The organism is Leptolyngbya sp. FACHB-60, from assembly GCF_014695775.1.
GTDB lineage: Bacteria > Cyanobacteriota > Cyanobacteriia > Phormidesmidales > Phormidesmidaceae > Nodosilinea.
On record NZ_JACJOX010000045.1, the window covers coordinates 1 to 115,343 of the forward strand.

At 56.6% G+C, this 115,343-nt stretch carries 100 protein-coding genes, 2 pseudogenes and 2 riboswitches (1 of these 104 running past the window's edge); of the genes and pseudogenes, 51 read left to right on the forward strand and 51 right to left on the reverse strand.

What is annotated here, in order from left to right:
- Positions 1-236: 236 nt before the first annotated feature.
- The 4 genes and pseudogenes from H6F57_RS16600 to cysC all read left to right on the forward strand — a co-directional run.
- Positions 237-425: pseudogene (locus H6F57_RS16600) on the forward strand (hypothetical protein); the annotation flags it as partial.
- 104 nt (positions 426-529) lie between these two features.
- Positions 530-757: a hypothetical protein gene (locus tag H6F57_RS16605; protein WP_190624828.1), complete on the forward strand. Its 228-nt coding sequence runs from the start codon at positions 530-532 to the stop codon at positions 755-757.
- Between the two features lie 523 nt (positions 758-1,280).
- Positions 1,281-2,225 (forward strand): YihY/virulence factor BrkB family protein, encoded by a 945-nt coding sequence (locus H6F57_RS16615; protein WP_199289478.1) that lies wholly within the window; start codon positions 1,281-1,283, stop codon positions 2,223-2,225.
- 37 nt (positions 2,226-2,262) lie between these two features.
- Positions 2,263-2,814, forward strand: a complete 552-nt coding sequence (gene cysC / locus H6F57_RS16620; protein ID WP_190624830.1) for an adenylyl-sulfate kinase — start codon at positions 2,263-2,265, stop codon at positions 2,812-2,814.
- A 209-nt stretch (positions 2,815-3,023) separates the two neighbouring features.
- On the opposite strand, the gene H6F57_RS16625 is transcribed toward cysC, so the two are convergent.
- The 4 genes from H6F57_RS16625 to H6F57_RS16640 form a co-directional block, all read right to left on the reverse strand.
- Entirely contained in the window at positions 3,024-3,305 is a 282-nt protein-coding gene (locus H6F57_RS16625) for a hypothetical protein (RefSeq protein ID WP_190624831.1), read from the reverse strand.
- 179 nt (positions 3,306-3,484) lie between these two features.
- Entirely contained in the window at positions 3,485-6,196 is a 2,712-nt protein-coding gene (locus tag H6F57_RS16630) for an ATP-binding protein (RefSeq protein ID WP_190795020.1), read from the reverse strand.
- Positions 6,193-7,500, reverse strand: coding sequence for an AAA family ATPase (locus H6F57_RS16635; protein WP_190624833.1), 1,308 nt, complete (start codon positions 7,498-7,500; stop codon positions 6,193-6,195). The genes H6F57_RS16630 and H6F57_RS16635 overlap by 4 nt, the downstream gene beginning before the upstream one ends.
- A 90-nt stretch (positions 7,501-7,590) precedes the next feature.
- Positions 7,591-8,217 (reverse strand): DUF1176 domain-containing protein, encoded by a 627-nt coding sequence (locus H6F57_RS16640; protein ID WP_190624834.1) that lies wholly within the window; start codon positions 8,215-8,217, stop codon positions 7,591-7,593.
- Between the two features lie 490 nt (positions 8,218-8,707).
- Between H6F57_RS16640 and H6F57_RS16645 the strand changes: the two genes are divergently transcribed.
- Positions 8,708-12,721, forward strand: coding sequence for a PAS domain S-box protein (locus H6F57_RS16645; RefSeq protein WP_190624835.1), 4,014 nt, complete (start codon positions 8,708-8,710; stop codon positions 12,719-12,721).
- A gap of 99 nt (positions 12,722-12,820) precedes the next feature.
- Positions 12,821-14,209, forward strand: coding sequence for a Na+/H+ antiporter NhaC family protein (locus H6F57_RS16650; RefSeq protein WP_190624836.1), 1,389 nt, complete (start codon positions 12,821-12,823; stop codon positions 14,207-14,209).
- 245 nt (positions 14,210-14,454) lie between these two features.
- Here H6F57_RS16650 and H6F57_RS16655 read toward each other — a convergent pair whose 3' ends face one another.
- Both H6F57_RS16655 and H6F57_RS16660 read right to left on the reverse strand, forming a co-directional pair.
- Complete coding sequence (locus H6F57_RS16655; RefSeq protein WP_190624837.1) at positions 14,455-18,027, reverse strand: DUF4347 domain-containing protein; 3,573 nt, start codon at positions 18,025-18,027, stop codon at positions 14,455-14,457.
- Between the two features lie 1,002 nt (positions 18,028-19,029).
- On the reverse strand, positions 19,030-19,545 hold the full coding sequence (locus tag H6F57_RS16660) for a GNAT family N-acetyltransferase (protein ID WP_190624838.1): 516 nt from the start codon (positions 19,543-19,545) through the stop codon (positions 19,030-19,032).
- Positions 19,546-19,774: 229 nt separating this feature from the next.
- Between H6F57_RS16660 and H6F57_RS16665 the strand changes: the two genes are divergently transcribed.
- The 4 genes from H6F57_RS16665 to H6F57_RS16680 all read left to right on the forward strand — a co-directional run bounded on the left by H6F57_RS16665 (position 19,775) and on the right by H6F57_RS16680 (position 23,878).
- A complete protein-coding gene (locus tag H6F57_RS16665) occupies positions 19,775-20,644 on the forward strand; it encodes a class I SAM-dependent methyltransferase (RefSeq protein ID WP_190624839.1) in 870 nt (289 codons plus the stop codon).
- Positions 20,645-20,670: 26 nt separating this feature from the next.
- The gene (locus tag H6F57_RS16670) at positions 20,671-21,204 is read left to right on the forward strand and encodes a GNAT family N-acetyltransferase (protein ID WP_190624840.1); all 534 of its coding nucleotides are present in this window, start codon (positions 20,671-20,673) and stop codon (positions 21,202-21,204) included.
- A 162-nt stretch (positions 21,205-21,366) separates the two neighbouring features.
- Positions 21,367-23,262 carry a GTPase gene (locus H6F57_RS16675; protein ID WP_190624841.1) on the forward strand — a complete coding sequence of 632 codons (1,896 nt, stop codon included), beginning with the start codon at positions 21,367-21,369 and terminating at the stop codon, positions 23,260-23,262.
- A 97-nt stretch (positions 23,263-23,359) separates the two neighbouring features.
- Complete coding sequence (locus H6F57_RS16680) at positions 23,360-23,878, forward strand: NAD(P)H-dependent oxidoreductase (protein ID WP_190624842.1); 519 nt, start codon at positions 23,360-23,362, stop codon at positions 23,876-23,878.
- A gap of 96 nt (positions 23,879-23,974) precedes the next feature.
- On the opposite strand, the gene H6F57_RS16685 is transcribed toward H6F57_RS16680, so the two are convergent.
- From H6F57_RS16685 to H6F57_RS16700, 4 genes are all read right to left on the reverse strand, one after another.
- Positions 23,975-26,533 (reverse strand): ligase-associated DNA damage response DEXH box helicase, encoded by a 2,559-nt coding sequence (locus H6F57_RS16685; RefSeq protein ID WP_190624843.1) that lies wholly within the window; start codon positions 26,531-26,533, stop codon positions 23,975-23,977.
- Positions 26,534-26,660: 127 nt separating this feature from the next.
- Complete coding sequence (locus H6F57_RS16690) at positions 26,661-26,873, reverse strand: hypothetical protein (protein WP_190624844.1); 213 nt, start codon at positions 26,871-26,873, stop codon at positions 26,661-26,663.
- A 137-nt stretch (positions 26,874-27,010) separates the two neighbouring features.
- A complete protein-coding gene (locus tag H6F57_RS16695; protein ID WP_190624845.1) occupies positions 27,011-27,892 on the reverse strand; it encodes an S-methyl-5'-thioadenosine phosphorylase in 882 nt (293 codons plus the stop codon).
- Positions 27,893-27,897: 5 nt separating this feature from the next.
- Positions 27,898-28,767, reverse strand: a complete 870-nt coding sequence (locus tag H6F57_RS16700; protein WP_190624846.1) for a Tab2/Atab2 family RNA-binding protein — start codon at positions 28,765-28,767, stop codon at positions 27,898-27,900.
- Positions 28,768-29,077: 310 nt separating this feature from the next.
- On the opposite strand from H6F57_RS16700, the gene H6F57_RS16705 reads away from it, so the two are divergent.
- On the forward strand, positions 29,078-30,370 hold the full coding sequence (locus H6F57_RS16705) for a D-Ala-D-Ala carboxypeptidase family metallohydrolase (protein WP_313933546.1): 1,293 nt from the start codon (positions 29,078-29,080) through the stop codon (positions 30,368-30,370).
- A gap of 160 nt (positions 30,371-30,530) precedes the next feature.
- On the opposite strand, the gene H6F57_RS16710 is transcribed toward H6F57_RS16705, so the two are convergent.
- The gene (locus tag H6F57_RS16710; protein ID WP_190624848.1) at positions 30,531-30,902 is read right to left on the reverse strand and encodes a hypothetical protein; all 372 of its coding nucleotides are present in this window, start codon (positions 30,900-30,902) and stop codon (positions 30,531-30,533) included.
- Between the two features lie 132 nt (positions 30,903-31,034).
- On the opposite strand from H6F57_RS16710, the gene H6F57_RS16715 reads away from it, so the two are divergent.
- Positions 31,035-31,286, forward strand: a complete 252-nt coding sequence (locus H6F57_RS16715; RefSeq protein ID WP_190624849.1) for a hypothetical protein — start codon at positions 31,035-31,037, stop codon at positions 31,284-31,286.
- 8 nt (positions 31,287-31,294) lie between these two features.
- Here H6F57_RS16715 and H6F57_RS16720 read toward each other — a convergent pair whose 3' ends face one another.
- The 8 genes from H6F57_RS16720 to H6F57_RS16755 form a co-directional block, all read right to left on the reverse strand.
- Positions 31,295-32,686 (reverse strand): 16S rRNA (cytosine(967)-C(5))-methyltransferase, encoded by a 1,392-nt coding sequence (locus tag H6F57_RS16720; RefSeq protein ID WP_313933547.1) that lies wholly within the window; start codon positions 32,684-32,686, stop codon positions 31,295-31,297.
- A gap of 13 nt (positions 32,687-32,699) precedes the next feature.
- Positions 32,700-32,888, reverse strand: coding sequence for a hypothetical protein (locus H6F57_RS16725; protein ID WP_190624851.1), 189 nt, complete (start codon positions 32,886-32,888; stop codon positions 32,700-32,702).
- 17 nt (positions 32,889-32,905) lie between these two features.
- Positions 32,906-32,995 carry a cytochrome b6-f complex subunit PetN gene (gene petN / locus H6F57_RS28065; RefSeq protein WP_073610575.1) on the reverse strand — a complete coding sequence of 30 codons (90 nt, stop codon included), beginning with the start codon at positions 32,993-32,995 and terminating at the stop codon, positions 32,906-32,908.
- A gap of 125 nt (positions 32,996-33,120) precedes the next feature.
- The gene (locus H6F57_RS16735; protein ID WP_190624852.1) at positions 33,121-34,158 is read right to left on the reverse strand and encodes an agmatinase family protein; all 1,038 of its coding nucleotides are present in this window, start codon (positions 34,156-34,158) and stop codon (positions 33,121-33,123) included.
- A 51-nt stretch (positions 34,159-34,209) separates the two neighbouring features.
- Positions 34,210-34,548: a DUF86 domain-containing protein gene (locus tag H6F57_RS16740; protein ID WP_190624853.1), complete on the reverse strand. Its 339-nt coding sequence runs from the start codon at positions 34,546-34,548 to the stop codon at positions 34,210-34,212.
- Positions 34,520-34,855, reverse strand: a complete 336-nt coding sequence (locus tag H6F57_RS16745; RefSeq protein WP_190624854.1) for a nucleotidyltransferase domain-containing protein — start codon at positions 34,853-34,855, stop codon at positions 34,520-34,522. Before H6F57_RS16745 ends, H6F57_RS16740 begins: the two co-directional genes overlap by 29 nt.
- A gap of 95 nt (positions 34,856-34,950) precedes the next feature.
- Positions 34,951-36,234, reverse strand: a complete 1,284-nt coding sequence (gene speE, locus H6F57_RS16750; RefSeq protein WP_190624855.1) for a polyamine aminopropyltransferase — start codon at positions 36,232-36,234, stop codon at positions 34,951-34,953.
- A 227-nt stretch (positions 36,235-36,461) separates the two neighbouring features.
- Positions 36,462-37,013, reverse strand: a complete 552-nt coding sequence (locus tag H6F57_RS16755) for a peroxiredoxin (RefSeq protein WP_190624856.1) — start codon at positions 37,011-37,013, stop codon at positions 36,462-36,464.
- Positions 37,014-37,180: 167 nt separating this feature from the next.
- On the opposite strand from H6F57_RS16755, the gene H6F57_RS16760 reads away from it, so the two are divergent.
- From H6F57_RS16760 to H6F57_RS16780, 5 genes are all read left to right on the forward strand, one after another.
- Positions 37,181-38,146, forward strand: coding sequence for an aldo/keto reductase (locus H6F57_RS16760; RefSeq protein ID WP_190624857.1), 966 nt, complete (start codon positions 37,181-37,183; stop codon positions 38,144-38,146).
- A gap of 269 nt (positions 38,147-38,415) precedes the next feature.
- Positions 38,416-38,575: riboswitch (cyclic di-AMP (ydaO/yuaA leader) on the forward strand.
- Between the two features lie 98 nt (positions 38,576-38,673).
- Positions 38,674-39,249: a universal stress protein gene (locus tag H6F57_RS16765; RefSeq protein WP_199289480.1), complete on the forward strand. Its 576-nt coding sequence runs from the start codon at positions 38,674-38,676 to the stop codon at positions 39,247-39,249.
- Positions 39,250-39,489: 240 nt separating this feature from the next.
- Positions 39,490-40,002 (forward strand): universal stress protein, encoded by a 513-nt coding sequence (locus H6F57_RS16770; protein ID WP_190624858.1) that lies wholly within the window; start codon positions 39,490-39,492, stop codon positions 40,000-40,002.
- Between the two features lie 108 nt (positions 40,003-40,110).
- Positions 40,111-40,297: riboswitch (cyclic di-AMP (ydaO/yuaA leader) on the forward strand.
- Positions 40,298-40,400: 103 nt separating this feature from the next.
- Positions 40,401-41,003 carry a universal stress protein gene (locus tag H6F57_RS16775; RefSeq protein ID WP_190624859.1) on the forward strand — a complete coding sequence of 201 codons (603 nt, stop codon included), beginning with the start codon at positions 40,401-40,403 and terminating at the stop codon, positions 41,001-41,003.
- Between the two features lie 15 nt (positions 41,004-41,018).
- A complete protein-coding gene (locus H6F57_RS16780) occupies positions 41,019-43,544 on the forward strand; it encodes a cation:proton antiporter (protein WP_190624860.1) in 2,526 nt (841 codons plus the stop codon).
- A gap of 75 nt (positions 43,545-43,619) precedes the next feature.
- Here H6F57_RS16780 and H6F57_RS16785 read toward each other — a convergent pair whose 3' ends face one another.
- Positions 43,620-44,273, reverse strand: coding sequence for a hypothetical protein (locus H6F57_RS16785; RefSeq protein WP_190624861.1), 654 nt, complete (start codon positions 44,271-44,273; stop codon positions 43,620-43,622).
- Here H6F57_RS16785 and H6F57_RS16790 point away from each other — a divergent pair.
- Positions 44,272-45,297 (forward strand): aspartate carbamoyltransferase catalytic subunit, encoded by a 1,026-nt coding sequence (locus H6F57_RS16790; RefSeq protein ID WP_190624862.1) that lies wholly within the window; start codon positions 44,272-44,274, stop codon positions 45,295-45,297. The two genes, H6F57_RS16785 and H6F57_RS16790, sit on opposite strands and share 2 nt — an antisense overlap.
- A gap of 89 nt (positions 45,298-45,386) precedes the next feature.
- On the opposite strand, the gene H6F57_RS16795 is transcribed toward H6F57_RS16790, so the two are convergent.
- On the reverse strand, positions 45,387-46,139 hold the full coding sequence (locus H6F57_RS16795; RefSeq protein WP_190624863.1) for an ElyC/SanA/YdcF family protein: 753 nt from the start codon (positions 46,137-46,139) through the stop codon (positions 45,387-45,389).
- 207 nt (positions 46,140-46,346) lie between these two features.
- On the opposite strand from H6F57_RS16795, the gene H6F57_RS16800 reads away from it, so the two are divergent.
- Positions 46,347-46,817, forward strand: a complete 471-nt coding sequence (locus H6F57_RS16800) for a molybdenum cofactor biosynthesis protein MoaE (RefSeq protein WP_190624864.1) — start codon at positions 46,347-46,349, stop codon at positions 46,815-46,817.
- 27 nt (positions 46,818-46,844) lie between these two features.
- On the opposite strand, the gene H6F57_RS16805 is transcribed toward H6F57_RS16800, so the two are convergent.
- The 3 genes from H6F57_RS16805 to H6F57_RS28070 form a co-directional block, all read right to left on the reverse strand.
- Positions 46,845-47,243 carry a DUF3368 domain-containing protein gene (locus tag H6F57_RS16805; protein WP_199294802.1) on the reverse strand — a complete coding sequence of 133 codons (399 nt, stop codon included), beginning with the start codon at positions 47,241-47,243 and terminating at the stop codon, positions 46,845-46,847.
- A 91-nt stretch (positions 47,244-47,334) separates the two neighbouring features.
- On the reverse strand, positions 47,335-47,586 hold the full coding sequence (locus H6F57_RS16810) for a UPF0175 family protein (protein WP_190624866.1): 252 nt from the start codon (positions 47,584-47,586) through the stop codon (positions 47,335-47,337).
- Positions 47,587-47,653: 67 nt separating this feature from the next.
- Complete coding sequence (locus H6F57_RS28070) at positions 47,654-47,779, reverse strand: hypothetical protein (protein ID WP_277873704.1); 126 nt, start codon at positions 47,777-47,779, stop codon at positions 47,654-47,656.
- Positions 47,780-47,908: 129 nt separating this feature from the next.
- Here H6F57_RS28070 and H6F57_RS16815 point away from each other — a divergent pair, with 129 nt between their 5' ends.
- The 4 genes from H6F57_RS16815 to H6F57_RS16830 are packed head-to-tail and all read left to right on the forward strand — an operon-like array spanning position 47,909 to position 58,129.
- On the forward strand, positions 47,909-54,019 hold the full coding sequence (locus tag H6F57_RS16815) for a hybrid sensor histidine kinase/response regulator (protein ID WP_190624867.1): 6,111 nt from the start codon (positions 47,909-47,911) through the stop codon (positions 54,017-54,019).
- Positions 54,016-55,704 (forward strand): response regulator, encoded by a 1,689-nt coding sequence (locus H6F57_RS16820; protein WP_190624868.1) that lies wholly within the window; start codon positions 54,016-54,018, stop codon positions 55,702-55,704. The genes H6F57_RS16815 and H6F57_RS16820 overlap by 4 nt, the downstream gene beginning before the upstream one ends.
- Positions 55,705-55,708: 4 nt before the next feature.
- Positions 55,709-56,158: a response regulator gene (locus tag H6F57_RS16825; RefSeq protein ID WP_190624915.1), complete on the forward strand. Its 450-nt coding sequence runs from the start codon at positions 55,709-55,711 to the stop codon at positions 56,156-56,158.
- Between the two features lie 3 nt (positions 56,159-56,161).
- Positions 56,162-58,129, forward strand: a complete 1,968-nt coding sequence (locus tag H6F57_RS16830) for a response regulator (protein WP_190624869.1) — start codon at positions 56,162-56,164, stop codon at positions 58,127-58,129.
- 95 nt (positions 58,130-58,224) lie between these two features.
- On the opposite strand, the gene H6F57_RS16835 is transcribed toward H6F57_RS16830, so the two are convergent.
- A complete protein-coding gene (locus H6F57_RS16835; protein WP_190624870.1) occupies positions 58,225-58,908 on the reverse strand; it encodes an SDR family oxidoreductase in 684 nt (227 codons plus the stop codon).
- A gap of 181 nt (positions 58,909-59,089) precedes the next feature.
- On the opposite strand from H6F57_RS16835, the gene H6F57_RS16840 reads away from it, so the two are divergent.
- Together H6F57_RS16840 and H6F57_RS16845 are read left to right on the forward strand one after the other, a co-directional pair.
- Positions 59,090-59,644, forward strand: a complete 555-nt coding sequence (locus tag H6F57_RS16840) for a hypothetical protein (RefSeq protein WP_190624871.1) — start codon at positions 59,090-59,092, stop codon at positions 59,642-59,644.
- 547 nt (positions 59,645-60,191) lie between these two features.
- Positions 60,192-60,506, forward strand: coding sequence for a DUF2811 domain-containing protein (locus H6F57_RS16845; protein ID WP_242024743.1), 315 nt, complete (start codon positions 60,192-60,194; stop codon positions 60,504-60,506).
- A gap of 104 nt (positions 60,507-60,610) precedes the next feature.
- Here the strand turns inward: H6F57_RS16845 and H6F57_RS16850 are convergent, their stop codons facing one another.
- Entirely contained in the window at positions 60,611-61,411 is an 801-nt protein-coding gene (locus H6F57_RS16850; RefSeq protein ID WP_190624872.1) for a hypothetical protein, read from the reverse strand.
- Positions 61,408-62,049 (reverse strand): ParA family protein, encoded by a 642-nt coding sequence (locus H6F57_RS16855; protein ID WP_190624873.1) that lies wholly within the window; start codon positions 62,047-62,049, stop codon positions 61,408-61,410. Before H6F57_RS16855 ends, H6F57_RS16850 begins: the two co-directional genes overlap by 4 nt.
- A gap of 400 nt (positions 62,050-62,449) precedes the next feature.
- Between H6F57_RS16855 and H6F57_RS16860 the strand changes: the two genes are divergently transcribed.
- Complete coding sequence (locus H6F57_RS16860; RefSeq protein WP_190624874.1) at positions 62,450-63,058, forward strand: DUF1003 domain-containing protein; 609 nt, start codon at positions 62,450-62,452, stop codon at positions 63,056-63,058.
- Between the two features lie 68 nt (positions 63,059-63,126).
- On the opposite strand, the gene H6F57_RS16865 is transcribed toward H6F57_RS16860, so the two are convergent.
- Positions 63,127-63,489 (reverse strand): response regulator, encoded by a 363-nt coding sequence (locus H6F57_RS16865; RefSeq protein ID WP_073609379.1) that lies wholly within the window; start codon positions 63,487-63,489, stop codon positions 63,127-63,129.
- A 116-nt stretch (positions 63,490-63,605) separates the two neighbouring features.
- On the reverse strand, positions 63,606-64,508 hold the full coding sequence (locus tag H6F57_RS16870) for an ABC transporter permease (RefSeq protein ID WP_190624875.1): 903 nt from the start codon (positions 64,506-64,508) through the stop codon (positions 63,606-63,608).
- A 258-nt stretch (positions 64,509-64,766) separates the two neighbouring features.
- Between H6F57_RS16870 and queG the strand changes: the two genes are divergently transcribed.
- Both queG and H6F57_RS16880 read left to right on the forward strand, forming a co-directional pair.
- Entirely contained in the window at positions 64,767-65,735 is a 969-nt protein-coding gene (queG, locus tag H6F57_RS16875) for a tRNA epoxyqueuosine(34) reductase QueG (protein WP_190624876.1), read from the forward strand.
- A 61-nt stretch (positions 65,736-65,796) separates the two neighbouring features.
- Positions 65,797-66,678: a tetratricopeptide repeat protein gene (locus H6F57_RS16880; RefSeq protein WP_313933548.1), complete on the forward strand. Its 882-nt coding sequence runs from the start codon at positions 65,797-65,799 to the stop codon at positions 66,676-66,678.
- Positions 66,679-66,805: 127 nt separating this feature from the next.
- Here H6F57_RS16880 and ppk2 read toward each other — a convergent pair whose 3' ends face one another.
- Positions 66,806-67,747, reverse strand: a complete 942-nt coding sequence (gene ppk2, locus H6F57_RS16885; RefSeq protein ID WP_190624877.1) for a polyphosphate kinase 2 — start codon at positions 67,745-67,747, stop codon at positions 66,806-66,808.
- A gap of 38 nt (positions 67,748-67,785) precedes the next feature.
- Positions 67,786-70,437, reverse strand: coding sequence for an alanine--tRNA ligase (alaS, locus tag H6F57_RS16890; RefSeq protein WP_190624878.1), 2,652 nt, complete (start codon positions 70,435-70,437; stop codon positions 67,786-67,788).
- A 430-nt stretch (positions 70,438-70,867) separates the two neighbouring features.
- Here alaS and H6F57_RS16895 point away from each other — a divergent pair, with 430 nt between their 5' ends.
- From H6F57_RS16895 to H6F57_RS16910, 4 genes are all read left to right on the forward strand, one after another.
- Complete coding sequence (locus H6F57_RS16895) at positions 70,868-71,140, forward strand: acylphosphatase (RefSeq protein WP_190624879.1); 273 nt, start codon at positions 70,868-70,870, stop codon at positions 71,138-71,140.
- Between the two features lie 351 nt (positions 71,141-71,491).
- A complete protein-coding gene (locus H6F57_RS16900; RefSeq protein WP_190624880.1) occupies positions 71,492-75,403 on the forward strand; it encodes an adenylate/guanylate cyclase domain-containing protein in 3,912 nt (1,303 codons plus the stop codon).
- A 74-nt stretch (positions 75,404-75,477) separates the two neighbouring features.
- Complete coding sequence (locus tag H6F57_RS16905; RefSeq protein WP_190624881.1) at positions 75,478-77,739, forward strand: carotenoid oxygenase family protein; 2,262 nt, start codon at positions 75,478-75,480, stop codon at positions 77,737-77,739.
- Positions 77,739-79,826, forward strand: a complete 2,088-nt coding sequence (locus tag H6F57_RS16910; RefSeq protein ID WP_190624882.1) for a carotenoid oxygenase family protein — start codon at positions 77,739-77,741, stop codon at positions 79,824-79,826. The genes H6F57_RS16905 and H6F57_RS16910 overlap by 1 nt, the downstream gene beginning before the upstream one ends.
- 143 nt (positions 79,827-79,969) lie before the next feature.
- Here H6F57_RS16910 and H6F57_RS16915 read toward each other — a convergent pair whose 3' ends face one another.
- Positions 79,970-80,242 carry an FtsW/RodA/SpoVE family cell cycle protein gene (locus H6F57_RS16915; RefSeq protein ID WP_190624883.1) on the reverse strand — a complete coding sequence of 91 codons (273 nt, stop codon included), beginning with the start codon at positions 80,240-80,242 and terminating at the stop codon, positions 79,970-79,972.
- A gap of 23 nt (positions 80,243-80,265) precedes the next feature.
- On the opposite strand from H6F57_RS16915, the gene H6F57_RS28075 reads away from it, so the two are divergent.
- From H6F57_RS28075 to H6F57_RS16930, 4 genes are all read left to right on the forward strand, one after another.
- The gene (locus H6F57_RS28075) at positions 80,266-80,394 is read left to right on the forward strand and encodes a hypothetical protein (protein ID WP_277873705.1); all 129 of its coding nucleotides are present in this window, start codon (positions 80,266-80,268) and stop codon (positions 80,392-80,394) included.
- A gap of 503 nt (positions 80,395-80,897) precedes the next feature.
- Positions 80,898-81,941: a hypothetical protein gene (locus H6F57_RS16920; RefSeq protein WP_190624884.1), complete on the forward strand. Its 1,044-nt coding sequence runs from the start codon at positions 80,898-80,900 to the stop codon at positions 81,939-81,941.
- A complete protein-coding gene (locus tag H6F57_RS16925; protein WP_190624885.1) occupies positions 81,928-82,488 on the forward strand; it encodes a hypothetical protein in 561 nt (186 codons plus the stop codon). The genes H6F57_RS16920 and H6F57_RS16925 overlap by 14 nt, the downstream gene beginning before the upstream one ends.
- Positions 82,489-82,544: 56 nt before the next feature.
- Entirely contained in the window at positions 82,545-83,423 is an 879-nt protein-coding gene (locus H6F57_RS16930) for a hypothetical protein (protein ID WP_190624886.1), read from the forward strand.
- 163 nt (positions 83,424-83,586) lie between these two features.
- On the opposite strand, the gene rodA is transcribed toward H6F57_RS16930, so the two are convergent.
- The 3 genes from rodA to H6F57_RS16945 all read right to left on the reverse strand — a co-directional run bounded on the left by rodA (position 83,587) and on the right by H6F57_RS16945 (position 86,770).
- Positions 83,587-84,846, reverse strand: coding sequence for a rod shape-determining protein RodA (gene rodA, locus H6F57_RS16935; RefSeq protein ID WP_190624887.1), 1,260 nt, complete (start codon positions 84,844-84,846; stop codon positions 83,587-83,589).
- 124 nt (positions 84,847-84,970) lie between these two features.
- Positions 84,971-86,035 carry an Mrp/NBP35 family ATP-binding protein gene (locus H6F57_RS16940; protein ID WP_190624888.1) on the reverse strand — a complete coding sequence of 355 codons (1,065 nt, stop codon included), beginning with the start codon at positions 86,033-86,035 and terminating at the stop codon, positions 84,971-84,973.
- Positions 86,036-86,239: 204 nt separating this feature from the next.
- Complete coding sequence (locus tag H6F57_RS16945; protein WP_242024744.1) at positions 86,240-86,770, reverse strand: SRPBCC family protein; 531 nt, start codon at positions 86,768-86,770, stop codon at positions 86,240-86,242.
- A gap of 375 nt (positions 86,771-87,145) precedes the next feature.
- On the opposite strand from H6F57_RS16945, the gene hemF reads away from it, so the two are divergent.
- The 7 genes from hemF (at position 87,146) to H6F57_RS16980 (ending at position 93,172) form a co-directional block, all read left to right on the forward strand.
- On the forward strand, positions 87,146-88,186 hold the full coding sequence (hemF, locus tag H6F57_RS16950; RefSeq protein ID WP_190624889.1) for an oxygen-dependent coproporphyrinogen oxidase: 1,041 nt from the start codon (positions 87,146-87,148) through the stop codon (positions 88,184-88,186).
- Between the two features lie 298 nt (positions 88,187-88,484).
- Positions 88,485-88,775, forward strand: a complete 291-nt coding sequence (locus H6F57_RS16955; protein WP_073609394.1) for an HU family DNA-binding protein — start codon at positions 88,485-88,487, stop codon at positions 88,773-88,775.
- 17 nt (positions 88,776-88,792) lie between these two features.
- Positions 88,793-89,896, forward strand: a complete 1,104-nt coding sequence (cobD, locus tag H6F57_RS16960) for a threonine-phosphate decarboxylase CobD (RefSeq protein ID WP_190624919.1) — start codon at positions 88,793-88,795, stop codon at positions 89,894-89,896.
- A gap of 80 nt (positions 89,897-89,976) precedes the next feature.
- Positions 89,977-91,521 (forward strand): ABC transporter ATP-binding protein, encoded by a 1,545-nt coding sequence (locus H6F57_RS16965; protein WP_190624890.1) that lies wholly within the window; start codon positions 89,977-89,979, stop codon positions 91,519-91,521.
- Positions 91,522-91,631: 110 nt separating this feature from the next.
- Positions 91,632-92,120, forward strand: coding sequence for a peptidoglycan-binding domain-containing protein (locus H6F57_RS16970; RefSeq protein WP_190624891.1), 489 nt, complete (start codon positions 91,632-91,634; stop codon positions 92,118-92,120).
- Positions 92,121-92,160: 40 nt separating this feature from the next.
- The gene (locus tag H6F57_RS16975; RefSeq protein WP_190624892.1) at positions 92,161-92,325 is read left to right on the forward strand and encodes a hypothetical protein; all 165 of its coding nucleotides are present in this window, start codon (positions 92,161-92,163) and stop codon (positions 92,323-92,325) included.
- Positions 92,303-93,172 carry an arylamine N-acetyltransferase gene (locus H6F57_RS16980; RefSeq protein WP_190624893.1) on the forward strand — a complete coding sequence of 290 codons (870 nt, stop codon included), beginning with the start codon at positions 92,303-92,305 and terminating at the stop codon, positions 93,170-93,172. Before H6F57_RS16975 ends, H6F57_RS16980 begins: the two co-directional genes overlap by 23 nt.
- 33 nt (positions 93,173-93,205) lie before the next feature.
- On the opposite strand, the gene H6F57_RS16985 is transcribed toward H6F57_RS16980, so the two are convergent.
- The 6 genes from H6F57_RS16985 to holA all read right to left on the reverse strand — a co-directional run bounded on the left by H6F57_RS16985 (position 93,206) and on the right by holA (position 99,085).
- Complete coding sequence (locus tag H6F57_RS16985; RefSeq protein ID WP_190624894.1) at positions 93,206-93,766, reverse strand: FKBP-type peptidyl-prolyl cis-trans isomerase; 561 nt, start codon at positions 93,764-93,766, stop codon at positions 93,206-93,208.
- Positions 93,767-93,861: 95 nt separating this feature from the next.
- Positions 93,862-94,611, reverse strand: coding sequence for a winged helix-turn-helix domain-containing protein (locus tag H6F57_RS16990; RefSeq protein ID WP_190624895.1), 750 nt, complete (start codon positions 94,609-94,611; stop codon positions 93,862-93,864).
- 222 nt (positions 94,612-94,833) lie between these two features.
- The gene (locus H6F57_RS16995; RefSeq protein WP_190624896.1) at positions 94,834-96,222 is read right to left on the reverse strand and encodes a GAF domain-containing sensor histidine kinase; all 1,389 of its coding nucleotides are present in this window, start codon (positions 96,220-96,222) and stop codon (positions 94,834-94,836) included.
- A 145-nt stretch (positions 96,223-96,367) separates the two neighbouring features.
- Complete coding sequence (gene obgE, locus H6F57_RS17000; RefSeq protein WP_190624897.1) at positions 96,368-97,408, reverse strand: GTPase ObgE; 1,041 nt, start codon at positions 97,406-97,408, stop codon at positions 96,368-96,370.
- Entirely contained in the window at positions 97,408-97,932 is a 525-nt protein-coding gene (locus H6F57_RS17005; protein WP_190624898.1) for a DUF4168 domain-containing protein, read from the reverse strand. The genes obgE and H6F57_RS17005 overlap by 1 nt, the downstream gene beginning before the upstream one ends.
- A gap of 166 nt (positions 97,933-98,098) precedes the next feature.
- Entirely contained in the window at positions 98,099-99,085 is a 987-nt protein-coding gene (gene holA / locus H6F57_RS17010) for a DNA polymerase III subunit delta (RefSeq protein ID WP_190624899.1), read from the reverse strand.
- 116 nt (positions 99,086-99,201) lie between these two features.
- Here holA and H6F57_RS17015 point away from each other — a divergent pair, with 116 nt between their 5' ends.
- Together H6F57_RS17015 and cbiE are read left to right on the forward strand one after the other, a co-directional pair.
- Positions 99,202-99,819, forward strand: coding sequence for a cobalt-precorrin-8X methylmutase (locus H6F57_RS17015; protein WP_190624900.1), 618 nt, complete (start codon positions 99,202-99,204; stop codon positions 99,817-99,819).
- Positions 99,816-101,072 carry a precorrin-6y C5,15-methyltransferase (decarboxylating) subunit CbiE gene (gene cbiE, locus H6F57_RS17020; RefSeq protein ID WP_190624901.1) on the forward strand — a complete coding sequence of 419 codons (1,257 nt, stop codon included), beginning with the start codon at positions 99,816-99,818 and terminating at the stop codon, positions 101,070-101,072. The genes H6F57_RS17015 and cbiE overlap by 4 nt, the downstream gene beginning before the upstream one ends.
- Before the next feature lie 29 nt (positions 101,073-101,101).
- On the opposite strand, the gene H6F57_RS17025 is transcribed toward cbiE, so the two are convergent.
- The 6 genes from H6F57_RS17025 to H6F57_RS17050 form a co-directional block, all read right to left on the reverse strand.
- Complete coding sequence (locus tag H6F57_RS17025; RefSeq protein ID WP_190624902.1) at positions 101,102-101,878, reverse strand: CPBP family intramembrane glutamic endopeptidase; 777 nt, start codon at positions 101,876-101,878, stop codon at positions 101,102-101,104.
- A gap of 122 nt (positions 101,879-102,000) precedes the next feature.
- Positions 102,001-102,381, reverse strand: coding sequence for an AbrB family transcriptional regulator (locus tag H6F57_RS17030; RefSeq protein ID WP_073609407.1), 381 nt, complete (start codon positions 102,379-102,381; stop codon positions 102,001-102,003).
- A gap of 1,284 nt (positions 102,382-103,665) precedes the next feature.
- Positions 103,666-105,633 carry an acetate--CoA ligase gene (gene acs, locus H6F57_RS17035; RefSeq protein WP_190624903.1) on the reverse strand — a complete coding sequence of 656 codons (1,968 nt, stop codon included), beginning with the start codon at positions 105,631-105,633 and terminating at the stop codon, positions 103,666-103,668.
- 322 nt (positions 105,634-105,955) lie between these two features.
- A complete protein-coding gene (locus H6F57_RS17040) occupies positions 105,956-106,912 on the reverse strand; it encodes a ferritin-like domain-containing protein (protein WP_313933549.1) in 957 nt (318 codons plus the stop codon).
- 11 nt (positions 106,913-106,923) lie between these two features.
- Entirely contained in the window at positions 106,924-107,649 is a 726-nt protein-coding gene (locus tag H6F57_RS17045) for a ferritin-like domain-containing protein (RefSeq protein ID WP_190624904.1), read from the reverse strand.
- Between the two features lie 236 nt (positions 107,650-107,885).
- Positions 107,886-108,350 (reverse strand): L,D-transpeptidase, encoded by a 465-nt coding sequence (locus H6F57_RS17050; protein WP_199294806.1) that lies wholly within the window; start codon positions 108,348-108,350, stop codon positions 107,886-107,888.
- Between the two features lie 587 nt (positions 108,351-108,937).
- On the opposite strand from H6F57_RS17050, the pseudogene H6F57_RS17055 reads away from it, so the two are divergent.
- A pseudogene (locus H6F57_RS17055) lies at positions 108,938-109,370 on the forward strand (adenylate/guanylate cyclase domain-containing protein); the annotation flags it as partial.
- A gap of 171 nt (positions 109,371-109,541) precedes the next feature.
- Positions 109,542-109,955 carry a hypothetical protein gene (locus H6F57_RS17060; RefSeq protein WP_199289482.1) on the forward strand — a complete coding sequence of 138 codons (414 nt, stop codon included), beginning with the start codon at positions 109,542-109,544 and terminating at the stop codon, positions 109,953-109,955.
- Between the two features lie 94 nt (positions 109,956-110,049).
- Here the strand turns inward: H6F57_RS17060 and H6F57_RS17065 are convergent, their stop codons facing one another.
- The 3 genes from H6F57_RS17065 to tsaD form a co-directional block, all read right to left on the reverse strand.
- The gene (locus H6F57_RS17065; RefSeq protein WP_190624923.1) at positions 110,050-110,364 is read right to left on the reverse strand and encodes a metal-sensitive transcriptional regulator; all 315 of its coding nucleotides are present in this window, start codon (positions 110,362-110,364) and stop codon (positions 110,050-110,052) included.
- 89 nt (positions 110,365-110,453) lie between these two features.
- On the reverse strand, positions 110,454-110,873 hold the full coding sequence (locus H6F57_RS17070) for a hypothetical protein (RefSeq protein ID WP_190624905.1): 420 nt from the start codon (positions 110,871-110,873) through the stop codon (positions 110,454-110,456).
- Between the two features lie 79 nt (positions 110,874-110,952).
- On the reverse strand, positions 110,953-112,011 hold the full coding sequence (gene tsaD / locus H6F57_RS17075) for a tRNA (adenosine(37)-N6)-threonylcarbamoyltransferase complex transferase subunit TsaD (protein WP_190624906.1): 1,059 nt from the start codon (positions 112,009-112,011) through the stop codon (positions 110,953-110,955).
- Positions 112,012-112,230: 219 nt separating this feature from the next.
- Here tsaD and H6F57_RS17080 point away from each other — a divergent pair, with 219 nt between their 5' ends.
- The 3 genes from H6F57_RS17080 (at position 112,231) to H6F57_RS17090 (ending at position 113,529) form a co-directional block, all read left to right on the forward strand.
- Entirely contained in the window at positions 112,231-112,731 is a 501-nt protein-coding gene (locus H6F57_RS17080) for a Photosystem I reaction center subunit III (protein WP_190624907.1), read from the forward strand.
- A gap of 64 nt (positions 112,732-112,795) precedes the next feature.
- Positions 112,796-112,921 carry a photosystem I reaction center subunit IX gene (gene psaJ, locus H6F57_RS17085; RefSeq protein ID WP_190523167.1) on the forward strand — a complete coding sequence of 42 codons (126 nt, stop codon included), beginning with the start codon at positions 112,796-112,798 and terminating at the stop codon, positions 112,919-112,921.
- A 125-nt stretch (positions 112,922-113,046) separates the two neighbouring features.
- On the forward strand, positions 113,047-113,529 hold the full coding sequence (locus H6F57_RS17090; protein ID WP_190624908.1) for a photosystem I reaction center subunit XI: 483 nt from the start codon (positions 113,047-113,049) through the stop codon (positions 113,527-113,529).
- 201 nt (positions 113,530-113,730) lie between these two features.
- Here the strand turns inward: H6F57_RS17090 and H6F57_RS17095 are convergent, their stop codons facing one another.
- Positions 113,731-114,939: a methionine gamma-lyase family protein gene (locus H6F57_RS17095; RefSeq protein ID WP_190624909.1), complete on the reverse strand. Its 1,209-nt coding sequence runs from the start codon at positions 114,937-114,939 to the stop codon at positions 113,731-113,733.
- Between the two features lie 142 nt (positions 114,940-115,081).
- Between H6F57_RS17095 and H6F57_RS17100 the strand changes: the two genes are divergently transcribed.
- Positions 115,082-115,343 carry the 5' end (the start) of a fatty acid desaturase gene (locus H6F57_RS17100; protein ID WP_190624910.1) on the forward strand. Its footprint extends 560 nt past the window's final position, so 262 of the gene's 822 nt are visible here — the first part of the coding sequence; the start codon lies at positions 115,082-115,084; the stop codon falls past the right edge of the window.

Here is a 115,343-nt window from a genome sequence, read left to right on the forward strand (position 1 = left end):
CAATTCCCGCCCATTCTTTACAACCTGGAGGCTCTGGCAGTGAGGACAATCCATGGCTCTGGAGTAGTTGCACTGCAACCATTTTACCCATCACCGTCTAACAGACCAGTGCCATATTGTCTCCGTCTTTGATTGATATTTTGTCTTTCTATCTAGACGACTATACCGTACACATATTCTCTTATTTGCTAGTCTTGCTAATTTTTGTGGCATTTTCGATTGGAGGCGGTGTGGCTTGCATCCAACACCTAGCGCTTCGAGTTGCCCTTCATAATACAGGCCACATTCCCTGGAACTATGCACGTTTTCTTAACTACTGCACTGAACGGTTGCTGTTGCAGCGGGTGGGCGGTCGCTATCGGTTCATTCACCGCCTTGTGCAAGAGCACTTCGCTGCCATGTCATTGGAGCGGGGCAGTAGGTGATGGGTAAGTAAGTTCTTGATATAGATACTACCTACGCCCTTGGAACCCTAGCGAAGGATGCGGTAGCATCGGCATGAACTTAAGCAGCAAGGAAGGTTAGGCTCATGTTTCATCTATATTTTGGGGCGTTTGATATCGTGCTCTATCTAGGGGGCATCTACGCTGCTATGGCGCTTTCCAAAGCCCTCTGCGACCAAATGGATGAAGCCGAAGCCGCCCAGAACGTGACCACCACAGCCCCTCAGGTTGCCCCCATGCAGCCTATTGCCCCCCACCTCGTGGCCCCCGCCACCAAGCGCGACGAGGTCAGCGTCAGAGTATCGGCGAACTAATAGACTAAGGCCAAAATTTGCTGACTTCAATCGACAGGTCAGGAAAGCTCAGTGGGCTGACTGTGCCAGCTTTGTAGCCTCATAGTCCTCATCTGTGGGCTGGCGATAAACCTAGAGTGTGCGGTAGGAGAAATCGACTACCCAGTACTCTGGAATGCGATCGCGCCCATAATACCTAACCTTTTCACCCAAATGGTAGGCCAGGGTTGAGTTAGACACCTCAATCAGCCATAGCCTAAACCCTTCATACCAAGGCGGTGAATAGCCCTGTTTTGGAATAGGGAGGAAACTGCCACAGTAGCCCGTTTTTGCTAACGGGGGTTTGACACGATGGTACCTAGAACCCCGAAACCGAGCAATTTTGTCTTTTGGTGCTCTACTTTTTTTGTTTTGTGCCACTGTAGGTAGCTGGCACAACCCTTCGTGAACAAATAGGGTCGGTAGAATGAGGAGACAACTGGCGCGGTTAGAGCATTGGCGACGCGCATGGTCACTGGCACACCGATGGATCAACAGTGCGGCTATGCTCGATTTCTTTAAGTATCGAGTGGGGCAGTCAGCGTGGACCAAGCTGATTGGCCGCACCCTCATGAAATGGCAGCAAGACGATTGCCTTGAGATGGGTGCCGCCCTAGCCTATTACGCCCTGTTTTCAATGTTCCCGATGATTTTGGTGTCGTTGAGTATTGTGGGCTTTTTAATTGGCCCCAGCACCGATGCCTACAACGCTGTGCTCCACTTTGCTCAAGAGACCCTGCCCCCCGATGCCTTTCCTCTGGTGCAGACTACCCTCACCGAGTTTCACAACGGCAGCACCAGCGCCAGCATTGTCGGCTTTGGCATTTTGCTGTTTACCTCCAGCGGTTTTTTTGGGGCGCTCAGCCGCTCCTTTGACAAAATCTGGCATACCAAGCCCAGTCACCACCGCTTCGACGGCATGGGGGAAGTGGCGTTTATCTTTTTGTGGCGGCGGTTTTTGGCGTTTTTGCTGGTGATTGGGGCCACCAGCCTGATCTTTGTGTCGCTGCTTTCCAACATTGCTATCGACGCTATCACCAAGATTCTAGAAGGGGTGAACGAGTGGGTGACGGTGCTAGCGATCGATCAGGTGCAGCTGCTGTCGTGGCTGCGGTTGGGCATCTCGTTCGTGACGCTGACGCTAGTGGTGATGGTGCTCTACAAAACTCTGCCCAGCACCCGGGTGGCCTGGCGAGACGTCTGGCTAGGGGCGCTGCTCACCGCCATTCTGTGGCTGATTTTGCAGCAGTTGATCAGCAACAGCGTCATTAGTCTGGGCAGCCAGTTTCGCTCCTACGGGGTGGTGGGCGGGGTGATGGTGCTGATGCTGTGGATCTACCTCACCAGCCAGATTTTCTTTTTGGGGGGCGAGTTTACCTACGTCTATGCCCACCAGTTTGGCAGCCGCAAAGGGCAGAAGAAGCTAATGGCCAAGGTAGGGGGCCAGTAAGTGGTTTAATTTATAGAGCAGTTTACGGAATGGGCCAATGGCTACAGCGCAGCGCGGAGTAACGATCTGGTTTACGGGGTTGAGCGGGTCGGGTAAATCGACCATCGCTCGCGCTCTGGAGGCCGAACTGCGCCAGCGAGGCTGCCAGCTGGAGGTGCTCGATGGCGATGTTGTGCGCACCAACCTTACCAAAGGCCTGGGCTTTAGCAAAGAAGACCGAGACGAAAACATTCGCCGCATTGGCTTTGTGTCGCACCTGCTGACCCGCAATGGCGTGGTGGTGCTGGTGTCGGCAATTTCGCCCTACCGCGAGGCGCGGGACACGGTGCGCGATCGCATCGGGGACTTTGTCGAGGTGTTTGTCGATGCCCCCCTCAGTGTCTGCGAAGACCGCGACGTTAAAGGCCTCTACAAAAAAGCCCGCGCTGGCGAAATCAAGCAGTTTACTGGCATTGACGACCCCTACGAAGCGCCCCTCAACCCAGAGGTGCACTGCCACACCGATCAGCAATCCGTTGAAGAAAGCGTGGCTCAGGTAATTGGCCAGCTCGAAGCCATGGGCTACCTAGCGGCGGCAGCAGTGGCTTAGCCTGCCTAGGCCAGTCACGCCAGCGGTAGCGTCGCCCCCAGTCTGCGTTTTAGCCCTCGGTTCAAATTGAGCAGCTCCTGTGATCCGTCGATTGCTCCACCGCTCTAGAAGTGATGCCCACTATTTTTGCAAAATAGCGGGCATCGGCAGTTGGCTATTGCAAAACCAAGCCTTCTAGGGAGATGTTACTTCCCTAAAAGGGGTTCGATTTACTCTACTTCAGAGACCTCTTCCAAGACATTTTTCCGGGTGACGGCCCAAAAGATACCGGCACTGCCTGGGGCTCTGAGCTTACAGGCCGGGCACTCGCAGGTTGCGCCGCCGGCAACAAGGTTGAGATATTTGATTTCAGCCTGGATGGAGAATTCACTAATCGGCAGCCCCAGCATCTTTTTGATGTGAGATTCTAGGGGTCGGCAGGCTCGTCTTGCGTAGCCTTGTCCTGCTCGTTCAGAGTAAACAACGTAATCCGAAAGCCAGGTATCATTCATGTGCAACTCTATCAGGCAACTTTACATCCTTCTTAAGGAATAGATTAAGATTACGCCTTAAGGTAGATTTAATCAAGAATGCCCTAAAACAAAGTGGTGCTCCCACTCTGTAAGACAGTTCAAGCTCCTACCGACTTTCCCTTGCTGCCTGCGCCCGTGAACAAGCTAGGCGCGTAGCGTTACCCCAGTACCTGGCTGTGCCGCAGTTTGTTGAGTAAGCGCGAAGGCGGTTCCCGGCGGGCGTAGCTGACCAAATAGTCATGCACGAGCTGGTAGCGATCGATAGGGATATCGGGCAGCAAAAACACCAGACCCGAGCCTACCAAGATATCCAACACCAGGTCGAGCTGGTCTGACTGATAGACGGCACCACGTAGGTTGATCTCTTCTTCAATATCTTCTCGGCTTCTTTGAGGGCGATAGGGGCGGCTGTCGCGATCGATATCGGTGAGCAGGTAGAGCACCAGGCGGGCCAGGTCGGCATTTTCAGCGCCGCAGTCGTCAACGACGGTGCCCAAGAAATTTTGCACCAGGGTTTCTTTGGGATGGTCGCCCAGATCGAGGTATTCGGCCAGAGTGTTGATAGCTTGGCGCTGGAGCTCAGCCCCCACCACCTGAAGCTCAATCGGACGCACCTCGCCGATGGGGATAGACAGGTCAGCCACCAGCTGGTCGATCAGGGCGGTTTCGAGGTAGAAGTGGGCGTCGTCGGTGAGGCGGCGAATCAAAAATTTGGCGTCGGTGGCCTTGAAATTGCCCAGATAATAGCGGTAGTCGCGGCTGAGAATGTCGTTGTTGAGAATGTCGAGGTCGAAGCCGCGCTCAATTTCGAGCAGGTGGTGGAGGTAGTCTTCTCGTAGGGACAGCACCACCTTGAGGTAGGGCGTGTTGAGGCAGTCGAGCAAGAAGGCGTAGAAATCGCGGCGCTGGGTCAGCTCTACAGCATCGACAAAAAATTCTTCAAACTGATCAAAAATCAGCACGATTTGCCGATAGCTCTGCTCGGTGAGGCGTTTGAGGCGATCGCTCAGGTCGATGGGGCCGATGGGGGCCGCCGGGGGAATGCCGTCAGCCTCACTGACCTGCTGTAGGGCGCGGGCCAAAGCCTGGTTAACCTCATCGGGCCAGTCGCGGTAGCCTCTAACCAGCACTGCCAAAGTCGATCGCCCCTCAGGAAACGACTTGCTCAGGGCAGGCATCAGCCCGGCATAAAGAATGGAGCTTTTGCCCACCCCCGACGGCCCGTGGATAATCACCAGCGGGTAGCGGGCCTGCTCAAGGCGATCGGTGAGGGCATCGACATCGGCCTGGCGACCCGAGGACTGAATCTCGGTGGCCAGGCCCGCACTACCCCGGGGAGGCTCCTGGGGCTGAATTTCGCCCGCCCCAATGAAGGCGCGCAGCTTAAAGCGGGTGTCGACCTGGCGCTGCTTAAGCTTGACTCCAAAGGCGGCGCGGTATTTTTTTTGCTGGTAGTACTGCTGTTGCAGAGTTTGCAGAATGCTGCGGTAGAGGGGCAGATCGGTTTTGGGGTCGGTATAGGTGTAGGCCGCTTCGAGCAGGGTAGTCGCCGCCTCGGGTTGCACCTGGGCAATGTACACTCGCCCCAACAGGTAAAGGTACCAGCCCCGCTGATACTGGTTGGCCATCGTTAAGGTAGAGCGGGATGGCTCGGCATCCGGTTCGCCAGGGGAACCGACGGTGACGGCCCCTGCGATCGCCAGAATATTCAACGCCTGCTCAGCGCTGGTTTTGGCGGTGGCGGCATCGCCCTGGGCCAGAGCAACCTCCGCCAGGTAGCCATGGTTGCGGGCCAGGCGAATGGGGTCTTGGCGGTGTAGGGTCAGCCCCTCCTGGGCGGTGCGGGCCAGGGCGGGCCAGGCCCCCAGTTTTTGCTGCACCTCCGCTAGGGCGTGGATGAATTTGCCCACCAGGTCGGGCTCCCCCAGGTCGCGAAAAATGCGCAGGCAAGCAGTGAAGTAGCCCTCGGCCTTGTGCAGCATGCGATCGTAAACTACCCGCTGCAGAATGGCCTGACTGCGGCAGGTCGCCCCCAGATAGAAGAGGAGGACGGCTTGTTTTTGGCGGTGGGTGGGTGGCGGAGGAGTGAGAGGGGTGGGGGTAGGGGGGTGGGCACGGGTAGATTTTTGCCAGTAGTTTAGGCTTTGCTCGAAGTGGTAGCGGGCCACGTCGAGATCGCTGCGGCTAAAGGCGTCGCGGCCCTTGAGAAAGTCGAGGCTGGCCTTGAGTTCACTGCCGAGGGTGGCGTGGGTTTGGGCAATGTCGGCCAGGGCAAACTCTAGCTCGGTGCGCAGGGCCGACCCCGGTTGAAAGTCAACGGCTTCGGTGGGGTGGGGGCTACTATCTCCCAAGGAGAGCATGGTGGCGAACAAGTCGTTGGCGCTGGCGTGGAGGGAGTCGATTAGCTCGCCGGGGGGGTACTCAAAGGGGATCGGGGCGGCGGCAAAGCTCTTAAAGTCGGGAGCATGGCGGTTGAGAATGGCCAGGGTATGATCGCTCACCCATAGCACCACCGGAAACGGCAGCGCCTGAGGAAAGGCGTTGCGCCCTAAATTGGCGGCTTTAAACACCGCTACGGCGTTTTGCAACTGCTCTAGGCCGGTCACCATCAGCGCCGCAGGGGGCAGGGAGTTGGGGGGTGGGATTAATGCTTGGAGTAGGGTGGTGACGTGGCTGGGCAGCGATCGCTCCACCAGGGGCGTATAGGCCTGCAAGTGATCGACCATTAGCTGCTGCAAGCGCGAGTAGTTGCACCGGGCCAGCACCAGCGAAAAGCGGTTGGGCCTCAGGGTAATTGCCCGCTTTAGCTCAGCTAGGGCGGCCCGGTTGTGGGCCACAATATCGCTGGTCCCCAGACGCTGGCCGCTCATGGGCGACTCTGCTGAGCCAGCCAGCTGCGGTAGCGATCGGTCTCGGCCAGCAGGGGGTTAAGGCCAAACCAGCGGCCCTGGGCATCGCGATATTCGTACAAAAACAGGCTGCGCACCAAAATGTTGTAGTCTTCGTCGCCCTGCACATCCTGACGGGAGACGGCCTGGAGCAGCAGATCCCACTCGTGATCGCTGACTAGACCCATCAGGCTGTCGCGCTCGTTGCGAATCACGGCCTCCAGGGTGTCGCGCAAAAAGGGCGGGTCTTGCTTGCGCAAGCAGCCATCCAGCAGACGAATCAGGTTGCGCATGTGGCCACCGCTCACCTGACAGAGGCGATCGAGGGTGGCGATCTCGTCGAAGATTTCTCCTACCGCGTCGATGCGCTGGTTCACGTTGAAATCGGGAAAGGCGCGAATCAGCACCATCTGCCGCAGCAGCGCCATGCCCGCCTCGTCAGTGTTGCCTTTGCGGTCTTGCATTGGCACCATGGGCAGCACCATGGGGTTGGTGCCAAAGCGATTCGACAGCCGCACCAGGTCATTTGAAAACATCAGCTCTAGGGGAATGGTATAGACCATGTGGCAGTCGAGCTGCCTGAGCTGCTCGCCCCGATCCACAAAAATGTATTCCGACTGGAGCCGCCCCTGGGAGCGAGGAGCGCTGTCGATGCGATCGAGGTTATCCATAATCACCACCAGGCGATTTTTGCCCTGCCCTTGCAGGCGATCGTTGGCGGGGGTCAGCAGCTCGTCGTTGATGGCGGTAATGATGCTGCGAGTGCGCGGCTCTAGGTATTGCCTGAGCTGGCTGCGCATGTCGGGGCTCTGCTTGGCCGAGGCTGTGATGCTGGCAATGCCCGCCGAAAAGCTCACATCGGAGATTTCCATCGGGGTGCGGAGGGTGTCGGCCAGGTTCTGAAACAGGCCCTGCAGGTAGGTGGGCCGGGTAGCAATGCCACTCTTGTCGAGGTGCTCACTGATATTGTGGGCAATGCTGAGCAGAATGTCGGAGATTTCAACATCGGCCATCTCTAAGTCGCGGTCTGACTCAAAGTAGACCACCTCGCAGCTCCGTCGCATCAGAGCATCCTGAAGACGAAACAGTTCCGTCGATTTGCCGCAGCCGATATGGCCGGTAAATAGTTGGGTGGTGGGTCGGTTGCGGGCTAGGCGGGCAATTTTGCGCTCTAGCTCTTGAACAATGTCGCCGCCGCGCACGGTGGAGAAATCAATGTAGTAGCGCTTGCCCCGTAGCGGTTGAGTGGGGTCGCAGGCATCGTAAAATTGCTGTAGATCCAGCATGGGCAACGGCTGTAGGACTGCCCTCAGGGTAGCGCAAGGGCCAGAGCGAAGGTAAAGCTTTAGCGATCGCTAGTCTAGCGCTGAGTGAATTTAGGGATAGATTTGGGGATAGTTAGCGGGCTCGACCAGGTTCTCCTCGGGCGAGTCGCTGCACTCTTGGTAGCGGAAGGTTTCTAGCTCTAGCTCACCCCCCGACCAGCGGTAGTCGGCTAGCGAGCCACAGTCGCCGATGCCTCGCGCCTTGCTAAATACCGTCAGCAGCGCTTGCTCGGGGTCAAAGGTGGCCAGGCCACCCACAGTGCCCTCGCTGGCGCGCACAAACTGCCCGGTCTCATCGGGATAAAACACATCTAGCGACAGCGGCTGCCACGAGCCATCGGGCTGGTAAGCCACGTAGGCGTAGACCGACTGGTAGGCGGCGTTGGCACAGACCAGCTCCACCAGGGCGCGATCGCCTACTCGATAGACCCGAGATTCTGCCTGGGCGGCCTCAGGCTGGTAAAACCCATTGCAGAGGTCGAGGCTTTCGACCTGGTCGTAAACGGTTTGCAGAATTACTTCGTTCGTAGGCAAAGTGTCCGCGCTCTCAGGGTCAGTACCCGGCTCCGTTGGGGGCGAGGACGACGTCTCGGGGATGGGAGCTGGCGGTGTGTTGCACCCGGCGATCGCAATCATCACCAAAATCGCCATTACGCCCTGGGCTTTAAGCTGTCTCACTCGATGCTCCTCAGCGCGATCGTCGGTCGGGTTGCCATCCTCCTATTTTGCTGCAGCCAGTCAAATCTGGGTGAGAACAGCTCAAAATGTCAGATTTCAAGCCTACCGGGCATCTTTTCCTGTTTCGCTCTTCTATTCTTGTTTCTCTGATATGCCATCCCTGCCCTGGCGATCGTTAACTTCAGTCCTGGACGTACCCCACAGCCCCATCTCGCTCTTTCCTTGGCGGTAAGAAAAAGTTATAAAGTACAGTCTGCGGGTGGATTAACGCTATCGGGCAAAGCCGATAAAATCTAGCAAAACTACTAGCCCCCAAGTCGAAGTCTATGCTGTCAACGTGGATACCCGCTTCCCTTTCCCGATCGCGGCTGAAAGTGGGCTATCTCGTTGGCATCCTAGGGCAGCTTCCAGAGCGTATTCAAAAGCTGTTTGCCGTCGTTTTAAGAGTAAGCTCACGCACTTTAGAATGGCGGGGGCATCACTCCTCATAATGGCAAACCTTGATGGCTCTATGGGGCCAACCCACAACCAGCGCACCGTTCTCGTTCTCGATCGGGTTGACGGCAGAGCCGACACCTATCGGCAGCTTTTGCCGCACCATGGCGAATGGTCGTATCAGGTTATAGCTGAGTTGTATGATGGCCCAATTCTCGACCTGTGCCAATCTCAGCAGGTTGATGGCATTCTCTTAGAGTCTCACCACTCCGACAGCCGCAGTTTTGAGCTAGTGCAACACCTCAAAGCCCAGCTGCGCCATCAATGCCCACCGATCATCATGATTGGCGAGAATGAGGCCCGTGGGGCTGCGCGAGCGATCAAACTGGGGGCGATCGACTATCTGTGCCGGGACGATTTCACCGCCGCTCAACTCCAGCAGGCTCTCGATGCCGCGATGCCCAGCGCCCACCCAGCCGCCTACCCCCGACCGCAGGATCGAGAACGGTTTCTCGCTGTGGGGTCAGACTTGCAGGCGATCGCAGGCTACGACGGCTATTTTCGCTGGGTAAGCCCCACCTTTGAACAGGTGCTGGGTTGGACGACAGCCGAAATGACCACCCGCCCCTGGATTGACTTTATCCATCCAGACGATGTCGCCCCCTCGCTCGCCACAGCAGAAACCCTGCTCTCCGGCGGCGAAATTATGGCCTTTGAAAACCGCTATCGCCATCGCGACGGCACCTATCGCTGGCTGCGCTGGCGCTGCCAGCTGGATGTTGAGCAGCAGGTCAGCTACGGCACAGCCGTTGACATCAGCGCGCTCAAACAGTCTGAAGCAGCTCTCGACAACAGCTATGACGATCTGGTTGAGCAATCGCACGTTTTCGACGCCATGCTGTCGGCTATCAGCGATTTTGTCTACCTCTTCGATCGCCAGGGTCGCTTTGTGTTTGTCAACCAGCCCCTGCTCGACCTGTGGGGATTGCCGTTAGAAGACGTTGTGGGGAAAAACTTCTTTGACCTCAACTACCCCGATGCGCTAGCGGCCAAGCATCAGCAAGAGATTGAGCAGGTGTTTACCACCGCCCAACCCCTCAGAGATGAATCCTCATACACCAGCTCAACCGGCATCAGCGGCGTCTACGAATATATCTTTACCCCGCTGTTTGACCCTGAGGGCTCGGTGCAGGCGGTGGTGGGCTCGACCCGCGACATTACCGAACGTCAGCGCACCGCCGCCTCACTGCAAGAGAGCGAAGAACGGTTTCGCCTGATGGCCAATACGGTGCCAGAAGTGATCTGGATTACCGACGCGGCTGGCCGAGTCGAGTTCGTCAACCAGCAGTGGAAGAAATATACGGGGGCCGATAGCGAGCCGACCACAGCGGTAGAGGCTCTGATCAGCTGCGTCCATCCAGACGACATCACCATGACGCTGAACACGTTCAGACAAGCCATGGAGAGCGGGAGTTTATTTAAGGCTGAGCACCGCATTCGCTCAGAGGCTGGCTTCTACCACTGGTTCTTGATTCAGGCCGAACCCTATCGAGATCCGCAGACTGGCCAGATCGTGCGCTGGTTTGGCACCCTGGTCGACATCCACGATCGCAAGTTAGCTGAAGCCGCCCTCAGCGCCTCGGAGGCCAAATATCGATCGCTGTTCAACTCCATGGACGAAGGCTTTTGCATTTTGCAGTTGATCTTTGACGAGCAAGATCGGCCCATCGACTACCGCTATATCGAGACCAACCCCGTCTTTGAGCGGCAGTCGGGACTAGTCAATGCCCTTGGCAAGACCATTCGCGAGCTGGTGCCCAACATTGAACCCTTCTGGTTTGACATCTACGGCCGAGTTGCCCTCACGGGCGACCCAATGCGATTTGAAGAACAGGCCCAGTCGATGGGCCGATGGTTTGACGTCAACACCTTTCGCGTCGGTGCCCCCCACGAGCGCAAAGTGGCCGTGCTCTTCCAAGACATCACTGGCGCCAAAGAAGCCGAGGCCCGATTGCACCAAGCGGCCAAACTCGACGCGTTTCGAGTCACCCTAGCCGATGCGCTGCGGGTGCTGACCGACCCCATTGAGGTGCAAGCCACCGCCTGCCGCCTGATTGGCAAAGAGCTAAACGCCAGCCGAGTCTATTACTACGAATACAACGAAGCCACCCTGATGGGTACCGTTCACGATGACTATCGGCAAGACGGTGGGCCCAGCATGGTAGGGGTTTACCGTTTTGATGATTTCTCAACTGTGCATACGCTGCTGCGAACGGGGCATCCGCTGCTGCTGGCCGACGTTGCCAACACTACGATGCTCACCCCAGCCGAACAGGCCCGGTTTGAAGTGTTGGGCATAGACGCCCTAGTCTGCATTCCCCTGGTCAAAAACTACCAGCTGGTCGCGGTGTTCAGCGTCGCTCAGTCGACCCCCCGCAACTGGACAGCCCTTGAAATTTCGCTAATTCACGAAACCGCCGAACGCACCTGGGCCGCCGTCGAGCGCGCCCAGGCCGAAGCGCGGTTGAGCCAAAGCGAAGCCCAGTTTCGCCTGCTCGTCACCGCTAGCTCAGATACGCTATATAAAATGAGCGCTGACTGGAGCGAGATGTACAGCCTTTATGGCCAGGGGTTTCTATCCAGCACCGATCACCCCAATCGCTTGTGGCTAGACGCCTACATTCCCCAGGACGAGCAGCCCCCAGTTCTAGAGGCCATTCAGCAGGCCATTTGCGACAAGCGCCCCTTTGAGCTAGAGCACCAGGTTTGGCGGGCAGACGGCACCGTGGGCTGGACCGTGTCGCGGGCCGTGCCGCTACTCAACGAGCAGAATGAAATCGTGGAATGGTTTGGCGCGGCCAGCGATGTCACCGAGCGCAAACAGCTGCTAGAGCGAGAGCAGACGGCGCGGGAAAATGCGGAACGGGCCAACCGCACCAAAGACGAGTTTTTGGCGATTCTCTCCCATGAGCTCAGGTCGCCCCTCAACCCCATTTTGGGCTGGGCTAAACTGCTGCAAACCAATCAGCTCGACGCCGACAAGACCCAACGCGCCCTGGCTACCATCGAGCGCAACGCCAAGCTGCAAACCCAGCTGATCGACGACTTGCTCGACGTGGCTAAAATTCTGCGCGGCAAGCTCGAAATTAGCGACATTGCAATTGATCTGGCCACGGTGATTGAGGCCTCTATCGATGTGGTGAGAACCGCTGTGCAGGCCAAAGCGATCGCGCTGCACATCTCCCTAGCTGACAACTGCCTAGTCAGAGGCGATAGCGCTCGCCTACAGCAGGTGATCTGGAATCTGTTGTCTAACGCGGTCAAGTTTACACCCCAAGGTGGGCAGATCGAGCTGAGCCTTACATCGGTGGACGATTGCGCCCAGGTGACTATTACTGACACCGGCAAAGGCATTAGCCGCGAGTTTTTGCCGCAGCTCTTCGACTCGTTTCGCCAGGAAGATGTGTCAATTACTCGTCAGTACGGCGGGCTGGGGCTGGGGCTGTCGATTGTTAAATACTTAGTCGAAGCTCACGGCGGCAGTATTGTCGCCGACAGCCCCGGCGAAGGGCAGGGGTCAACCTTTACCCTGCGGCTGCCGCTGATGCCCGATGCCGCCGTTCCGCCCCTGAAGGAGGCCCGTCTGCCTACGGTTATCGACCTGACGGGGGTCAAAGTGCTGGCCGTTGATGACAGCCAAGACAGCCTCGACTTAATCGCTATGGTGCTGAGCCAGTATGGGGCCGAGGTGCGAGCCGTCGCTTCGGCCCATGAGGTGTTGCCCCATTTGACCAATTTTGAGCCTGATGTGCTGGTGTGTGACATTGCTATGCCCGACATGGATGGTTACACCCTGCTGCAACAGATTCGCCACTTATCGCCTGAATATGGCAGCCAGGTACCGGCGATCGCTGTGACCGCCTTTGCCCGCGAGGAAGATCGCCACCGCGCTCTGGCCAATGGCTTTCAGCAACACATGAGTAAACCCATCGAGCCCGAAAAGCTGCTGCTGGCGGTGATAGAACTGACCATGGCTGGCCGCACCGCTGACTGTGGGCCTTTGAAGTGAGGCGATCGCCCATCGACAGCAGAGATAGACGGAGAGTTTTGCTGAGGCGATCGCCCTCAGCTAGGCTAAATGCAGGCTGCTTTTGCTAGATCACCCGCTATGGATATTGGGTTGGCCTTTGGGCTGTCGTTTATGGCGCTGCTGGTAGGTGCGGTGCAAGGCATATTTATCGCCTATCCGCTGCTGCTGGCCATGGCCTTATTTGTGGGAGTGTTGCGCCGGCGAGGCTTTGCGCTGCGGGCGCTGGCAACCATGGGGTGGAGGGGCAGCCAAAAGGCCCTGCCCGTAATTGGGGTGCTGCTAATTATTGGGGCCGTCACCGCTAGCTGGATGGCGGCGGGCACCGTGCCGACGCTGGTGTACTACGGCCTTCAGGTGGTGACGCCCCACAGCTTTGTGCTGGTGGCCTTTGGTTTGTCCAGCGCCGTGTCGCTGCTGCTGGGTACCTCCTTTGGCACTGTGGGCACCGTTGGGGTGGCGCTGATGATTATGGTGGCCGAGGGTGACAGCGGGTTTGCTCGCCACCTGGTTGCCGGGGCAATTATTGCGGGAGCCTATGTGGGCGATCGCGCCTCACCCATGTCCTCTAGCGCGCTGCTAATTGCCGCCATCACCCGCACCGATTTATACGACAACATTCGCCGCATGTGGCGCACCTCGCTGCTGCCTTTGGGACTGGCGATCGCAATCTACGCTGGCTTTGCCGGGTTCGCTCCAGTGCCGCTGGTCGAGTCGAGCCTGGTGGCCGACTTGGCGGCTGAGTTTCGCCTAGGTCCAGTGGCACTGCTGCCAGCGGCAGTAATGGTCGTGCTGTCGCTGCGGCGGGTGCCGGTGCAGCGGGCCATGGCGGCCAGCACCGCCACGGCGATCGCCCTAGCGACGGCTTATCAGCACTACAGCATCTGGCAGGTGCTGCAATATCTGCTCACCGGGTTTCACTTGGAGGCTGACTCGCCGCTCAACGCCATTGTGCTGGGCGGCGGCGTAGCGGCGATGCTGCAGGTGTCGCTGCTGGTGGTGATCTCCACAGCCTTTGTGGGCATTTTTGCCGAAACGCGGCTGCTGCACCGGCTGGAGCGATCGCTAGAAAACGTTAAAACACCGAGCGATCGCCTTTTTGCCACTACCCTGGTGGGCACCCTCTCGGCCGCTTTTGGCTGTACCCAGACCATCGCCATTTTGCTGACCCAGCAGCTGCTCGGCCCCACCTACCAGCGTACTCACGCCTCGCCCCCAGCGCTGGCCCTCGACTTAGAAAATACCGTCGTGGTCATCTCCCCACTGATTCCCTGGAACATTGCCGGGCTGGTGCCCGCCACCATTCTCGGGGTGAATGCGGGCTTTATCCCTTTTGCCTGCTATCTCTACCTGCTACCGCTGGTAAGTCTGGTCTGGCTGAGGGGGCGATCGTCACCGAGTAAGATCCTAGACTTGCCCCTAAGCAAACAACCCGTTGCTGAGCTTGATCGCTTCAAGGGGGATCTTTAGCCTGCTACCCCTTACCCTTGCCTATCAAAAGCTGTCTTGCACCCATTAGGTCAGTATCCGCATGAGTTTGCTCGAGCTGGAAGCAACTCGGTTATAGGAGTGAAGAGTCTGCACAGTAGTTTCAATACTTTAGAAAAGCTGAAAATCCATAGCCTTGGTGAAAGCTATGGGTTCAAAATTGACTGGGTCTGAGGACTAACGCCGGAGTGGCTGACCACTCCGACACAGCAACCTACTGCTTTCAGCTACACGACAGGGTTCCAGCTAACGTCCGTAGTGGGCAGTGTAGTAACGGTCTCTATTAGATTTGTGCCATCCATCAACCACAGAGCATTTTCCCCAGTTCCTGGGTTGTGCCACAGCAGGTCTAAGTTGCCATCCTGGTTAAAGTCAGCGGCTCCCTTAGCCTTCCAACTGGCATCAGCGGTGGTGGTTAGGTAACCTTCAACGAAGGTAGTGCCATCCATTTCCCAGAATGCGTTGGCACCGGTAATGCGGTTTTCCCAAAAAATGTCTGTCTTGCCATCGTTGGTAAAGTCGCCTACAGCCCCTACTTCCCAATCGAGACCTGCGTTGAGAGTAATAAACTCTCCAGAGACAAAGTCAGTGCCATCCATAAGCCAAACGGCAAGCTCACCGGTGTTGGAGTTGCGCCAGAGGATATCGTCTTTGCCATTGCTGTTGAAGTCGCTAGATTCAACCACCTTCCAGCCAGCGGCAGCATCATTAGGGAGAAGAGCGCCAGACGTAAGGTTGACCCCATCCATGAGCCAAACAGCAGCTTGATTAGTGGCTTTGTTTTGCCAGACTAGGTCAGGTTTGCCGTCGCCATTGAGGTCACCCAAAGCTTTGATGTCCCAGTTGACGTCTGTTACAGCCGGTGATAGAAAATCACCTCCAGCAAAGTTGACGTTGTCCATCAGCCAAAATACTGCTGATTGCCCAACGTTCTGATGCCGCCAGAAGATGTCGACAGAACCATCACCGTTAAAGTCAGAGGTAGCATTAAACTGCTCGACGCGAGCATCGTTGGTGGGTGTGAGCACACTCGTCAACAACTCTGAAGTGCCCTGTCCATCCACATAGCTCACCGCCACTTGCAACAGTTGGTTTACCTGGGCATTGCGGGGGCTAAAGGTGACGCCAGTTGCGCCGTCAATGTTGTTCCAGGTGATGCCATCGGTAGATTGCTTCCACTGATAGCTCAGAGTGCCTAAGCCATCAGCATCAGCCAGGGTAGAGGTATTTGCGGTTAGAATTTGACCCTGGGCAATGATGCCGTCGATGGTGACCCCGCCCGTGGGTGCGTCGTTAACATTGGTGACTTTTGTTGCCGTGGCATTGCTAAAGACCGATTCAGCGGTACCGCCGCCGTCGGTGTAGCTGACCTGCGATCGCACAAACTGGCCAACCTGCGCTTGGGTAGGGGTCAAGGTACTGGTGTCCGCAGGCCTAGCAATGGTTGTCCAGGTGATGCCATCGGTAGATTGCTGCCACTGGTAAGTCAAGGTACCTAGGCCATCGGCATCAGCCAGGGTAGAGGTATTTGCGGTCAGGACTTGGCCTTGGGCGATGGTGCCGTCGATGGTGACGCCGCCCGTGGGTGAGTCATTAACATTAGTCACTGCCGAGGTCGGTGCACTGGTAACAGCTTCTGGTGTTCCAAAGACATCTGTATAAGAGGCTTGCACCGTCAAGACTTTGCTCACGTCGGCTTGGGTAAGTTGGTAGGTCGGACCCGCCACCCCCGTATTAAAGCCATTAGCAAACCAAGTGTATGTGATGGAACCTAGGCCATCAGGGTCGCTCAGGTTGTTGGAAGCGGTGAGGGTAAAACCTTGCTCAGCCGTACCGCTAATGGTAACGGTGCCCGTGGGTGGAAAGTTGTGAATATGAGCAACATCGACATTGCTAGTGTAGTTATTAGAGATGGAACCATCAGACAGGACAATTGAGATAGAGCGATTGCCATCCGTAGGTTCACCCGCAGTGCCATTGGTGTAGGTAATGTTGTGAATTAACGCTTCAATCGCCTCTGGAGTAGCCGCCGCCGTTGTGAAATTAATTAGTAGAGCTTTGCCGTTACCATTTTCAGTTGCATCAATTGTTCCGATCAACTGACCTTCATAGAGGACATTGGAGCCAGAGACGCTGATCTGACCATTGCCAGTGCCCTGATTGTTAACCTGAACCAGTTCTCCAACATCAACAAAGGCAGGATTGATCCGCAGGAAGCCACCATTTAGATCACTACCGCCAGCGTAGCTAACTGTAGCATTGCCACCCGCATCAATTGCAACGGGATCTCTACCCCAAGTGACGATATCGCCGCCAATCCCTGCAATTGCAGGAGCACTAAGATCAGCGACTACGAAGTTGTAAGTTTTATAAGAATCTGCGAACCCAGCTTGGGAAACACGGAACGTGACTGGGTAAACGCCTGCCCCGACAGTGCCAGCGTTATATGAAAAGGCTGGGGACGTGCCCGTCAATGCTCCATTCGAATTGCTTAAGGCCTGAGCAGTGACCCCACCATCAAAACTGAAGTTAATGATCTCTTTCGCGCCAAGGTTGACCGTTGTTTGAGATTCAGTAACATCACCATTAACGTCAACAAGTGCAGCCCGAAGGTTGGCCAAGTTCAAGACAAAATCTACATGAGATTTGGACTTGACATTGCCGCTACTATCTAAATCTTCAACCACCAGGCCAGCGCTATAGAGCCCTTGAGCCAAGCTGCCAGATCCTGTCCAGGTAAGTAACCCAGTCGATGAATCGATACTAAAGCCAGACGGATTGACCCCTCCCCCCAACTCTGTAGAGTTGGCTAATCGATACCTAACATCGTCGCCATCAGGATCGACTACTGAAAGTGCATAAGTCCAGTTGGGCAGAAGACTACCACTGGCATCTAATTTAGGCACATCCGCAATGATCGGAAAATCAATTTGTGGAGCACGGTTCCCATCTGCCAAGAAAAATGTTGACTGGATATTCCAGCTTCCATTAGAATTATTGAGCAAATTGCTAATACGAACACCGCCCGAATAGTTGCCGGTGTAGGCCGTATTTGGATCGAAGTTGTTAGCTTGAATGAGCGTTGTTTGGAATGAGTATGTACCGGTGTTTGTCGTCGCAATATTTACGATGCTGTTAGATACCAGAGTCTGAGTGATCCCGGTTAAATTCCCTAGAGAAGAAATCGGGTTAACAGAGTTTTGAGCCCAGGCTGTTTTGACTGTGATGAGAGCATCATCATTAATGCCGTCACCATCAGTATCATTAGGAATCCAAGCAATTTGCCCACCTCGAAAGTGGGCTAGTTCTCCAGCCCAAGTGGTTAAGACAGTAGTGCTAAAGGGCGGTAGCGCAGTGATGTTAGTAGGGCTAACTTCGAGAGACCAATAGCCTTGGCCAACCACCTGACGGGAAGCGGCGAGATTGGCGCCGGTTAGATCTTGGAGTTTACGAACAAACTCTTCTCCTGCATCTCCAGCAGCGACGTTGCAGCCGTAAAGCAGCAGGGTAGGGTTTGAAATTTGGGGAGAGAACCACGACTGTAGCGCTTGAGCGTGGTTCTCTAGATTAGTCAGATTGAGTTCAGTGTTGCCCAGGTATAAAATACCAGGAGCACCGTGGGAGACAATATGCACAGTGCTGACAGGGTAAGCCTCAAGGTAGTTGGTGATTTGGGCAATACCATCCACATCGGCAGCCAACACCTTGACAGCAACCCCAGGCAATGCGCCATTTACAAGGTGCTGAACGTCGCTAACATTGGCGTCAATAAAAACAACGGACTGGGCATTCTGAAACATTAGTGTACTCCTAGTGGAATGAGCGAGACCTGAGTTTCGCTGGTGTTTAAAAAACGATCAACGTGCTGAGAAATTAACAACCGATGAAGCTGAAAGACAAAACTGAAGTCTCAAAAAATGATAGACAAGCAGAGCTTTGCGAAAAAACAATATGTTTTCCCAAAGAGCATCAAACGGCTATAGATGAATCAGTTGGTAGGCTTTGCCTTGATTGCAATACATCAAGTCCGCTAGTAAATTGAGGGGATGAAGCCGCTCTACTGTAGACTTAGGTTCTTCAGAATACTACCAAAGCAACTTAAGGAACGATGAAGTTTTGTCTTTTGAGTAATCAAGCTTAAAGTCTGCAGATTAGGAAAGCTAAAGCATAAAGTATGCTAGCAAACTCAAATGAAAAAACGAACAAAGATGAGCGGGGATTAAGACATAATATAGATCGGTTCCGACAGGTACATCAGATAACAATAGGGAACATGGCGTTTAGAGATATTCGCCACCGAACTACATCCCTCTCAGTGAATATGCCCAGTTTCCTCTTTAAAGAAACAAGCACCCGCTAGATTCACAATCCGCAACTCAAGCACCGCCAGTAACTGCTCTTTGCACTCCTGTAGCATCTCCGGCCCTAGTGCTTCACCAACCTGGTGTTGATGGTGCAACAGGGATAAGAGGCTAGGAACACCCTCAAACCTCTAATGCCAACCAAGTAACACCGCTAACCTAATCGCTACAGAACGAACCGACCTCAACCCATTAGCGCGCCAAGGCACCCCGTCAGCTCGCAAACTGAAGCGAGCAAAAATCTTATTAATTGCTATGTAGGTGCTGCCTCAACTCGGCATTCATGAAGAAATCGACATCGCTAATATGGCCATCGACCTGACCCGCACAGCTAGAAATTCCTCTACGAAAATACATTAAGCTTTAGTAGAGAGAGAATTAAATATTCGCTAACTCGATTTTGTGATGTAAAGATGGATTGAGCGATCGCAAAAAGTAGATTTAGTTTTCTTCTGCCTTTTGCTGAGATAATTCTTTCTTCATTAGTACTGCTTCGACTTGGTAGCCCAGGTTACTGTAGAGTGCCTGGGCCGCCGGGTTATCGCTAAACACCTGGAGGCTAATTTGCCCGTGCCCCTGCTGCTGCGCCCACTGATGGGCCACCGCAAGTAAAGCCGTGGCGATGCCGCGCCGCCGATGATCGGGGGCGACGTAGAGCATCAGCACGTAGGGATGCAGAACGCCGCTGCGCTGATCGGTCGCTTGCCCTAGCCAGATCGCCCCCACAGATGACGCAGTTGCCCCCGCGGGAGAATCGATATCTACCCACCAGAGGGGTGTATCTCGACCGAGGTAGCGATCGACCGTGGCGGCAATGTGGCCCGTAGGCTGCTGGGGGTCAAGCTCGCCATAGGTGCGCTCCATAAACTTGACTACAGTGGCGCGATCGCGGGTGGAACCAGCGCGTAGTCTATAGCCCGGTAACGTAAACGGGACCGCTTTTCCCTCGAGACTCATTGTGTTTACCCCATTCTTGACATTGGCCTATCTATTGTGGGCGGTACAGTTACACACTCCATAGGGCGGTTGATAGATAGTGCGTGCTGTCGCTGCTCTAGGGCTTGGCGATAATTGCTCTCTAAGCTAATTTGCCTGGGTTGAATAATTGGCGATCGCGCCTTTTTTCCTGGCCAGAGAGAAACGAACTTGCTAGGCTGATGGGAGTTTGCGCGGCGTTGGTATTTCTATGGCACCTGAGTCTAAAACCCTGTTTGAGCAGTTCCTAGTGCCGATCCTTTCGCACTTAGTCGATCGCGATGCGCTGCTGCGGCTGCGCGATAGCATTGACTGGGAAGTTGGGGTGACTGAGTTTACCAATCCCCAGGTGGTGTATCCCAACTACTACAAAACCAGCAACTTCCACGGCATTAAAAACGGCTACTTGAATGTCGATGCTGCCCTCACCTACGATGCCATTACCCAATACGTGCTGCCCCCCGGCGAAAACTGGGTGCGTGAGAGCCTGGTCAAAGCCATTGGGGGCCAGCCTCGGCGGATTTTAGACCTGGGCTGCGGCACGGGTACGACCACGCTGATGTTGAAGCGCCACTTCCCCAACGCTGAGGTAGTTGGCCTCGACCTATCGCCCCAGATGCTGGTAATGGCCGATTACAAGGCCCACGCCGCCACAGTCGATGTGACCTTTCGCCACGGCAACGCCATGGCTACGGGGCTACCCGCTGCGTCGTTTGATGTGGTGTGCGCCGCACTGCTGTTCCACGAAACGCCCCCAGCGGTGGCTAAAACCATTCTCTCGGAGGCGTATCGGCTGTTGACGCCCGGCGGGCAAATGCTGGTGCTCGACGGCAACCAGCGCACCCTGCGGGCCAGCGACTGGCTCAGCACCATTTTTGAGGAACCCTTCATTCGCGATTATGGCCAGGGCAATGTGGATGCCTGGCTGGGTTATGCGGGGTTTGAGAAGGTGCGCACCGAGGATGTGTTTTGGCTCAACCAACTGAGCCGCGGCCGCAAGCCATTGCCCGTGGCGGAGCGAATAGGGCAGCCCGAGGGCGATCGCCAGTCCGCTGACCTGCCGTTGGCTCAGCCCGCCTAGCGCATTGAGCTATGACCTAGTAGGCCATGTCCCAGATCCTACACACCGATCATCTGATGCTGCGGCCCAGCACCGTGGCCGACCTCGATGCGGTGCATATGCTGTGGACTGACCCAGACATACGGCGGTTTCTTTTTGACGATCGCCCCATTTCGCGGCGGGAGGCCAGCGACTTTTTGGCGGTCAGCAATGAGAGCTTTGCCCAACAGGGCTACGGGCTGTGGCTGTTTTTTGAGCGACCGGGGGAGGCGATTGCCCCTTCAAGCCAATCCTCGACTATTGCCGGATTCTCTGGGCTAATCGCCGTGCCTGATCAGCCGCCCAGTCTGGTCTTTGGCACTCGACCTCAGCTTTGGGGTCGAGGCTACGCCAAGGAGGCAACCGCCGCAGTCTTGCGCTATGTCTTCGATGAGCTGGGTGTAGCTCAGGTGGTAGCCGATGTCGATGAGCCCAACACCGCATCAATTTATGTGCTGGAGAGCTTGGGAATGGTGCGCACAGGGCAAGTCACGGTGAATGACCGCCCATTGCTCTACTACGCTTTACAAGCTTCCGCATAAGCTCTAGAAGTTGGCCTGAGTAAGCTCTTAGCCGCCGCTGCACTAAATTACTTGGAAATACAGGCGCGAACCCTTACCCTCTGGCTAACGTTTAGTGATTTGTGACCTGGGTTTAGCGCACCCTGCTTACACTAAAGACGTTGGTTACGTGAGGACAGGGCCATGGTGCGACTTCAACCCTGGCAGTGGGCGGTGCTGGCGCTGCCCGTGGTGGCGATCGCTGGATTCATTCTGACCGCAGCAGGTGCACAAATTCACGCCTGGGGGCTGAACTGGATCTGGGGCGTAATCGTTCTCATGCTGGTGCTGTGGCGAGGGCTGCTAGCCCGCTGGACCAAGCCTGTCTTTAAGCAGATGGAAGCAGCTCTGGAGCAGGTTCAGCAAGAGCTAGATGAAGTGACCGAAGCAGAAGCCCCCGTCAGCATTCCTAACGTCGGCTCCGCCGCTGCGGCACTGGAAGACATTCTCGTTGCTGCCCAGCAGGACCCCCCCCTGTGGGAAGACTGGAACCCCTTTTGGGAGCGCTGCCGCGAGGTGGTGACGGCGGTGGCCCAGGCCCACCATCCCGGCGTGAAATATCCGTTGCTCAACATCTATCTACCCGATGCCTACGGCCTGCTGCGGGGTACTGTGGACGACGTCGATCGCTGGATTGATACCCTAACCCCAGTGCTGGGCCAGGTGACCGTGGGCCAGGCGGTGCAGGGCTACGAGGTCTACCGCCAGGTCGAACCCTCGGCTCGCAAGCTTTGGCAGGCGTGGAACTGGGCGCAGTGGTTGATTAACCCCGCTGCTGCCGCCGCCCGCACCCTCAGCGAACCCACCAACGCCCTGGCCAACCAGCAGCTTTTGGGCAATTTGAATGCGTTGCTGCGAGAGGCCACTCTACGCAACCTGTACCGCCAGTCGGTAGCGCTCTACAGCGGCGAACTGCCGACTCTGCCCAGCCCCAAAAAGCCGCTGCCCACGGCCCAAACTCAGACCCTGCGAGAGATTCTCGACCAGGCCGAGCCAGTGGATGCGGTGGCCGAAAAACCCGTCAGCATTCTGCTGGTGGGGCGCACTGGGGCAGGCAAGAGCAGTGTGATCAACACGCTGTTTGATAGCGATCGCGCCGAGGTTGATGTGCTGCCCAGCACCGACACCATTAGCACCTACCGCTGGCAGGGCGACGCCGGCGAAACCCTCACCCTGTGGGATTCTCCTGGCTACGAGCAGGTCGATCGCACCGACTACCGCGACCAGCTGCTCGACTGTGCCCGCGAGGCTGACCTGCTACTGCTAATCACCCCCGCCCTCGACCCGGCCCTGCAAATGGATGCCGATCTATTACAGGACATGCGCGAGGAGGTGCCCGATCTGCCCGCCATTACCGCCCTCACCCAGGTCGATCGACTGCGGCCCCTGAGGGAGTGGCAGCCCCCCTACGACTGGCAGTGGGGCGGTCGTCCCAAGGAAATCTCCATCCGTGAGGCCACCCGCTACCGGCAAGAGCAGCTGGGGGAACTGTGCGATCGCATTTTGCCCCTAGTCACCCGCAACGCCGAGCGCCCTGGGTGGAATGTTGATGCCCTGTCCACTGCATTAGTCGAGCTGATTGACCCCGCCAAAGAACTGCGGCTGGCGCGATTCTTGCGCGATCGTGAGACCAAAATCACAGCCGCTGCTCGCCTGATCAATCGCTACCGCTTGCAGATGAGCACGACTCAGGGGCTCACCGCCTTTCTCAAAAGCCCGGTGCTGAAATTTCTCGCCACTCTCACTACCGGCTCCCCGGCCCTGGCCTACCTGCTGGCCGAGCAGATTCCGGTCGAGCAGCTGCCCGTGGTGCTGGGCAAGCTTCAGCTCGCCTACGACCTATTCAAAGTAATTGGCCCCGACCAGGTGCAGCTCGATTTGCTCACCCTATGGCCGCTGCTACTCGACCACAACGACCAGCCCGATCGCGCCGCCTGGGCCTTTGGCCACGCCATGGTCGAATACTGGAGCCAGGGGCTGGCGATCGCCGACACCCGCCAGCGGGTTGAACACTACCTAGGGCAATACGATAGCCGGTAAAATTCCATTCATCCTTCTGCTGATGGGCTTGAAACGCGCCAGTTGTTTCTAGCATCGGTGAAGTTATTGGTTCTGCTCCCATCACCTTTTGAGAACAATGCTGATCTTATCTGCCACCAACGGTAAAAATCTGGATCTGGCTCAGGCCTTTGCCGCCGAAGCCGCTAGCAGCGGGGCAGCCGCCGAGGTCATTAGCCTACCTGAGTTGCAGCTGCCGCTTTACGACTCGCTGGCGGATAACGGTGCTGGCGACGGCCTGCTCAAGCTGGCAGAAGCGTTGAGACACCACAAAAGTTTAATCATCTGCGCGCCCGAGTACAACGGCTCCATTCCCCCGGTGCTGAGCAATGCGATCGCCTGGCTGTCGGTCAGCACTGACGACTTTCGCGCATTGTTCAACGGTCGACCTGTGGCCTTGGCTACCCACAGCGGCGGCAGTGGGCAAAAGGTCATGCTGGCCATTCGACAGCAGCTCTCGCACCTGGGCTGCACAGTGCTGGGCCGCGAGGTACAGAGCAACTCACAAAAGGCGGCTAATCCTGAGGCGATCGCCGCCCTCGTTAGCCAGCTCGTCGCCCTCGAATCCGCCTATGAAGGTGTCCCCGCCCAAGCCTAGGCGCATTTAGCAAGCGTGGCGGGCGGCAAAAGAACGAGGAATTATGCACAGACAGTGAGTGATAGGTTCTTCTACTTTTATTCTTTTGCTAACCCCTCACTTCCTATCCCACTGCTCTTTCATGCGCTGAATGCGCTCGAGCAGCGTCTCGTTTGACATACGAGAATTCAGCCGCTCCACCAGCAGCGGGAAAGCTAGGGGTGAGGGGCGCTGAGTGTCTTTCCACACCACCGATCGCCGATCGAGTCGACTGAGAGTTTTCGCCAATCGGTGAGTCTCAAGCTGGTCTTGCAGCACCTCCCGCTCGGCCTGCTTTAGCAGTAGATTGTCTGGCTCGTATTTAGTGAAGACCTCGTACAGCAACGATGTGCTCACTTGAAGCTGGCTCGACGTTTTGCGCGACCCCGGATAGCCTTTAAACACCAGCCCCGCCACCTGAGCCACGCCGCGAAACTTGCGCTGGGTTAGCTCTGAGATGTTGAGGCTGGCGCGAATGTCGTCCTCCAAATTTTCCAGACTAAAGAAGTCGCTAGAGAATAGATCTTGGTAGGGGTATCCCTGGGGGCCAAGGATCTCAAAGCCGTAGTCATTGATCGAAATGGTAAAGGTGGCCGTCTTTTGCTTGGCGAATCGATAGCCCCAGAGAAACCCTAGCCCTTCGTGGACGAAGCGGCCCTCAAAGGGGAACACGTAGAGGTGCTGTCCCTCGCGAGTTTTGCAGCTTTCTACTAATAATTCATCGGCGCTGGGCAATGTTGAGAGGCGCTGCTGAGCTTCGAGAATGGGGGTAATGGTGAGAATTTCGTCGTTGGCGATCGCTTGAGAATCCCTCGTGCTGCCCTCAAAAAGGGGAATGGCAGACGGAGTCTCTGCGGCGAGGGATTGAGAGGATCTAGTCTCGCTAGCGGAGGCTGCTACCGGCTTGAGAGTTGCGTTGGCGGAGGCGCTGAGGAGCACTCGCACCCGCTCTATCTCAAGGCGCAAATGGTGGCTGAGTGTATCCGAAATCGCCAGCTGTCCGCCGCTCCAGGTGGGTGTCACCGTAGATTTTTTGCGGGTGCCTTTAACGTAGAGCACCATATCCTTCATTTGAAAATACTCTAGCTGTCGCCCGGCAAAAAAGAACACATCCCCCTGCTTTAGCCGCGACACAAAAGATTCTTCTACGGTACCAATTTCTTTGCGGTTGGTGTAGACAATCTTGACCGGCGTGTTAGAGGTGATGGTGCCAATGCCCATGCGGTGAATGCGGGCCAGTTTCGCATCGTCAACTTTGAAAAGCCCATCTTCTCGCACCACTTTTTTGTAGCGGGGATAAGCTCCCAAGCACTGACCACCGTTTTCAATAAAATCCAAAATCCATTGATATTCTTCGTCGGTGAGGTCGGCGTAGGCAACAGTTTGGCGCAAATTCTCTAGGGTCTTTTGCGGCTCAAAGCCATCACCACAGGCTAGGGTAACCAGATGCTGCACCAGCACATCGTAGGGCTTGTACTGAGGGCGACGGGTTTCCATATCGCCCAGTTCTAACCCCCGGCGAAAGGCAGAGATTTCGAGCAGTTCCAACGCATTGGTGGGCAAGAAAAACACCTCCGAGGTGCCTTCGGGCACGTGGGCACTGCGTCCCGCCCGCTGTAGCAACCGCGCCAGATTTTTGGCGCTGCCAATCTGCACTACTCGCTCCACCGGCTGAAAATCGACGCCCAGATCCAGTGATGAGGTACACACCACCCACTTGATATCGCCAGATTTCACCCCGGCCTCGATCGCCTCCCGCTCTTTGACATCGATCGAGCCGTGGTGCAGAGCAATGCGATCGGCCTCCTCTGGCAGGGCAAAGTTTAGCGCCTGGTACCAGCGCTCGGCCTGGTTGCGAGTGTTGGTAAAAATCAGCGTCGATTTCTCAATATCCAGGGCCTCCACCAGGGTTTCAAACATGCGCAGGCCCAGGTGCCCCGCCCAGGGAAATGTATCCACTGACTCAGGGCGAATGCTCTTGATTACCGTGTTGCGCTTTAGATTCGAGCGAATGATCACCGGCTCTGTGCTCAGGCCCACAGCGGTTTGAGCTGCTTCCTCTAAATTTCCTAAGGTAGCCGAGATCGCCCAGGTTCGTAGGGTGGGTTGGAGCGATCGCAAACATCCCAAGCACAGCTCCGCCTGGGTGCCCCGCTTCGAACTCATCAGCTCGTGCCACTCATCCAGCACCACCGCCTGCAAATTTCTAAACCGCTTAGCCCCGTCTTTGTACGACAGCATCACCGCCAGCGACTCTGGCGTGGTGATGAGGATATTGGGCATGTTCTTCAGCTGCTTGGTCTTGCGCGCAGAGCTAGTATCCCCCGTGCGCGACTCGACGGTGATGCCCCAGCCCATTGCCTCGATCGGGGCTTTGATCGCCTGCTCAATATCTCGCGACAGGGCGCGTAGGGGGGTGATGTAGAGCAGCTGCAATCCTTCGGGTGGGGTGGCAATCATTTCGGCGATCGCCCCCATCACCGCCGCATAGGTTTTGCCCGACCCAGTAGGCACCTGCACCAGTCCGCTACGTCCCGCTAGGTAGGCTGCCCAGGTTTCAGCTTGAAAAGTGAGGGGCTTCCAGCCCCGAGTAGTAAAGTATTGTGCGATCGCGCCAAGGCGAGGGTCAACCGTCAAAGCAGGCTCCTAGCATCGGGGGCAGCCTACAGATTGTAAGTTGTCTGCTTGTCAGGTGCCAGCTACTGGCTCAAGACTGAGCCGCTCGCTGACGCAACCGGTAGCAGACCTGCTTTTGCCGCGATCGCTAGCTTCCAGAGCGAGTAGCCGTGATGATTTGATCATCTACAACATTGCGATCGCCTGTGCCGCTGCCTCCCTGGGTAATTTCATCAATGTTTTCTACTGGGGGTTCTACCGCTGCATCTTCAGAGCGGGTGGGTTCGCTGGTTGACTGCATCTCGTTCAATGTGTCATCAGCCAACGGTTGACGAGCCTTATTAGGATCAAGAGGTTTCATGACGCTATCCAGCCCAAAGTTTGCCCGACTATTGCTTTCAGAGTTGTTTTTGGAAGCCATTTTGTATGCCCTACAGACTTCCTCAATTGTTCTAACTTTGTCTTGGTTAATTATCGGCCTGAGGATTGATTAATTGACTACTGAGGCAGATACTTTTTCAGCAGCAGGCTAAGTTTGTCGAGCGTTGCGGCAGGGGCCTTATCGAGCGGGGTGATGATGGCATACTTCAGCGCCGAGTGGGCCTCAGACTCGAGCGGGTTGGCGGCAATGCGGTTCACCACTTCGCGAATCACCCGCTGGGCGTTGACGGCGTTTTTTTGCAGATTGCCGATTACCATCTCGACGGTGACGCTGTCGTGGTCAGGGTGCCAACAGTCGTAGTCGGTAACCAGGGCCAGGGTGGCGTAGGCGATCTCGGCCTCGCGGGCCAGCTTGGCCTCGGGCAGGTTGGTCATGCCGATGATGGTTGCCCCCCAACTGCGGTACAGCTCTGACTCGGCTTTCGTAGAAAAGGCCGGCCCTTCCATACAGACGTAGGTGCCGCCTCGGTGCAGATCAACATCGGGTAGCTCTAGGCTTTCGACCGCGTCGGCGAGCACCTTTGCCAGGGCATTGCAAACTGGGTTGCCAAAGGTGATGTGGCCCACTAGCCCCTCGCCAAAGAAGGTGTTGACTCGGTTGCGGGTGCGATCGATAAACTGGTCGGGCACTACCATATCTAGTGGCTTGGCGGCTTCTTTGAGCGAACCGACGGCGGAGGCAGAAATCAAATATTCCACCCCAAGGGATTTCATCGCGTAGATGTTGGCGCGAAAGGGTAACTCGGTGGGCATCAAGGTGTGGCCACGCCCGTGGCGAGCCAAAAACGCCACGCGGGTGCCATCCAGCGTGCCCAAGATAATGGCGTCGGAGGGGCTGCCAAAGGGAGTGTCAACGCGAACTTCTTCGATGTCGGTGAGGGCTTCCATCTGGTAGAGGCCGCTGCCGCCGATGATGCCAATCTGTGCCTGTGCCGCCATGGTTGTTAATGTCTAGTGCTGGACTGCATTATCATACCTGGCTGCTGCAAGAGCCAGAGGCCAGTGCTGGTCATGCCTGAGTCATCTGGGCGCACCAGCAGAAAGTGGAGGCCCTGGCTCTCGCGTTTGCGCTGCTCGAAGCGCTGGCCTGCGGTGGCCACATCGGGGTCGCTGAAGGTGGTGAAGACCCAGCGATCGCACAGTCCCGCCTCTAAAATCAATCCGTCTGGTTCCCCCCGCACATAGCTCAGCCAGGCGGGGTTGTTGGCCTGAATCCACTGGGCCAAGGCCATCGCCTGCCGCCCAGCATCCACTACCACCCCAGGAATGGGTGTGGTGCTGGCCAGGCCCAATCGGGAGGGCATCAAGCTCGATGGCAGGTGACGCAGGGGAATGGGTTCGTAGGGTAGGGTTTGCTCAAAGTCGTAGGCAGATAGCGCCGTGAAGCCCCAGGAATCGCCCCAAAGATTTTCCGGTAGCGGCACAGGGGGCGGCGACTCGATGTGCAGCGGGTTGTAGGGGATAGGGACGGCGTTGGGTTGGGTGGGATACCACTTGGCTCGCTGCTGGAGCCACTGATGCAGGGTAGGGGTATGGCGAGTCGGTTCGACCGCAATCCCCAGCGACTCACAGCTAACGGTTAGCAGCGATAGCGCCTGGGGACGAAACACCTGAATCTTTTCGGGGGTGGTGACGGCTTTTCCTAACGCGATGCCTATCTGATCGGTTACCCAGGCTTTATTCACCGCCGACTGGGGAGTCATGGCCCCATAGCTAAAGGCAAAATCATCGCTGCACAGCAGAATTTCCCAGAGGGGTTCACCGCTGGGGTTGGTTAGGGGTGGACGGTGGAGATCGGCTTGCCAGACAGTCATGGTGTGTATCTGGCCGCTACGGGCTCAGCGCAGGGGCATACATTCTAAGGGGGGGCGCTGGCAGCAGGCTTGAAGCAGCCAGTGACAGCTTTCTCAGCATAGGGGAGAAGGCTATCTTTACATTACCTAAATCAGTTGGCTGGAGGTTGGTGCATAGCTGAACTGGCAAGGATGCCGCGCTCACCTTGGAACTGGAAGCGATCAGGCTCAGTCTGAAGAAACCATTGGCCCGCGCCCCTCCCTGGGCAGATGTCTCGGGGTTGAAAAGTGGTGCTATATGATAGGCCGTGGCGAGAGTGGAGAATGCAGGGTGAACCAAGTTTTACGCGTTAACCGGGCTACGGTGCTGGTACTGAGGCCAGAGCCGCCGGGGCAGTTGGCTGCCAACGAGCAGGTGGCGATCGCCGCTGGCAGCGTCTATCCGCTGCAATCGTATGCCTACGCCGACATTAACGGCGGGTTTAACGGCCACATTAAAGTGGCCTTTCGCGACAGCGCCCCCGGTGGGTTTAATACCTGGTTTGTGCCCAGTCGCGATACCCAGGTAGAGTCTGATGGCGTTGTGGTCTACCCCCACGAAGACCAAGAGGGCATGCCCGTTCTGTGGATTAACACTGGCACCCTGCTCAAGCGTCGCCCCCTCGACTCGGGGCTGCTCAACCCCAACGAAACCGTAGCTGTGTCTCGGGGCCAATCCTATAACCTGCACTCCTACGCCTTTGCCGACAGCCAGGGCAACTTTAACAACCACATTAAAATTGCTATCCGCAACCCCGAAGACTTTGTCAATGGGCTGAGCACCTGGTTTGTGTATACTCCCCACGCCTTTATCACCCTCGATAATGATGTGGTGTTTCCGCGCCCAGACCCCAATGCCTTTGTGCTGCGGGTGACCCAAAACACCCTATTCAAACGTCGCCCGGTCGACAGTGGCCAACTGGCCTCAAACGAGCAGGTCGCGGCCTCTCCGGGCACAACGATCGTGCTCAGCAGTTACGCCTTTGCCAATGCTCAAGGGTCATTTAATGGCCATATTCGCTTTGCCATCAAATATGTCAAAGACGATATCAACGGGCTCAATACTTGGTATGTGTTCCAGGCCCATGCGCGGGTCGAGCGGGCCGGAGTGGTCGTATATCCGACTCCGACTGCACCGCCATCGCCACCGCCTCAGTACGTGGGCCGTCCCTTTCGCCTGCCGGGCAACACGTCTACGTTCTACACCGACCAGCCGATCATTCCTGGCGGTAGCTTTACCTGGGGCGAAGCCACGCGGGAGGCCACGCGCATTCCTGAAACCCAGGCGATCGTTGACAACATTATTGGTCTAGCTCGGGCACTTCAGGGCGCGCGCGATCGCCTCGACCGCTCCTTTCAAATTACCTCTTGGTATCGGCCACCCGCAGTGAATGCAGCGGTGGGAGGGGCTTCTCGGAGCCAGCATTTGTATGGCCGCGCCGCCGACATTCAGGTGCAGGGGCTCAGCGGTCGCCAGGTAGCCAACGCGCTGATGCTGAGCTGGCCTGGGGGCATGGGCATCTATGGCAATATCCCCAACATCATTCACCTCGATACTGGCCCCAAACGCACCTGGGGTTTTTAGAGCTAGTGCTTGACTAGGCTGATTGCGACGGCTCTAAAGCCCAGGATTCAGGGTTTAAGGTGTCCGGTTCTAAGGTAGGTCATGCGCCTTGTACCTTGCACCTGACACCTTGCCTCCCTACTAATCTGTCACCTTTGTCTTGGCGAACTACTCGTCAACGTTAGCTTGTGCCACCTCTGGGTTGTGATGAGGGTAGGTGTCGCTCAATGCTCCAATAGCTGATTAGCCGTGCTACTAGCAGCCAAGCATTAATCACCACCAGTAACGGTCTCAGCCCCAACCCCACAGACACCGTCAGTGGTTTAACGAGTAGATGCAATAGGAGAATCCCGAGCATTAAAAGGGCATTAAAGGCTAATAGCGATCGCCAGTAGTTCACCGGCCGACCCGGCTTGCGATACCAGGGCTGTTGGGCAGCGTAGGCGGCATAGCAGGACGTATGCAGGGGTTCAAGGGTGCGCCCTACTACGGCCAACGTCTGTCGTGAGTGAATCGACCGGCCACAGTGTTTGCAGAGAACGTGATGCGCCATACTGACCTCCCATGGGAGCCTTATCCGTAGTCCATATTGCCCGGAGCTGTGGCTGGAATGGATAGGCATCTGCAACGGATTGCGATCGCTGGTTATGATAAAAGCGATTAAATTGAATTTTGCTAGATTGCCATGCCTCAGTCCAAACATACCCAGGCTCATCTGTCGCGTACGGTGCCCAAGGATCAGTCTGAGTTTTTCAAAAAGCGCACCCGCGACTCGATGGAATACTACATGGGGGCCAAGCTGCTGGAAGTAGGGATAAACCCCAAAAATACCGTCTACCGCTGGAAATCGGAGATTAAAGGTAGCCAGGAAGAGATTACTATCAGCGCCTACTGGGGCGACTCGCGCGAAAAGCTGGAGGCTGAAGAAAACGCCTAAGGCTACAGCTAGGGGGCCGATCGCTTCATCAGCTTCACCATAAAGAAGCCGTCCATGTTGTGACGCTGGGGCCAAAGCCGCACCCAGCCCTGGGGAGCCACCTCTAGCCCCTGGCCAAATTCCGTGGCAGGAGGCTGAATACACCAGTCGGGATGAGCATGACAGAAAGCGTCAATCACCGCTTCATTTTCGGCGGGGTGCAGGGTGCAGGTGGCATAGACTAGGGTGCCACCGGGTTTGACGCAGCGGGCGGCTTCGGCCAGCAGGGCACTTTGCAGTTCAGCAAGGGTGGCAATGCTGTCTGGATTCTGCCGCCAGCGGGCATCGGCGTGGCGGTGTAGGGTGCCCAGCCCTGAGCAGGGAGCATCGACCAAGACCCGGTCGGCCTGGCCATGAAACTGAGCTAAGTCAGTGCTATCGCCCGCGTGGATGTGCAGGTTGGTGAGGCCCAGCCGAGTGGCGTTGGCGGTAATTTTTTTGAGGCGGGAGGGGGCGCGATCGCAGGCCCACACCTTGCCACCTTCCCCCACTATCTCTGCTATCTGCGTGGCCTTGCCCCCCGGTGCCGCACAGACATCTAGCACCGTCTCTCCGGGCTGCGGATCGAGCAGCAGCCCCACCAGCTGGGCACTGGCATCCTGCACGCTCCACCAGCCTGATTCGTAGCCAGGCAGGTTGGTGAGTGCCCCCTGGTGGTTTACCAGGCGCAGCCCCCAGGGAACCCCGGCGATCGGTTCGATCGCAATATCTGCGGCGGCAAAGGCAATCTTCAACGCTTCGACCGTGGCCTGCTGGCGGTTGACCCGCAGGTCGATAGAGGGCACCTGGTTGAACCACTGGCAGAGCCGGTCGGTTTCCTCAAGGCCGATTTGGTCGAGCCACAGAGCCACCAGCCAGTCGGGGTAGCTATGGCGTATTCCTAAGGCAGTCACGGGTTGATCAGGTAGCCGTAGAGGATCTGTGTCCTGTTCGGATTGACGGATGTACTGGCGCAGCAGGCCATTTACTACCCCAGAAAGCTTACCTAACCCGTTCGCCTTGGCCAAATCAACGCTGGTATTCACCGCCGCCGAGTCGGGCACGGCGGTTAAATAGCGCAATTGATAAAGCCCCAGGTGCAGCACGAGGCGCAGCACCGGAGGCTGTTTATCCGCAGGGCGAGTGCCCAGTTGATCGATGAGAGCGTCTAGGGTGCGCTGGCGGCGAACGGTGCCATAGACCAGCTCGGTGGCAAAGGCGCGTTCTGCGGAGCGTTCTCCTAGGGAATCGCTTTCGCCCAACTTAATCTGACTCAGCGTACGGTGCAGCGCTACATCGGCGTAGGCCCCAGCCTGCACCTGAAGCAGCACATTCAAGGCCAATTGCCGTGCCCCAGCAGGTGCAGCAGCCCGAGTAGTCACGATTTTAGCCAAGCTAAGATTTTGCGCGCCGCTTAGAGGTCTGCGAATCGCGCTTGGCGGTCTGCTGGTCATTCTTGCGGCGGCGGCGATCGCGCCAATCGGCGGCGGTTAAATAGGCCACGCCGCCGGTCACAACAACCATTAGCACCAGGGCAATGGTGGCCAAAATACTAAAGGCTTGGGCTTGTACAGTTGCTTCCATAGCTATAGACGTTGGGTTTAGAAACCGTTGCGACCCCAGATCACCATCGACAACGAAAAGGTAAAGACGACCAGTAGCGAAACCCAGCCGAATGACAAGATATCCATAGGTGTTTTCTTAAGACTCAAAACAACACAGCTATTTTTATCATAATGCCACGGTGTTTCCCCGCTTAAACGTCTTGCTGCTCTAATTGCTGCTTTAAGGGGCAAGATTTTTGGTGGAAACTCGCCTACAGACCCATCAGACAGCACAGCTTATAGACGGCCCGAGCGCCCACATTGCCGTCCCATTCGCCGTCGCCCACTTCACAGAGGTCAAAGCCAACAATCTGCCGCCCGCTGCGCACCACCTGGCGCAGCAGGCAAAATACCTCTTCCAGTTCTAGTCCGCCGGGGACGGGGGTGCCGGTGCTGGGGCAGAGCTTGGGGTCGAGGCCATCGGCATCGAAGCTGACGTAGACTTTCTCCGGCAGTGCCGCCACAATCGCCTCGCACTGCTGCATCCAGGGTATGCCCCGATAGGTATTTTCTTTCACCACCGAGTCGTAGTGGGTGATGACGCGCCCTCCTGACTGTTTGATCAGCGTCACTTCGTCGTGGCACAGGTCGCGAATGCCCACCTGCACTAGCCTGGAGATCTGGGGCAGCTCTAGCAAGTTGTACATGATTGACGCGTGGGAGTAGCGAAAGCCCTGATAGGCCCGGCGTAGATCGGCGTGGGCGTCGATGTGCAGCACGCCAAAGTCAGGGTGGCGCTCGGCCAGAGCTTGTAGATAGCCCAGCGGCACACTGTGGTCGCCGCCAATCACCCCCACTCGCTTGCCCTGATCGAGAGCGTCGCCGCTCTGAGCATAGAGCCAGCCGGACATCTGCTCACAGGCGTAGTTGACGTTGTCGAGGTCGGTTTGCAGCAAGGGTTGAGTGGCGATCGCCACGCCCTCCTCCGTTGCCTGAATGACACGATTCGCCGCTTCTCGCACCTGTTGACTGAGCTTGAGCAGATGCTGGGGAATCGGCGGCATATAGATTCCCTGACGCCAGCCTTCGGGATTGTCGCGATCGTATAGATCGAGCTGGGGAGAGGCTTCTAGCACCCGCTGGGGCCCCTGGGCAGTGCCCTGGTGGTACGACACCGTCACTTCCCAGGGCACGCCAAAGATGACGATGCCCGCTGTGTCGTAGTCACAGGGCAGGCCGTAAAGGTTGCCGTTGTCGAGGCCGACACCACTGGGGTCAAAGGTTTGCAGATTGGCGGTTGAGGTAGTCATGGCGAGTTGAATGTTGCTTGGTTTTCGGGCCTGTCTAACGTTTGGGTTAGCTCAATTTTCTGGAGGAATATGTAATGTCAGCTCTGCAATCAAAGGCGGGATTTCAGCTTGAACCACGTTCCAGACAACGCTGAGATCAATATCGTCATAACTATGTACCAGACGGTTTCGCATACCGTTTATTTCTGGCCAGGCGATGTTGGGTAATGCCTGCCGAGTAGAGTCTGAAACCCGCCTTGCAGCTTCAGCAATCACTAGTATGCGACGGATAACAGCGTCTTGAAGCTGAATATCTTTAGCAAACTCGGACTCAGAACATTGCTTTGTATAGGCGGTAATTAGCTCTGCCGATTGCAACATATCAAGCAGGAATTGAAGATCCCGTTGCATAGATTACCTGGGCAGAGGAAAAGATTTCGTGACGGCGCAGGTAGTTAAGACTGGTTTCAACGCCTTGACGAGTGATCAGATCCACCTCTCGGCAAAACAAAACCTTTAGTTCTTCTTCCATTTGGTCGAGGGTGCGAAAGGTTGGATGGGCTTCTGAATGAAACTGCACCATCACATCCACATCGCTGCTGCCATCGTGAAAGTCATCGCGCAGAGCAGAGCCAAACAGAGAAAATTCTATGACTTGCCAACGATCGCAAAAATCAGCAATTTGATCTATTGGTACTTCGATCTGAGCAACAGCCACGCTAGCTTGACCTAAGAACGGCAACCCACACTGCTCTGTAGAAAGGAGATAGGATATCAGCAAAGAATGCTTCTCCTATCTCCTAGTTTATTGCGTTAAGCCTTCAGCATGTTTTGCACAAAGGTGGGCAGCGCAAAGGCGGCCTGGTGCATGCCCACGTTGTAGTACTGCAAGCCATGCTCAGCGGCAAAGGCTTCAGAGCTCGCCGCATCCATGCCCTGGATCGGGTGGGTCGCGCCCTTGGTGGCGTAGTTAAAGCTCCACATGCCCGTCGGGTAGGTGGGAATAAACGCCAGATAGCAGTGCACGTTGTCGTCGCCAAAAATGCCCTTGAGACAGTGGTGAATGTCTACAAAGGCGTGCTGGTTAAATCGGGGCGACTCGCTTTGGGCCGTGATCGCCCCACCGGGCTTAAGAATACGATGCACTTGCTGATAAAACGCGGTGCTAAATAGCCCCTCCGAAGGCCCTACGGGGTCAGAGGAGTCGATCACAATCAGGTCGTAGCTGGCATCGAGGGCATTGGCCACAAAGGCGATGCCGTCCTCAATACGCAGATCGAGCTTGGGGTCTTCGAGCGCCCCCGAGAGAGAGGGCAAAAACTCCTTCGAGGCCCGCACTACAGCTTCGTCGATTTCGACCATAGTGACTTTCTCGACCTGGGGATGGCGCAAGATTTCGCGCACGCTGCCGCCGTCGCCACCGCCGATGACCAGCACATCTTTAAAGGCCGGATTCAGCAGCATCGGCACGTGGATGATCATCTCGTGGTAAGCATTTTCATCCTTTTCGCTGCACATCACCATGTTGTCGATGGTGAGCATTTTGCCGTAGGCAAAGGTGTCAAAAATCTCGACGGTTTGGTAAGGCGATTTCTCGCGAAAGACGCGATCGCCCTTATGGCGAATCGACAGGGCAATGTCGTCGTTTTTGTCGGTAAACCAGACGCTGCGGCTCTGTTTGGGGGTGATCAGCCGATTGGTGACTTCATCGCGCAGTTCGCCCAGGTCAACGTCGATGCGCTCCAGCAGCTCCAGTTGGCCCCGGTTCATCTCTAGGGCCGAGCCATAGTCAGCCTTAAAGGCAACCTTGAGCTTGTCAAACGAAATCCAGGGGTTAACGGTGTCACCGCAGGTAAACAGATCGACCGCCGCGTAGCGGTACTCAGGCCAGGTGTGAATGGCCAGGTGACTTTCTTGAATCACCACTACCCCCGACACCCCAAAGGGCGAAAAGTGGTGAAACACCGAGCTAATTACTGTGGCTCCGGCATCGGCGGCGGCCCCCACCATGCTGCTTTCAATCAGCGGTACGTCGTTGAGAATGTCTGACGAGCAGCCAAAGAACTCAACCAAAATATGTCGTCCGAGCGAATTCATGCGCCCTTTTCCCCCTTAGAGTTGGCCCAAATTAAAGATCGACTACTGTATCACTGTTTCAGAGTCTATATTCCCTAGGGCAGTGCAACGCGCTGCCTTAGGGATCTTGTAATGGTGTAGACCCCCAGGGGCATTTTTGCATGTAGGGCAGATCACACTGGGGCTAGGACAGTGGGCTAGGGGGCAACGGCGCGATGGTCAAAGATCGGCTCAAAGGGCGATCGCACCTAAGACTTAGCCTGCAACTCATCCAGCGCTGCCAACACCTCTTGGCTGTGAATCACGGGCTGCACCCCCAAAAAGCGAGCCTGCATCGTGCCGTCAGGGCCAATGATGTAGGTGTGCCGCATCGACATTGCCCCCAGCCACGAGCCGTAGGCTTTACTCACCGCCCCTTTTGGGTCAGATAGCAGCGGAAACTCTAACCCCTCCGAATCGCAGAATTCGGCGTGGGACTCGACACTGTCGGCGCTGATACCAACGATCTGAGCATTGCGGGCTTTGTACTCAGCAATGTCGCGCTCAAACCGTTGGGCCTCAATCGTACAGCCCGACGTAAAATCGCGCGGGTAAAAATACAGCACCACCCACTGATTGCGAAAATCAGCCAGAGCAATTTCTCCATCGCCAGCGTTAGTCGGCAGCTTGAACTCAGGGGCCAGTTCCCCAATCGGGATCTGGGTACCCCCCAGGGCCAGGGCTGGGGCTGGCGATATCATCCAGCCCAGCCAGGCGAGGCAAAGACCCAGAGCAGCCCGCAGCAAACGACGGCGATTCATAGAGAATTGATCCTGTGAAATAGGGGGCGTTAAGAAAAGGGGACGTAGGCGAAATCTGGCTTTAGACCATCCGATCGTTAGAGATTTCTGAAGACTTCTTTACCAAAGTTTACAATATTGCTGTCCTCTCCTAGGCCAGCCGCCGCTCTCTTCAAGGAACCTTTACGATGTCTCTAATTACTGACCTACAGACCATTTCCCTTGGTCCCGATGGCCCTACTGTACCGGCGTTGGGGGTGGGTACCTGGGCTTGGGGCGACTCCCTATTTTGGGATTACGGTAAAGCCTACAGCGATAGCGACCTGCACGCCGCCTTTGAGGCCTGTCTCGACGCCGGTCTGACGCTGTTCGACACCGCTGAGATCTACGGTTTTGGCCAGTCAGAACGGCTGCTGGGCCGGTTTATGCAGCAGCGTCCTCAGCAGGCGGTAATTGCTACCAAGTATTTCCCACTGCCTTGGCGATTTTCTCAGCAGTCGGTAGTTGACGCGCTGGCCGCTAGCCTCGATCGCCTCCAGGTAGCCTCGGTAGCGCTCTACCAGGTGCACCAGCCGCTGAGTTTCTTGCTCAGCCAAAAAGACCTCATGCAGGCCCTAGCGGTGGAGGTGAAGCAGGGCCGCATTGGTGCCATCGGGGTGAGCAACTACCCGGCCAGCCAAATGCGCGAGGCCCACGGCTATTTAGCTGAGCACGGCATTCCCCTCGCCGTTAACCAGGTGCCATATTCTCTACTCAACCGCAAAATCGAAACCAGTGGCGTGATAGAAACGGCGCGGGAACTGGGCGTCACCATTCTGGCCTACAGCCCCCTAGCCCAAGGATTGCTCACGGGCAAATACACTCCTGAGGCTGACCTCAAGCCCACTGGTGCCAGGCGAATCAGCCCTAGCTTTAGCCAAGCTAACCTAACCAAGCTCAAGCCGATTATTCAGGCGCTTAAAGAAATTGGAGAGCGGCATGAACGCACCCCCGCCCAAGTAGCGCTCAACTGGCTAGTGGCTCAGGGCAACGTGCTGCCCATCCCTGGTGCTAAAAATGCCCGTCAGGCCACCCAAAACGCTGGAGCCTTGGGCTGGCAACTGACAGTGAATGAACTCGACCGGCTGGACCAGTTGACCCAGGACTATCGCTAGAGCTGTGGGGGAGGATAGGCGGCATTGCTGCCTATCCTCTACCGCTTCAAAGCCAAAGAATCTTTCTAATGGAAGATGTTTAATTAGAAAAAAATTGTTTTTTCGGAATGTTTTGCGCCTTAACTTGCGCTTTATTTTAAGTCAATAAATTCACCCAAAAAATAAAAAATTATTGCTTTATTGCTGAGGTGTATCGCGAGATACAAATAGTCATATAACGTAAGGATGTCGTTGACGGTTTTCATTTTTTCCTTCTACAATTTAGAGGTCGAACAAGTCAGCCTAATCTAGTCGCCCCAACGGCTAGAGCGGGGGAACCAGTAAAGGGGCGTGTTTCCGAGTTCTCAAACCCCCATGAAGGGTAATCGGAAAAGGGTATCTCTCAGCCCTAGCCCGTCAGCTAACCTCGTCGGCATTGAGGGAGACTGAACTATCAGCATTTACGCTAACGCGTTGATTGTTTCAGTGTCCTAAGTCGTGTTAACACGGCTTGTTCGCTGTTCATGACTAGGCTCTAGGAGGGTCTCATGCAGCTCAAATCGCGCACTACTGCCCCACTAAGGCAGCCCTTTTCGAATGCACCTCAGGTCTCTCCCGAGGCGGCACTTAAGCCCATGATTACGCGGTTAGAGGCGGCTCTAGGTCGCCGCGATCTCGCTAAAAATATTGTTTTATTGCTACGGCCAAAACCGCCTATTACTGGCCCCAATGTAGACGAGCAAACGATTAATTTCGTCGTCGGCTACAGTGGCTCAGCCCACAGTCAGGCAGCCCTTGATTTGGCTCTGTGTGTGGCGCACCAAACCCGTTTAGCTAAGCCCAATCCAGTGATGGTGCATGTGGTTTATGTGGTCGACAAAACTCGCCCCAAAACCATTGCCAATGCCGATCGCATTCTGTGGCAGGCACGCTGCTTGGCCAGCGAATGGCGCGGCTCGCTCAATGCCCACCTGCGGGTAGGCCAGGTGGCCACTGAGCTTAGCCAGGTAGCCAAGGAGATCGGCGCTGAAGTGCTGCTGGTGGGTTGCCACACGGCTAAGCACCAGCTGGTGCGGCAGCTAGATTCCCAAACCCCATGCTCTGTGCTAGGACTACCTAAGTAAATCAACCGTCTCAACCGGCATGGAGCAGCAGGCATTAGCCCATTCAAACGGTAGTGCGTCATGCTTTATAGGATCGTCGCTGTCTTACCAAACCTGCGCTGCTGATCCAGGTGTTGTAACCACAATTCGGTGGTGGTAGCGGGCGATCGCGCTTGCTGCCACCCCTTAGCGCAACTTAACCAAGCACCTTAACCAAGCACCTTAAGCAACCTAGCCAGCTCTACTTTTAAGGAGGAAACCATGAGCTACCAAAAAATTCTGGTGGCCCTCGATCGCACTGCCGCTTCCGATCGCGTCTTCGACTATGCCCTGGGGCTAGCCCAATCTTCTCAAGGGCAGCTACAACTGGTTCACAGCCTCGATGTCAAGCCCTACGATAACCTGGGAAAGCTGATTGATGCTGGAGCCGGTCTGCAAAACTCTGCCAAGGTGCAGCACGAAGAGGAAGCTGCCCAGCTACAGCAAGTTCAGGAGGCCCAACGATGGTTGGAACAACTGCGTGCTGAGGCCTCAAAACGCAATGTATCGGCAGATTTTGTCTGTGAAATGGCTAATCCTGGCTCCTTTATCTGTCAGCTTGCTAAAAACTGGGCTGCCGATGTAATTGTGATGGGCAACAGCGGCAAGAAGGGCTTGAAAAAGCTCATTCTAGGTAGCGTGAGTGATTACGTATCCAACCATGCCCCTTGCTCAACTATTGTGGTGCCCAATGACAGCAGTCTAGAGGCTGAAGTGCTGTCTAAAGTAAGTTAGGCACCTGTTTCATAAACTTTATTTGGCTCCGTACTGAGCGACACTAATCTATCTACATCCGCAGATAGATTAGACGCAATTATGGACGGTGCTATAAACTCTAAAGCTTGATTTTATCAGCCTAATCTAGGTGGCTAGAGGTACTGCATCGCAACACCTCTAGCCTAGAGCGGGGGAACCAGTTCTTGGGGCCAATCCTGATGGGTCGAAGGAAACCAATTCTTTGACTACTAGCCAGGAAGGACATCTCTCAGTCCTAGCCCGTCAGCTAACCTCGTCGGCGTTGAGAGGAAACGGCAAATCAGCCTTCTTTATGAACGTGCAGAATTTGTCAGTGTCCTTGGTTGGTACCGCAACGGTACGGTTTTGTATCGACCTGGAACTCTGGAGAAAATTCAATGGAAACATCCTTGAATCGAATTTTAGTAGCTCTTGATGGCACCCATCGAGATAGAGAAGTACTGAGATTTGCGATCGCCCAAGCCCAACACCACAATGGCCATTTGCTGCTGGTTCACTACCTCAGCCCGTTGACGTTAACCCAACTCAATAGCTGCATTGACGAGGGCTTTGGGCTAATGCTTCCTGCCAAGCGTAGGCAGATTCAAAATGCACACCTAAAAGAGGTCAATGGGGCTTGGCAGTGGCTGTGTAATTACGCTCTCCAAGCTCAGAGCCAGAGGGTATCGGCGGAGGTGACCTGCAAAATTGGGGAAGCTAGTAGCCAAATTTGTGCCATGGCCAAGCAGTGGCGGGCCGATTTGATTGTTATGGGTCGCGGGGGCAGACCCAGCCTTACATCGAGGCTGTTTGGCCGCATTACTATTCAGGTGGTGCAGCATAGCCCCTGCACGACTATGGTGGTGCAGCCCAAGCAACAGCCTGCGCCGGGGTTGCCCACCTGGAATATCCCTGAGCTACGGGATCGGTTTCATGCCCCTGAAGGTTCGGTGGGCACATGTCCTAGAAACTGGCCCATGACAGTTCAATACTCTCCATAGCTAAGGATGATCTAAATGGAATCGATTCTAGGGATGCCTCTGCCCGTAGAAGATCCGATTTTGATCTTCGGCATTTGTATGGTGGTAATTTTGGCGGCACCGCTAATTTTTGAGCGGTTTAAGCTGCCGGGGCTAATTGGCCCCATTGTGGCGGGGGTGGTGCTGGGCACCAGTGTGCTAAACGTCCTAGAGCGAGGCCAAGCCATTGAGCTTTTGGGCAACGTGGGGCTGCTCTACATCATGTTTTTGTCGGGACTCGAGATCAACATGTCTCAGTTTCGCAAAAACCGCGATCGCAGCCTTATCTTCGGCATTATTACCTTCACAATTCCGCAGTTGGCGGGCACTATTATCTTTCGCTACCTGCTGGGGTTTGACTGGGCTGCCGCCATTTTAATTGCCAGTATGTTTGCTTCCCATACCCTGGTGCCCTACCCGATCATCAGCCGGTTGGGAATTATGAAAAATGACGCGGTGGTCACCACCGTGGGCGGCACCATTCTCACCGACACTGTGGCTCTGCTGGTGCTGGTGGTGGTGGCCCGAGGCTATGAGGGCGAACTCACCACCCGATTTTGGATTTCCCTGGCCCTGGCCATGGTGATCTACGTGGCGGCGGTGATCTATCTGCTGCCACCCCTAGCCCGCTGGTTCTTTCGCAATGTGGAAGACGGCGGCAAAAGTGAATTTGTGTTTGTGCTGGCGGTAGTCTTTATTGGGGCATTTTTGGCCCGCGCCGTGGGTACCGAGGCAATTTTGGGAGCCTTTCTAGTAGGGCTGACTCTCAACCGGCTGATACCCGAACGCAGCCGGTTGATGACCCGGATTCAGTTCTTTGGCGACGCCTTTATCATTCCTTTCTTCTTGATTTTCATTGGCCTGCTGGTGGATGTTTCGGTGCTCTTTAGCAGCCTCACTGCCTGGGTTGTGATGATCTCGATGCTGGCCACCAACGTGATCACCAAGTTCATTGCTGCGGGGGTGACCCGACGCATTTACAACTACACCCCTGCCGAGGGCTGGGTGATGTTTGGCCTCTCCACCTGCGAGGCCGCTGCTACCCTGGCTGCTACCCTGGTGGGCTATGAACTGGGCATCATTGGCGACGATGTGCTCAACGGCGTGGTGCTAATGATCTTTGCCACCTGCATTCTCGGCCCCTCGGTGGTCGATCGCTTTGGTCGCAGGGTGGCCCGAGAGCAAGCAGAACAGCAGTTTGAACCGCGACAGTCTCCCCAGCGTATTTTGGTGCCCCTAGCTAACCCCTCCACCAGCGAAGCTCTGGTGAATGTAGCGGCCCTGCTGCGCGACAACAAGTCAGAAGAGGCTATCTATCCCCTGGCGGTGGTAGCTGAGGAAGCCGAAGCCGAAAATACCGAAAGCAGTGTGGCCGCTGCCGAGCGCTTGCTAGCCCACGCGGTGATGCATTCCGTCGAACTCGATCTGCCGGTCAACCCGGTGACACGGGTGGCCCGCAATCCAGCCTCGGGAATGGTGGAAGCCGCCATGGAGCGGCGCATTAGCGACATCGTGATCGGCTGGAACGGCAATCGTTCGGCTCGACAGCGCATCTTTGGCTCAGTGATTGACCAAATGCTAGAGCAGGCTCCCCAGCAGGTGTGGGTGTGCAAACTCAACTATCCGGTCAGCACCTTCCAGCGGTTAGTGGTGGTGCTGCCCTCAGTGATTGACCACAACCCAGGGTTTTATGAGGGGGTGCGATCGCTCAAGCACCTGGCCTACCAGTTGGGAGCCTCTGTGCAGGTGCTGGTAGTCAATGACGGGGCCGAGCCCTACCGCCAGCACTTTGAGGATGTGCCCATCGAAGTCGGCATCGGATTTATGGAACTGGCCTCCTGGGATGAGGCCCGCGCCACCCTCAAAGACTCGCATAGCGATAAGGACTTGATCGTGCTGATGAGCGCCCGCGAGGGCACCGTTGCCCACGATCGTGTTCTAGAGCGTCTGCCCCAAACCCTGGCGGATTTTCAACTGAGCTTTTTGGTGCTCTACCCCTCCGAAAAAGACGCCCAATACTTTGGGGCAGCTCAGCCTCTAGGCCTGGCCAAGCTCCTCTCCCAGGAGCGGGTGCACCTCGATCTCACCGCTGCCACCTACGAAGAAGCGGTCGATACACTACTCAGCACCGCGATCGATCGCGACGACCCGCGCCACGAAAGCGTGCTTAAGGCCCTTGCATTTGACGATGTGGGCTACGCCAGCGAGGTGCTGCCAGGGGTGATTATTTCCCATGCCCGAGTGCCAAAGCTCAAGGGCACCCAACTCTGCCTGGGGGTGCATCGTCGGGGCATGCAGCGTGATGGGCAAAGCCCCGGCGGCAGCCGACGCACCAATCAGCCGATCCATGTGGTAGTGCTGCTGCTCACCCCCGCCCAGGGTACTACCCAAGACCACCTCACCCAGCTCGCCAGCGTGGCTCAATACTTTAGCCAGGGAAACCTGCTAGATAGTCTGATGGCCTGCACCACGGTAGATCAGCTCCAGGGCTGGTTTGACCAGCAAAATCTGGTGAGATCCTAGGGTTGGACCAAGCGAAGTTGATCTCTGGCAGGAGGTGGCTGGGCAATGCCCTGAGCTAGTCCTAGGGTAGGGGGTTTACAGCACCAGGGGGTTGCCTCGGTTGGTGAAGGTAACGGCTTCAATCTGCCAGTCGGGCTGGTTAATCAGGGTCTCTCGCAGGCTGCCCAGCAGCGCCTTTTGCTCACACATCGACAGCGATTGCAGCACCCGGCGCGAGTCGCGGGCCACTCGCAGGTCGATGGTGACGGTTTTGGCTTCTGGGTCAAAGCTGGTGCGGTAGCCCGAAAGCGTCAGTTCTGAAACCCTCTGCTCCGCCATAATCAGAGCAACGGTATTCTCCATGCTCTGAAGGCGAGGCACCTGGATGGGCTCAGTTTGGTAGCCTTCGCAGCGATCGTCGAGGGTGTAGAGATCAACGGCGACTGGGTCGGCGGGTACCACCAGCCGCCGGGCCTTGGCCTGCATCAGGCGGTTGGCGGAGACCAGAGCATTGGTGGGGGCAGGCAAGGTTGCCATCGGGCCTGAAGGCTCTTCGCCTAATGCTTCGTCAGGGCTAGGGGCGGCAGGCGACTGGGTAAGGTTTGGCTGAGCCATTTCTGATCCACCCTCACCTCCAGCGCACCCCCCCAGTAGACCTAGCAGCGCCAGAGAAATCACCCCGAAGATTATCCCGGAGGCCCCGAGCCGGGTATGGTGGGGACGGTATTGAAGGTTGAGACAACGGACCATGGTAGGTGCTTCCTGGAATCGACGACACGTGCTGTCGCTGGCTGATTTTACGGCGGCAGAGTTTGAAACGGTGATGGAGACGGCGGTGAGCTTTTGGCAGGTGCTGTCACGCCGCACCCGTAAGGTGCCCGCCCTGCAAGGGTTGGTGGTCACCAACATGTTTTTTGAACCCTCGACCCGCACCCGTAGCAGCTTTGAGCTAGCCGCTAAGCGTCTGTCGGCGGATGTGCTCAACTTTGCCCCCGGCACCTCGTCGCTCACTAAGGGTGAAACCATTCTAGATACCGCCAAGACCTACCTGGCCATGGGCACTAACTTAATGGTGATTCGCCACCAGGAGGCGGGGGTGCCAGGGGCGATCGCTGCCGAAATGGACCGGCTAAACACTGGAGTCGGCGTGCTCAACGGCGGCGACGGGCTCCACGCCCACCCTTCCCAGGCCCTGCTCGATCTATTCACGCTGGGGCTGACCCTAAATCCGGAACAACCCACAGCATCGCTGGTGGCGGGCAAGAAAATTGCCCTGGTCGGCGATATTCTCCACTCCCGCGTCGCTCGCTCGAACCTCTGGTGCTTGACAGCCTGCGGCGCTGAGGTTCACCTGGCGGCCCCACCCACCCTGCTGCCCCCCGGTTTTGCCGACGCCTTCATCACCCAGTCGCCCATCGACATTCCTCGCGCCATTGTGCAGCACAGCACCCTGGCCCCAGCCCTGGACGGAGCCGACTTTGTTATGACCCTGCGCCTGCAAAAAGAGCGCATGGCCCAGCACCTGCTGCCCAGCCTGCGGGAATATCATCAGGGGTTTGGGGTAACGCGCGATCGCATTCGCCACTGCCAGCCCACGGTCAAAGTGCTGCACCCCGGCCCCGTCAACCGTGGCGTCGAAATCAGCTCTGACCTGATGGATGACCCAGCCCTGAGCCTAATCAGCGACCAGGTGACCAGCGGCGTCGCTGTGCGGATGGCGCTGCTGTACCTGATGGGGGTGGGGAAGAAGGTGGGTGAGGGAGTAGGGGAGTAAATTTTGAGTGTTTAGTTTTGAATTTTGAGTTAAAGCCTTACATTCAAAACTTAAAATTCAAAACTTAAAACTCCGTCATCCCATTATCCCTACGCCCCAAACCCCGGCTCCCCAGTTTCCCGCGCAAAATAGCGGCCCATCATGCCGTAGCCGATCAGCCCGGCCCATTCCCGCAGTACCAGGAATTGGCGTTTGCGATTGTCTAGACTTTTCGGAATGGGGCTGGGGTGGGGCGTGACTTCAAAACCTAGGCTGCGGAAGGTGAGGAGCGATCGCGCCATGTGGGGCGGGTCGGTGACCAAAATGAGCCGTCGAATGCCTTGGGGTTGCAGCAGTGCCGCTGTGAATAGGGCGTTTTCGTTGGTGGTGGCCGAGCAGGGTTCGCCGTCAATAGCCTCTGATGGCAGCCCGGCCGCCTGTAACATTTGGCCAATTTCGGTGGCATCGCTGCGACCGCTGGCAAAGATCAGGGGTGCCCGCTGCTGTCGCCACAGCTCGGCGGCCACCTGCACCCGGCTGGGGCGGAAGTCTCCCCCGCGACCCAGCACTACAATGGCATCGGCAGGCTGGCCGCCATCCTGGGGAATCAGCAGCGCCAGTCCTTGCCCACCTAGCTGAATCCCTAGGGGAGATAGGCCCAGACTATAGAGCAGCACCAGCAGCACCCCAGCTAGACTAATCCGACGCTTCCACCGTCGGGGGCGCACAATCCAGGGGGCGGCAATCATCACGGCTAAGGCTGGCAGGATGAGGGTCGGCTGTAGGAGCAGATTGAGCAGTCGCCAGAGCGATCGCGTCAGGTCACCCGCCGCTGTAATTTGACAGGCCGATAGATCAACCACGGTATACCTCCGGCTTAGACTTTAGAAGCAAGGATGCCCACCCTATAATGCAAGGCATTGGTTACGGGGAATGCTGGCCTCAACACTGGATAGTTCCGCCCCAATCCGTTGCTTTGCTTAGGAATGGCTGCGCAGCGTAACCGCCAGTCACGATAGACGAATTTTTGTGAAGCCGGTGCCGTCTCTGTCGTTATTTATGAGTTCTTTATGCCGCTTGCTACGCCAAAATCTGTGGTAGCACCCGCTGACAGCCTGCGGGTGACCTTTGCCCCTCTGTCGCTTGACGAGGTCTACGGCCTGGCCGATGACCCTGCCAACGGAGCTGTGGTGGTGATGAGCGGCATGGTGCGCAACAACAGCGAGGGTAAAGCCGTAGTGGCGCTAGAGTACCAGGCTTACGAACCCATGGCTCTGGAGGTATTTAATCAGATCGCCGCCCAGATCCGCGTTACCTGGGCGGAAGCCACCCGCGTAGTGATTCACCATCGCACCGGCAAGCTGGCCGTGGGCGACATCAGTGTGCTGGTGGCTGTGGGCTGCCCCCATCGGGCCGAGGCGTTTGCGGCCTGTCAGTATGCGATCGACACCCTCAAGCACAACGCCCCGATTTGGAAGAAAGAGCACTGGGAAGATGGCTCAACTAGCTGGGTGAGCATTGGCAGCTGCGAAGAAGAATAGTGTGCCGCTTGTTGCCTCCCAGCTACCTCAAAGCACCTGTTCCCCTGTTTGTTTAAGAATTTGCTCAATCAATTGCTCACCTAGCCACATGCCACAGTGCTGCAACTGTCGAATTAGAGGCTGAACTTTATCAATGTAGCCAAGCCGTTTAGCCTTCAATAAAATTCCTAGAGTTCCAGTGCAGGACAAGTCGTAGAGTTGGGCAATTTGACGACCTAGTTGATCGTCTAAAACTAGTAGACAGTTCGCTTGAGTTAGACCAACCGCAATCACCTCAGCTTCGCCCTTGCCCAGATCAGTCTCATTGGGAATTAATGCTGGAGAGGGCAAGGTTACAGGGGTTATCCAAGCCATATCACCCAACGTTGGCACCTCAATACCCTGCGATCGCCATACCTCAAGCTCTTGAATAACAGCGGTAGGCACTTGAACCTGCTGATACAGCCTGCGAAGCAGACCGAGTTGAGAAACCTGATGCAGATACAGTAGAGGCGAGGTATTAACAACAACAGGACGATCAGGCATTCTGGATATCTTGTTCCAGTTCTTCAGTGGTCAGTTGAAATGGCGAGACATGGTAGCGCCCTAGGGTCATTAAAAAAGCGACCCGAGACATCCCTGCTAATTGTGCCGCCCGCCCGGACGATAACTTGCCCATTTCAAACAGTTTGACCGCTGCTAGCCTAGTTAGCTCTTGAGAAATACTTTCTGGCGTTTCTTTCAAGCTAATCAGCACTTCTTCTGGAACCTGTATTTCAATCGTGGCCATGGCTGTCCTTGGATGATGTGCCCGTTGTCTAGATCGTGGGTCAGGCTAAGAATCAGTTCTTTCATTATCACTGACCCGCCCCCTCAATCACCAGCAGCAGGCAGGTGCCGGGGGCGCGGAATGTGTAGGTTGCTTTCCTTTCAGCGGCTCCCTTTGTTCCGGTGATACCATGATCGCCAGGAGCTTCTGTCAAAGGATCGAGCCAGGAGCACGGACAGTTATATCTGGGGAGAGTGTAGAAGATTTTGGTGCTGAGTTTGTAACCCCTCGCACCCATCGGCAGCGGCATTTTTGAGCGATCGCTAGGGATTCTTCAACGGTTTTGCAAGACATTGCAGGCTATACCCTTCAACGGGCCATTCATGAGGGAGTGCACACCCGAGTCTATGCTGGGGTGACCCAGCCGGGTGAGCAGCCGGTTGTGGTCAAGCTGCTCAAAGCAGACTATCCCTCTCTAGAAGAGATCACGCGTCTTAAGCACGAATTTAGCATTCTAGATGGCTTAGACAGCCCAGAGATTATCAAGGCGCTGGCGCTAGAGCCCTACCAAAACGGGCTGGCGCTGGTGCTAGAAGACTTTGGCGGCATTGCTTTAAGCGACTACCTGGGGCAACGTCCGCTGAGCAGCGATGAATTTCTCGCCATTGCCCTTCAGCTCACCGCTGCTCTGGCGGTACTGCACAAGAACCAGATTGTTCACAAAGACATCAACCCCCACAACATCCTGATTCACCCGGCCAGTGGACAGGTCAAACTGATCGACTTTGACATTGCCTCGCGCCTATCTCGGGAAAACCTGACCGCGAGCCGTCCCACACTGCTTGAAGGGACCCTGGCCTATCTTTCGCCGGAACAAACCGGGCGCATGAATCGGACAATCGACTATCGCGCCGATTTCTACTCCCTGGGGGTGACTTTCTACGAAATCCTGACCGGGCAGCTGCCCTTTCAGGCTACTGACCCGCTGGAGCTGGTGCACTGCCACATCGCCAAAACCCCCGCTGCCCCCGATCAGCTCCGCCCCGACCTGCCCGCCGCCCTGGCTGACCTGGTGATGAAGCTGCTAGAGAAAACAGCAGAAGATCGCTACCAGAGTGCGCTAGGGCTAAAGGCCGATCTGGATCGCTGTCAGCAACAGCTGTGGGAGACGGGAACCATCGTCCATTTTCCCATTGGTCAACTCGACTGTTTTAGCCAATTTCTCATTCCCCAAACCCTCTACGGTCGGGAAAATGAAGTGGCCACCCTGCTGGCAGCGTTTGAGCAGGTCAGTGCCGGAGCGGCGGAACTGATGCTGGTGAGTGGGTATTCAGGCATTGGTAAGACCTCTCTAGTGCAAGAAGTTCATAAACCCATTGCTCTGCGGCGGGGGTATTTCATTGCCGGTAAGTTTGACCAGTTCAAGCGCAATAGCCCCTACGCCTCACTAACCCAAGCCTTTCAGGAGCTGATGCGGCAGCTGCTGACCGAAAGTGACGACCGAGTCGCCCAGTGGAAAGCCAAGCTGCTGGCGGCTCTGGGCACGAATGGTCAGATTGTGGTGGAGGTGATTCCTGAGGTTGAGCGGATCATCGGGCCTCAGCCGGCGGTTCCCCAACTGGGGGCCTCAGAAACACAGAATCGGTTTAACCGGGTTTTTCAGCAGTTCATTGGGGTGTTCAGCCAGCCGGAGCATCCCCTGGTGATTTTTTTGGATGACCTGCAGTGGGCCGATTTGCCTTCTCTAAAGCTGATCGAGCTGCTGGTGACGAATCCAGAGAGCCAGTATTTGCTGCTGCTGGGTGCCTACCGCGATAACGAGGTAAACCTGGCTCATCCCTTGATGCACACCCTGGAACAGATTCAAGTCGCTGGGGCAACGGTGCGCAGTCTTGTGCTGCAACCGCTGGGGCTGCTCCAGGTCACTCAGCTGGTGGCCGATACGCTACACAATGGCGCTGCCCAAGCCCAATCTCTGGCCCAGCTGATCTTTAAGAAAACCCAGGGCAACCCCTTCTTTGTCACTCAGATTTTGAAATCGCTTCACCAGGACGGGCTGCTCTGGTTCGATTTTGACCAGGGCCAGTGGCGCTGGGATGAAGCGGTGTCGCAGAGCGTTGAAATAACAGAGAACGTGGTGGAACTGATGGTGAATCAGATCCAGAAACTCTCTGCCAAGACCCAGCAGGTATTAAAGCTGGCGGCCTGCATTGGGGATAAATTTTCCCTGGATGTGCTGGCGATCGTGAACGAAGCGTCTCAAACAGAGACGGCCACCGATCTGTGGGAAGCCCTGCAAGCCGAATTTGTGGTGCCCCTCACCCAGGCCTACAAAATTCCCCTGGTGCTGAATTTAGACAATACCCCTGGCGAAGGGTTGGCTGAGCAAGCGGCAGAAAAAACCAGCGCTCAGATTGTCTACCGGTTTCTGCACGACCGGGTGCAGCAGGCGGCTTACTCGTTAATTCCGGAGGCGCAACGGCGGTCAACCCATCTCAAAATTGGTCAACTGCTGCTGCAAAATATTCCGCTAGCAGAGCGCAATGACAACATTTTTGCGATCGCCAATCAGCTCAACTACGGCGTCGGTTTACTGACTTCAGAGGCTGAAGCCTACCAGATGGCCGAGATCAATTGGGTGGCGGGCCAAAAGGCCAAAGCTGCCGCCGCTTACGACTCGGCCATGCGCTACCTGGCGGTGGGTCTAGAACTGTTGCCAGCAAACAGTTGGCAGCAGCAGTACGACCTAACTCTGGCCCTACACAATGCCGCTGTTGAGACGGCTTACCTAAACGGTGATTTTGACCAGATGGAGGCCTGGGCCGCAATTGTTTTGGGTCAGGGGCGATTGCCCCTAGACACCATGACCGTCTACGAGGTCAAAATTCAGGCCTGCATGGCCCAGATAAAACAGCTAGAAGCGGTACACCTGGGGTTGCAGGCGCTGGAACGGTTGGGGGTGAGCCTGCCGTCGTCGCCCACCCTAGACGACATTCAGCAGGTGCTGGTCCAAACCGCTGGCGATCTGGAGGGCAAAAGCTCCGCTGACCTACTCAACCTCCCCCCTATTACCGACGCCGAGAAACTCGCCACGATTCGCATGCTCACAAGTCTCGGATCGCCCTGTTACCAGGCCGCACCGACTCTATTCCCCTTGGTGATCTGCGAACAAATTGGTCTCTCCCTGCGCTATGGCAATTCGCCCTTCGCCGCCTACAGCTACGTGTGTTATGGGGTGATTCTCAACGGCATTTTGCAAGACAGTGAAGCGGCCTATCAGTTTGGCCAGCTCGCCCTCCAGGTGGTCGAAAAGTTTAACGCAGTCGATCTAAAAGCCAGCGTTAGCTTTATCGCCGGGGCCTGTACGCTGCACGGCAAAATTCACGTTCGCGAAACCCTGCCTTTGCTGTGGGAGGGCTACCAAAGCGGTCTGGAAAACGGCCAGCTTGAATACGGCGGCTACGCAGCGATTCAGCGCTGCCACCACGCCTACCTGATGGGGCAGGAACTGCCCAAACTCGCGGCTGAAATGGCGACGATCAGCACCACCCTGGCCCAACTCAAGCAGGACAACGCCCTGGGCTGGAATCAAATTGTGCAGCAATCAGTGCTGAATTTGATCGACTCGCCGGAGCACCCGAGCCGCCTCCAGGGAGACATCTACCGGGAAGAAGAGGCCTTGCCCCTGCTCAAGGCCGGCAACGATCGCACCGGTCTGCACTACTTCTACCTCAACAAGCTGATGCTCAGCTACCTGTTTGGCCAGTATGGCCAAGCCCTAGACGATGCGGGGTTAGCTGAACAGTACCTGGATGGGGTGAAGGGATTTTTAGTGGTGCCGGTGTTCCAGTTCTACGATGTGCTGACCCGCCTGGCCCTGGGCGTGACGGGAGGCCTGCCCCTCGACTCGGTACTCAGCCAAGTCGAGCAGAACCAGGCGGCCCTGCGGCGGTCGGCCCAGTATGCGCCGATGAATTTTCAGCACAAGGTGGATCTGGTGGAGGCGGAGCAGGCCCGACTGCTGGGGCAGCCCTGGCTGGCAATGGAGCACTACGATCGCGCCATCGCCGGAGCCCGAGAGCAGGGTTATGTGCAGGAGGAGGCGATCGCCAACGAGCGGGCCGCCGAGTTTTACCAGGCTCATGGCCGCGACAAAGTAGCCCAGGTGTACCGGGCCGAGGCCTACTACGGTTACCTGCGGTGGGGCGCGATCGCCAAGGCCCAGGCGCTAGAGGCCCAGTATTCTTCCCTGGGCACCCAGAGCCCTGGGCACGAGCCCGGTCCGGCGACAGCCTCGCTCACCAGCAGTTCAGTATCCACGGGCGGGCTTAAAGGCTTTGATCTCGCCACCGTCATCAAGGCCTCCCAAGCCCTGTCAGGGGCAATCGTGCTGAGTGATCTGCTCACCAAGCTGATGCAGATCGTGCTGGAAAATGCTGGGGCGGAGCAAGGGGCTTTGCTGCTAGACACCAATGGGCAGCTGGCGATCGCAGCCTCGGGAACGGTGGACGATCAGCGAGTTGCCGTACAGCGGGGTGATTCCAGGATCGGGATCGACCGAGATGATGGCGCTCCTGAGCCCCTACCCCTGTCAGTGGTCAATTATGTCGCTCGAACCCGGGCCGCCTTGGTACTCAGCGATGCCACCGCCGAAGGCCTCTTTGCGACGGATCCCTACATCCTCGCTCAGCAACCCAAATCCGTCCTCTGTGCCCCTCTCCTGCACCAGGGGAAACTGACGGGGCTGCTGTACTTAGAGAACAACCTCACTCCCGGTGCCTTCACCCAGGATCGTTTGGAGGTCTTGCAGCTGCTAGCAGCGCAAGCCGCCATTTCGATTGAAAATGCCCGCCTCTACGCTGACCTAGAGGAGGCCAACCGCACCCTGGAAGCCAAAGTGAGCGATCGCACCCTAGAACTGCGGGACAAGAACGCCTTATTGCAGCAGGAGATTCAGGAACGGCAGCGGGCTGAAGCGGCGGCCATGGTCGCCAACCGCGCCAAGAGCGAGTTTCTCGCCAACATGAGCCATGAGCTGCGCACCCCCCTGAACGGCATTTTGGGCTATAGCCAGGTGCTCAAAAAGCACCAGACCCTCACCGAGCCGCAGCGGCAGGGTGTCGACGTCATTCATCGCTGCGGCGAGTACCTGCTGACGTTGATCAACGATGTGCTCGATTTGTCGAAAATCGAAGCGCGCAAAATGGAGCTGCACCCGGAGGCCTTTCACCTGCCCCGGTTCCTCGAAAACGTAGTGGAAATCTGCCGCGTTCGGGCCAACCAGAAGCAGATTTCGTTGACCTACGAGGTGATCTCGCCTTTGCCCGAGTACGTCTACACCGATGAAAAGCGGCTCCAGCAGGTGCTGCTGAACCTACTGGGCAACGCCGTCAAGTTTACCGAGGCAGGTCAGGTTTCGCTCAAGGTTGGCCCTGTCCAAGCCTGGCCCCTTAGGGGCGATACAGGGGTTGAGCGTGAGGAAGCGGCCCATCCCGCTGCGCAACCTACTGCTAACTTGCTTCGCTTTGAAATTGTCGATACGGGGGTGGGCATTGCCCCTGAGCAATTGGCACAGATCTTTGACCCGTTTCACCGCACCCCAGAGGTGGGGCAGCACACCGAGGGCACAGGGTTAGGGCTAGCGATTAGTCGCCAGCTGGTGCAGCTGATGGGCAGCGATATTTGCGTCAGCAGCGATCTGGGCCAGGGCAGCCGGTTCTGGTTCGATCTCGATCTAGCGGCATCTCAGCTGGGCGGGACGATCACCCCAACCGCCGAGCAAGTGATCGTCGGCTATGGGGGCGATCGCCGTACCGTCCTGGTAGTAGACGACAAGGACTATAACCGGGCCGTAATCATCGACTTTTTGGCCCCCCTCGGCTTTCAGCTGCTGGAGGCGGCTAATGGCCAGGAGGGACTAGCCCTAGCGGTGCAGCATCAGCCCGATGTCGTACTGGTAGACCTGGTGATGCCGCTGATGGATGGGTTTGAAATGACCCGCCGGTTGAAACAAATTCCGGCTCTGCAAATCGTCACTGTGATCGCCATTTCCGCCAGCGTGATGGAATTTGACTATCACCAAAGTCAGGCAGCCTGCTGCGACGATTTCCTGCCCAAGCCCATTCACGAACCGGCCCTGCTGGAAAAGCTCCAACTCCACCTGGGGCTGGAATGGCTGTACGAACCTACCCCCCTTGCCCCGCCAACCTCCGCCCCGCCCCAGATCCCCTCTCTCCCCCTTTCCCCCGCCGCTATTCCCCCCGAGTCCGAACTCGACACCCTGCTCAACCTCGCCCTGATGGGAGATCTCAAAGGCGTTGTGGCCCATACCGAGCACATCGAACATCGACAGCCGCAGTGGGCCCCTTTTACCACTCAGCTCAGGCAGTTAGCCCTAAGCTATAAGGGAAGACAGGCCATCGACCTGATTAAACGCTACCAACCACCGGTATGAGCGAGGACACCCCAAAGACCGCGAGCATTCTAGTAGTGGATGACACCCCGACTAACCTAGATGTGTTGTTCGATTTTTTAAACAATGCCGGATTCAAAGTCCTGTTTGCCGAGGATGGCGAAAGCGCCCTGGAAAAGGCCCGGTACGCCAATCCAGACTTGATTTTGCTCGACATTTTGATGCCGGGCATGGATGGCTTTGAAACCTGTCGTCGCCTGAAGCAGCAGGCAACAACCGCCGTCATTCCGGTCATTTTTTTAACCGCCCTCACGGAAACCACGGACAAGGTGAAAGGCTTGGCGCTGGGGGCAGTGGATTTTATTACCAAACCGCTGCAGTACGAAGAGGTGCTGGCTCGGGTGAAAACCCACTTGCGCCTCCAGAGCCTGACTCAACAGGTGCAAGCCCGAAACATGCAGCTAGAGCGCGAAGTGCAGGAGCGCACAGAAGCCGAAGCCGCTCTGCAGCGACAAAATCAGCGATCGCAGCTGTTCGCTGATGTCACCCTCAAGATTCGCCAGTCCTTGCAGATCGATGACATTCTGCAAACGGCGGTCACCGAGGTTAAAACTATTCTCCATGCTGACCGGGTGCTGATCTATCGCCTCTGGCCCGATGGCACCGGCAGCGGGGTGGCCGAGGCGGTGCAGCCCCATTTTCCCCAGGTGATGGGGGTGGTTTTTCCCCAGGAGGTGTTTCCTACCGAATCTAGAGAACAGTACCGCCAGGGGCGGATCCGCAGCTTGGTAAATGCGGCCTTAGATCAGCAGGTCTCGCCCTGCCTGGTCGAGTTTTTGCAGCAGTTTGAGGTGCAAGCCAAGCTGGTGGTGCCTATTCTTACCCAGGACGACCTGTGGGGTCTGTTGATTGCTCACCAATGTGCTGGCCCCCGGCAGTGGACCGTCTTTGAAACCGAGTTGCTCCAGCAGCTCGCCGACCAAATTGCGATCGCCTTGACCCAAGCCCAGCTTCTAGAACAAGAGACACTCCAGCGGCAGGAGCTCGCTCGCTCCAACGCCGAACTCCAGCAGTTTGCCTACATTGCCTCCCACGATCTGCAAGAGCCGCTGCGCATGGTCACCAGCTACCTGCAACTCTTAGAGCGCCGCTACAAAGGCCAACTCGACCCCGACGCCGACGACTTTATTCAGTTTGCCGTCGATGGGGCCCTGCGCATGCGCACCCTGATTAACGATCTGCTGACCTATTCGCGCATTGGCACCCGTGGCCATGCCTTTCAACTCACCAGCTGTAATGCCGCAGTCGAGCAGGCGATCGCCAATCTCCAGCTCGCGATCGAAGAAAGTGGGGCCGTCGTCACCTACCCAGACTTACCCCAGCTCCAGGCTGACCCCACCCAGCTGATCCAGCTGTTTCAAAATCTGATCAGCAATGCGATTAAGTTTCGCGGTGAAGCTCCAGTTCGCGTTGCGATTGCTGTCAGCCAAATGGAAGATGCCTGGCTGTTTTCCGTCCAGGATAATGGCATTGGCCTTGACCCCCAGTATGCTGATCAAATCTTTGTCATCTTTCAACGGCTCAACAACCGCACTCACTATCCGGGCACAGGCATTGGGCTGGCGGTGTGCAAAAAAATCGTGGAGCGGCACGGCGGTAAAATCTGGGTGGAGGCGGCCTTGGATCAAGGAGCAACCTTCTACTTCACCATGACCAGGGAGGCATGACATGATGGTGCCGTCCAGAACCGTGGTACATCCCATCGAAATTTTGCTGGTCGAAGACAACCCTGGCGACATTCGGTTGACCCAGGAAGTGCTGAAGGACGGCTTGATTCGCAATCACCTGAGCGTGGTGGATGACGGCGAGAAGGCGATCGCCTTTTTGAACCGCATTGCTCCCTACCTCCACGCGCCCAATCCCAATTTGGTGCTGCTGGACCTAAACCTACCCCGCCGCAGCGGCTTAGACGTGCTTAAGATGATTAAAACCAGTGCTGCGCTCAGGCACATTCCGGTGATTATCTTTACCAGCTCTCAGGCCGAGGACGATATCAATCGCGCCTACGACCTCCACGCTAACTGCTACATCACCAAACCCCTTGATCTGGAGCAGTTTAGTCGAAGCATCAAATCCATTGAAGACTTCTGGTTGTCTGCCGTTGAACTGCCGTCGGAGTAACCTATGGTTCCCCAAGCCCCTATCCACGTTCTGCTGATTGAGGATAACCCTGGCGATCGACGGCTGATGCAGGAGCTGCTGCGGGAGGTGACCTCGGTTACCATCCAACTCGACTACGCCGACAGCCTGGGTCAGGGCATGCAGTACCTCAAGCAGACTCCCTTCGACGTCGTGCTGCTCGACCTTTTTTTGCCCGATAGTCAGGGGTTCGCCACCTTCACCCAGCTGCACCAGCAGGAGCGCAAAACACCGATCGTCGTCACCACCGGCCTAAACGATGAAACCCTGGCGCTCAACGCCGTGCAGGCCGGAGCTCAAGATTACTTAGTCAAAGGTCAAATTACCGGCGAGCTGCTGGTGCGCTCAATTCGCTATGCCATTGAACGCAAGCGGGCGGAGCAAAAAATCCGCGAGCAAGCGGCGCTGCTCGATATTGCTACCGACGCTATTCTCGTTCGCGACGGGCAAAACCAGATTTTGTTTTGGAATCGGGGCGCTGAGCGGCTGTATGGGTGGACGGCGGCAGAGGCCCTAGGGCAAAAAGCTCCCGAGCTGCTCTATGCTGACGACAATGCAAATGCAGCACAAATGCAGCAGATTCAGCAGCAGTTAATGCTTGACAATGAATGGCACGGGGAACTCAATCAAATCACTAAAACCGGACAAGCCATCATCGTTGAAAGCCGGTGGACTCTGGTGCGCGACGATGACGGTCAACCCCAATTCATTCTGGTGGTGAGCACCGATATTACTAGCAAAAAACAGCTAGAGGCACAGTTTTTTCGCGCCCAGCGCCTAGAGAGTATCGGCACCTTAGCCAGCGGCATTGCCCACGATCTCAACAACATTTTAACCCCCGTCTTAGCCACCTCTCAGCTCCTACAGATGGAGGCATTTCATCAGGATGAACGCAGCCTAGAACTGCTCCAGCTTCTAGAGATAAATGCTCGACGCGGCGGCGATATTATCAAGCAGGTGTTGTCCTTTGCTCGGGGGGGGGAAGGCAAAAATACGGTTTTGCAATCTGGACATTTGATTCGTGAAATTCAACAGATTATTCGCGGCACGTTTCCTAAATCTATTGAGCTGCGGGTAGATGTCTGTAGGGATCTGTGGACTGTTGTCGGCAACGCCACCCAGCTCCACCAAGTGCTGATGAATTTATGCGTTAATGCCCGCGATGCCATGCCCCAGGGGGGAACCCTGAAAATTTCGGCAGAAAACCTGACCCTAGACGAAGCCTATTCCCGCACAAATCTCGATGCTAGAGCCGGAGCCTATATTGCAATTGCCGTTGCCGATAGCGGTTGCGGCATTGCGCCTGAGCTTCTCGATCGCATTTTTGAACCGTTCTTCACGTCTAAAGAGATTGGCAAAGGCACCGGGTTGGGGCTGTCAACCGTGCTAGGGATTGTGAAAAGTCATCACGGCTTTATTACCGTCTCCAGCATGCCCGACCAAGGCACTGAGTTCAAAATTTTCCTGCCTGCGGTCATGGCTGCTGCCCCCCCAGCGCGGAGTCCTGACAAAGTCTGGATTGGCAACCAAGAGCTGATTTTGGTCGTTGATGATGAAGCTTCTATCCGGGAGGTGACTAAAGCCACTTTAGAGGCTTATAACTATCGCGTCATAACCGCCTGTGATGGTCTTGATGCGATCGCCCTCTACGTTCAACATCAACACGACATTCGTCTGGTGATTATGGATTTAATGATGCCCGCTTTAGATGGAGCTACCACCTTTCGAATCCTGCACAAACTCAATCCCCAGGTGCATGTGATTGCTGTCAGTGGGCTGCCGTATCCAAATGCTGAGCCGGCCTCCGTTACTGTCGAAATTCAAAGCTTTCTACCCAAGCCTTACACCGTTGACGAATTACTTCAAGTCGTAGATGAAGCGCTGAAGCCTAAGGAATATCGGCAAACAGGTTTTTCCCGCCAGATCGGCATCGGCCGCTGTGAAAGCGAGTGAGCTGGGAAGGTGGGCGAGGCAGAGAGAGTCGAGGCAAGGCCAACCAAAACCTGCCGCCCTCCCCGGATCCTTTCCCTCCCTCACCACCTATTTCCCTACCCCGGCACCGTCAACGCGTGCCCATTGTCCGAGGGCTGAAGGCTGAGGATATAGGGCACCGCTGCCTTAACCCAGGTGGTGATGGGGGTATAAGAAGCGGCATCGTCGCCATAGCAGGTTTCGAGCATGGCGGTGTGAATGATGCCGGGGTTGAGGGCCACTGCCGCCATACCCGCAGGTAGCTCCTGCGAGAAGGCCTGGGTAAGCCCTTCCACCCCCCACTTAGTGGCACAGTAGGGAGCGAATTCTGGCGAAGTCGATCGCCCCCAGCCAGAGCTGAAGTTGACAAAAATGCCCGATCGCTGCTCGACCATGGGTGGCGCAAAGTGGCGAATTACGTTGACGGTGCCGTTGAGGTTGACCGCAATCACCGCCTCAAACTCTGCGGCGGGCACAGCCCACAATGGGGCTGGATGGTTGACTAGGCCCGCATTGTTGATTACCAAATCGGGCAGGCCATTGGCGGCGATCGCGCCCTTAGCCCAAGCTGCCACCGCTGCATCATCGCGAATGTCGACCGCCGTGAACTGATGGGGGGCAGGGTACTGCGTCGCCAGCTCAGCGATGGCCTCGGCCCGGCGAGCACAGCCTGATACCCGATGGCCTGCCGCAACAAAGCCATCGACCATAGCTCGACCCAGCCCCTGGCTTACTCCAGTGATGACGATGTGTTTGCCCATGGTGTATGTGCGCTAAAGGATAGTGCGATCGGAGGACTCCGCCCCAGACTATGGCTGAGCATGCCCTAATCTGGCCGTGGATGCAAGGGGCGGGCGGCTGACCCTGTGTCAGGCCCTATGTCAGGATGGAGTGAACATGGGGCACAGACAAGCCTTGGAATGTGGCACAGGGAAATTCGCAATGGGCAACTGGAGATTGAGACTACGGCAAATACCGGTGGTGGTGGTGCTCTGCCTGCTGCTGCTAGGGCTGTGGGGCGTGAGTCAGCCCGATCCCAGCGCTGTGGTGTGCGATCGCGCCGCCCCCGGCCAAGCCTACTGCCGGGCCACGCTACCGCCCCCCTGGGCCTGGCTGCCAAGCCAGAGCTTTTTGCTCGACGATGTGGCTATGACCTCGGAGCTGTGCGACAACAATCCCCACGGCGGCGTGCGCTTTTGCCACCGGCTAACACTGCTAGGAGCAGAGCACCAGATCACGCTACCAGAGGTGCGCACGCCGCTGTCGGCGGCGGCCCTAAGGGAGCAACTGCGCCAGTTTGTCGCCGGCGAGGGCAGCCCCCACCTGAGCTGGTCTAGCCCTGGCAGCGGTGTGCCCTGGCGCACCCTGGTGATTGCACTACTGCTGGTAGCGGCTAACTGGGCGCTGTGGGATGTGCGCTGGCCGCCTGCGGCCCCCTCTCCCTTAGCCCTCGATGGTGCTGTGCCCGCCCGCCGTGCAATTGATGCAAAAGATTAATATCGCTCAAAGGGCCGAATCATCAGCTAGAACAGTACCTAGGGCTATTGTCAATAGATATGCCGCCAAAACGTTACAAAGCAAAATATTTTGTGGGGCTTTTCCCCAGGTTTTCCCCAGGCTCAACCGAATTTTCCCCAGGTTTTCCCCAGGGTTCTACGCCGGAGCGCAGTCTTGGGCGGGCTTGGGGAAAACGGTATCTTTGCCAGCGGCGATCGCCTAGTCTGGTGCCTGCCCACCTATCGCTACCTGGGGATCGCCAGAACTCCTACTCTGTCGTGGGTGCCCTAGGGCATTAACTCAAATAGGCTCATAAAGCAAGATTGACAGTATCCGAGGAGTTCGGCAAAATGATGCGACTGGCAGAGCCGAGTACCGCGCTCCCCGGCCTGAGAAGCCCATCTCCGGGTTCTTCCAGGTTGACCCATAGCACTCCGGTTTTGCCCTGGGCAAGTTGGCCCAGGTTAGTTTCTATGTTCTTTTACCAGACAGAAGGTTGCATTGGCAGGCGTTGAGTTTCTCATGCCTGATTACTATGGGTGGCTTTATGGCTGCCTATCCCCACGGCTGGCTTCAACGCCGGTTTGCTGGGTTGCGTCCCGTCGCGATCGCTACAGTTCATCTCCCCTTACAAAGGCAGCGCCCTATGACCCTTAAAATGAGCACTCCCAAGGTTAGCCTAATGGCCGAAGTGCCCGAAGACCTCTACAACGCGCTTCAGGTGTACCTAGACGGCAACCCCGCCTGGAATCAGCACCGCGTCTTCTGCGCAGCCCTATCACTGTTTTTGATGCAAAATAGTGAATGCGCTCGCGACGTCAACCGCATCTACCTCGATGCTCTGTTTGACTACACTACCTAGCGACACGTCAGGCCCGCCGCCCACCGCCTAGACTGCAATTGCCTGCGCTCTGGGTTTGAGGTGCAACCCTAAACGTCATCCCTCAAACCCGAAGTCTTCTGCCCCTAATCAACCCAGCCAATATCGGCATCTGTCAGCATTGGGTTGGGCTGCCCTTTTTGAATGCTGTACTCCGGCACCCCGCGATGGTAAGTGGGCCTATCCTTAGTTTCCATGGGGCGGCGGGGCGTAATGTCTACCCCAGAGGTGCGACGAGCCGCAGGAGCAGGAGCAGCGGCGGGGGCCGGAGTCTCGGCCAGCTTCAGAATAGTTTTCTTGGCCTCCTCCAGCTCGGCCTGGGTCTTGGTCAACGCCTCGGCCTTGGTTTTGGTGGCTGCCTCCGCCTGAGCGAGGCTGTCCTTGAGCTCAAACAGCCTTCCCTGCTGGGTCTCAAGATCTTTTTGCAGCCCAGCAACGGTTTTCTCCAGCTGGGCTTTATCTTTCTCGGCGGTGGCCAGGTCTTTTTCTAAGGCGCTTACTCGCTGGGATAGGTCAGCATCGGCAGTGGACGGAGCCTCGGCTTCGGCCGGGGGCTTAGCCGCAGCAACCTCTGTTTTAGCTTTGGAGGCAGGCGTCGCTTTGCCCTCGGACTTAGTTGCAGCAACCTCTGCTTTGGCTGGGGGCTTAGCCGCAGCAACCTCTGCTTTAGCCTTGGAGGCAGGCGTCGCTTTGCCCTCGGACTTAGTCGCTTGGCGGCTGGCAACGGAGCGGCGGGAAGACCCAGAGCGGGAAGCTCTGCGGCTCGGCGTAGCCTTGGGAGCCGGAGGTGCTTCGTCAGCTTCAGCTTGAGGGGCGATCGCAGGGTCTGGGGCGTCAGCCTTATTCACTTCTTCTTTAAGTAGATCGGAGAGGCTTTTTTTCGTCATGGCTGGGTCCAGTCTCGCTGTAGTTCTTCGGCAACTCGGCAGTAGTCAGAACGGGCCTCCTGGCTGTTTTTGCCGCGCCACTTGAGCACCGGGAGCCCCTCTAATGCGGCCCGCTCGTGAGCTTTGTAGGCACGAATAAACGCATTACAGGCGGGAATTTTTAGCTCCAACAGGGTGTTCTGGGCTTCAATGGCTTCGCCGACACTGCGGGAATCCACCTTCGTCAACAATACTCGATGGGATACCCCGCTGGGCGATACCGCTTCACTCACTGTAGTAATCAGCACGGCTAGATCCATCGGTGCCGGGGGCGTGGGCAGCAGCAAATAATCCGCCGCTGGGATCACGGCATCTAGGGTAGCAGACCCTAGTGCTGGCGGAGTATCAACCACGATGAGGTCATGGGTATGCTCCTGCCTGAGCCGTTTCAGCCGAGCTGGGTTAGTTTCTGCCTTCACTTCAAAACCCAGATCAACCGGGCTGCGCCCCGTCCACCACAGGGCCGACCCCTGAGGGTCAGCGTCGACTAGCAGCACCGATCGCGTCTCCGCAAACACCGCTGCCAAATTGACAGCGGTCGTGGTTTTGCCCACCCCTCCCTTGCCGTTAAACACCGCCAACACAATCGGGCTAGCCAATCAGAGTTCCTCCTTAGGAAATGCGGCCAAAGCTTCTAGCAAGCTGTCTACCAAGATTTTCGAGGACAGATCAGCAAAGCAAACGCCGCCATGCTCGTTTTGCAAAGCCACGCCAACGCTCCAACCTACGGAATAGTACTGCAAGCTTGCACCAACAGCATGTCCAGATTGGCCCTATTCCCTAAAACCCTCCTCTCGTACTCCTACCTAATCCCCTAACCCCTTGATAAAATACAGCCATCCTGGCTGAGATCGACCTTAGGGTGACAGCTCCAGGGGCGTAACTGGCTGTAGCTACGACCCTGGGGTTCACTGATGCGATCGCTTTTCGAGACCCAAAAAATCACCCTGTCGAGAGGCTCCCAAGCGTTTATTGCTCCTACCGTTTACCAAATTTCCCATGGCTAATCCTGCCGAGTCGGCTGCCCCTCCATCGTCAAAGACCTGGTTTAGCCGTCGCCCTCAGCGGCGTATTTTGACGGTTCCCCTGCCTGACCCCATTGCCGAAAACATCGAGGCCATTATCACCCTGCACCGTCAGGAAGCCGAGAAGGCTTCGGCCACTGAGCAGGTTTTGGAGGTGGTGGCTTCGTGGTTTAGTCGACCTGGATTCTTGTACCTGCTGCTGCTGAGTTTGGGCCTGTGGCTGGGTGGCGACGCGCTCAACCACACCAGCCTGTTGCCCTTTAAGCTACCGACCTTCAGCTGGGCAGGCCAAGGACTAGATGCAGCGGCACTGCTGATCTCAACCGGGGTGCTGATTCGCCAAAACCGCCAGGAAAGCTTTGCCGAACAGCGCACCCAGCTGATGCTTCAGCTCAATCTGCTGTCTGAGAAGAAAATTGCCAAAATCATCGCTCTGCTGGAAGAGCTGCGAGAAGACCTACCCGATGTCGCCAAGCGCTACGACCACGAGGCAGCGATGATGCAACTCTCCACCGATCCCCTAGCGGTGCTGGAGGCCTTAAAAGAAAACCTTGAAGAAGAAATATCCGCCGAGGACGCGTAACTGTTAGTAGTTCGCGCTGGCCAAGGGTGACTCCCTGTAACTTGGGTGAAGCTCTCGATCGCTGAGCCCTAGCGCAGTAGCTGCCTGACGGTGCTAATCATATCGGCAGGGCGAAAAGGCTTGGTGATGTAGGCATCGGCCCCCTGCTTCATACCCCAGTAGCGGTCGAACTCTTCGGCCTTGCTAGAGCAAATAATGACGGGAATATTTTGAGTGGCGGCGGTGTTTTTGATCCAGCGGCAGAGCTCGTAGCCATTCATGTTGGGCATGACAATGTCGAGCACCACCAAATCGGGAGGCGTCGCCTGAATCATCTCCTGGGCTTCTACGCCGTCTTTGGCTTCTACTACCGTTAGGCCCGCCTTAATCAGCAGTCCAGCGATCATTTCTCGCAGGGTTGAACTGTCATCCACAATTAGCACTGTACTCATACCGATGCCTCGCTGACGGTATGCAGACCGCCCATTGCTCCGTAGCTATTATGGCCAATTTGGGCAGACTCTAACACTTTATTTAAGCGGGGCATTGTAGAGGGTATGGGGAATAGCTATCGCAGCGAAAACTTGCGAACTGCCAGCAAGCTGCCCATTAACCCCACTAGAGTACCTAGCCCCAGCAGGGACGCAGGCAGCAAGATGAGCTGCTGGGGCGTTAGCCTCAGTCCCTGCACCACAAATTGAATAAAATCGGCCTGCTGAGTAGCCAGCTCGGTCAAGAAGCGCTGAATGGCAAACAACAATCCCCAGGCTACGGTGGCCCCGGCCAGACCAAAAGTGGCCCCCTGCAGAATGAAGGGCAGGTAGATCCAAATGCGGGTGGCCCCCACTAGCTGCATGACCTCGATCTCGCGCTTACGGGCCAGCACAATCAGGCGGATGGTGGTGGTGATGACGGCGGTGGCGGTGAGGGTGAGAATGGTGATCACAAATAGGCTGGTCCACTTGAGCCCGTCGTTGAGCTGGGCCAGGCGGGTGACGGCTTCGTCGACATAGCGCACCTCGTCAATGCCGTCGAGGCTTTGAAGCTGACTGGCGATCGCCGGTACTGATTCAGAATCTTTCGCTTTGACCTTGAGCTCGTCAACCAGGGGGTTGCCCTTGAGCTGGTCGGTGGCACCGGCAATGTCAGACAGGCCCAGGTCGGCCACCAGAGACGCCCAAGCTGCCTCCTTGGTCACTGGGGTAACCGCCATTACGTTGGGGAAGCCCTCGACTACCGGCTTTAGATCACTGGCCTGAAAGCCGCTTTGTAGATAGGCTGATACCTCAAGCTGGCTACCAAACTGGTTGAGCAGCCGCTCTAGCTGCCAGGTCGATTGCAGGCTAATACCAAATAAAAACAGCAGCACGGTGATGGTGCTGATGGCCGCCCAGTTCATCCAGCCGCCGCGCCGCAGCCCCAGAAAGGTTTCGCGCAGCAGGTAGTCGAACTTGGTGAAAAGCTTAAACATAAGCGCCCTTGCCTGGGTGAGTTGGGCTGTCGGTAATTGAACCGACAATAACAGATATAGAGGACAGCACCCGATGCCAACGCTAACTACAGCATGGTACAAACTATGCCCTGTTTATAGCCTTGTCAAGGGGCATTCGTGATTTGCAGCTTGGCTGCCCTGAGTGGGCTACTTTGGGCTGGGTCTTGAGCCACCTTTATAAGGGCTAGTCAGTAGCTAATATTAAAGGCATCTAGGATTTTGAGGATGGACTTGTAAATGGCTGAAGCGGCTGGTTTGCCCGATCGCCAGGCGGTGATTGACCAGGCTCTAGCCCTGGGATTTCACCTGGTGGGCATTGTTGCGGTGGAGCCCGAGCCGAGCCCGGCTGAAACCGCCGCCGTGGGTCACCTGCAAACCTGGCTCAACCAGGGCCACCAGGCCGATATGGACTGGATGGCAAACCCCAGACGGCAAGACATTCGCCAGGTGCTGCCGGGGGCGCGATCGCTGATCTGTGTGGCCCTCAACTACTACACCCCCCACCGCCATTCCGACGACCCGAGTCACGGCAAAATCTCGCGCTATGCCTGGGGTCGCGACTATCACCGGGTGCTGCACAAGCGCCTTAAGGCTTTGGCCGACTGGCTGACGACGGCTGGGGAGGGGACAATTCAAGTGCGCTACTACGCCGACACCGGCCCGGTGCAAGACAAGGCCTGGGCGCAGCAGGCGGGCCTGGGCTGGGTGGCCAAGAACGGTAACCTGATCACCCGCCAGTATGGTTCCTGGGTGTTTTTGGGGGAGCTGGTGACCACCCTGCCGTTAGCCCCAGACCCGCCCCACACCGCCCACTGCGGCACCTGCACCCGCTGTTTAGAGGCCTGCCCCACCGGAGCGATTACCCAGCCCTATGTGGTTGACGCCAACCGCTGCATTGCCTACCACACCATCGAAAACCGGGATGAGGCGCTGCCCGAGGCGATCGCGCCCCATCTGCAAAACTGGGTGGCGGGCTGCGATATTTGCCAGGATGTCTGCCCCTGGAACCAGCGCTTTGCCCAACCCACCACCGTCGAAGAATTTCGGCCTCGGCCTGAGAACCTGGCCCCAAACCTAGACGACTTAGCTAATCTATCAGAAGCGGACTGGGACAGCCGATTTCGAGCTTCGGCCCTGCGGCGCATTAAACCGGCCATGTGGCGGCGCAATGCCCAAGCCGCTCAGAAGTGGTCGGGTGAGCCTTAGCGCTGGCCCACAACCAACGTACACTCTATATAGTTCTGCTATCTAACCTGCGAAGTTTACCGTGCTAAAACGCTCTCTCCTGCCCTTGCTCACCCTCTGTGGATTGCTCGGTGCCACTCTGCCGGCCCACTCCCAGGCTTTGACCCCCTACGTGCTGCCCCTCGACTACGACCTGATGACCGAGCAGGGGCTGTTTCTCGCCAACGAGGCCCAGCAGCTGGCGGAGTTTCAGCAGTTTGGGCGAGCGCTGGCCCTGGCGCAGCTGGCGGCGCAGCTGGCCCCCAACGACGGCCAGGTCTTGGCCCTGCTAGGCGGGCTCTACTTGCAAAACAGCGAGGTTGATAAGGCGCTACCGCTGCTAGAGCAGGCCCGTAACCTGTTGCCCGAGAATGCTCGGGTGCTGTTTGCCCTGGGCTCGGCCTACCTTCAGCAAGAGAACCCTCAGCTAGCTTCTAGCTACCTGGAGCAAGGGCTACAGATTGAACCCAACAACCCCAGCGCTCTGTTTGACCTGGGCAACACCTACTTCAAACTGGGCCAATATCCTCAGGCGATCGCCCGGTTTGAGCAGTCGGTGGCGGCAGAACCCGATTTTTGGCCCTCGGTGAACAACATTGGCCTGGTGCTCTACGAGCAAGGCGAGGTTCAGCGGGCTGTGGAGTATTGGCGCTCTAGCCTGGAGCTGGCGGCCAACGAGCCCGAGCCGAAGCTGGCGATCGCAGCGGCCCTGAATGCTCAAGAGAACTGCGCCGTAGCCGTAGTCAGAGCCAGCAGCGCCGCTTGCCAAGAGGCCCTGCGCCTGGGCACCGAAGCCCTGGAGCAAGACAGCCGCTATGCCGACCTTGAGTTTTTGAAGACCAACCTCTGGGGCGATCGCCTGTTGACCTCTACCACCGCCTTCTTTGATGTGCCCGACATCAAAGCCTTGATCGCCGAACTGTAGACTGGCTTCGACTCCGCTTCACTACCGGTAGTGAAGCGGAGTCGTTTGTCTGCTAGACAGCCTGAGTGCCCGGCACTCGTTGCGAACGCCAACGCGCAGCGTCTCCCTTGAGGAGAAAGCCCCGTCGCTAGTAGCGCTGGGGCACAAAGAACTGCTCGTTGATCGGGGGGCGCTCATAGTTCTCCGGAGCGCTGCGGCGCGGAGGCAACTCCAAGGGGGCGGGGGTCATATCCACATAGTCGATCTTGCTAAGAACGTGGCTGATGCAGTTGAGCCGCGCTCGCTTTTTGTCGTCAGCCTCGACCGTAAACCAGGGTGCTTCGGGAATATTGGTGTGGGCAAACATGGTGTCTTTGGCTTGAGAATACTCCACCCAGCGATCGCGCGACTCTAGATCCATGGGGCTGAGCTTCCAGCGGCGGGTCGGGTCGGTAATGCGAGACTGAAACCGTCGCTCCTGCTCGTCGTCGCTCACTGAAAACCAGTACTTCAGCAGAATGATGCCCGATCGCACCAGCATGCGCTCGAACTCGGGGCAGGTGTGCATAAATTCGTCGTACTGGGCGTCAGTGCAGAAGCCCATGACATGCTCGACCCCGGCCCGGTTGTACCAGCTGCGGTCAAAGCAGACAATCTCGCCAGCGGCGGGCAGGTGGGCCACATAGCGCTGAAAGTACCACTCGGTTTTTTCGCGATCGCTCGGCGTCCCCAAAGCCACTACCCGGCAGCCGCGTGGGTTGAGCGGCTCGGTGAGGCGCTTAATAGTGCCACCCTTGCCCGCCGCATCGCGCCCCTCAAACAAAATGACGATGCGGGTGCCGGTGTGCTTGACCCAGTACTGCATTTTCACCAGCTCCACCTGAAGGCGAGCCAACTCTTTCTCATAGAATTTGCTGGTTAGCTTCGAGCTGCCTTCCGACTCAGAGATGTAGTGAAAGACAGGTGGCTCCAAGCCTTTCTCACGATCCTTTTTGCGCTGCTTGGCCTTCTTTTTGGCTTTTTTCGTCTTTTTAGATGAGTCAGAGTCCTCGGTGGTTCCGAGATCGGCTGAGGCTTTGCGTTCGCCCATGGGTTTTGCCCTGATAGACTGCCGCTATGAGCTTAGCGCTAGACTAGCGTCTCTAGCAGCTGCGCCTTGGCACTTGCTAACGCTTCGGGGAGTTTGCTGGCGTCGCGTCCGCCCGCCTGGGCCAAGTTGGGCCGGCCGCCACCGCCACCGCCAGTGAGCTTGGCAATGCCGCCGATGAACTTGCCCGCTTGCAGCTTTTGCTCAATCACTTCTGGGCTGAACGCGGCGACCAGGCTGACTTTTTCGGGTTCGGGAACGGAGCCTAGCACGACCGCTCCAGCTCCCAGCTTTTGCAGTAGGCGCTCGGCGGCGGTTTTGAGGGCTTCGGCGCTGACGCCTTCTAGCTCGGCCACAATAACTTTGAGGGAGCCCACAGCTTCAGCACTGTCGAGCAGCTGGTCAGACTTGAGCACCGCCATTTCAGACTTCAGCGCCTCTAGCTCTTTTTGAGCGGTTTTGAGGTCGGTTTGCAGGGTGGTGACGCGATCGCTCAGCTCCTCAGGCTTGGCCTTAAAGCGATCGCTCAGATCCCGCACTACGGCATCGCGCACGTTTAGATACTCCAGCACGGCAGGGCCAGCGACGGCCTCAATGCGGCGGGTGCCCGAGGCCACCCCGGCCTCAGAGATAATCTTGAACAGGCCAATCTCAGCGGTGTTGCTGACGTGGGTGCCGCCGCACAGCTCCATTGACACGCCGGGGAAGTCGATGACGCGCACCTCAGCGCTGTACTTTTCGCCAAACATGGCGATCGCGCCCTTAGCCTTGGCCTCTTCCAGCGCCATCACGGTGATCTCCCCCTGGTGCCCCTCGGCAATCCAGCTGTTCACCTGTTCTTCGACCTGCTGCACCTCGTCAGCCGTCAGCGCACGGGGGCAGTTGAAGTCAAACCGTAGGCGATCAAAGGCGACGAGGGAACCGGCCTGGGAAATATCGGGGTCGACCAGCTTTTTCAGCGCTGCTTGCAGCAGGTGCGTGGCGGTGTGGTTGGCCTGGGCGCGACGACGGCAGGCGCGATCGATCTGGGCGGTGACTTGATCGCCCACCGCCAGCGCACCCCGCTCAACCCGGCCAAAGTGAACGAAGAAGTCGCCGTCTTTTTTGACATCGTGGACGCGAATCAGCAGGTCATCGCCGGAGAGGTAGCCGCGATCGCCCACCTGACCGCCCGACTCCGCGTAGAAAGGCGTCTGGTTGAGCACCACCTGCCCTTCCTGCCCCGCCTCAATGCGATCCACCGACTTCCCGCCGACCAGTAGCGCCTCCACTTTGCTGGCGCTAGTGGTGTCTTTGTAGCCCAAAAACTCCGTCGAGTGAATGTGTTCAGCTAGGCTGTCGAGGCTGCCCTGCACTGTCAGGTCAATGGTTTCGTGGGCGTCCTTAGAGCGCTGGCGCTGTTCTTCCATCGCCGTCTCAAATCCGGCGGCGTCTACCGTGAGGCCCTGCTCTTCAGCAATTTCTTGAGTTAGCTCTAAGGGGAAGCCGTAGGTGTCGTAGAGCACGAAGGCATCGGTGCCCGAAATTTGCTGGGTCTTCGAGCCGCTCTCTCGCTTGAGAATGTCGGCCAGCAGCTTCTCGCCCCGCTCCAGGGTTTCGAGAAAGCGAGATTCCTCGCGATCGAGTTCGGCTTTAATGACCGTCTCGCGCTGCCGCGTGTTGGGGAATGGTTTTTCCGCCAGCTGAATGGCACTTTCCGCCACCTTGCTAATGAACGCGCCCTCAATGCCGATTAGTCGCCCATGGCGCACCACCCGACGAATTAGCCGCCGCAGAATGTAGCCCCGACCCACGTTGGAGGCGGTAATGCCGTCGGCAATCATGTGAACAACAGCGCGCACGTGGTCGCCGATCACCTTTAGCGAAACCTTGGTCTTCTCGTCAGATTTCCCGTAGTCCAAACTGGCCAGCCCCGCCGTCGCTTCAATGATGGGGAAGATCAGGTCGGTTTCGTAGTTGTTGGGCACCTGCTGCAAAATTTGGGCCATGCGCTCTAGACCTAGGCCGGTGTCAATGTTCTGGTTTTGCAGCGGCGTCAGGTTGCCCTCGGCATCCCGGTTGTACTGCATAAACACCAGGTTGTAGAACTCGATGAAGCGCGAGTCGTCCTCTAAATCAATTTTGTCGTCGCCCAGCTCAGGGTGGAAGTCGTAGTAGATCTCAGAGCAGGGACCGCAGGGGCCGGTGGGGCCAGAGGTCCAAAAGTTGTCGGCCTCATCCATGCGCTGGATGCGGTAGGCCGGAATGCCGATCTGGTCGCGCCAGATAGCAAAGGCATCGTCGTCTTCGCGAAAGACGCTAACTATCAAGCGATCGGCGGGGAGTTTGAATACTTCGGTGGAAAGCTCCCAGGCCCAGGCGATCGCCTGCTCCTTAAAGTAGTCGCCAAAGCTGAAATTGCCGAGCATCTCAAAAAAGGTGTGGTGGCGCGCGGTGCGGCCCACGTTCTCAATGTCGTTGGTGCGAATGCACTTTTGCGAGGTGGTGGCGCGATCGACATCCGCCGGGCGCTGGCCGAGAAAGATCGGCTTGAAGGGCAGCATGCCGGCGATGGTGAGCAGCACCGTGGGGTCTTCGGGCACCAGGGAAGCGCTCGGTTTAATGGCGTGCCCCCGCGCCGCATAAAACTCCAGAAACGTCTGGCGAATCTCTGCGCCGGTCATCGTAGTGGAAGGGGTGGGGGACTTTGCCATGGAACGGGGGAAAGGGTGGGTGAGTAGGTGGGTGGATGGGTAAGGGGGTGGTCAACTGTAGGGTGCATCGCGTTGCGGATGCACCATCTAGCGGATCTTCGCCAGAGTAGGCATTCAAGGCAGGGGAAATGATAAACCTCACCTGAACTTAACTTGACTTCCAAAGTTGAATATTCAACTTTCAGGTTGAATATTCAACCTTACCTGAATTTCTATTTTGACCGATGATTGCAGATTGCGAAGCTAACCGGGTCAGATATTTGTGCAGGAGGGCGCGATCGCATCAATCTCGGTATCGGTAGCCCTCAGCCCGCTCGACTGAGGGCGCATTTCTAGACAGCGGTTGCGATCGCCAGGGCCAGAGGGGTCTGGGGTAGAGCAAACGCGCTATGCGAAAATCTTGGCGTGATCAACCTACAGACCAGGGGCTATGGAAAAAATTCGAGCGGTGATTCATGGGACTGTGCAGGGAGTTGGGTTTCGCTATCACACCTGCCAGACAGCCCAACAGCTGAAGGTTAAAGGCTTTGTACGCAACCAGCCAGATGGCACTGTTGAAATTGTGGCAATGGGTACCAGCGACCAGCTAAAGGCCCTACTGCACTGGGCTCATCAGGGACCAGTGGGTGCCCGAGTTACCCAGGTAGAGACTGAACCTTATACAGGATCAGCTCATTTTGACGGGTTTACCATTGAGCGCTAGCCGCTGTGTCTAAATGTTTATCAGCGCCGATCGCCCGTGGCTCAGCTGCGGATCTTTGCCAGAGTAGCTCGCTATTCAGGGCAGGGTGAGTAATCAACTTTGTTCAAGCGCCCAATGTTTTTCGGGGGGATGGTTTTCTAGCTGGATAAACCTGCCTCAACCTGGGCGATCGCTGTTTCTAGCCAGGATGTCTAGTTAGGCTGGGTGCCCACTGATGAAGTTATAACTCCCAGGCAGTCGAAAATTCCTGCGGCAAGGGGTAAAGGTATACTCAGACCGAAACCCCAGCAACGGCAATTTTACTGGTAAGGCAGGTTCGAGATTTTCATCAGAGAAAATTGACTGGATTTTATGGACTCTCCCCATCCTTCCCACGTTCTCAAAAGCTATATTCCCTCTCTGTTAATTAGTCAGATTGCAATAACCCCTGATCAGCCGCTACAGGCTTTTGAGCAACAGCGTGGTGCCGTCATGCTGGCTGATATTTCGGGATTTATGACCCTGACGGAACACCTGGCGCGGCAGGGGCCTGCTGGGGTAGAGGTGCTGACAGAGCGGCTAAATGCGTTTTTTGGCGAACTGATTGACCTAATTACTGCCCACGGTGGGGATGTAATCAAGTTTGCTGGCGATGCATTACTCAGTTTCTGGTCTACTGCGACCCACGGCGAGTCGCTAGAAACGGTAACCCAGTGGGCGGCCCAATGTGCGATCGCAATGCAGGAGTATCTCGAAAATACCTCCGTAACCGGAGGCAAAGCGTTGTCGCTGCGGATTGGGCTGGGCTCCGGCAATACCCGAATTGCCTTGGTAGGCAATGCCAGCGAATGGAAAGAGCTGGTGTTCGCGGGCGATCCGCTGGCACAAATGGGTGCGGCGCAGCGGCAGGCTCGTCCCCATGAAGTGGTGCTGTCGCCCGATACCTGGACCCTGTTGCAAGGCCAGGCCCATGGCACCCGGCTTGAGAGTGGGTTCGTGCGCCTCGACTCATTGGCCCACGCCCCAATTGCCTGTCGCCCGTTGCCGCCCACGCCCCCGATTGACCCGATTGAACACCTGTTGCCCTACATTCCCAAAGTCCTGCAAGCTCAAGTTCAGGGCGATCGCACTCAGTGGGTATCAGAACTGCGGCGCATCACGGTGCTATTCATCAATTTTCCCGACTTCGATTACGCGGCCGCCAATGCCTACGACCTGCTGCAACGCGTGATGACAGAGATCCAGCAGATCCTCAATGATTACGGCGGCGTGTTCAACAAATTTCTAGTTGATGATAAGGGCAGTACCCTAATCGCCGGGTTTGGCATACCGCCCGCAGCCCATGAAGATGATGCCGTGCGAGCGGTACGGGGGGCCATGGCGCTCCACGATCGCTTGAGAGCGCTGGGAGTAAGCACCAGCATTGGAATCACGACTGGCCGGGTTTACTGCGGTGTGGTGGGCAGTAATATTCGCCGCGAATATACGGTGCTGGGCGATACTGTCAATTTGGCTGCTCGGCTGATGCAGGCCGCCAATGGCAAAATTCTGTGCGATCGCTCCACCTATGATGCCGCCATCAATCTCTCGTTTCTGGCGCTGCCGACGATTCGGGTAAAGGGAAAAAACCGGGCGATCGCCGTTTTTCAACCCCAAGTCCCCAAAACCGGCGATTCGTGGGTGAACTCCGCCATTCCTTCAGTGCCGCTCCCCCGTACCGCCCTGATTGGCCGCAATCCACAGCGGCAAAACTTCCTACAAAAGCTAGACCAACTGCAGCGGGGCACGGGCGCTCTAGTGCTTTTGGAGGGGGAACCCGGCATTGGCAAGTCGTCGCTGCTAGAAGATTTTCTCAAGCAGCGCGATCGCGTTCAAGTCGGCTGGCTCTGTGGCACTGGCACAGCAATTGAACAATCAAAGCCCTACCATGCCTGGCAGTCAGTGCTGGCGGCTGCCCTGCAGCTGAATCCGCTCGACCCATTGCCCCAGCAGCAGCAGGCGGTACTCGATCAGCTTCAGAACCATCCCAAAGCGATGCAGCAGCTCGCGCCTCTGCTCAACGGGATCCTTCCGCTAAATCTACCCGAGACCGAAGTAACCCGGGCCCTATCGGGCCAAGAAAAAGCTCAAAAAACCCGTGAACTCTGCGTTCAGATCTTCCAGGCGCTAACTGCGTCTGTACCAATGGTACTGATCCTCGACGATGCCCACTGGCTCGATTCGGCATCCTGGGCGCTGACCTTGGCGGTGGCACAGCAGGTGTCGTCGCTGGTTTTGATTGTGTCCACCCGACCCCTGATCGACCCCACTCCAGAGGCGACCCAGTTTATGCGGCTCCCCACGCTTGAGCATCTCAAGCTCGAGCCGCTCCCCCACGACGATAGTCTAGAGCTCGTGCGGCAGCGCCTAGGGGTGTCTACATTACCACCGGAACTGGCGCAACTGCTGCAAACCAAGGCCCAGGGCAATCCATTCTTTAGCGAGGAACTCGTTTGTTCGCTGCAGGAACGAGATCTGATCGTGGTCCGAGACGGGGTTTGTACCCTCTCGCCTGAGGTGAAAGACTTCAGCGAAATTTCTATGCCAGATACGATTCAGGGGGTGGTTACCAGCCGGATCGATCGCTTGCCCATCGAGCAGCAGCTGACGATCAAAGTGGCCAGCGTGATTGGGCAGGTCTTCTCTTACCGCATTCTGCGCGAAGTTTACCCGATTGAGTCAGATCGTCCCGGCCTCTCTAACCATTTGCAAACCCTAGAACGGGTGAGCATGACGTTTTTACACAGTCAGGAGCCCGAGCAGACCCACTCATTCAAGCATCGGATTGTGCAGGAAGTGGCCTACAACCTGATGCTGTTCTCCCAGCGCCGTAAACTGCATCGCCTGGTGGCCGAGTGGTATGAGCAAACCTACCGAGACGACCTGACCCCGTTCTACCCTCTGCTCGCCCACCATTGGCATCTGACCGAGGATGCCCAGAAGGCCATCGTCTACTGTGAACGCGCTGGACAGCAGGCGATGGCTACCGACGCCCACATTGAAGCTATCAATTTCTACTCAACGGCGCTCGAGATGGTAGAAAAGATGCCCGAAACCCTAGATCGCCATGCCCTAGAGCTGCGTCTGCGGCTGGCGCTAGGGACCCCTCTAACGGTGGCGAGGGGCTATGGCGCTCCCGAACTGATACAAAACTTTATGCGAGCCCGAGACCTGTCAAAACAGCTTGGTCCTACCGCCGACTTCTTTCCGGTGCTGTGGGGGTTGTATGCAGCCCACGTGGGCCAAGTGGATCTCCCCACGGCTCTGGTCCTGGCTCAGGAAATGCTGGATTTGGCCGAGCGCAGTGGCGCAGCGGTGCTGCGGCTCCATGCCCATCATGCGTTGGGGGCGGTGCATCTCTACCTGGGTGAACTTCTGGTTGCCCAGCACCACCTAGAGCAGGGATTTGCTCTCTACGACCCAGTGCTGCACGCCAGTAGAGGCAAGATTTACGGCCAAGACCCCGGCATCAGCTGCCTCAACTTGCTGGCCACGGTGCTGTGGTTGCGGGGAGACTGCGAGCGCGCCCTCCAGGCCAGTCAGCAGGCCCTGGCCATGGCTGAAGCCAGTAACCATCCCTTTACACTCACCATGGTCATGCTCTACGCCGCCAATCTCCATCGCTACCGCGACGAGGCAGAGGCCACCCTGGCGATGGCCCAGCAGACCATTGCCATTTCGCAAAAGCTGGGCTTTATCTTTTGGACACCGCTGGCTAAGTTTTTGCAGGGCTGGGCCGAGTTTAAGCTGGGCAACGCCGCCGGGCTGGCCCAAACCCAAGCTGGCCTAGACGGCTATCTCAATATGGGCAATAAGCTCAACCAACCCGACTGGCTTGGCTGCATAGCGACGATGTATTCTGAGGCTGGCCAGATTCACAACGAACAGACGTTTTTGCAAATGGGCATCAAGCAGGCCGAGCAGACCGGTGAGCACCTGTGGTTGGCCGAGCTCTATCGACTGCAGGCAGAGTATTTAGCTAAGACTGCCGCCGCGCCGGCGACGGTGGAGGGTTGGTTGCATCGGGCCCTGGCGATCGCCCAGCGGCAGCAAGCTTACTCGCTGGAGCGCCGGAGTCTGCTCAGCTATAGTCAGTTTTGTCTCGATCAAGGCGAGATTGACCAAGCGCGATCGCACCTGAACCAGCTCGATCTGGCGAACCCTGAGTTCAATCCTGGCGACTTGCGCTGGGCCCAGGCGCTGCAACATCGGCTTGAGGGCGCTGTATCGGTATCTGAGCCTTGAATCTTGTTTAGGAATGCGAGTTATCAGAATTTGTGCCTTAAGATGGCGGCAGAGATCGCTTAGAGCTTGCCTTCATGACGTTTACGGCTCCCGATACCGATCAGGCTTCCCCAAGATCTCCTCGGTTTCCCCGCTCCATTTTTTCGGTCAGTCGTGCCGAAGTTGACCATGTCTCCTTCGTTGTAAAGCAGGGCCTTACCGATCAAGACACCATGCTGGATGCGGGGCTGGCGGGCTACCTATTTATTCTTGGCCCTGCCGGCAGTTTAGATTCCCCCTGGGATCCCCATCATCCCTGTCTGTTGCACCCCACCCAAGACGGCTACACGCCGCTCTACAACGGCGATGGCATGGTGTATCGGATTCAGTTTGATCAAGGGCGGGCATATCTCAAAACCAAGCTTGCCCAATCGGCAAGCTACATCGCCGATGAAATCGTTCACAACAACCCGAACTACCCCAATCTCAATTTCGCCAACTTTGGCATTGCCCGGAACTCAATTTACCTGGGGGCCTCTACTCAGCTCAGCGTCACCCTGACCCCCGTAAGGTTTGACGACAATACTCCCTATCGCCTGCTGCTATCGGTAGATATGGGCCGCCCCCACGAAATCGATCCGGTCACCCTAGAGATAGTGCAGCCGATTGGGCTGAATCGCGAATGGCAGGCTGTCAACCCACTGTTTGCCAATTTCCCCTTTCAGTTGGCGATGAGTTGCGCCCATCCGAGCTTTGACTTTGAGCGCAAAGAGCTCTACACCATCAATCTGGGGCGATCAATTTCCGGCTTTCTGCCGACGCTGCGGCAGGTCTTGAGGCATATTCCAGGGCTGCCGCATATTGCAAAGCCCCCAGCAGCAGTCGGCTCGGCCGATCCACTCCAGGCTCCCAAACAGGTCTGGCATCAGCTCTGGCACTGGTTCAGCGACGGAGTCGAAAGTCTAATTCGCACCGGCTCTGATCAAGCCCAGGCGACCCAAGACACCTGGCAATCGATTGTGCAACTAATCGATGCCATTGACGACGATGACTACGTAGAACTGCTGCGCTGGCGAGGGGCGGAGTCGGGCGGCGAGGGCGATCCCCTCTGCTTCGATCGTTGGAAGATTGTGCTGGAAGACGGCCGCCCGCTCCAGATCAAGCAAACGCTGCATCAAATGTGGGCGACCAAACACTTCATTGTCCTGATCGATACAGCCTTTAAAATTTCTCTCGAAGAGCTGCTGCCCTTTGAACAGAGTGAAATGATCGGCGAAGTCGAAGAGCTGTTTCGGGATTTAGCCGACAATTCTCAGCTTGCCGATACCCCTGTCTATATCATTCGACGCGATGATCTTGAAGCGCCCTGGCAAAGTAACCCCCAACCCCGCACGGTGACGGCGCGACAACTGACTATTCCCCGCGAGATTGCACACTATGTGGTGGAGTACGAAGACAAGGACGGCATCGTACTCCACACCGTGCACAGCTGTGCCACCGATGCCGCCGAGACCATTCGCCATTTTGATCGCTCCGCCTTCGGCGACCCCAATACGCCTCTGTTAGCCGGTATGCTGTGCGACGGCATGGACATCAACTGGATCGGTAGCTACGTGATCAACCCCAATGGGGAAGGAGAGGCCGCCCTCAAACCCTGTTTGATCAAGCAAGACTACTGCTGGGGTGACCCGGTTTATGCCTACCGCAACATGACCTTGGAACCCTCGGCGCAGGTCGATGATATGTACTGGGTCTTTTTTGGGGGCTGGGAAGAACTGCTCTCAGACTATGTTTCAGATCTGTACAGCGACTATAAATACCGCACGGTCGGCGTTGAAGCTGCCCGGCAGGCCAACCGTGACGGGCAGGCGGCAACGCTGTGCCATGTTCATATCGACCGCCACCTCAATGGTGATCAAGGTTTAGAGCTCAAGCTGTCTACCCCAGACGCCTACACCTTTCCCCCCGGTCATTTTGCCAACTCACCGCAGTTTATTCCGCGCCAGGACGGGGATGGTGGTCCTACCGATGGTTACATTACCTGCTTGGTCTTCTCGGCACCGGGCGAGGCTGACCACGGCAAGGAAATTTGGATTTTTGATGCGGCCCACCTGAGCCAGGGTCCGAAGTATCGCCTGTGCAGTGATCAGCTCAACTGTGGTTTTACTATTCACACCACCTGGCTACCCGAGATTGCCTCGCCGCCGCCCAATCACTACAGCGTGCGAGACGATTTTGAACCGCTAGTTTCCACACTGGTCGAGCGATATCAGCAGTCTTGGCTGTCAGGCCATCACCACATCGCCACCCAACTGCGGGCTCTCTTCGATCAGATTTACCAGCGGTTTCAAGCCTAATGCCCACTGAATCTACCTGCTATCAATCGGTTCCCCAGGCTATTCTCACAGCCAGTCGTGTAGAGCTCACCGATATCGCCTTGAATGTGTTGGAGGGTAGCCTGCCCTCCGATATTTACGGCCATTGCTTTACCGTCGGTCCGGTGGGATCAGTTGACTCCGGTGAGTTACCCTACCTCGACGGCAGCCCAGTCTTCAACGGCGATGGCATGGTCTACCGCTTAGACTTTGACTCCTCTGATACGGCTCGTATCACCACCCGCCTGGCGAAAACACCCTGCTTCTATGCCGATCGCGCCACCCACGCCAACAACCAGTACGCCCCCTATCGGTTTCAAAATCACGGGCTTTCAAGGTTTTCTCTAGCCCTGGGCATGCGCAACCAGCTGAATACGGCGCTGTTGCCCTTTCGGTCTGCAACCGACGATCGTGATCGCCTCTTGCTCACCTACGATGCTGGCCGCCCCTACGAGATCGACCCGCTCACCTTAGATGTTGTCACCCCCGTGGGGTCAAACCAAGAGTGGCGGCCCGAATCATCGCTGTTGACGCCGTTTCTGCCAGTACTCACCACCGCCCATCCCTGCTTCGACCCGATTACCCACGAAATTTTGACGGTGAACTATGGGCGATCGCCTGCCAGCTTTTTAGAGACCATTCCGCCGCTTGAGGCCGCAGCGGAGCTGCCCAGTGTGCTAGCAGCTTGGTTAGAGGCGATCGCCCGACTGTTTCGGCTAGAGTTGCCCTTCAAGTTCCTGTTGGCTACCCTGGCTACGCTTTCGGCTGACAGTTGGGCCTTTTGGCTGCGCCAATTTGAGGCTCTGACCTTGATCAAAATGGATGACTTTGTCTATCTGGTGCGCTGGGATGGAGAGGGAGACCTAGAACGGTGGCGGTTGGTTCTCCCCGATGGTTCTCCCGTCAAGATTCACCAAAGCCTTCACCAGATTGGCATTACAGAACACTATGTGGTGCTGGTTGATACCGCCTTTAGTATCGGGCTAGCAGAAGTGTTGAATAATCCTGTGCCTGCAAACCAGCCTCTAGAACGAGAAATTCGTCACCTCTTAGCTGGGGCCCCATCGCCGGATTCAGTCGTATATCTGGTGCGGCGAGAGCACCTACACCATGGGCAGATACCAGCCAAGGCTGAACTAGAGGCCAAGGTTACAGCGCAAAAACTCGTGATTCCCCGTGAAGTGTTGCATTTTGCTGTCGATTATGACGATGCCGCCGGGGATCGGATCAGGATACACATGGGGCATGTCTGTGCCTCCGATGCCGCCGAATGGCTGCGCGACTACGACCAGTTGGCGACTGACCCAAGTCTGTCGCCACCCTCGCGCCTCAAGGGCATGCTGCTTTACGAAACTGATATCAGCGTACTTGGGCGCTACGATATTGATCCTCACACCGGGCAAATTTTGGCGTCGCAAACCCTCTGCCAAGATCCAGAGACCTGGGGCGTGGCCCTTTATACTTTTCGCGATGCCTTGCCGACGGTGCATCAGCCTCAGACCGTAACCCAGATGTACTGGTATGCTGGCGGGCTGTTTCCCGAGTTGTTGACGGAGTTTGTGGTTAATCTGTTTGAGGATTACCGCTATCGGGTGGTGTCGGTGCCTGAGCTGCTGCACATCGTGGCGGATAACCAAGGCAAACCCACCTGTCTCTTTCGGCTCGATACCCAATCGATGGCGATCGCCGATACCTACCAATTTCCCTGCTCCCTCGATGCCAGCACCCAGGGCTATTTAATCAACTCACCGCAGTTTGTGCCCAAGGTCAACAGCCCCGCCGATGATCCCACCGCTGGATATCTGATCTGCCACGTCTTTGAGGGCGATCGCCCCCAGATCTGGATCTTTGATGCCAGCCATCTCAGCCAGGGCCCGGTCTGTAAGTTAGACCATCCTTCCCTGAGCTTTGGCTTCACGCTACATACGGCCTGGCTGCCGACTCTGCAACCCTGCCCCGCCAACTACACCATCCCAGCCCGCGAGGACTATGAACCTCTCTTGGCCCATAAAAGCCAAGCGATTCAAGCATTGTTTGACCAAGAGGTGTTCCCCCATTGCGATGTCTAGGGCACGCATCCCTAGGTTCATATCTCTGCCAAAGCCGTAGGAGTAATCATCAACGTTGCCTGCGGCTCAGTGGTATTACAGTTGTAGATAAGTTTGTGCCATCCAGCATGGCTCTACCTACAACTAGGCATACTCAACCTAATTTATCTACAACTGTAATACTGAAACACAACCATTGCCAGCAAGCCAATCACGATTAGCGAACCAAAATTATCCTTGGCGTTTTGGGCAATAATCACCAGGCGAAAGCAGATCAGCCGGTAAGCCAAAATCACCACCATTGACCCGACAAAGCCCCACTCCTCGCCAATGATCAAAGGGATAAAGTCAGTGTGCTGCTCTGGAATGAAGTTGAGCTGGGTTTGTAAGCCTTGGCCCAGCCGATGGCCCCAGATCTGTTTGCTGTGCTTAGCCACTTTGTATTTTGGTACGTACTGCCATGGAGATTATTGGCGCACTGCTGGCGCTTCGCATCGTGGGTGCCTCTCATCTCATGCAAGACGAGCGCTTTAACGAAGCCAACTTTGTCACTCTCATCATCGAAGCTTATAAGAAGAACCTAGCGTGACCGTTGAAACCTAGGCAAAAGTAGCGTTAGCAAGGGGGTTAGGGTTGGTCGTGGAGCGCAACCATAGGGCAATGCGTGAAGCGATGCACCGCTATCCCGACAGCGAAGATTCTATTGAATAACGTCAATGCCTAACCTAGAGATTGCTGCTATCAGATTGCCTTTGGCGCGATTAATGGACATTAGCTAACGGTCTGGGCATCTGCGGGCTGCTCTTCGAACCTAGGTCAAAGCGATCGCCGCCTCTCTACCCGTGCGATCTACCCCTTTAGATTATTTTATCTACCTCCATAGTTTCATCAAGGTCGCCACTGAGCTTGATAGGGTGACAGTGAATTCAAACGGTAGCAAAGAGCAGCTAGAAACCCCCTACCTAGCACCTTTGTATCCTTTCGCTCTTGAGGTGAGAAAAAGTTAGTTTTGTTTCGAATTCATAACAATTACTGACACCATCATCAATCAAAAGCACCACTCAAAAATCACCAACAAAATCAGGAGTCTCTATGAATAGCGAGCGACAATTCACAACCCAAAATCAGACCGATGCCCAGCCCCCCAGCCCTGAGGCAAATTTTTCACCCACCGTCAAGGTTCATGGTGAAGTGCCTCCAACCAACGTCTATGAGGTAGAGGCCAAGCCCACGATCGACACCGAAGTCAAAACCGAAGTGAAACCAGAGCAGAGCCCGCCCCAGCCGCCTCAGGAGAGCCAGTCTAACCCAACGCTGACCAGGCTATTGGTTGGCGGCCTAGTGGGCGGAACCCTAGGCACACTGGCTGCTGCTCTAGCCAATCGCAAAACCTCTGCGGGTTTTAACCACAGCGCCCGAGGGGTAAGCCGCGCCCTTCAAACCATTGGTGTGGGCCTCGGTCAGGCTGCCCAAGGGGTCGGTGTCGCAGCCAGGAGCGTGGCTGAGGGGGCAACCTATGCCGTAGTGGGCTCAGCCCAAGACGCTGCCCAGAGCATCACGACAGGAACCCAACAGGTAAAATCGACTACTTCCGACGTTGTGCATACCACGACGGAGAAGGTGAACCAAACGGTTAAGGGCGCAGCAGCGGGCATTACCGAAGGGGCTCAACAAGTAAAGACAACTGCGGCTGAAGCCGTTCAGTCTACGACTGAGCAAATTAACCAAACTGTTAAGGACATTGCTGAGGGCATCACCGAAGGGGCTCAACACGCAAAGACAACGGCGGCTGAAGCCGTTCAACCTGCGGCTAAAGCCGTTCAACCTACGACTGAGCAGATTAACCAAACTGTTAAGGACATTGCTGAGGGCACTCAGCACCCAACGTCTGACGGTTCAGCGGTTGAAGGACCTGCTGTAGAAATGAGTGACGTATTAGATGTCATTGAAGCCGAGACTGTCAATCTTGATGACTGGAAATCAGAGGCTGAAATTCAAAATGATGTAGCCAATTCCACCTCATCCACCGATTTTGTCACCGAAGAAATCACGATTTCTCCCCAACCCTATGCCTCTCCAGAGGTTGAGACTGCCCGCCTTAATGACAGCCAAGGAGAAAATAGTGCCTACATCTAATGATGAAGCTGTCACCGCCGGGAACGGGAATCAGATTTCCCCAATAATCGAGGATGGGTCTAATTCCTCTGATCAAAACGTCACTCCTAACAGTCAGGCGTTTACCAAGGTGGCCATTGGGGCTTTGATAGGGGCCACTCTAGGGGGCATTGCCGGCGCCCTAACCAACAGAGGTGTTGTCGATCGCATCAACACCTCTGTGCGAGGGGTTGGCAATACCGTCAGAAAAACGACTGCTGGAATTGACGAAACCGTTAAAGGCGTAGGCGATGCGGTTCAAAGTGTTGCGGTTGGGGTCAATACGACAGCCAAGGAGATCAACGAAGCGGTGCGAGAAACGGCTGAGGGGATTAGCGGAACTGTAAAAAGCACCGTTAATACTGTGCAGAGCACTGCTGATGATGTTCAGGAGACAGTTGGCAGTACGGTAAACACCGTTAAAAGCGTAGTGGAGGAAACTACTGCGTCTGCCAATCTGGCACCGGATGCCGATCAGGCAACGCTCTATAAGCTAGTTCCTGTGACTGGCAGTAAACCCAATGCCTAACTCCGAGCAACAAAGGGCACCCAAATGAACCCTATAGGCATTGCAGGAGGTTGATTATGAGCTGGCTATCTCGACTGTTGATCAGAAAAAAAGCGCCAAGCTGTCAGCCGACGGCAGCCTCGCCGGTTTCCCCAAGCCCACCACCCGAGTCGATGGCTCAGGTGGTGGTTGAGGAAACCATTATGGCGGTGGCGAAATGGTTGGTCAGTCTGGTGAATCGAACTATGGAAACGCAAGCGTCTTCGCCAAAACCAGAGCCACCCCCCCCGGCCAATCCAGCTGAGGGGCAGGTGGTGAGTGACGACACTCCACCGGTAGAGACCGAGCAAGCGAGTGCGGTAGACCAACTGCTGGCAAAGTTTAGCGGTTTGATTGAGGAAGCCTGCGATCGCACCCAGGCGATCGCTCTGCTTGAAGGCCGTCTTCAGGAGCTTGAATCTACCCTGCAAGCTACTCCAGACTGGCAAGACTCTATTCAGCTTCTCAATCAAGCGGTGGTCAAACTCGATAGCCGCCTCAGTCAAGTAGAAAACATATTGCAACAGGTTGACCTAGGCACCATTTCAGAGACCTTGGCGATCTCTCTGGAAAATGAAGCCTACCTTCAGCAGTGGGCACAAACCTCAACCCAGCAAATCGCTGAGTTTAGCGTGCGCTTAAACACTATCGAAACCACAGCTGAAACAACAGAGGAGCAACATCGCGCCAATCTGCATCAAATATTTCAGGCAATTCAACCTACAGTTCAACAAACAGCGGCCCTTGAAGGGCGCCTTTCCCGTTTAGAGAAAATAGTCACTCGATTGAGCCTAGTGCCTAAGTTTGTAGAGAGCAACTGCCGCTCCATTGCCACCCTGCAAAATTATGTTAAGCAGGCTAAGGGCAGCCCAGTTTTGAGTGGAAACGGAAACGGTAGTCACAAGCAAAAGCTGTAGGCAAAACTAGCCAGGCCAAACCCTGATGGAGCGTCTCATAGAGGCGGTTCTAAAGTTTGCCGCTTTTTACAGAACTGGGGCGATCGCCTCGGTTGCTAGGTTTGAGCGCTGATAGGTTTCTCTGGCAGGATGAAGGTGAAAATTGGGAGTAGAAGCGATCGCCCTAATCTGTAAACTTTAGTCGATGGCGAAAGTTTGCCACTGACTCCACCATGCCCAGGGCAATAAAATTTGTCAGCAGCGCCGATCGCCCATAGCTCAGCCATGGCAGGGGAATGCCTGTAATCGGTGCCAGACCCATAGTCATGCCAATGTTGACCACCACCTGAAATACGATCATCGCCAGCACGCCAATCACCAGCAGTGAGCCAAAGTCATCCTTGGCATTTTGGGCAATAATCACCAGGCGAAAGCAGATCAGCCAGTAGGCGAGAATCACCACCATTGACCCCACAAAGCCCCACTCTTCCCCCACCGCCGAAAAAATAAAGTCGGTGTGCTGCTCAGGAATAAAGTTGAGCTGGGTTTGCGTACCTTGCCCCAGACCCTGACCCCAGAGTTTGCCTGCCCCAATGGCTATGCGCGACTGAATCAGGTGGTAGCCGCCCCCGAGCGGATCTTTATCAGGGTCGAGAAACAGCACCAGGCGATCCTTTTGGTAGTCTTCTAAAAGGCCCCAAACCACATCCCCAAGTTTGCCCGACACCAGATTGATCGCCGTAGCTACCACGGTACTAAACCAGCGCCAGGGCAGCGTAAACCAGGCAATCAACCCCATGGCCAGGCTCCACACCAGCCAGCCGGGCAGCAGCATGTGAAACATAATCGCCGCCACCAAGGGCGATATAAACAGTACCAGCCAGCCGGGGTTGCAGTTGGCCCAGTAGAGCATCGCCAGAGCAATGGCCCCAAACACCAGCGAAGTCCCGAGGTCAGGCTGAATAAAGACCAGCAGCCAGGGCAGCACAATGACGGCGATCGCACTGCCGACCCCCCAGAGGGTAGAGGCATCGCGGGAGCTGAGCATCGCCGCCAGGGTAATAATGACGCTCAGCTTGGCAAACTCCGAGGGCTGCACGTAGAAGCTACCGACGGCGATCCAACTCTGGGCACCCCCGCCCACGGTGCCGATAAACATGACTGCCACCAGCAGCAGATTGACAATGCCGTAGATAATCCACTGCCAGTTGCGCAGATGTTCGTAGCGGCTGCGGGCCACCCACAGGGCAAGGCCCAGACCAATCACCCCCAGCACGACATGGTTTAAGCCATAGTGGCTGTCATCGGTGTTGCGCTGAATGCTGTGAATGACAACCGCCCCAAAGGCGGTAAGCGCCACGGGCAGCGCCACCAGCACCCAGTCGACACCCTGCCAGCCCGCCGCCAGCGATCGCCACTGCTTTTGCGCGTCGGTTAAAAACATTGCCGTTGCCTACCAGTTCGCCCAATCGATTATGACAAGAACAAGCGTTAGAAGGTGCAGGATATAGGGTTCAAGGTGCAGGGGAACACCTTAACCCCTATACCTTCTACCCTAAACCCCAAACCTAAGGCGCCAACGCCGCTACCGACACCCGAGCCGCTACCTGCTGGGCCATAGCCCGCAGCGCTTTGGCGCTCTCCGAATCGGGGTGCTGCACCACAATGGGAATGCCCGCATCGCCGCCCTCGCGCACTGCCATCTCTAAGGGAATGCAGCCTAACACCGGCAGATCCAGCTCCTTAGACAGCAGCTCGCCACCGCCAGAGCCAAAGATGTCGTAGCGCTTCTCCGGTGCGTCAGGAGGAATAAACACGCTCATGTTTTCGACAATGCCCAGCACCGGCACCTGGAGCTGCTGGAACATTTTCAGCCCCCGGCGAGCGTCAGAGATCGCCACCGACTGGGGGGTAGAGACAATCACCGCCCCGGCCATGGGCACTGCCTGGGCCAAGGTGAGCTGGGCATCGCCCGTGCCGGGGGGTAAATCCACAATCAAATAGTCCAGCTCGCCCCACTCTACCTGGTAGAGAAACTGTCGAATAATGCCGTTGAGCATCGGGCCGCGCCAGATCACCGGCTGGTCGCGATCGATTAAAAAGCCCATCGACACCATTTTGACGCCGTGGTTAAAGGCGGGCTCTAGCACTTCGCCCTGCTTGACTACCACCTGAGCCTCGGTCAGGCCCATCATAATCGGCGCGTTGGGGCCGTAGATATCGGCGTCGATCAGCCCGACCTTTGAGCCCATTTGTGCCAGGGAAACAGCCAGGTTCACGGCTACGGTGCTTTTGCCCACACCGCCCTTGCCGCTAGAAACCGCAATGATATTTTTGACGCCGCCAATGCCGGTGCGATCGGGTAAGGCTTTTTGCTGAGGCGTCTCGGCGGTGACATCCACCTTGACTGTCTCCACCCCCGGCAGCGATCGCACGGCTTTCTGACAGTCTTCCACGATGAATTCGCGCAGGGGGCAGGCGGGGGTAGTCAGCACCAGGGTGAAGCTCACGGTGCCGTCTGCGATCGCCACATTACGGATCATATTGAGATCGACCAGGCTCTTTTGCAGCTCCGGGTCTTGCACCGGGCGCAGCACGTCTAATACAGAAGCTTCGGAGAGGGTTAGGCTCATGGAGTTGAGGGCGGTGGGCCAGCGAATAGGGACGTCTACAACAAGACAGCTTTAAATCACCAACTTTTGGCGACCAGGGTTGGCAATCCGTAGGGTGGGCACTGCCCACCGCTGCTCATCTCGCAGGTCACGAGACAGAGCAAACCATTCCCTATCTTAAGCTGCCCGTCCCCCCTTGAGCACAAGTGCCTAGGGTAAGCGATGCTACCAGACTTGAAAGCGAGAGTTTGGCCCACTGAGCAGATCGGGGTGCTCGGCAGCTTCGGCCAGGGCTGACGCCACCTTGGCGGCGTAGGGGCGCAACAGCGACCAGGCCAAAGGCGACAGCCACCCTCGCAGGGTGACCGAGTAAGAAATCTGAGTGCCCCGTACGGTAGATTTGAGATGGTAGGTAACGCGCTCTTCCAAGCCGGGAATGGGCAGCACCCGCACGCTAATCAGCTCATGGGGCTGCACCCGTTCCACAAAAATCTTCACTGGAATGGGGCAAATTTTGGTGAATGCCCGATAGATTAGCCCTGGTTTGGGTTTGAGACCCTGGGGCGCATTGGTGCTGGTCAGCAGTGGGTGCCAAGAGACATCAGCCAGGTTCATAATCGTCTGCCAGAGAGTCTCGACCGAGGCAGTGCTGACAATTAGGTAAGACTTCTCCAACTGCTGCTGCACCTGCACCCAGCTATGGATCAGGTGTAGCAGGGTCAAAAACGGGCGGGGGAAACGCTCAACGCTAAACATGGCAACGACCTCCATCGCTAGCTTCCCAGGGAGATACCCGAGGGCTGTGGCCGGTTAAGGAAGTTGACAAGACGATCATGGCGGGCGTTACGGGGGCAAAAAGCTGGGCTAGGCCGAACTGTCGTTACAGAACGTTGCGTTTCTAAACATTTTTCTCAACCTGGCGGATGAGGTTGGTGTTGGGTCGGGTTTCACGGTAGCGTGTGAAAACTGGGTACCGTGAATGGTGTTGCCTCAGGCCAAATTGCCTAGACGGCCATCGGGCAAAATGCAGGCAGCGGGAGAACAATGGATCCGCCAAGCCTTGCTTAGGCCATTCCACAGTGTGACATATTCGACCCGGTGCCGACATAACATATTGTTTTCTCCACGCCCATGACCACCACCCCTGTATCTAAGCCCGCTGCTGCCGCCACTGCACCTCCGGCCGATTCTCGCGATCGCGTCAGCGCCATGCTGAAGCAGCTGCAAGACAGCATTTGTGACAAGCTAGAGGCCCTCGATGGCGGTGCCCAATTTCAGCAAGACGCCTGGGAGCGGCCTGAGGGCGGCGGCGGGCGATCGCGCGTGATTAAGCAGGGCAATATCTTTGAGCAGGGCGGCGTTAACTTTTCTGAAGTGTGGGGCGACCACCTGCCGCCGTCGATTTTAGTGCAGCGCCCCGAGGCGGCGGGCCATCGTTTTTATGCCACTGGCACCTCGATGGTACTGCACCCCCGCAACCCGTTTATTCCGACGGTGCACCTCAACTATCGCTACTTTGAGGCCGGCCCGGTGTGGTGGTTTGGCGGCGGCATTGACCTCACCCCCTACTATCCCTTTGACGAAGATGTGGTGCACTTCCACCAGACGCTGAAACAGACCTGCGATCGCCACAATCCTAATTACTACCGGGTCTTCAAACCCTGGTGCGACGAGTACTTTTACCTCAAACACCGGGGCGAGACTCGGGGTGTGGGTGGCATTTTCTTTGACTACCAGGATGGTCAGGGCATGCTCTACCGAGGCCCTGACGCAGGCAAAGCTGCCGACCAGACCAGCCAGGGCATTGGCGAACTGCCTTCCCGCAACTGGGATGATCTGTTTAATTTCTCCCGCGACTGCGGCAATGCCTTTCTGCCCGCCTACGTGCCCATTGTCGAGCGCCGCCATGCTACGGAGTACAGCGACCACCAGCGGCAGTTTCAGCTCTACCGTCGGGGCCGCTACGTCGAGTTCAACCTGGTGTACGACCGGGGCACGATCTTTGGTCTGCAAACCAACGGGCGCACCGAGTCAATCTTGATGTCGCTGCCCCCGCTAGTGCGGTGGGAGTATGGCTACACCCCTGAGCTAGAAAGCCCCGAAGCACGCCTGTACGACGTCTTTCTCAAGCCTCAGGACTGGGTCAACTGGTCGGGCAGCCCTGCCAGCTAAGCTCTGGCTCAACCCCTGTATCCCTTGGCAGACATGGGCTTTGAACATTGCCCTAGGCCGCTTAGCAGCAGTGGTCTAGGGCTTTTAGTTGTTTAGATTTCTTAAAAAACCCCGAAATCCACATAAATTAAAGCTTTTGGCGATCCACTTTCCCAGTGATGCCCTTAGAATGGGGCAGTGAAATTCTGAATTGACAGGGGTTTCAGCCGTTTTGGCTGCCGGGGCCGTTGTACGTGCTCTGGGTCTATCGTCAAATTGCGGCTGCTATCCCAGTGTTCTTTGCCCATAGGAGACAGTTATGAACAAAGCTGAACTCGTTGATAAGGTGGCTGAGAAAGCCTCTGCCGGCGATAAGTCTATGACCAAAAAAGACGTGGACTCGGTGATTACGGCCACCATTGACGCCATTATGGAAGCTGTTGCTACAGGCGAAAAAGTTACCCTAGTAGGGTTTGGCTCCTTTGAGCGCCGCGAACGCAAAGAGCGGGAAGGGCGCAACCCCAAAACCGGCGACACCATGGTGATTCCGGCGACCAAGGTACCTGCGTTTTCTGCTGGCAAACTGTTCAAAGAAAAAGTGGCCAAGTAACCACTCCCTTGACTTTCATACCCTCTGCTCCCACACCTTCAATTCGACCTGTTCACGGGGGAAATCTGGTCTGGGCGGCTGCGATCGCCAACTGTTCCCCCGATTCTCTCATAGACTTTTCGGCCAGCATCAACCCCCTAGGGCCGCCCGAGTCGGTGACTCGGGCCATGACCGAGGCCCTGGGGCAGCTGCGCCACTACCCCGACCCCGACTACGCCGCCCTGCGCTGTGCCCTGGCCAGCCACCACCAGGTGCCCGCCGACTGGGTGCTGCCGGGTAACGGCGCGGCCGAACTGCTCACCTGGGCCGCCCGCGACTTGACCGAGAGGCCTGCGGCGGGCTGCCACCTGCTGACTCCAGCCTTTGGTGACTATGGGCGGGCTTTAGCCGCCTTTGGGGTGCCGATTCAGCCCTGGCCGCTTTCCCTAAGGGAGGTTAAGGCAGACGGTACCCTGCAAGCCGCGATCGCCTGGCCCGATGCCGAGGGGGCCGGCATCTTAATCAACAATCCCCACAACCCCACCGGCCATCTGTTTAGCATCGACAGCCTCAAGCCTCTGCTCGATCGCGCTGACACCGTGATTGTGGATGAAGCCTTTATGGATTTTGTGCCGCCGCATCAGCAGCAGTCGTTAATTGGTGAACTTGGTCGCTATCCAAATCTGGTGGTGCTGCGATCGCTGACCAAGTTCTATACCCTGCCGGGTTTGCGCATCGGCTATGCCCTGGGCCACCCTGACCGGCTGCACAGGTGGCAGCGCTGGCGCGACCCCTGGCCAGTGAATGTCCTGGCGGCAGCGGCGGCGATCGCAGCAGTGCAAGATAAAGCTTTTCAAACCCGCACTTGGCAGTGGCTCCCCCCTGCTAGGGCTGCCCTCTGCGATGGGTTGCAGGCTATCCTTGGGCTGCGGCCCCTGGCAGGAGCCGCCAACTACCTGCTAGTGCGCACTACCACCCCAGCGCCGGTGCTGCAAGAGACAATGCTGCGCAGTCACCAGGTACTAATTCGTGACTGTCTAAGTTTTCCTGAACTAGGGGCAGACTACTTTCGGGTGGCGGTGCGCACCACTGCCGAAAATGAGCGTTTGCTAACAGCCCTGGGCCAGGCTATGGCAGTATGATGCCTCAATCTGAGTATCGGCCTACACCGATCGGTCCGTGAGTCCTGTCTGGTTTCCCTGTCGAGATTCCTGAGCCGCCGATGACCACCGTTGCCCCGCCCCTGCTGCATCTCACTTCACCCCCCGAACTCAAGGTGGTGAACATGACCAAGCGGTTTGGTAGCCTGGTGGCCCTCAACGATGTCACCCTCACCCTCAAACCCGGCACCTTCCACGGTCTGCTGGGGGAAAACGGGGCCGGTAAAAGCACCTTAGTGAAGTGCATTATGGGCTTTTACTCGCCCACTGCCGGGCAAATCCTGGTTGACGACCAGGTTTATCCCATCAAAAGCCCTAAGGATGCCCACAGCTGCGGTATTGGCATGGTGTACCAGCACTTTACCTCAGTGCCCGCCATGACTGTGGCCGAAAACCTGGTGCTCAGCCGCTACGATCGCGCCCAGGTGATCAACTGGAAGCGAGAATACGCCGCCCTACGCACCTTTATGGAGCGATCGCCTTTTCAGGTTGACCTCGATGTGCCCGTGGGCCAGCTGGCGGCGGGGCAAAAGCAAAAGCTCGAAATTCTCAAGCAGCTCTACCTGCAAAGCCGCATTTTGATTCTCGATGAGCCCACCTCGGTGCTCACCCCCGACGAGGCCGACGAGGTGCTGGGGCTGCTGCGCCAGGAGGTGCAGGCCGGTCATCTCAGCGTGCTGCTGATTACTCACAAATTTCGCGAAGTGCTGGCCTTTACCGACGAGGTGACGGTGTTGCGCAAGGGCTACCTGGCGGGCCATGGAGCCGTAGCCGACCTGACCGTGTCTGATATGGCCCGCATGATGCTGGGGGCCGAGCGGGCTACCAAGTCGGTCGATAAAGCTCCGATTACAGAACGCCATCCTGTGCTGACAGTGCATGGCTTAGCGGCGCTTAAAGACAATGGTCTACTCGCCTTTGGCCCCCTCGATTTAACGGTGCATAGCGGCGAGATTGTTGGCATTGCTGGGGTCTCGGGCAATGGCCAGCGCGAGCTGGTGGAGGTGCTGGCGGGGCAGCGATCGCCTACCCATGGGCACATCGAGGTTAACGGCGACCCCTACCGGGCCACTCGGGCCGAAATGGTTAGCCACGGTGTCTGCACCCTGCCTGAGGAGCCCCTGCGCAACGCCTGCGTGCCCGGTATGTCCGTAGCGGAGAACATGGCTCTGCGCACCTTCGATCGCCCTCCCCAAGCCCGCGCTCGTCTGTGGCTTATGCTCGGGGCCATCCGCGAGGCAGCCGAGGGGTTGATTGCGGCGTTTTCCGTCAAGACCCCGTCCCCCGATACCCCGATTCAAAACCTATCGGGAGGCAACGTGCAGCGGGTGGTGCTGGCGCGGGAGCTGTCATCCCCCGACGTCAACCTGCTGATCGCCGCCAACCCCTGCTTTGGCCTCGATTTTCAAGCCGTAGACCAAATTCACAACGCCCTGGTAGAGGCCCGCAACCGGGGCGTAGCGGTGCTGCTGGTGAGCGAAGACCTCGACGAGCTGCTTGCCTTAGGCGATCGCATTTTGGTAATTAGCGAAGGGCATTTTGTCTACGAGAGCCCCGTTGAGCAGGCCAACGTCGCCGACATTGGCCACAAAATGGCTGGTCACTAGTGGCTTTGGGGGTTTTCCCCCTCGTGGAGCCGGTCTAGCAGCGGGTAAACTACAGATCTAGCTTTGTTGCATGCTTTGTTGATACCGTACCGACATAGGCGAGTCAGACTATGGGTGAATCGTTAACGCAGCAAATTCCAGGCATTGCCGACGCCGACTGTTTGGCTTTAGTGCAAGAATACTGTCGATTGGCGGCGCGCCCCAGTCTAAGCGATGCCGAAAGCCAGCGCCTTGACGAGCTGCTTGCCTTAGCCGAAGACGATGGCCGGCTCGACTTTTGGATCAACGAAGCCGACCACTTCATTGACCATGCCATTGGCCTGGGTAGCGCCACGCGGGTCTACGCCTCGGTGAACGAAAATCTTAAGGCGCGGCTGCGCGAACTGCTCGATCTTACCCACACCGCTAACCCCGGCGACAAGGCCCTGGAGCTGCTCGAAGAGCTAGACGAAAGCCTGGCCGAGGGCGCTCGCCAAGTGCAGCAGCAGTTGGCCAAGCGCGGCTATGACCCTGGCCCGGTAGACGGGGTCGCGGGGCCTAAAACCCAGCGCGCCCTGCGAGACTTTCAGCGGTCTAAAGACTCTGGCCGACGGCAATAGGGTTTACGATCATCTCACGACCGTCTCTATTTCCAAGCGCGTGGGCACTGCTTTGGTGCGTACCCTTGACCTGAGCGGCTATGCTCTCTCAAAGCTACTGGGCGATCGCCTGACGCTGACCACTGCCCAGTCTTGGTTGAGGGAGATAACAGAATTTTTGAGCGGGTTTGGGAGCGACGGCTATGGCACAAGATTCTCTCAATAACACAGAGTCAGTGACTCTCGATCTAAAGGCTTATTTTGACCGTATTGGCTGTGTTGCCTTGGGCCAAGCCCTCCAAGATGGAAATCTTGCGCCTACCTTAGATACTCTCAAAGCCGTTCATCAAGGTCACACCAGCACCATTGCCTTTGAGAATCTCAGCTCATTTTTCCACCAGCCCGTCTCCCTAACGTTAGAAGATCTACAGCAAAAGCTGATCCATGACCAGCGGGGCGGCTACTGTTTTGAGCAAAATCTGCTGCTGCGATCGGTGCTCGTGGCCCTAGGCTTTCAGGTGACGAACCTGGCCGCCCGCGTGCGATGGAATTTGCCGAAGGACACTATCACGCCCCGCAGTCACATGCTGCTGAAAGTGGATATTGATGAAACGTCTTATATTGCCGACGTGGGTTTTGGCGGTCTAACGATGACAGAACCGCTGGCGCTAGTGCCAGATCGGCCGCAGTCCACCTCCCACGAATCCTACCGCCTGGCGGTAACTGGACAGACCTACTGCTTAGAAGCTCAGCTCAACCAGGTGTGGAAACCGCTGTACTGCTTTGACCTACAAGCGCAGCAGCGCTGCGACTACGAAGTCAGCAATTGGTATGTATCAACCTATCCCCAATCGCTGTTTGTCAATGCGCTGATTGCGGCTCGGCCAGGAGATGATTGTCGCTATGCCCTGCTCAACAACCAGTTGACCACCCGCTATCTCGACGGCCGCTCTGAGCAGCGTCTGTTGACCACCGCCACCGAATTGCACGACGTGTTGAGCGATGAATTTGTGTTGCGGGTGCCCGAAACCTTAGATCTACAGCCAGCCCTAGAACGCTTTGCGGCCTCCTAGGGCTGGCTCAGGAGAATTTGCGTCGGGCTCGGGCTAGCCGATGCGCAGCAGTTCTACATCAAACAGTAAGGTGGCGTTGGGTGGAATCACTCCCCCAGCGCCCCGGCTGCCATAACCTAGCTCCGAGGGAATTACCAGCTTGCGCTGACCACCTACCCGCATGGTGCCAACTCCTTCATCCCAGCCTTTGATCACCTGGCCCACCCCAATTTGAAAGGTAAAGGGGCGACCGCGATCGCGGGAGCTGTCAAATTTAGTCCCGTTTTCGAGGGTGCCGGTGTAGTGCACTGTAACCCGCTGCCCCGGTTGGGGCATGGCCCCCGTGCCTTCAACAACGTCAACGTACTGTAGGCCAGAGTCGGTAGTCACCAAAGTCTCTTCGGGCATCATAGTCGAGGCATCCTCATTGGCAGGAACTAGGTCAGCGGCAGCCTGGGCAAGTTGGGCGACGGGTTCAGCTATGACCGCTTCGGTGACCTGGGGGGCATTCAAATTCGCGGCCATGGCCTCGGGTTGGGGGCTGGTAAATTGAGCCGCCAGCAGCACCACGCAGCAGGCCGCCAAAATTCCTAGGCTAATCAAAATTTCTCGCACGGCGTATCTCCCATTGCAACTTGATCCCTACCGATCATATCGCCTCTAGCCATCCTAAGGGAAACCATCCCCCACTCTCCTACTGCCTCACTCCCTCACCCAAACCGATAGCCAAACCCTCGCAACGTTGTCACATATTGTGGGTGCGCCGGGTCGTGCTCAATCTTTTCGCGTAGCCAGCGAATGTGCACATCTACAGTTTTGCGATCGCCCACAAAATCAGCTCCCCACACCGACTGAATCAGCTCTTCCCGCGACCAAACCCGATTGGGGCTCTGCATAAATAACTCCAGAATGCGAAACTCCTTAGGCGATAAATTCACCTCTTGCCCCGCCACCAGCACCCTAAACTCCGTGGCGTGGAGCACAATATCTCGGTAAGTCAAAATAGTGCTGTCGGGTTGTGACGTTGACCACTGGTGCCGCCGCAGCAGGGCGCGGCAGCGGGCAACCAGTTCGCGCATGCCAAAGGGCTTGGGCAAGTAGTCGTCAGCGCCTACCTCTAGACCCACTACCCGATCCATCTCAGTTCCCTTAGCGCTCAAAATCATAATTGGCATGGCTAGATTGTGATGGCGCATCATGCGGCAAATATCTAGCCCATTAACGCCAGGCAGCATCAGGTCAACAATGGCTAAATCAATGTCTAGACCAGCGAGACCGTCCCCAGCGGCTGGAAACATCAGCTCTAGGGCGCGATGCCCTGACTCGGCGGTGATCACCTGATAACCCTGTTCTGTCAGCGCCAGGGCCACGGTTTCGCGGATCAAGTCTTCGTCGTCAATGATTAAAATGCGCTCTTGCACCGTCGCCAATGGCGATCGACCAGGGGGATTTTTTTGCACAGCACAGCCAGCCTAACGGAGCGTGGACAGACGCAGGCAGACCGCCCACCACGGTCGATCGCCTCCCGTAGAGACTAGCTCGTGACCTCGGGAGTGCTCGTCAACCGTAGTGTTTGCTCGCCGCCAGCTAGCGGATCGGCGTCTGCACCACTCCGCTATCCTGTCGGACTCAGCTTAAGGAAACATCGGCTTCTGGTTAAGCTTGCGTAAAGTTCCCCCCGTCTACCGTTGACAGGTGGCCTCAACTTCGGTTGGATGGCCCAATTCTAACCGTGCTTTGGTGACATCCAGCCCTGGCAGCAGCACCATCAGCCGACAGTCGCTATCCCCATTTCCCTGGACGGTTAGCTGTCCGCCGTGGCGCTGCACTAGGTGCTGGCCCAGCAAGAGGCCGAGCAGAGAATGAGGTGGTTGACGCGGCACTGGCGAAGTCTGGAGCACTGTCACCACCTCTTGAGGCAGCCCTTCTCCTAACCAAGGGTTAGACAGCCACAGGGCCAGGGCCAGAGTGTTGCCCCGCCGACAGGCATGAATGCGCAGGTTGCCATTGTCTCCAGCGACCTGCATGATGCTGAAGACTAGATGATACAAAATTTGCTTGACCACGCGCTGGTCTAAAATCCAGTGGTTTGCGCCGGGTTCTACGGAGAGGTTGAGGGTTTGGGCGCTGGCGTCGGCGAGGGGGGCGAGGGTGGCCAGCACCTGCTGACCCAAGGCTTCAATATCGATGGTGGTCGGCACCAGATCAGCGCGTTCAGCCTCCAGGGGGTTGATGTCGATGAGTTCTTCGACCAGAGCCATCAGGGTCTGGCTACTGCGGTGCACAATGTCGGTGTATTCGCGCTGTTTGGGGGTGAGAGGGCCATAGATTTCTCGGCTGAGCATGGTGGTCATGCCGAGCACCGTGGTCAGGGGGCTACGCAACTCCTGGGTGAGTTGGCTAATCAGGTTGAGGCGCACTTGACCTACCAAAGATGCCAACGGCACCTGAGGAGCGCTGAGACAGGTGGCCCGATGGCATTCGTACTCGCTCATGCCCCAACGGGCGGCCATGGCTAGGAACCCTAGCTCTTGGGCGGTGAACGATCGCGGCTGCATATCCATCACGGCCAGGGTACCAATGCAGATGCCCTGGCTAGTCATGAGCGGGACTCCGCTGTAGGCCCTGACACCGTAGGTCATGACCAGATTGCTCTGGGCTAAGACGGGGTTTTCTAGGGTGTCGGTCACAACTAGGGGTTTCTCGCTATCGAGTAGATAGGCCCCCAACCCCTCGGTGAGAGGGATCTGGCGCTGCTGCGATAGGGGGTTGCCTACACCGAGAGATGACAGCCCGTAGGCGGCTCGCACATATTCGGTCTGGCTGTCAGCTAGGGTAACCACGGCGATCGGTACGCTAAGGAAGCGGGCCGCCATTTGAACGGCCTCTTCCCAGGCGGGGATGCTGCTGGGCAAGCTGAGGTCAAGGGCGGCGATCGCCTGACTGCGCCGCTGCTGACGCTCAGCCCAAGACAGACCTTGAAGCGAACAACAGGGCCAGGTCGGAGGGGATATGGCCGCTTCATTGGCCACATTCCCCTCGGGCACCACTGAAAACACAGAAACGCTCATGGCCAAAGCCTAACCCCTGGTAAAACACAGGCTTAGCATGCCCGCAGGGGATGGCCGAAGTAACGGTAGATGGGGGCCGAACGGTATCTTTGCGTACCGTTGGCAGGCTTTGGGTACGGGCGTAGGGGGTGAATTGCGATCGCACTCAGTCTTGGGGTACGGCAAAGACCGTCGCTGCTGCCGCTGCTGCTGCTTTGGCCTGGTCGAGCAGATCCCAAATTTGCTGAAGCATGGGGCCTAAGCCCGTACCGGCCACTGCCGAAATGCCGTACACCGGCCCCGGCACGAGCGTTTCGAACTGGTGGATGAGTTCGGTTAAGGCCTCGGGAGTGAGGGCATCGACTTTGTTGAGGGCTAGAACCTGGGGGCGATCGCTTAGGTCGCGTCCGTAGGCCGCTAGCTCCTGTTGGATGGTGTGGAAGTTCTCGACTGGCTGCTCGGCGGTGGCATCGACTACATGCAGCAGCAGCCGAGTGCGCTCGATGTGGCGCAAAAACTCGTGGCCCAGTCCTAGCCCCTGGTGTGCCCCTTCAATGAGGCCGGGGATGTCGGCGAATACGGTGCCGTCGCCCGAGGGACGGCGCACCACCCCCAAATTGGGGATGAGGGTGGTAAATGGGTAGTCAGCAATTTTGGGCCGTGCTGCTGACAGGGCTGAAATCAGGGTCGATTTGCCTGCGTTGGGCAGGCCGACAATGCCGACCTCGGCTAGCAGCCTAAGCTCTAGGCGCAGCCGTCGCTCTTCGCCGGGTAGACCGGGCAGGGCGTGCTCTGGAGCACGGTTGCGGTTGCTGAGAAAGTGGCGGTTTCCCAGACCCCCCTTGCCTCCTTGAGCCACGCAAAGCAGCTGGCCAGGCTCGACTAAATCGCCCATCAGCTGGTCGGTGGCGACATCGTAGATGGCGGTGCCGCAGGGCACATCCAGGTATAGATCGACGCCAGCAGCGCCGGTCATATTTTTGCGACCACCCCGCTCACCGTTGTCGGCCTTAAATCGGTGGGCGTAGCGAAAATCGAGCAGGGTTTGAAGCTGCTGAGTAGCCCGCAGGTAGATCGAGCCACCGGGGCCACCGTTGCCCCCCGCTGGCCCGCCAGCAGGAACGTACTTTTCGCGCCGAAAGGCGACGACGCCATCGCCGCCGTCACCGGCAATGACCTCAACTTCAGCCTGGTCGATAAACTGCATTATTTAGCGCCGTTGACAGATTGTTGCTGAAGCTGTATCATCGCCGCCCGAATTTGCTCGGCCAAAGCCTGATCTTGGGGATAGGTGGCCGTGATCTGGTTGAACCGCTGCCTCGGCAGCCTGTGGGTCTCCACAATGTCGCTGGCCCGGTTGCAGTAGTTGACGATGATAGTGCGTATGTCACCCCGCAGGTTGCGGGGCAGTTGGTTGAGGTTGGCGGTGCCCGTGCACGACAGATCGATGCTGCTGATGTCGTAGCTGGTGCCGGTTAGCAGGGTCTTGATTTGGCTTAAGGCCTCGTTGCGCGGGGCCTCCATCTCAAGAATTGAGGCAGCGTAGGCCGTTACTTCCTCAGAGGAGACCGAACTGTTTTGTGCCCAGGCGGCGCTTCCTAGGGTGACGTTGCCCGTGGCCGTGGGAATAGAAATGCCTGCACCACCGGCTAATACGGCAAGACTGGCGATCGCCGCCGCCAAAGCAGTGCGACGGTGAGCAGATAAAGGGTGAATCAATAGGTGGATCATTATGTTTATAGCTCCTGTGCTGGTATCAACCAGAATGGCCCTGTGCTCCAACAAAAAAGAAGTCTCTTAAAGCAAGGCTCTTTTTGGGTAAACGCCACCCTCGGCGCGATCGCTCGAATCTCACAGCCCAGACGGGACAGCGCCCCTGTGAGTTCCAGCTCTGAGGCTAGGCACCACCGGGCTTAAACACCCGACAAAGTTCTATCACTTTTGTGTGTAGAGTAGCGCGTTCATCTCGGCCCTGCTTTAAATCAGATTCTAATTCTAGTAGCAAAGGCAGACTCCGTTGCAATTGGGGCAAACTAAGCGATCGCACTTCTTGTTTTAGGAAATAAATTCGCTTGGGGTTGGCGATCTCTGCCGCCGCCGCCACCTCAGCGTCACTGGCCACCCCGACTAGGGCTTTGAGCCACAGCCACAGCCGAAACTGGCTGACCAAAGTGGCCACAATGCGCAGGGCGGGCTCGTTGCGATCGAGCAGGTCGCTGACCAATGCCAGGGCGGTGGGCGTATCGCCCTGCTTGAGGGCTTGGGCCAGCTTAAGGCTGGTCTGGGTCGACACCGTCACCAGCTCTGCGGCCACAGCGGGGGGAATGGGTTGCGGGCTGGCCCCCCAGTAGAGGGCTAGCTTTTCTAGCTCTAGATGGAGCTGACGGGTGTCGTTGCCCACCGCTTCTGTCAGCAGATCGAGGGTGCCAGGCTCAAGGTTCATACCCCGCTCCTTGACTACGGCGGCAACTTGCTGGTGAATTTGGTCGGTTTTCCAGGGAGGAATGGTGGCAAACTCGCGCACCTCACCCCAGGCTTTAAACAGTTTTATGAATTTGGCCCGGCCGTCGGGCTTAGCGGCGCTGGTGAGCAACAGCACCGAGGTGTCGGGCAGCTGGGGCAGGGTGCGCTCAAACTCGGCCAGGACAGTTTCTGGGCAGCGTTGCCCCAGGCTGGTATTCGCTAGCCACACCAGCCGCTGGCCTTCGCCAAAGGGAGGCGTCATCGCCTGGTTGAGGGCCTGAGATGGGCCGCTGCTAGCCTCGGCTGGCACCACATCGTAATTAAAGCTGGCCCAGGCCTCGTTGAGGGTGCGCTGGCGCAGGGTTTGGACGGCCTTTTGGAGGGCAAAGTCGTCATCGCCCCAGAAGTAGTAGGCGGGCATGGGGGTGGGGAATAGGTGGGGAGGGTGAGGGGGTAAGGAAGATGGGAAGGCAGTGTGGGATGATGGGGCGTCTTGGATTGGGACGTTGTTACGGCTAGGGACGGTTTAGGGATTTTATGGCGCAGCTGTGGCAGAGCCCTATTTTAGAAGAAAGTTTTGCGCTGATCGATCGGGAGGTGGGCGCCCACCCGTTCACTCCGGCGGAGTATGCGGTGGTGCGGCGCGTCATTCATAGCACTGCTGATTTTGAGTTTAAGGAGCTGGTGAGGTTTAGTGAGGGGGCGATCGCCGCCGCAACCCACCATCTTTCTAAAGGCGACCCCATTATTGTAGATGTGACGATGGTGCGTCAGGGAGTGGCGGGCATGGTGGAGCGCACGTTCCAAAATCCTTTGCTGACAGCCGTGACGGTGGGGGAACCGCCAGAGGATGGCCGCACCCGCACAGAAACCGGGCTGTTGCGGTGTTTGGAAAAGCATCCTAACGCGCTGGTAGTGATTGGCAATGCGCCGACGGCGCTGATGGCGCTGTGCGATCGCATTGCCTCAGACCAAGCCCATCCTGCTTTAGTCATCGGTGCTCCGGTTGGCTTTGTGGCGGTTGAAGCTTCGAAACAGCGCCTGGCCCAGACCTCGGTACCTCAAATTCGAGTGGAGGGCCGCAAAGGAGGCTCGCCGGTGGCGGCGGCCATTCTCAATGCTCTGCTGGTGCTGGCTTGGGAGCAGCAACCATGACCCCAATTCAAGTAGTAGGAATAGGGTTGGATGGGCGAGAGGGGCTGTCGCCCAAACTGCTGCAGCTGATTGACCAAGCGGCGGTGCTGGTGGGCAGCCCCCGGCATCTCAGCTACTTTCCCGACGGGTTGGCACAAACCTGGGTCTTGGGAGATCTAAAGGCAACCCTCGATCGCCTTCGTCAGCGGCTGGACGCTGCTAAACCCGGCATTGCTGTGGTTTTGGCCTCTGGCGACCCGCTCTTTTTTGGCCTGGGGCGGTTGCTGCTAGACCACTTGCCCGCCGAGAGCCTGACCTTTCACCCCCATCTGAGCGCGGTGCAGCTGGCCTTTAGTCGGCTCAAACTCCCTTGGCAGGGGGCAACGCTGATCAGCGCCCACGGCCGATCCACCGAAGAACTCACCACTGCCCTGCGGCGAGGGGATGCACTGATTGCGGTACTCACCGACCCGACTCACAATCCGGCTGTTTTAGGGCAGCTCATTCTCTCGCTGGGGTTGCCCTATAGCTATCGCCTAACGGTCTGTGAAAATTTAGGAGATGACACCGAAACCATCCACCACTTAACGCCCGAAACTACGGTGGGCAAAACCTTTGCGGCCCTCAATGTAGTGGTGCTCCAACGGCACCACGCAGAAGGGCTCAATACCGAGAATTTGCCGCTGATTGGCCTGCCCGATCGCGCCTTTGCTACCTTCAGCGATCGCCCCGGCCTGATTACCAAACGCGACATTCGCATTCAAATCTTGGCCGATCTAGATCCCAAACCAGGGCAGGTTATTTGGGATGTTGGGGCGGGTACTGGTTCCGTCAGCGTTGAAATCAACCGCCTCTGCCCCACTGCCCAAGCCTATGCCATTGAGAAAACCGCCGCTGGTCACGGCTTAATTCAGCAAAACCAGCGCCGTCTGGGCAATGCCAACCTACACCCGATCTATGGAGCCGCCCCTGAGGCCTTATCGAACCTGCCCGACCCCGATCGCATCTTTATCGGCGGCAGCGGCGGTCACCTGACTGAAATTCTTGACCTAAGTGCCCAGCGCCTCCGGCCCCAGGGCCGCATCGTCCTTGCGTTGGCGACCCTAGAGCACACCAGTACGGTGCTGACCTGGGCTAGCAGAACCGCAGACGGGAGAGCTGCTTGGTCAGTAGAGCTGCGTCAAATTCAGGTGCAGCAGGGAGTTCACGTTGGGGCACTGACTCGCTGGCAACCCCTCACCCCTATCACCATTGTCACCTTGAACCGTCCCTAATGCCTTCAGGTGATTTAGCCATCGTCTGTTTACCCCAACGCCCACACCCCTACCCCGGTGAGCACCAGCAGCCCCAGGGACAGCACCCCCGTCAGCGGCTGATCGGGCAGCCCCACTAACCAAATAGGGCCGTCCTTGCCAGGCTTCAGCAGGGCCAGGGCATCGATGGCGGCGATCGCAAAGACCCATCCAGCGTGCAGCCCCCAGGCCAAGCCCAGGCTGCCGCCCCCGGTCCAGCGAGCCAGCAGCAGCACTGCCCCCATAATCGCCAACCCCGGTAGCTGGGGCGCTCCGGCGGGGCCATCCCACACTAGGTGTGAGACGGCAAAAATCAGGCAGACGGCGATCGCCATCAGCCCCACCGGCAGCGCCTGCCCCAGCCCATTCACCATCACGCCACGAAACACCAGTTCTTCAATCCAGCCTACAAACAGCGCCAGGGGCAGTACTGCGAGCAGCACTACCCCTGGCGAAGGACTAGATAGGGTTTGATCGTCGGTGCCGACACTCGCTTGACCTGCTGGTGGCAGCACTATCCCCCCTGGGGCAACAGGTTGGCCAGGGAGCTGCCACCGCCGCCAGCCTAGACCCAGCTGTAATGCCACGAGCAGGGTTACACCTCCGGCAGCTACCCCAAACCCGGCAGCGGCGGACCTGGCAAAAGGCAAATCCCAAGCGATGCCGTAGGCTGACCAGGTGCTAGCGGTGAGGCGACGATGAACCTCCACTGCTACGGGAGCCAGCAGATATAAAGGCAGCAGCAAGGGCAACTTGTGCTGCGGGGCAACGGGGTAGGTGAGTGGCACGCGCGCGACGCGCGCAACTAATAAGCAAACTGGAATACCTAAGGCGATCCAGCTTAAAAAAAAACAATTAGATGCGCGATCGCTGACATATTCACCAGCAGAGTTCTAGTAGTAAACCAGTACTATTCTTCGTCGGAATCAGCGTCAAGCTGCTTCAGATGAATGTGCTTATAGCCCAGTTTAATTTCAAATTCATCGCCAGACTTCAGACCCATTTCTTGGGTATAGGTGGCCCCAATAACGATCTGACCATTCTTGTGGACGCTCACCCGATAGGTAGGTTCACGGCCGCGACCATCTTTACTGCTTTCAGGATCAAGGTTGATGCCTTTAGCCTCTAGCAGCGCATCGTAAAAGCCAGACAAATTGACCCGTACCTGGTTGTCTTTGGTAAGGGTGTAGTAGCCGCATTCTTTGGCGGTTTCGCGCTTAGTTAGGTTAGATAGGTCTTTAACCTTTTGGAGTAATGCTTTGCCGGTCAGGGGACTGGGTTTTTCTGCCATTGTCAGGGAAAATCCTTGTGTAAGACGTAAAGTCGAATGCTAGAAAACAGAGGGTCGATCCTTGGGGTGAGGGTGGCGACCAATGCAGAATAGCAGAAGAATAATAGCAAATAAATCTGCCTATTCGCACAACTAATTATAGTCAAAGTTATTAGAAGCTGTCACCTAAAAAATAAACAATTTGGATGGGCTTTTACTGATTTATTCAGCGCTCGATAGCCAGCCCAGGCGTAGGGTCGCTTCAGAAAAGCCAGGCTCCAAGACTTTGCCATTGCTTAGCGGACAGAATATCTCAAGTTTGGGGACAATCATTTTAAGCAATCTCGGTCGCTTTTGATTAACTGACTAATGACCTCCCCGCTTCTCTCCGCTACTTACCTAACCCGTTTTTATTGGAATTGACTTTGCTGAATGCCTAGGCAAAGACTTTTAGACCTCGGCTTTCCCGTTTTAGGAAAGGCAGGAATGGCGCTCTAGACCGTTAACTATTGCGTGTAGGCAGAGCCTTAAGAGGCAGTTCGGAAAGGGATCCCTCGTAACGTTCGTCACCGCTAATCCCTCAGGCTCTCCTTAGCAGGGGAGGTGTACAGGCTCAACAACCCTCTTAAAAAGGGGATTTAAAGGGGGCTCAACCTTTTGCAACCCAGGGTAAGACCTTTGAAGCCGCTTCTAAAATACTGCTCAGCTCGAGCAAACCAGATTGGTCGCTAGGACTATTTAGCCCAGTAGATTTTTCAATTTGGAGAGATTTAAAACCGCAGCCGCCTACGGGTTAGGAGCTAAGGGCGATGCAGGAGCTGTCTTAACCACAGACTATCGGCCTAACCAAACTCTTACTCACTACAGGTTTTACTACAAAGGCTAAAGTCACCTTTTGGGCAAGCAGAAAAACCTGATCGGGCTTTCTAATCTGAGTTATAAGCGGTTTGCTACCGGGTGCTGACCGTAAAATTACGGTGTCGCGATCGCCCGCCATCATCTCTATCCACCTTTAAGCTCATTTGAAGAACAAAGCCTCTTCAAGAACAGCTCAAAATTAACGAAGGTCGTCATAGATCTACCGCTGGGTAGAGGTCACAATATCTCAGCTTAGACATTGCTGGGACAGACTAAGCGCCACGCTTTTCTCCCAAGGAAGGTGTCTTGGCTAGGCCCTAGGTTATCCAACCAATCAGTTAAGCAAACCGGCGTGAGAAAGGCGCACCATGCCCGCAGAAGGCTTGGCGATGGTGCGCCTTTACTCAAGGAAATGCTGAGTCTGCTTAAAGAGCCTGAGGCTGAGTGTTAGCCCTGGCGAAGCTGATCGAGCACGCTTTGATCTTCCATTGTGGAAGCATCGCCTGCGATCGCCTCGCCACTAGCCAAATTGCGCAAAAAGCGACGGATAATTTTGCCCGATCGCGTTTTAGGTAGCGCATCGGCAAATCTAATTTCGCCGGGCCGGGCGATCGCGCCAATTTCATTTACCACGTGCTGTTTGAGTTCCTGCTTCAGTCCATCGCTGGCGCTATAGTGACCCTCTAAAATCACAAAGGCAAAGATATCTTCGCCCTTGATCTCATCCTTACGGCCCACTACGGCAGCCTCGGCCACCGCAGGATGAGAAACCAGGGCCGACTCGACCTCCATAGTTCCTAGGCGATGGCCCGACACATTGATCACGTCATCCACCCGACCCATCACCCAAAAGTAACCGTCGGCATCTTTGCGAGCGCCGTCGCCTGCAAAGTAAAGGTACTGTCCATTAACGGGGGCAATGTGCTCCCAATAGGTGCGGCGGTAGCGGTCGTCATCGCCGTAGACCGTGCGCATCATGCTAGGCCAGGGGTGTTTGATTACCAGATAGCCGCCCTCGCCAGCAGGCACCGGGTTGCCGTCAAGATCCACCACGTCGGCCAAAATGCCGGGGAAGGGTAGAGTCGCGGAACCAGGCTTGGTGGCGATCGCCCCCGGCAGCGGCGTAATCATAAAGCCGCCGGTTTCCGTTTGCCACCAGGTATCGACAATTGGGCAGCGCTCGCCGCCAATCACCTGGTGATACCACATCCAAGCTTCGGGATTGATGGGTTCGCCTACGGTGCCGAGCAGCCGCAGCGACGACAAATCTCGCGCCTTGGGCAGCTCGTCGCCCATTTTAATAAAGGCACGAATGGCAGTGGGAGCGGTGTAGAAAATGGTGACGCCATACTTTTCAATCACATCCCAAAAGCAGCCGGGGTTTGAGGGCCGGGGCACCCCTTCGTACATCACCGTAGTCGCTCCATTCGACAGCGGGCCGTAGACAATGTAGCTATGGCCCGTAATCCACCCTACGTCAGCGGTGCACCAGTAAACGTCGGTGTCTTTGATGTCAAAGGTCCATTTAAAGGTGGTGTGGGTGTAGAGGTTGTAGCCGCCCGTGGTGTGCACCACCCCCTTGGGTTTGCCCGTGGTCCCGCTGGTGTAGAGAATGAAAAGCAGGTCTTCGGCGTCCATTTCCTCAGCGGGGCAGTGGGCTGAGGCCGTGGACTGAAGCTCGTGCCACCAGTAATCTCGGCCTTCAACCATGGTCACCTCGGCCTTGGTGCGCTGCACCACCAGCACGCTGTCAACACTGGGCACACCACCTTCAGCCAGAGCCTGATCTACTGCGGTTTTGAGTGGCACAATCTTGTCTTTGCGAAAGCCGCCGTCGGCGGTGATGACCACCTTGGCTTCAGCATCGTTGAGGCGATCTTTCAACGCTTCGGCGCTAAAGCCGCCAAAGATAACGGTGTGGGGGGCACCAATGCGGGCGCAGGCGAGCATGGCGATCGCTGCCTCGGGCACCATGGGCATATAGATGCCAACGCGATCGCCCTTTTGTACCCCCAACCCCTTGAGCACATTGGCCACCTGGCACACCTCTCGGTGCAGCTGAGCGTAGGTCAGGGTCCGACTGTCGCCCGGCTCCCCTTCCCAAATCAGGGCAGCTTTATTGCGTCGCCAGGTGGTGAGGTGGCGATCTAAACAGTTGTAAGAAATGTTGATTTTGCCCCCCACAAACCATTTTGCAAAGGGCGGCTGCCAGTCAAGCACCGTATCCCAAGATTTAAACCAGTGCAGCTCTTGGCTGGCAAGTTCTGCCCAGAACTGAGCTGGGTCTGCCGCTGCTCGTTCGGCCAGGGCACGATACTCTTCGAGGCTCTTGATGGATGCGTTTTGAACAAACCCATCGGCGGGCGAAAACAGACGGTTTTCGTGGAGAATCGATTCGATGGTGGGGGAAGCCATAGACAATGCCAAGTCTCTTGCGAACACAAATAACGTTGACGAAAGCCGCTATAGAGGGGCGGCGTCCCTTGAAAACCATACGATTTTCAGCGGCCTTTTGAACAGCCTCTACGGTTTCCGTAATGTTTTCTAAAAAGTTAGCTTTAGAAACGGCTGTTTCTGGGATGTAGGAGGCCAAGCCAGTTTAGCAAGCTCTACCCTCGACTCCTTAAAATTAGACAAAAGCCGCTGCTTATTGTAAAGCAACGGCTTTTGCTAAGTTAAAGCAGAAATTTGTAAACGGCTCTGGCTAGCTCCTTAACGGTTGTCACCAAAGTTGGATTTACCACAATGCCCGAGGCGCGTTATTTCCTGTAGATCCGCCCTGGTTATTTGGCGTTTGGGGCCTAGGTTGGGTAGTTTGGGGTCTAGGTTGGGTAGTTTGAGGAGCTTCAGTCAGAATTGGGCTGACAAGTGCCAAGACTTCACTCTGCGTTGCATAACCGTCGAATGCGTCAGAGCTAAAAGGAATAGGAGAACCCATCCGGTTTTCGTTGTAAATCACTTCGACACTGTTAGCATTCTGTTTCGTTCTGGCGTTCTCTGAAATCCAGGGCCTGACATCAGCACCCAGCAGAGTCTGCCGCAAAAATCTGACACCGGCAGCATGGCGAGCCTCTACGCTGTGAATTTCTAGCGCCGCCGCCAGTACGGTTTTACCGGCTTCACCTGCGGCCAACAGGTTTTGTACCTGTCCTTTGTAAGCGGCAACACCTAGATCTTCAACGTACTGCCCCACTAGCAAAAAGTCGGCTGGATTAGCAAAAGGGTCGCGGCCTAGAATAGCCGAGTAATTGGGGTTAGCCGGAATCACCACCGCATCTGGATTACCGCCTAACGAAGGCAGAACAGCCGAGAGATCGGCGACGTGCCGAGCTTCATCTTGACCGTAAGAAACAATAATATCTTTTGCGGCCTGGGGAATGCTAGCGAGGCCACCGTTCTGAGCAGCCGCAACCGCACGGCGGTAAAAGTCAGCTTCTAGTTTTTCCAGAGTGAGGGCATATTCAGTCACCTGTCGAGGGGTCAGGACTGTTTCCTGAGCTTGGGCAGCAGCGGTCGGGCCAACGCAGAAAAACAACACCATGGCCAGTGGCAGGACAAGGGCCATCGTCTGCCCCAAGCGCTGCACCTGCTCAATCTGCCGACCACAGCGATCGCGTAAAGCTGCAAACCCGTTGAACAGAGGTAGCAGAGTCTGGTTTATCGGTTGGAAAATGAAATTAAAACGTGCTTTCACTGGTGGTCTCCTTATGCAACAAGCGCGCCATTGATGGAATTGTTGAGAATGCCGAGGGAACCGACGATGTCTACAATTTGTCTGGGGCTGTACAGCTCGTCGTAAGCTCGGCCCTTAAATGGATTGAGGCTAGCGACCAAATCGGCATCACTCACTAACCGATCGCTATCTGGCTCGGTGGTGGGTTTGCCGAGCAGCGCTCGTACACCACCAGCATGGCGAGCTTCGACTGAAACAATTGAGCCTGCGGCCAGCAGGTAGGTGGGGTTGGTCAGGCTAGGACCAGCGCCGTTGTAGGCGTGGACACCCACATCTTCTAAGGTGACCGCTGTGTTGAGAATGGTGCTGCGCTCGCTCAAAACAGCATTCAAACCAGAGGAATTGAAGCTGAGATCGGCGGTTTCAAACAGTACCTGATCGCCTAAAACATTCCGCAAAAAAGTGACGTGAGCCGCTTCTTGAGCACCTAAAACTTGCATATATTCCAGTTCTGTGCCGTCGGAAATTTGGCCAGAGTCCACCACAGCGGCGTAAAAAGCAGCCTCAAGTTCTTCTAGCAGCAGGGCAAAATTAAGAATCCCTTCGTCATTGGCAGCAAAGGTGAGGGTGCTGCCGCTAGACTGGGCGCTTACCGCCTTAGGAAGAGCCGCGATCATCAACCCCCCAAAGCCTAAAAGCCCCCATTTCATTAAGCCTCGGCGCGAGGCAGATGCAGATAGTACTCTCTGTTGCTTCATACTGGCATCTCCTGAAAATCGTTCACAATTGTCAATGGTCGTATGGATGTCATCGCAAAATTTTCTTACGGTAGACCCTATATACATAACGAACGGGCTGTCTTTGTGGATGTATATCTTTCGACATAAAAAAGTCCTCTGACCCTGCTTCAAAAGAGTGAGAAGACTTTTTAGATCTGTAATTCATACAAATATTTAGCTTCGCTCGTGGGATAAGCTTAAGCTCAAAAAAAACGCTATAGCTCAACGATGACGGGGGTTCCCAAGTCCACCATATCGAATAACTGGCGAATATCTTCGTTGTACATGCGCACGCAGCCGTGGGAAGCTGCCCGCCCTACAGAATCACGGTTAGGGGTGCCATGAAAGCCGATGACGTTATTACCATCACTCCAGAAGCCAATCCAGCGATCGCCCAGCGGATTTTCTGAACCAGGCGGCACTACTTCATTGGTGAAAGGATTTGTCCACGCTGGCTGAGTGATTTGTGAGAAGATTTCAAACTCTCCGGTGGGCGTTTCCCACCCCGGCCTGCCAATGGCAACCGGAAAGCTCGCTTCTACAACATTGCCCCTGTGGACGTATACCCGGCGATCGCTCAAGCTCAGTCGCAGATGCACCGGTTGCTCTACAACCTCAGGCAAAAGATCTGCCTCTAGGGGAGCAGCCGCAGCAGATGAATCAGTCGACGGTAAAGCCATCGTCGGACGAATCAGTATAGGCTCTGGCAAAATGTGTAAACTAGGCTCTACCTGCTCGGTTGGCTGCAACTGAGGCGTTTTTGGTGACGGATCAGCTTCCTGCTTAGCAAAAGCTTTTGCTACCCCCAAATCACCTAGCAATAAGCTGCTTAAACAAACAATTATTGACTTGTAGACCAGCATTTTGGAGTGTAGCGGAGCAGAGTTCATGGGCGATGGTGGAGTTACAGGAAAAATCTCAGCAGGGTTACGACAACTTTAGCTTAAGCCAGTGAGCACGGTTATCTGCCTGAATTGCGATCTCTGGGCAACTACGTAGTCCCTTCCAACATTTAAGGTAAAGCGGCTGGATTTTCGCTCCGCTGTATTCGATCAAAGTCAATTGTTTCTTTGTCGCTTAAGCGTCTGAGGCAATGGTGGCTTGGTTTTTTAGCCGTGGCTGTAGGTTACGTTGTGGTAGCCAAGCTCGGTTTTATGTAGCCAAGCTCGGTTTTTATATCGTGGGAAGCTAGGCGGCTGTATCGCCTATCTGGCCTCCAGCAATTTATAGCCAAGGCATTATGCTTGTAATAGGGGCTGCTTTAGCAATTTTCTCCCAGTTTAACCACCTAGCTGAACAGCGCCAGCTCGAAAAGATCAAAACCATTAGCGATGCCTATATGGTGGTGGGAGGCATTTCCTACGAGCGGGACGACCATGCCCAAGCAGCGGCGGAGATGGCTTTGGATATGCAGGCCATGGCCCAGGAATTTAGCGATCGCACTGGCCAATCCTTTCGCCTGCGCATTGGCATTAGCACTGCCCCGGTGGTGACTAGGGTGATTGGTGCCAAAAAGTTTATCTACGACCTCTGGGGTGACACCGTCAATACCGCCAGCCGCGTGAGTCGTTTGGGATAGCTGAACAGATTCAAGTCACTGCAACAAGCTACCACTGCCTCAAAGACACTATGACTTTGACCTGAGGTGCGAGGTTTGGGTCAAGGGCGAGGGGCAGAGGCGCACTTACTTTCTGCGGTAAAAAAGCCTGGCGATCGTTGCTAGGCCACTCTAAGCACTGGTCAACTCAACAATGATTTGTGGTGGCTGGCCGGGTATGCTAAAGCCAAGGGAGTTCTTTCAGATAGCCAGCGATACCTACCGTATCTACGGCTTGTTGCTTCAGTATCCTGTGCCACCACGTGATGGGTCTATGACTACGGCTAAGGCATCTGTACCAGCGCAGCCCGCGCCCCCGCTCTCCGCCCAAGACGCAATGCTGGAGAACATTATTGGGGTTGCCATTTTCGACTTCAGTGGTCTGCCCCGCGAGTATTTCATCACCGCCGACAACGAAAGTACCAGCTGGGTGCAGCTGGTATTTCAGGCTTTAGGGCTCAAATCGCTGCTAATGGCGTCGTTGAAGCTAGAGGGGTTCTCCCACATCTGCATTGAGCTAGACCAGCAAACCGCCTTTGTGGTGCGCACTAAAGAGGAGTACGTAGCCCTGCTAACGCGTAAACCGCTGGTGTTCGCTACAGCCCAGGAGAGCGATCGCTTTAGCAAGTGGGTGCGCCAGTTTGAGCGCCTCCTGCTGCGTGAGCACGGTCGGTTTATACCGGCCTAAGGGGGTGAAGGGTGCAGGGTCTAAGGTGAAGGGGCTGGCTAAATGCTTGTGATTCTGAGCCTAAACCCTAAACCTTGTACCTTAGACCCTAAAGCTAAGGCAAAAACCGATCTAGCGCAGCCTTGAGTTCGGCGATTTCTTCTTCAATGTTGCCGTCTTCAGCCGCGCGACCAATGCACTCAGTCAGGTGCTCATCGAGAATGATGCGGGCGACGCGATCGAGCGCACCGCGCACCGCTGCCACCTGTACAAGCACATCCGGACAGGGACGGCTCTCCTGCACCATAGTCTTAATGCCGCGAATATGACCCTCGATGCGGGCCAGCCGGTTGACAATTCGTCGCAGCGATTCTGGGTCATGGACGTGGGGATGGGCCTTGGTGTCGCCAGGAGGCTCGACCTCGTGCAGGTGGGAATGGGGAGTGGGGCTAGGGTTATGCAATGGAATGTGAGAATGAATAACAGACGAACAGAAACGGCGGTTGGCTCAACGCTGCCCTACTGGGGCGGTAAAAACCCTGACAGGGTGGCCAAGTCATCTAAAGACTTAACCCCTGGGTATAGCTGACCCTCGATTTCCCAAGTGGGATATCCCTGAATGCTCTTTTGCTCACACAGCTCTGGCTGCGGGTTGTCGCCATCGGCGGCACACTCTATGTAGGGCACCTGATCCACAGCCTCGCCAAACATCGCCTTCTGATCAGCGCAGTGGGGGCACCAATAAGCCCCATACATCACGCCGTTGGTGTCGGCTAGGTGCTGGGCTAGCTGGGCCTCGTAGCTGGTCGCGTCAGTAACCGTCTGGGTAGGCTCAGGCCCGCACCCGGCTAACAGCAGGGTACCCAGCGCTAACCCTCCCAGCCAGGAGACGTTCAGCCGGGGCTGAGGCCAAAAACGAACGCGGTGTAGTGAAACCATGGCGCTTAACCAACACAACCCTTGAGTAACGGCTGGAGGGCGATCGCTTTCCCACCAGTCGCTGAACCCCAGTGTAGCGTCAAGCCACGGCCATAGGCGCGTAAAGCTCCATCACTCGCGCTAAGTCGAGGCGCGACTGGGCTCCTAGATTGAGGCCTGAATAGTGCCCCTGGTTGAGATGGTCGGCGGCAGCACAGCCGATCATCGCGGCATTGTCAGTACAAAGGCTAAAGGGTGGAAACAGCACCCGCAGGCCGTGGTCGACAGCCGCCTGCTGAAGGTGCTGGCGCAGACCGCTGTTGGCGGCGACCCCACCCCCTACCGCCACAGTGGTAAGGCCGTAGGCCTGGGCACAGGCCACCACCCGGCGGGTTAGACTACGGGCCACCGTGGCCTGAAAACTAGCGGCTAGATCAGCTACCGGTAGGGGATCGGCCCCATCCGCCCTAAGTTTTTCCACCAGGCGCAGCACCGCCGTCTTCAGCCCGCTAAAGCTGGAGTCGTAGGGGTGAAAGCCCCCCTCAGGCCGCGAAATATTGCCCTCGGGCAACGGAAACGCCTTAGGATTGCCGTTCTGGGCCAGCTGGTCAATGATCGGGCCGCCGGGATAGCCTAACCCCATCAGGCGCGCTACTTTGTCAAAAGCCTCCCCAGCGGCGTCGTCGCGGGTTTGACCTAGGGTTTGATACTGGCCGCAGCCTTTGACGTAAATCAGGCTGGTGTGGCCCCCCGACACCAGCAGGCACAGGTAGGGGGGCTCCAGGTCTGGGCTGGCCAAATAGTTGGCGTAGATGTGCCCCTCAAGGTGGTGGATCCCTAGGAAGGGCTTACGATGCACCATGGCCAGGGTTTTGCCCGCTGTTAGCCCCACCAGCAGGGCTCCCACTAGGCCCGGCGTGCAGGTGGCGGCGACCCCATCAATGCTGGCCCAGTCGAGCCCCGCCTGGTCTAGGGCCGCGCTGATGCTTTCCCCCAGCGTGGCGACGTGGTGCCGCGAGGCTACCTCGGGCACAATGCCGCCGTAGGGCTGGTGAATGGCAATTTGTGAGGCGACGACGGTGCTGAGGACGGTGCGATCGCGCACCACCGCCGCCGCTGTTTCATCACAGCTGGTTTCTATCGCTAAAATCGTCGCCATGGGGGTTGTCGTCAGAAGGGAATTAGAGTAAGCCGCGAAAGCGAACTAGAGCAGGTCACACCGTAATTTGTAGAGATGTAAACACCCCACCGATCTTAGCTTTACGGGGGTTCGGCCGCGCGGTATTATGGCGACCAAGTTGGGTGAATTTTTGTTCAAAAAACTTAACTTTATGTTCAAATCGCCCTAGTTTCTTCGGTAATTAAAAAGGAACAGTTTATGCGACGGTTTTTTGCTGTAGCGCTTGTAGTGTTTCTCTGGTTTGGGTTTGCTTCCCCGGCTTCCGCTAGCCTGGCTGGCGACAACGTAGCCGGCCTCACCCCCTGTGGTCAGAACGAGGCATTTCTAAAGCGAGCCGCTGGTGCCAAGACCGAGGCGGCCAAAGCTCGGTTTGAATTTTATGGTAGCTCTACCCTGCTGTGCGGCAGCGAGGGTCTACCCCACTTGGTGGTAGACGGTGATCTGGCCCATGCCGGCGAGTTTCTAATTCCTAGCCTGTTGTTTCTCTACATTGCTGGGTGGATTGGCTGGGTAGGTCGCGCCTACTTAATCACGGTACGTGGTGACAAGAATCCCGAAGAAAAGGAAGTCATTATTGATGTGCCCCTGGCCATCAAGACCATGTTAACTGGGTTTGCCTGGCCGCTACTTGCCTTCAAAGACATAGCTAGCGGGGCCATGTTTGCTAAAAACGAAGAGATCACCGTATCTCCTCGCTAGGTAAATCTCTCGCTGATCCCCAGAAAAACGACTCCCCAGAATAACGACCCAGGAGAATTAGACCATGAACAACGGCCTGCCTCGGTATTTGTCAACTGCCCCGGTGCTGATTACCGTGTGGATGTTGATTCACGCCGGTATTTTGATCGAATTCAATCGCTTCTTTCCCGACTTGCTGCTGCACCCTTAGGGAAAGACCTCGTGAGGGCTGCCTCGCGAGTGCGCTTTAGAGATGGTTTTTGGAGACTTAACGGCGTCTAGAAACCGTCTTTATCTATTTGCTGTGATCTTGTTTGAGTTGGAGAAACTTCCCCCATGACAGACCTCATTCAGCCCGCTGGGGATCCACAAATCGGCAATCTAGAAACGCCGATTAATTCCTCTGCGTTTTCCAAAGCTTTTATTGGCAATCTACCCGCCTACCGCAAGGGGCTTTCCCCCCAGCGGCGCGGCTTAGAAATTGGCATGGCCCACGGCTATTTCCTCTACGGCCCCTTTGCCCTACTCGGCCCCCTGCGCGATTCTGAAATCCCCGGCTTGGCTGGGTTGCTGAGCGCGGCGGGCCTAGTGGTGATTTTGACCGCCTGCCTGTCGATTTACTCAAGTTCTGGCCTCAACCACTCCGTTACTAAAGCCACCACCCCCTTCCCCCCTCCCGCTAGCCTCGAAACTGAGGAAGGCTGGAGCGAGTTTGCCGGTAGCTTTTTAATCGGTGGCATTGGCGGGGCGACCTTCGCCTATCTGCTGGCGGCTAATCTGCCTATTCTGACCACCCTAGTCAGCGGCGGCCATAGCTAAGCCTGCCTCTGTAATCTATATTCTGTAAACGCCAGGGGCGATGGACTGCAATCCGTCACCCCTGGCGTTTTTAAGTGCGGTATGGACAATCAGGCGTAGCCTGTGCCATTGGGGAAGACGTTGTTCTCCCAAGGATTTTTGTACGCTGAATCCTGGGGTTGGGCAAAGCGAAGCATGCCCGACCTACTGCTAAGAGCTGTTCTACAACGGCCCGATCGCCTCCACCGCTGCCTCCACCGCTAGGGCCACATGGGTCCAGTGGGTACCGCCCTGGCAGTAGACGATGTAGGGCTCCCGCAGGGGGCCGTCAGCCGATAGTTCTGACGTGCTGCCGTCGATAAAGGTGCCCCCAGCCATCACCAGCTCGCTATCGTAGCCGGGCATGGCAGCCGGTACGGGTTCCACGTAGGCATCAATGGGTGAATGCTGTTGTACGGCCTTACAAAAGGCGATCAGTTTCTCGGGCGACCCCAGGCGAATGGCCTGAATTACGTCGCGCTGGGGCGCACTGGGGGCTGGATTGACGGGGTACCCCAGGGCCGCGAAGGTGGCCGCCAGCAGATAATTGCCCTTCATGGCTTCACCAACCATTTGAGGAGCTAGAAATAACCCCTGATAAAGCAGGCGGTTGAGGTTGAGGCTAGAGCCACCGCTAGCTCCAATGCCGGGGGCCGTGAGGCGGCAGGCGGCGGCGGCCACTAGATCAGCTCGGCCCGCTACATAGCCGCCAGTGGGAGCAATGGTGCCGCCAGGATTTTTAATCAGCGACCCGGCTATGAGATCGGCCCCAACGGCGGTGGGCTCGCGGTCTTCCAAAAATTCGCCGTAGCAGTTGTCGACAAAACAGACAACGGTGGAATTCTGGCCTTTTACCGTAGCCACGATCTTTTCGATTTCGGCTATGGTGAGGGATGACCGCCAGCTGTAGCCGCACGATCGCTGGATGTGCACCAGTCGGGTTTTTGGCCCCACTGCTGTCGCTAGGGCATCCCAGTCGAGGGTGTGGTCAGCGGTCAACGGTAACTCTCGATAGGACACCCCAAACTCTGCCAAGGACCCCTGGCCTTTGCTCCGTAAGCCAATTACCTCCTCAAGGGTGTCGTAGGGAGTGCCTGCTACGGCTAGCATTTCATCTCCAGGGCGCAGCACGCCGTACAAGGCGCAGGCGATCGCGTGGGTGCCTGAGACAAACTGCGATCGCACCAGGGCGGCCTCCGCCTGCACTACATCGGCAAAAACGCGATCGAGAGTGTCACGCCCTAGATCATCGTGGCCGTAGCCCGACACGCTGTTAAAGTGGTGGCTTCCCACCCGATGCTGCCGAAATGCCCCTAATACTCGCGCTAGATTTTGCTTGACCTGGGCGTCAATTCCATAAAAAATCGGAAGAAGGGTCGAGTCGGGAGGCATGATCAGGTTTGATTGTTGCAATGATTAAATTTTTTCGTTAAGAAACAGGGGTAACTATTGTCCCCTACATTTACTCTGCCTGAGCAAAATTCTTACTGAGGATTCCTGCTGGGGCGCTTGTCCAAAATTCTGAGATTTTTGCATGACTGCTGTAACTACCGAGCGTTTGTCCCGCGATTGGGTCACCCTTGGCTTCATGATCTTTGTCCACAGCATGGCGGCCCTGGCGTTTCTACCCGCTAACTTTTCCTGGGCAGCAATCGGCGTAGCGCTGCTGCTCCACTGGTTTACTGGCTGCCTGGGCATTACCCTGGGTTGGCACCGGCTGGTGTCTCACCGCAGCTTTACGGTCCCCAAGTGGCTAGAATACTTTTTTGTCTTTTGCGGCACCCTGGCCTGCCAGC

Excerpts from the sequence above, each read along its gene's own strand:
- H6F57_RS16690 (WP_190624844.1), bottom strand. The coding sequence starts at position 26,873 with ATGAAACCTCTTGATCCTAATAAGGCTCGTCAACCGTTGGCTGATGAC.
- H6F57_RS16930 (WP_190624886.1), top strand. The coding sequence starts at position 82,545 with ATGAGCTGGCTATCTCGACTGTTGATCAGAAAAAAAGCGCCAAGCTGT.
- H6F57_RS16645 (WP_190624835.1), top strand. The coding sequence starts at position 8,708 with ATGGCAAACCTTGATGGCTCTATGGGGCCAACCCACAACCAGCGCACC.
- H6F57_RS16835 (WP_190624870.1), bottom strand. The coding sequence starts at position 58,908 with ATGGGCAAACACATCGTCATCACTGGAGTAAGCCAGGGGCTGGGTCGA.
- H6F57_RS16905 (WP_190624881.1), top strand. The coding sequence starts at position 75,478 with ATGACGTTTACGGCTCCCGATACCGATCAGGCTTCCCCAAGATCTCCT.
- acs (WP_190624903.1), bottom strand. The coding sequence starts at position 105,633 with ATGGCTTCCCCCACCATCGAATCGATTCTCCACGAAAACCGTCTGTTT.
- H6F57_RS16785 (WP_190624861.1), bottom strand. The coding sequence starts at position 44,273 with ATGGTCCGTTGTCTCAACCTTCAATACCGTCCCCACCATACCCGGCTC.
- H6F57_RS16780 (WP_190624860.1), top strand. The coding sequence starts at position 41,019 with ATGGAATCGATTCTAGGGATGCCTCTGCCCGTAGAAGATCCGATTTTG.
- H6F57_RS16695 (WP_190624845.1), bottom strand. The coding sequence starts at position 27,892 with ATGGCGGCACAGGCACAGATTGGCATCATCGGCGGCAGCGGCCTCTAC.
- H6F57_RS16865 (WP_073609379.1), bottom strand. The coding sequence starts at position 63,489 with ATGAGTACAGTGCTAATTGTGGATGACAGTTCAACCCTGCGAGAAATG.
- H6F57_RS16755 (WP_190624856.1), bottom strand. The coding sequence starts at position 37,013 with ATGAATCGCCGTCGTTTGCTGCGGGCTGCTCTGGGTCTTTGCCTCGCC.
- H6F57_RS16775 (WP_190624859.1), top strand. The coding sequence starts at position 40,401 with ATGGAAACATCCTTGAATCGAATTTTAGTAGCTCTTGATGGCACCCAT.
- H6F57_RS17030 (WP_073609407.1), bottom strand. The coding sequence starts at position 102,381 with ATGGCAGAAAAACCCAGTCCCCTGACCGGCAAAGCATTACTCCAAAAG.
- H6F57_RS16850 (WP_190624872.1), bottom strand. The coding sequence starts at position 61,411 with ATGACGAAAAAAAGCCTCTCCGATCTACTTAAAGAAGAAGTGAATAAG.
- H6F57_RS16635 (WP_190624833.1), bottom strand. The coding sequence starts at position 7,500 with ATGCTGGATCTACAGCAATTTTACGATGCCTGCGACCCCACTCAACCG.
- H6F57_RS16615 (WP_199289478.1), top strand. The coding sequence starts at position 1,281 with ATGCTCGATTTCTTTAAGTATCGAGTGGGGCAGTCAGCGTGGACCAAG.
- cbiE (WP_190624901.1), top strand. The coding sequence starts at position 99,816 with ATGACCCCAATTCAAGTAGTAGGAATAGGGTTGGATGGGCGAGAGGGG.
- H6F57_RS16760 (WP_190624857.1), top strand. The coding sequence starts at position 37,181 with ATGTCTCTAATTACTGACCTACAGACCATTTCCCTTGGTCCCGATGGC.
- H6F57_RS16995 (WP_190624896.1), bottom strand. The coding sequence starts at position 96,222 with ATGAGCGTTTCTGTGTTTTCAGTGGTGCCCGAGGGGAATGTGGCCAAT.
- H6F57_RS17090 (WP_190624908.1), top strand. The coding sequence starts at position 113,047 with ATGACAGACCTCATTCAGCCCGCTGGGGATCCACAAATCGGCAATCTA.
- H6F57_RS16860 (WP_190624874.1), top strand. The coding sequence starts at position 62,450 with ATGGCTAATCCTGCCGAGTCGGCTGCCCCTCCATCGTCAAAGACCTGG.
- H6F57_RS16740 (WP_190624853.1), bottom strand. The coding sequence starts at position 34,548 with ATGCAACGGGATCTTCAATTCCTGCTTGATATGTTGCAATCGGCAGAG.
- H6F57_RS16955 (WP_073609394.1), top strand. The coding sequence starts at position 88,485 with ATGAACAAAGCTGAACTCGTTGATAAGGTGGCTGAGAAAGCCTCTGCC.
- H6F57_RS28075 (WP_277873705.1), top strand. The coding sequence starts at position 80,266 with ATGGAGATTATTGGCGCACTGCTGGCGCTTCGCATCGTGGGTGCCTCT.
- obgE (WP_190624897.1), bottom strand. The coding sequence starts at position 97,408 with ATGCAGTTTATCGACCAGGCTGAAGTTGAGGTCATTGCCGGTGACGGC.
- H6F57_RS16660 (WP_190624838.1), bottom strand. The coding sequence starts at position 19,545 with ATGAGTCTCGAGGGAAAAGCGGTCCCGTTTACGTTACCGGGCTATAGA.
- H6F57_RS16725 (WP_190624851.1), bottom strand. The coding sequence starts at position 32,888 with ATGGAAGCAACTGTACAAGCCCAAGCCTTTAGTATTTTGGCCACCATT.
- H6F57_RS16680 (WP_190624842.1), top strand. The coding sequence starts at position 23,360 with ATGCTGATCTTATCTGCCACCAACGGTAAAAATCTGGATCTGGCTCAG.
- H6F57_RS17005 (WP_190624898.1), bottom strand. The coding sequence starts at position 97,932 with ATGATCCACCTATTGATTCACCCTTTATCTGCTCACCGTCGCACTGCT.
- H6F57_RS16920 (WP_190624884.1), top strand. The coding sequence starts at position 80,898 with ATGAATAGCGAGCGACAATTCACAACCCAAAATCAGACCGATGCCCAG.
- petN (WP_073610575.1), bottom strand. The coding sequence starts at position 32,995 with ATGGATATCTTGTCATTCGGCTGGGTTTCGCTACTGGTCGTCTTTACC.
- H6F57_RS17070 (WP_190624905.1), bottom strand. The coding sequence starts at position 110,873 with ATGGTTTCACTACACCGCGTTCGTTTTTGGCCTCAGCCCCGGCTGAAC.
- H6F57_RS16670 (WP_190624840.1), top strand. The coding sequence starts at position 20,671 with ATGTCCCAGATCCTACACACCGATCATCTGATGCTGCGGCCCAGCACC.
- H6F57_RS16830 (WP_190624869.1), top strand. The coding sequence starts at position 56,162 with ATGGTTCCCCAAGCCCCTATCCACGTTCTGCTGATTGAGGATAACCCT.
- H6F57_RS16825 (WP_190624915.1), top strand. The coding sequence starts at position 55,709 with ATGGTGCCGTCCAGAACCGTGGTACATCCCATCGAAATTTTGCTGGTC.
- H6F57_RS16895 (WP_190624879.1), top strand. The coding sequence starts at position 70,868 with ATGGAAAAAATTCGAGCGGTGATTCATGGGACTGTGCAGGGAGTTGGG.
- H6F57_RS16790 (WP_190624862.1), top strand. The coding sequence starts at position 44,272 with ATGGTAGGTGCTTCCTGGAATCGACGACACGTGCTGTCGCTGGCTGAT.
- H6F57_RS17080 (WP_190624907.1), top strand. The coding sequence starts at position 112,231 with ATGCGACGGTTTTTTGCTGTAGCGCTTGTAGTGTTTCTCTGGTTTGGG.
- H6F57_RS16910 (WP_190624882.1), top strand. The coding sequence starts at position 77,739 with ATGCCCACTGAATCTACCTGCTATCAATCGGTTCCCCAGGCTATTCTC.
- cysC (WP_190624830.1), top strand. The coding sequence starts at position 2,263 with ATGGCTACAGCGCAGCGCGGAGTAACGATCTGGTTTACGGGGTTGAGC.
- H6F57_RS16900 (WP_190624880.1), top strand. The coding sequence starts at position 71,492 with ATGGACTCTCCCCATCCTTCCCACGTTCTCAAAAGCTATATTCCCTCT.
- holA (WP_190624899.1), bottom strand. The coding sequence starts at position 99,085 with ATGCCCGCCTACTACTTCTGGGGCGATGACGACTTTGCCCTCCAAAAG.
- H6F57_RS16820 (WP_190624868.1), top strand. The coding sequence starts at position 54,016 with ATGAGCGAGGACACCCCAAAGACCGCGAGCATTCTAGTAGTGGATGAC.
- H6F57_RS16650 (WP_190624836.1), top strand. The coding sequence starts at position 12,821 with ATGGATATTGGGTTGGCCTTTGGGCTGTCGTTTATGGCGCTGCTGGTA.
- H6F57_RS17095 (WP_190624909.1), bottom strand. The coding sequence starts at position 114,939 with ATGCCTCCCGACTCGACCCTTCTTCCGATTTTTTATGGAATTGACGCC.
- H6F57_RS17015 (WP_190624900.1), top strand. The coding sequence starts at position 99,202 with ATGGCGCAGCTGTGGCAGAGCCCTATTTTAGAAGAAAGTTTTGCGCTG.
- H6F57_RS16710 (WP_190624848.1), bottom strand. The coding sequence starts at position 30,902 with ATGGCGCATCACGTTCTCTGCAAACACTGTGGCCGGTCGATTCACTCA.
- H6F57_RS16845 (WP_242024743.1), top strand. The coding sequence starts at position 60,192 with ATGGCTGCCTATCCCCACGGCTGGCTTCAACGCCGGTTTGCTGGGTTG.
- alaS (WP_190624878.1), bottom strand. The coding sequence starts at position 70,437 with ATGGCAAAGTCCCCCACCCCTTCCACTACGATGACCGGCGCAGAGATT.
- H6F57_RS16625 (WP_190624831.1), bottom strand. The coding sequence starts at position 3,305 with ATGAATGATACCTGGCTTTCGGATTACGTTGTTTACTCTGAACGAGCA.
- psaJ (WP_190523167.1), top strand. The coding sequence starts at position 112,796 with ATGAACAACGGCCTGCCTCGGTATTTGTCAACTGCCCCGGTGCTGATT.
- H6F57_RS16945 (WP_242024744.1), bottom strand. The coding sequence starts at position 86,770 with ATGTTTAGCGTTGAGCGTTTCCCCCGCCCGTTTTTGACCCTGCTACAC.
- tsaD (WP_190624906.1), bottom strand. The coding sequence starts at position 112,011 with ATGGCGACGATTTTAGCGATAGAAACCAGCTGTGATGAAACAGCGGCG.
- H6F57_RS16665 (WP_190624839.1), top strand. The coding sequence starts at position 19,775 with ATGGCACCTGAGTCTAAAACCCTGTTTGAGCAGTTCCTAGTGCCGATC.
- H6F57_RS16700 (WP_190624846.1), bottom strand. The coding sequence starts at position 28,767 with ATGACTGTCTGGCAAGCCGATCTCCACCGTCCACCCCTAACCAACCCC.
- H6F57_RS16940 (WP_190624888.1), bottom strand. The coding sequence starts at position 86,035 with ATGAGCCTAACCCTCTCCGAAGCTTCTGTATTAGACGTGCTGCGCCCG.
- H6F57_RS16605 (WP_190624828.1), top strand. The coding sequence starts at position 530 with ATGTTTCATCTATATTTTGGGGCGTTTGATATCGTGCTCTATCTAGGG.
- hemF (WP_190624889.1), top strand. The coding sequence starts at position 87,146 with ATGACCACCACCCCTGTATCTAAGCCCGCTGCTGCCGCCACTGCACCT.
- H6F57_RS16870 (WP_190624875.1), bottom strand. The coding sequence starts at position 64,508 with ATGTTTAAGCTTTTCACCAAGTTCGACTACCTGCTGCGCGAAACCTTT.
- H6F57_RS16810 (WP_190624866.1), bottom strand. The coding sequence starts at position 47,586 with ATGGCCACGATTGAAATACAGGTTCCAGAAGAAGTGCTGATTAGCTTG.
- H6F57_RS17060 (WP_199289482.1), top strand. The coding sequence starts at position 109,542 with ATGACTACGGCTAAGGCATCTGTACCAGCGCAGCCCGCGCCCCCGCTC.
- H6F57_RS17045 (WP_190624904.1), bottom strand. The coding sequence starts at position 107,649 with ATGAAGCAACAGAGAGTACTATCTGCATCTGCCTCGCGCCGAGGCTTA.
- H6F57_RS16765 (WP_199289480.1), top strand. The coding sequence starts at position 38,674 with ATGCAGCTCAAATCGCGCACTACTGCCCCACTAAGGCAGCCCTTTTCG.
- H6F57_RS16970 (WP_190624891.1), top strand. The coding sequence starts at position 91,632 with ATGGGTGAATCGTTAACGCAGCAAATTCCAGGCATTGCCGACGCCGAC.
- H6F57_RS16980 (WP_190624893.1), top strand. The coding sequence starts at position 92,303 with ATGGCACAAGATTCTCTCAATAACACAGAGTCAGTGACTCTCGATCTA.
- H6F57_RS17050 (WP_199294806.1), bottom strand. The coding sequence starts at position 108,350 with ATGGCTTTACCGTCGACTGATTCATCTGCTGCGGCTGCTCCCCTAGAG.
- H6F57_RS16800 (WP_190624864.1), top strand. The coding sequence starts at position 46,347 with ATGCCGCTTGCTACGCCAAAATCTGTGGTAGCACCCGCTGACAGCCTG.
- H6F57_RS16770 (WP_190624858.1), top strand. The coding sequence starts at position 39,490 with ATGAGCTACCAAAAAATTCTGGTGGCCCTCGATCGCACTGCCGCTTCC.
- H6F57_RS16735 (WP_190624852.1), bottom strand. The coding sequence starts at position 34,158 with ATGACTACCTCAACCGCCAATCTGCAAACCTTTGACCCCAGTGGTGTC.
- H6F57_RS16655 (WP_190624837.1), bottom strand. The coding sequence starts at position 18,027 with ATGTTTCAGAATGCCCAGTCCGTTGTTTTTATTGACGCCAATGTTAGC.
- ppk2 (WP_190624877.1), bottom strand. The coding sequence starts at position 67,747 with ATGGGCGAACGCAAAGCCTCAGCCGATCTCGGAACCACCGAGGACTCT.
- H6F57_RS16630 (WP_190795020.1), bottom strand. The coding sequence starts at position 6,196 with ATGAGCGGCCAGCGTCTGGGGACCAGCGATATTGTGGCCCACAACCGG.
- H6F57_RS16675 (WP_190624841.1), top strand. The coding sequence starts at position 21,367 with ATGGTGCGACTTCAACCCTGGCAGTGGGCGGTGCTGGCGCTGCCCGTG.
- H6F57_RS16715 (WP_190624849.1), top strand. The coding sequence starts at position 31,035 with ATGCCTCAGTCCAAACATACCCAGGCTCATCTGTCGCGTACGGTGCCC.
- queG (WP_190624876.1), top strand. The coding sequence starts at position 64,767 with ATGGCTGAAGCGGCTGGTTTGCCCGATCGCCAGGCGGTGATTGACCAG.
- rodA (WP_190624887.1), bottom strand. The coding sequence starts at position 84,846 with ATGTTTTTAACCGACGCGCAAAAGCAGTGGCGATCGCTGGCGGCGGGC.
- H6F57_RS16965 (WP_190624890.1), top strand. The coding sequence starts at position 89,977 with ATGACCACCGTTGCCCCGCCCCTGCTGCATCTCACTTCACCCCCCGAA.
- H6F57_RS16840 (WP_190624871.1), top strand. The coding sequence starts at position 59,090 with ATGGGCAACTGGAGATTGAGACTACGGCAAATACCGGTGGTGGTGGTG.
- speE (WP_190624855.1), bottom strand. The coding sequence starts at position 36,234 with ATGAATTCGCTCGGACGACATATTTTGGTTGAGTTCTTTGGCTGCTCG.